The following is a 115343-nucleotide window of genomic DNA, read 5'->3' as shown; positions in this document are numbered from 1 at the left end:
CTTGAATTCCTCGCTGTGGTTCGGCCGGCCTTTGCGACTGCCGGCAATTGCTACTTCCTGTGACTGTGACAAAGTAGTTCCCATCACTATTTGATGGGAACTACTTTGGCGCCACTCTACTGAATGGTAAAGACGGTGCTGGCGACTCGCTGGCCATGAACCACGACTGATGGGCGATGCAAGTACTGAGCTACGGCAGCGGGGCGAGGTTGTTGAGCGACATCCTGCATGAAGTGGATCGTCGAGACGGGCGGCGACAAAGCAAGGGAAAACACCAATCCCGGACATCTTCTTAAAGGTGATATGTTCTGCTAACATATTAGTAACATATATCAACTCGAAGAATTTGCCAGATGGCACAGGAGACCTCATGATCAATCGACGGACTTTTTTGCGCGGGGCACTGGGCGGTGCAGCATTGGCCCTTGGGGCTCCGGCCATCGCACAAGGCCGGCCACTGCGCCTTGGATTACTCGCACCACGATCAGGAGTCGGGGCGTTTCTGGGTGAGGACAGCATCCGGGCCGTGAGATGGGGGGCGGATCGCATCAATCGGTCCGGCGGCATCGCGGGCAGAAGAGTGGAGCTCGTCGTCCAGGAAGAGACGACACCAAAGGACACCATCGAGCGCTTCCGGCACCTCGTGCTCCAGGAAAAAGTCGATGCCGTGCATGGCCTCATCTCCACGGGTGTCACCCTGGCCGTCGCGCCTGTTGCCGAGGATGAGCGCGTTCTCCTGCAGTGCTGGGATGGCACGACCCAGAACGGTGTTCAGGAGTCGATGCCGAAATCGCGCTTCGTGTTTCGTTCCACCGACAACGAGTGCGAAGCGGTGATGGCCGCACTCATGGTCATAAAGCACTACAAGGGCAAGTTTGTCACCGTGGCGGGCATCAACCCGGACTATTCCTATGGCCGCAACTGCTGGGATACGTTCAAGGCGCTGCTCGAAAGGTTCGGGATCAAGGCCAAGGTCGTATCTGAGCAGTGGGTCAAGGTCGGCGCCACGGACCTCACGACCAACGTGGCTGCGCTGAATGCGTCCAAGCCCGATCTGATCTTCACCTCGCTCTTTCTCTCGGACTTGCCGATCTTCCTGCGCCAGGCGTCCGCCTCCGGATTGCGATCCATCATTGCCTCGACCGTGGCAGGAGGGCAGATCAATGACCTGAGAAGCAGTTTCGTCCCGGAAGGTACCGTGCTGGGGCACAACACCTTCTTCTTTGCCTTGCCGGGGGCATCCGAGCTGCAGAAGACCTTTGTTTCGGAGTACCAGGCGCGCTACAAGGCTGTGCCGACCTCATCGGCGGACCGTGCGTACTTCAACCTGATGGCCTACAAGGCTGGCGTCGAGAAGGCCGCCAAAGCCACTGGCCGGTGGCCAAAGACGGACGAGATCGCGGAATCGATTGTGGGCGCCGAAGTCGAAAGTTTTGGCGGACGTGGACGATACCGGGCTGACAAGATTGCCGAGCAGATGTTCAACCAGGGCTTGGCCAAACACCAGAGTGACTATCCGTACCCGCTGCTGTCGGATATCACGGTGGTGTTCTCCGACAGACTGCAAAAGCCCGCAGGCGCGGACTACTGGCAGTGGATCAAGAGCGCTGATTTCCGCATCTGATCTTCCGCCACCCGAGCAGCGCCGCTGCGGGTTTCTCGCGGCGCACGGCGTCGCGGATCACCAGAACGTCGTGGTCTTGGCGCGGCACCTTCTACAGGGGCATCCCTATCGGTCCGCCCCTCCATCCCGGAGCAAAGCCGTTGTGCAATATTTGAATCTCATTCTGGCAGGCCTGTTCCAGGCGGCCGTACTGTTTCTCGTGGCCTGCGGGTTGCAGTTGATATTTGGTGTTCAGAAGATCGTCAATCTTGCTTGCGGCTCTTTCTATGCCCTTGGCGCCTTCTTCGCGATCACTGTTGTTAGCATCGTGCAGCAATGGCAACTGCCAGCGCTGCTGCTGATCCCTGTGTTGGTCCTTGCGGGCTTGGCGATCGGGTTGGTCGGCGCACCCTTGGAACTGCTGCTGCGCCCGGTCTATCGGCGCGACCCCAGCTATCAGTTGCTGCTGACGTTCGGCCTAGTGCTGATGTTCCAGGATGTGTTCCGGTTCTTCTGGGGAGCAGCGCCGCGCTCGATGGATACGGCATTGTACGGTGCGTATGGAACGCTTGAGACTCAAGCCGTCAGCATTCCCATCTACAACCTGCTCGTGATTCTGGCCAGCATTGCCATTGCGCTGATACTGGGCCTGACACTCAAGCGCAGTCGGGTCGGCCGGATCGTGCGCGCTACCGCCGAGAACAGGGACATGACAGAAGCATTGGGAGTGAACGCCTCGCGAGTCTTCACACTTGTGTTCACCGTAGGCTGCATCCTGGGAACGGTCGGCGGCGCGCTAATCGTCCCGACTTCGGCGGCCTCACTGACGATGGCGGCCGAACTCGTCGTTGACGCCTTTGCCGTCGTGGTGATTGGCGGCCTGGGGAGCATGGCCGGAGCCGTAGCAGGCGCGGTCATCGTCGGCCTGATGCGGACGGTCGCTGTGACGTTCGCCTCTGAAGTCGAGATTCTCTCCATCTATCTCGTTGTCGTGGCCGTTCTGCTGTTCCGCCCCAAGGGCCTGTTCGGAAAGGAGGCTGTATGAGCGCGTTGCCCGAGACGCTTCCGGCCTCGACGCCGGCGGCACGACCACTCTTGCTTGGCGGTGTTGGTCCATTGGTGATTCTCCTGGTGGGCTTGGCTGTGTCGCCGGTCTTGCTGAGTGCCTATGCCACCGTCACCCTCATGCCGGTGATTGCCTACGGCATTGCAGTACTGGGAATGAACATTCTGTTCGGATACACAGGAATGCTGTCCTTCGGACACGCCATGTTCCTCGCGATCGGTGCCTACTGCGCGGCCGTGGCGACTCAACACGGAATCTTGTCGTTCGAGTGGATTCTCCTGGTTGCCTCGGGAGTGGGCGCATCCATCGCGCTTATCGTTGGCGCCCTGTGCGTGAGGTTTACCCACATCTTTTTTGGCGTACTGACATTGGCCATCGGGATGCTCCTGCACTCCTTCCTGTTCAAGTTCTATGACCTCACCGGCGGCGACCAAGGCATGCGCGTGCTGCGGCCGACGCTGCTCGGGCAGACATGGGACATGAGCGCCACACAGTTTCTCAGCGGGCCGTTCTACTACTACTGTCTGGTCGTGTATGTGGTGTTCGTCCTGGTGACCTATCGCATGATCAAGTCTCCTGTCGGACTGCATCTGCAAGCCATCCGGGACAACGAGAACAAGGCGCGATATCTCGGGGTGCATGTGTATCGCCTGCGACTCGGCGCCTTTGTCCTGTCAGGCATGCTGGGTTCCATTGGTGGGGCTATGCTCGGAGTCTCGACCGGCCTTGCCGACCCGGAGCTGGCGTACTGGACCCAATCGGGAAATCTCATCTTCATGCTCGTCCTTGGTGGGGCCGGCACATTCTCAGGCCCGGGCGTCGGCGCGCTCATCTTCGTCCTGCTCCAGGACATCGCGGCCTCCGAAACCCAGTATTGGCGATTCCTGCTGGGCGCCACGCTGACGGTTCTCGTTCTCGCACTTCCGGATGGCTTGCTCGGAACCCTCTCGAAGTACCGCGGACCCGGCAAGAACCCAGGAGCACAGCCATGAATATGATACTTAGTGCTCAAAATGTTTCCAAGGCCTACGGCTCGTACCAGGCGTTAAGGGACGTCTCGTTGAACATTGGCGATACTGAGTTCGTCTCGATTGTCGGTCCCAACGGCGCAGGCAAGACGACGCTAGTCAATGTCCTGACTGGACTGTCCAGGCCCACGAGCGGATCCGTGCATTTCAGCGGCCGGAGCATCGCCGGAATTGGCCCTGTCAGGCTGGCAGCCATGGGCATGGCCCGCTCATTCCAGCTCGTGAATGTCTTTCCCAGCCTTTCCGTCTGGGAATCGATAGCCGTGGCAGTTTCATCACGGCTGGGCAAGGCGCGCAATCCGTTCGCCACGCTCTTCAAAAGCCGTCAAATAGATGACGAAGTCCAGCGGGTCGCGGCCACTTTCGGGTTGTCTCAGAAGTTGACGACAACGACCGGCGAACTTTCCCAGGGAGAGAAGAAGCTGCTCGATATCGCAAGCGCCTTCGCGTTGCGTCCCAGGGCCATCCTGATGGACGAACCAACCTCCGGCGTGGCCAGCGCCGACAAATACGACATCATGGAATTGCTCGTCAAGGCGGCGCGCCTGCAAGGGGTCGGTACGATCATCCAAGTCGAGCATGATATGACCCTTGTCGCAAGGTACTCCCACCGCATCGTGGCGCTTCAGGAAGGGCGAGTGATCGGAGACATGACGCCAGATGCCTTCTTCAAAGACCCGCTCATGCTGGAGGCCGTCATCGGACCGGCGCACAGCAAGCAGGCTCAATCCGCCGGGGAGACGCTGCTATGCTGAACGTCGTTGATCTGTGCGTAGAAATCCAGGGCAGCCGGATTCTGCGGGGTGTCAATCTTGAAGTGAAGCCTGGTGAGCTGGTGTGCCTTCTGGGGCGCAACGGCGCCGGCAAGACCACCACGTTCCGGACGCTGATGGGCTACCTCCGCCCGGTCTCGGGCCACCTGCGGTGGCATGATCAAGATCTGGCGAAGCTGGCCACTTGGCAGGTCGCGCAGCAGGGCATCGGCTTCTCGCCCGAGGAATCCGAGGTCTATGCCGACCTGACGGTTGAGGAAAACATCGAACTCCCGACCTGGACCCGCACGCGCGGGCGTTCCGCCGCCGAGCGCATCGCAGAGGCCTACCGGATCTTCCCCAAGCTCGAGCGATATCGAAAACGCGGCGGCGCCGAACTCTCTGGCGGTGAGCGAAAAATGGTGTCGATTGCACGCGCGCTCGCTCTCGATGCGGAGTTGTTGCTGCTCGACGAGCCATTCGAAGGGCTGTCGCCAGCCATCATTCCGCAGGTAGCGGAAGGGGTCGCGGCGATCCGCCAATCCGGAAAGGCCATCGTGATGGCGGAATCCAACTTGCATCACGTGCCTGAATACATTGACAAACTCTTCGTCATTGAACGAGGGGAAATCATCTATTCAGGCTCACTCGAGAATGCGCTTGCGAGCCCGGATGTGATGAGCGTGATCGCCGGAGCAGTGGAACTGTAGTGCACATCACAACAAGGAGTAGCTATGAAAACCTACACAGGTGATCGAACCATCGATGGCGTCAAGGTGCATGTTGATGGCAGGCCGCTGCCCGACAAGGCAGATATTCAACGCTATACGGACATGGGATTCGAATGGGGCTACGAAGGGCAGGAACCCAGGCAGCTGGCCTTCGCGCTGCTTTTCGACCATACGGACAACGCCGGGCTGGCCCGCTCATCCTCGGAAGCCTTCATGCGAGCCATGGTGGCGAACCTTTCGAACGAATGGCATCTGACTTCGGAAAGCATCGAGGAGTTCCTGCGCATCGCCTGTAGTTGAGTCGGCACTGGCGATTCGCGATCAATTTGCCCCTGAATTTCAGCTTTTCAACCCGATTTCCACGAAGGTAATCATGGAACTTCAACACAGCTGTATGAGCGACAGACAACGTCGCTATCGCAAGGAATACAGGTATCGCGTGGCAGGGTGGTACCACGGATGGCTGCATCTGATGATCATCGCGATGAGTGGTATCGCGGCCATCTACATCTACACGTCCAATCTCGTGAGTGTGCAATGGCGGGATTGGCTGGCTCTGCCGTTGGGGTTCCTTTCCTATCAGCTCGCTGAATATCTTCTGCACACACAAACAATGCACAGGCCGCGCAAGAGTCCCATGCTGAGGGCACTCTATATCCGGCACACCCTCATGCATCACCAGTTCTTCACGGAGCAGGAGATGCGATTTGCGGATCACCGCGACTGGCGCGTGACATTCTTTCCCCCGTTCACCATGATCGTGTTGACGCTGCTGTCGCTCGCGCCCTCACTGACCGCCGGCCTCATCATTTCTCCCAACTTTGGATGGCTTCTGATGACTGCCCTGACGGGCAGCTATATGTTCTACGAGGTCGTTCACTTCTGCTGCCACGTCGAGGACAACTGGCTGATCCGCAATCTGCCCATCATCAATACCGCGCGAAGGCATCACCAGGCGCACCATGACCAAGCATTGATGATGGAAGTCAACATGGGAATCGGTACGCCCATTTTCGATTGGCTGCTCGGAACCTCCGACCTGGATCGCGGCTTCTTCGGTCATCTGTTCAATGGGTACAGCAGCAAGTACCTGAAGAAGAATCTGCGCCGGACGTCTCGCACACCCAAGCCGGGCAACGTCAAGATTCCCGAGTCGCGCACGGACGCCCATTGAAACCGAATCGTCACCCCAGGAGTCCACGATGCCGTTCAAGTTCAAATTCATTCTCTCGATTCTGATTTTCGGCGTGTTCGCGCTGACCGGCCAGTACGAACTCTCGCACGACCTGTCCCGGCCGGCTTATGTCGCCTTCTTCCTTGCGGTGTTCATGGTGCTGTCGATCTGGATTTTCCCGGATGTCAGCCGGGACGCTCCCGAAAGGGAGGGCGGAACGCAGTAGGAAACCGCGATGTTCCGGGCAAAGTTATGTTGTGCCGGCGGTCTTGGTTCCGTGCGCGCAGAGCACGGAGCCGAGCGCTTCCGTACGCACGTGCCGCCGTCACTTTTCGATCGTCTCGCGAGAAAAGCTCTCGATGTAGTCGATCAGGCGATCCGACGCGGCCGCAGCATCCGCCGGCTTGCCCTGGCTTATGGCTTTCGCGATCTTTGCATGAAGCTTGGCGGCCAATGGAAGGTCGCCCGTGCGGCGATAGTGTTCAAACCAGAAACGCCGGGACAGGCCACGCATCAATGACATCGTCTTGACAATGAATTCGTTTCGCGCTGCGTCCCACATCCGCTCGTCCAGTTCACGGTCAAGCTGGGAAAACAGCTTCTCATCATGCTCTGCGGCGGCTTGGGTCAATCCAGCTTCAATGTTGGCGAACTTGGCCCTCTCCTCCACGGTGGCTCTCTCGGCAGCAAGCCGAGCCAGCAAACGCTGAACTTCACGCCGCAGTTCCAGCAAGCGCAGTTGGGTCAGGATGTTTGTTTCGGAAACGAACACCCCGCGCTTGGGAACGATGGATACCAGTCCCTCCATGGCGAGTCGTTGCAATGCCTCGCGAATGGGGGTTCGGCCGATCTCCAGGGATTCAGACAGGCTGCTTTCAGACAAAGCCATGCCGGGCGGTAATTGGAGCGTGATGATCAGTTCCTCGATGGCTTTGTAGGCTTGCTCGGCGAGCGATGGCGCTTGCATGCGCTTTGCCATCTTGGTGGTCCGCTGCCTGCTGAGTTCGCCTGGTCCGGCGTCGGTCGTAAGTCCGCGCGTGCTGGCTGCCTTGTTGGATGTCCGTCGCATAGCCCTCTGATTGTTCGCGATGGCGAGGCATCGATGCTCGCCCAGGTTGAGTGTTGAAGCTGTGTAGGGTTGATATGTTAGCTGAATGGCTTTCGCCCGTGGCCCTGCCGTGGACATGTCCGACGGCAAAATCGTTTCCATTCGCCAATACGAAGAGGTTCATCGCGGGTATAGTTTTGCATGCCGCTAATATATATGTACAATATTAGACATGCACAAATAGCTGCCCTGACGGGGTGGCATCAACATTGGAGACAAGCATGCGGTTCAAGGACAAGACTGTTTTTGTGACTGGCGCTGCCGGTGGCATTGGTGAAGTGACGGCGAGGATGTTCGCCGCCGAGGGTGCTCGCGTCGTGCTCGCGGACTTGTTGGAGGATGAGGGCGTCGCAGTGACGCAGGCCATCAATGAAACGGGCGGGGACGCGTCTTTCGTCAAGCTCGATGTGTCGAGCGAAACGGACTGGAGGCACGCGATAGCGTCCGCGGAAAAGGTCTTTGGGGCCGTGCATGTCGTTGTCAGCAATGCCGGCATCAGCGGAATGGTGCCGGACCATGAAAATGTTGACTACATGGACCGGCTGACGTCGGTGCACATTCGTGGGACCTTCCTGGCGATTCGGCATGGGGCGAAAGCGATTGTTCGGGCCGGTGGCGGATCGATCGTGACGGTGTCGTCGGTTGCGGCCTACTGCGGTTTGCCCGGCCTTCACATGGGCTATGCCGCGGTCAAGGCGGGCGTGCTTGGAATGACCCGGTGCGCAGCCGGTGAGTATGCAAGATCGGGTGTGCGCGTCAATGCGATTGTGCCGGGGCTGTTGCCGCCGATGAGAACGTCCGTGGTCTCCGCGGATCCGGCCATGCGGAAGAAGTTCTTCGAGACCGTGCCGCTCGGTGGCACTGGAGGCAGAGAGGATGCCGCCAATGCCATTCTGTTTCTCGCATCGGATGCGGCCGCCTATGTCACCGGTGCCGAAGTCCTTCTGGATGGCGGTTTCCTCGCCTACCGATGCTGAGGCCGGCCATGCCTGTCTTCGTGGGAGTGCATGGTGCCTGGTCCGGCGGGTGGGCGTGGTGGCGGATGCATTCGCTTTTCCTCGGCAAGGGCATCCGCTTCGTAATGCCGACCTGTACCGGCTTGGGGGAGAGGGCGCACTTGCTGAATCCTGGCATTGACCTGAACACGCACATCGAAGATATCGTTCAGGTCATCGAACACGAAGATCTATCCGATGTCGTGCTCGTTGGACACAGCTATGGCGGGATGGTTGCGACTGGCGTTGCTGCGCGGGTGGCCAATCGGATCCGGCGGCTGATTTACGTCGATGCGCTGCTTCCGGAGCCCGGCGAGTGTGCGCTCGACCTCTTGCCACGGGTACAGAGTCGGGGCGTGCTGGAAGCCGCGCAGCAGAAGGGATTCGGGTGGCTGATTCCACCCACGCCCATGCCCGAGGACACGCCCACGCGTGATCTCGACCTCGCAGCGACGCGACGAGGGCCTCAGCCCTTGCACACGTTCACATCCGCACTGCCGGCGAGGGACCATGCGAGCCGTCTCCCGGCCACGTATGTCTACTGCACACGGATCGGTCTGTACGACAGCTTCGGCAGTTCTGCCGCACGCGCCCGCAGCCATTCCGGCTGGTCGTTTCACGAGCTGAATGCAACGCACAACCCGCACATCACGATGCCTGAGCGCCTCGTCGAACTTCTGACGCAGGACATCGAACGCAGCAGCAGTCCCTCGAGCTGAGGACGCTGGCGACAAGACGTTTCTCTGGCGCCGCACCACATCCCTGGCGGGATGCGGTGATGAGTGCTCGTGCTTACCGACATTCTTTTCACACAAGGAGCGTGTTCCATGCTCGGTTTGATGCAAGTTCGTCCGCTTTTGATTTCCAACCTGATCCACTTTGCTGAGCGCCACCATGGTGAAGCCGAAATCGTCTCTCGCCGCGTTGAGGGCGATATCCACCGCTGCACCTGGGTCGACGTCGCACGGCGCGCGCGCTGCGTGGCCAACGCGCTCGACGCCGATAAGCTGGCATTCTCCGATCGGGTGGCCACGCTGGCCTGGAATGGCTACCGCCACCTGGAGCTCTTCTACGGCGTCTCGGGCTCGGGCCGCGTGCTGCACACCATCAACCCGCGCCTGCACCCCGACCAGATCGCCTGGATCATCAACCACGCCGAGGACCAGGTGCTGGCCTTCGACACCAACTTCCTGCCGCTAGTGCAGGCCGTGCATACCCAGTGCCCCACGGTGAAGAAGTGGGTGGCGCTGGCCGACGCAGACAAGCTGCCGCAGGACACCGGCATTCCGAACCTCGTGAGCTACGAAGCCTGGATCGCGGGGCAAGCTGACACCTACGACTGGCCCGAGTTCGACGAGAATTCCGCCTCCAGCATGTGCTACACCAGCGGTACCACCGGCAATCCGAAAGGGGTGCTGTACAGCCACCGCTCGACCACGCTGCACGCTCTCGCAGCAACGCTGCCGGACGCGATGAATCTGTCGGCCCGCGAATCGGTGCTGCCAGTGGTACCGATGTTCCACGTCAGCGCCTGGGGGCTTCCATATTCCGCGGCCCTGGCGGGCTGCAAGCTTGTGTTTCCAGGCCCGGCACAGGATGGCAAGTCCATCCATGGGTTGATCGAGGCCGAGAAGGTTACATTCGCCGCTGGCGTGCCGACCGTCTGGCAGATGCTGCTGGCGCATACGCAGGGCAATGGCCTGAAGTTCAGCACTCTCAAGCGGACGATGATCGGCGGCTCGGCCTGCCCGCCAGCCATGATCAATGCCTTCCGCGATCAATATGGCGTGGACGTACTGCATGCGTGGGGCATGACGGAGACAAGTCCCCTGGGCACGCTGTGCATGCTGAAGGAAAAGCATCTGAGTCTGGAAACTGAAGCGCAACTGGCGATCCGGCTCAAGCAGGGGCGCGCATTGTCAGGGTTGGACATGAAGATTGTGGACACCGACGGCAAGGAATTGCCCTGGGACGGTGAGACCTATGGGGATCTCCTGGTCAAGGGGCCGTGGGTGATCAAAGCGTACTTCAAGAGCGAAGGCGGCGATCCGTTGGTGGACGGATGGTTTCCTACTGGCGACGTAGCCACGATCGATGCGGACGGTTTCATGCAGATCACTGACCGCAGCAAGGACTTGATCAAATCTGGCGGCGAGTGGATCAGTTCCATCGACATCGAGAACATCGCCGTGGCGCACCCGGCCGTGGCCATTGCCGCGTGCATCAGCGCTCACCACCCGAAGTGGGAAGAGCGGCCGATTATCGCTGTGGTCAAGAAGCCTGGCGCAGAGGTCACGCGCGAGGAACTGCTCGCGTTCTACGAGGGCAAGACGGCCAAGTGGCAGATCCCGGACGATGTGGTGTTTATGGAAAGCATCCCGATCGGTGCGACTGGCAAGATCCTGAAGATGCGCCTGCGTGAACAACTCGCCGACTACCGACTGACAACTACTGAGGCCTGATAGCTAGACCAGACTTGGTATGCCGCAGCCGTGTTCGCTCAGGTGCTACGGCTGCAGGCAGAAGACACCCATGCGCGTCGCCTCGCGAGCGCGAATTGACCACACTGCAGAAACCGGAGGAGCCGCGAGGCTTAACCCTGAACGGGACTCGGTGGTGGTCATGGCGTCACAGACAAAAGAAATACAGCCCTTGGCTGCATGACTGAGGCGACAACTACCTTGAGTGCGCCGGGAGACCGGCAAGGAGTAAAGGGTGAAAGTCCCTAACAGCAAAGAACTAGCGAATCATGCTGGCCCCGAGTCATGCGTAGCGCACCGCGAGGTACGTTGCGAAGCGTTGACAGGGGTGCGTGCAGGCCAGCCATTGAGCCACGATAGAGTTGATATCCCGGGTGCCGACGCTGTTCAAGGCGCGGAAGGCAACACGGAAGGGTGCGTAAGCGCGAGCTCCCTGACGATCCGGCGTGGTCGGAGACCCTGGCATGTACGTACGCTCCTTGCACGGGAACCGGGAGATCTCTCGTCTGGCCAGTCGCAGCACAGGGCTGGTCCGTATCGGGAAGGCGAGGAGCCATAGCCGATGATGAACGGACGAGATCACCAGGCGCGTAGGTTCGCCGCCGGTATGGGAATCGATTACGGTCAGTGTGTTCATGACGCCAATCGTAGGCGGCCCTATGGCGAACGTCTAGCCCGAACGCAAGCCGCAGCCGCGTATCCCGATCTGCGGCTGCGGAATGTCCCGCTTGGACCTGTGGCCGTATTCGGTGCATCGAACTTTCCGTTGGCGTTTTCGGTTGCCGGCGGCGATACGGCGTCTGCCTTGGCCGCCGGTTGTCCAGTCATCGTAAAGGCGCATTCTGCCCATCCTGGCACGTCTGAGCTCGTTGGACGCGCGATACAGAAGGCCGCGCAAGACCACGGCTTACCAGAAGGGGTGTTTTCGCTGCTGTTCGACACAGGCCGCGAAATCGGCCAAGCGCTGGTGACTGACCCCCGCATCAAAGCCGTTGGCTTCACCGGGTCGCGTGCTGGCGGCACGGCGTTGATGAAGATCGCCCAGGCACGGCCAGAGCCGATTCCGGTCTATGCCGAGATGAGTTCCATCAATCCGGTCATAATGCTGCCGGGTGCGCTGTCGCAGCGAGCCGATGCTATCGCAGCGCAGTTTGTCGCATCTCTGACCCTAGGTGTGGGTCAATTCTGCACAAATCCTGGCTTGGTGCTGGCGGTAGACGGCGACGGTCTGCAGAATTTCGAGCGTGCGGCCGCGCCAGCACTGTCTCAGGTTCCCGCCGCGAACATGCTTCCAGCGTGTCCACCGCCTTGGCGTACAACTCGTTCATCAATGTCGGCGCAATAATGCCGATAGAACGCGTTCGGCCTGACCGAAGGACTCGCGCGGCGGCGGACGGCACAAAGTCGAGACTGGCCATAGCCTTCTGCACGCGCTGGAGCGTTCCGGGCCGCAGCAACTCGGGTGCGGACAGCGCACGCGACACTGTGGCGGATGACACGCCGGCGAGTAGGGCGACCTGCTTCACATTGACCATATCAGACCGTGGGAGCGCTGGCTTCCGCCAGGATTTCTTCTCGTCGCCCAATGTCGGGCAGGACAGGGGCATGGCACTTAATTTTACATGCCTCGCCTGGGCTTGACGTGCCCACGTCCGGATCCGCCACATCAGTCTAGCCGCACCTTCGCTGCGTCTGCCACGCGCTTCCATTTCGCCAACTCGGCGTGCAGAAAGGCATCGAACGCTTCTGGCGTGCCGCCTGTGATCTCTGCGCCCTGTGCTGTCAGCTTTTCGCGAACCTCGGGCACTTGCAGCGCCTTGTTGAATTCCGCATTCATCCTAGCAATGATTGTGGATGGCGTGCCGTGCGGTACCATGAAGCCGCCCCATGAAACTGCCTCGAATCCGCTAATTCCCAAGGCCTCGTCCACGGTGGGTACGTCAGGCAACGAGGGCAGGCGCTTTTTGCTAGTGACAGCCAATGCCCGAAGCTTGCCGCTCTTGACCTGTGGCATACCCGCAAGCGCGGTCGGCAATGCGATGCTGATCTGCTGCCCGAGCACATCGGTCAGTGCCGGTGCGTCACCCTTGTAGGGCACGTGGGACATCGTGACGGCCGCCATGGTATTCAGCAGTTCGCCAGCCAGGTGGCTCCCGGCACCGTTGCCGGCGGAGCCAAACGTGACCTGACCTGGTTTCTCTCTCGCCATGGCGATCAATTGCCTGAGATCCCTGACCGGAGAGCCGGCCGCCGTGACAATGATCAGCGGCACCTTGGTCAGCAGCACTACCGGGGCAAAGTCCTTGACGGTATCGTACGGAAGCTTTGCATAGACGGCTGGATTGATGGCATTCGGGCCAAGGTTGGCCATCAACACCGTATAGCCGTCTGGCTGCGCCTTTGCCACGACTTCGTTGGCGATAATGCCGTTGGCGCCCGGCCGGTTCTCGACAACCACAGACTCTCCCCAAGCCTGGCTGACTTTGGCACTCAGCAGCCGTGCCGTGATATCGGAAGCACCGCCTGGTGGATAGGGCAGGACGACTCGAATGGACTGCGCGGGCCAATCCTTGGCAAGGGCCGGCCGCCATCCACACAATGCCATCACGCAAAGCGCCGCGATTCCCAATTGTCGTAGACAACGGTGCATGGTATGTCTCCTCTATTGTTGTATGAATCCTAGGCCCAGTACCAGGGCAAGACTGATGGCGCAGAGCTTCGGAGGACGGAAGGAAAGAGGGCGGAAAATGGCTGGCATCGGAAGGCTGCGGGCTGAGTCATGAACGTTGGAATGAGTATCGGTGCGGGTGCCTTCTTGCCGTTATCCGGATTCTGCAAAGAATGCGAAATCGGGCGCCTGGGCGGACGGACGCGGAAGGCACACGTGAGGATCATGACCAGCCGTCTACGCAACTTCCTGAAGCTGGCGAGTTCATTCTGTGCGAAACCCGGCGCAAGCCATATTGCGCAGTTTCGCAGCCGGGATTACCCCGCTGCCCGGCTAATTGCCGTCGGCCGCCTGCGTGCCGGCCCCAAAGCGCAGGCGCAGGCTCCGGTTGGCATCCAGCAGCGAACCGTCCGCCACTTCCACCACGCGGTGCAGGTAGGCTTCGCTTACTTCGAGCAGCGCCCCATACAGGGTGTGGCACAAGCCGCGCGCGGTGCGGCCGGGCCAGTCTTGCGCAGCATCGCTTCGGGCAGGTTGGGGTCGCGCAGCAGCACGTGCCCGATTGTTGATCGGTCGGCAAGCGATCCAGGCTCAGCAAGAGCCAGCGGCTGTATGGACGCCCCCGGTTTGCCAAGCGCTGCGCGAGGTCGATGGCTAAAAGGTAGATTGCAGCCATGTATCCGGATTTCGTTCGGGCTCATGCCCGCGGTCCCTGATGGAATCCGCTGACCGACGCCCCATCAACCAAGTGAACTCGGAGTTCGTTGTACCAGTCGGGCTCTGCCGGTCACGGTCTGACCTGTCCTGCCATCAATCTGCGTGTTGCCTGAGCAATCTTTGGGGGGTGTGGAAGTTCTCCGGGGTCAGGTTGGTTGGATGCGTATTGGTCTGCCGTCGCTAAGCGGCTGTGCCGGCCGTTGCTGGCGAGAAGCCTGATTCGTACTCCCGGTCGCATGCAAGCAGCGCCCAGACGATTCGTGCGTTCTTGTTCGCCAGAGCGACGGCAGCGACGTTGAGGTTCCGTCGCTCCAGGAGCTTCTGCAGCCATGGATTGCTGTGCTGATCCGGCTTGCTCCGAAACGCCGTCACTGCGGATCGTGCCCCGTGGATGAGCAAGGTTCTCAGATAGGTGTCGCCACGCTTGCTGATGCCGAGTAGGGTCGTCTTGCCTCCGCTGGACGACTGGGCGGGTACGAGGCCCATCCAGGCCGCGAGTTGCCCGTTCTTAGAGTTCTTGGCGTCCCCGACCGTAGCCACGAGCGCGCTCGCTGTAATCGGGCCGATGCCGGGGATCTTCTCAAGCTTGCGACTTGCTTCGCTGTTGCGGTGCGATGCCTTGATCTGGGCCTCGAGCTCGCCGACCTGGGTATCGAGTTCCTTGAGGTGATCGAGCAGGCGCTCGATCAACAGCCGGAAGCTGCCTGGCAGCTCATTGCTGGCGTCTTCGATGAGTTCGCGCACACGGCCGAGAACGTGCCGATGCTGTGACGGGTGGGGGCGTCCATCCCATTAACCAACGACGGTCCCATTCCAGTCTGGCGGACCAGACCCCGGATGAGGCATACTTCGCAACGCTGCCAGCGCTCAAATCGGCAGCCTGACTGCCCCAGCGCTTCCACTTAGAAGCCCTAACAAAATGACTTCCTGAGGTGTCGCCAACAGATGATGCAACAAGCGATCTTCAGGAGTGCTTCATGGATGGTGGCGAGGCGTTCGAAACGGACGCGCAATCGCTTGAAGTTGTGTAGCCAGGCAATCGTTCGTTCGACAACCCAGCGGGTTTTGCCAAGACCGCTGCCGTGCGGTTCGCCACGACGGGCGATCTCGGTGGCAATGCCCGCGGCATGAAGCGGTCTGCGGTACTTGTCGTGGTCGTATCCGCGATCACCCTGAACGATGAGTGGCTTGGATAGCGGTCGGCCGCGCTTGCCGCGCAGAGGCGGAATCGCCTCGACCAGCGGCAGCAGTTGGGTGACGTCGTTGCGATTGGCGCCGGTCAGTATCAGCGCCAGTGGTATGCCTTGGGCCTCCGTCAGGAGGTGATGCTTTGAACCGGGTCGCGCGCGATCGGTGGGGTTGGGTCCTGTTTTTGACCCGACCCCACAGCACGAATGGAAGAGGAATCGACGATGACACGTGACCAATCGATGCGGTCCGCCGCACGCAACTTGGCCAGCAACACTTCGTGGAGACGGTCCCAAACACCGGCCTTCTGCCAGGCATGCAGACGTCGCCAGCAACTCATCCCGGAGCCACAGCCCATTTCCTTGGGCAGCATCTCCCAGGGAATGCCGGACTGAAGGACGAACAGAATGCCGGTGAGCACCGCCCGATCGTCCAGCGGCTTGCGGCCGGGATAGCGGGCGCGTCGTGCCTTCGGTGGCGGTAGCAATGGCTGAATGAGTGCCCACAGATCGTCGTCGAGTATTGGTTTGGCCATGTCCTTTGCGCGAGGGAAACAACGCAAAGGTTAACAAAAGTCACTTGAAGTTAACAGCCCTGCAAACTCTTTTTGTTAGGGCTTCTTAAAAGCTCCGGATCCCTGTCCGAACAAACGGCGCCACCTCTCCCTACCTGCTGTGGCGTGCCGTCGATCAGCATGGGAGTCCGCGCCAAATTGGGGGAAAACGACCGTGCCACTTCCAAGAGGCGAGTGAGCACATAGAATGCGCGCATGTCATCCGATCTTCAGCCGGCGATCGCCGTGCTTCAGCTCCGAATTGCGCTGCGCGGCTTGAGTCCGCCGGCTTGGTGACGCGTGGTCATTCCGGAGCACATTACACTGAGTCGGCTACACGATGTCATCCAGGCGGCCATGGGCTGGACGAAGCCATCTTGCCCGTCCAAGGCCGGCGGCACGAACAGCTTGTCAAGCGGCATCAGCGCGGTCGCCGGCACGGCGGCGTGCCCACCAACGTAGAGGGTCAGCGTAGTGGCGTGCGCCGCGAGGAACGCCTCGATCGCTCGGGCCTTGCCGGCGCTGAAGGCCGGGGATGGCCCGGGTCCAGCCATCGCCGAGGCCGTTAACGCGGTCGGCCAACTGGCCCAGCGTGATCACGCCTGCGGCCGCCAACCACCTGTCATTTTCAATTGCCTTGCCGTGGACGAACGCTCCCGCCGTGGTATGTTCTGCCCGTCGCGCGGCCGACGAGGCCGCTTCCCGTCTACCGGAACGCATGAACCAGCCCATCGACACCGCCGACGACGATTTCGTCGACAACTACACTCCGGCCTTGCTGGCCCAGGCCAGCCAGCTGATCTCGGGGGAATTCCACGTGATCGTGCAGGCCAATGGTTTCACCATCTCTGACTGGCGCGTCCTGTCCACGCTGTCCGGCGGCAAGCCAATCAGCATCGGGGAACTGGCGCAGATCTCGGTGACCAAGCAGCCCACCGTGACGCGCCTGCTCGACCGCATGGAGGCGCAGGGCTACGTCAAGCGCATCCCGCACGAGACCGACCGGCGCATCACGCTGGTGCGCATCACGCCGCGCGGGCAGAAGCTGACCTCCACCCTGATCGCACAGGCCCGGGCCCACGAGGACCATGTGCTGGCGCCGCTCGGCAAGAAAAAGGCCGACGAGCTGCGCGCCACGCTGAAGCTGCTGATCCACCTGCACCGCCCTGCCAACTGAGAGCAGGGCCGCGCCTCAGGCCGGCCGGCGCATCTGGAACAGCGTCGACCTGCTGACCTCGTAGTAGTCGGCCGGACCGCCGCCGCGCAGGATGGGGCGTGCGGCGGCGGTGTCATAGACCCCGTCCGGCAGGAAGGCCCGGTCGATATGCACGCCGACGACCTCGCCCAGCACCATCCAGGTATCGAGCATGGCGCCGTCGGCCTGGTTCAGCTGCATGACCTTGGTCGCGCGGCACTCGAACGATACCGGGCTCTCCTGCACGCGAGGCGCCGACACCAGGCGCGACGGCACCGGCGTCAGGCCCGCCAGGCCGAACTCGTCGACCTCGGGCGCGACGCCGGCGCTGGTCATGTTCATGCGCTCGGCCAGCGGGCGCGTCACCAGGTTCCAGACGAACTCGCCAATGTCCTCGACGTTGCGCACGGTGTCCTTGTAGCCGACGCTGGAGAACGCCACCACCGGCGGCGTGTAGTTGAAGACGTTGAAGAATGCGTAGGGCGCCAGGTTGGAGCGCCCGGCCTTGTCCACCGTCGAAATCCAGCCGATCGGGCGCGGGCCGACAATGGCGGCCAGCGGATCGTGCCGCAGGCCGTGACCGCGCGCGGGCTCGTAGAAGTGAATGTCGTCCATGTGCATGTGCGAAGCGTCGTCCCCGCGGGAGCAGGGACGACGAAAGCGTGGGATGGCGCTCAGTACTTGCCGCTCAGCAGCTCGCCGCACCCGGCGACCTCGGTGCGCAGGTCCAGCTTGCGCAGCATCTGCCAGGTGGTGGCCACGGCGGCCGATACCGTCGGGATGCCCGACTCGTCCTGCACCTTCTGGATCGACGGCAGCGACTGCATCTGCACGCAGGCCGACAGCACGATGGCGTCGACACCGGTGGTGTCGATGCGCTTGTAGATCTCCAGCAGGTTGGCCGGATCCTGCGCGGCGACCTGCAGGTTGTCGGGGATCTCCAGGGCGGTGTAGTCCTTGACCTCGATGCCTTCGCTCTCGATGTACTCGACCACCATCTTCGTCAGCGGCTTCATATACGGGCACACCACCGAGACACGCTTCGCGCCCATGGCGCGCAGGCCGTCCACCAGCGCGCCGGCGCTGGTCACCACCGGCGCGGGGTTGCCGTTGTCGACGGTGCGCTGGGTCAGGCGCGCCTCGGAGACGCGGTGATAGCCCTTGCCCATGCTCATGATGGCCACCAGGCAGGCGTAGCCCAGCACGTCGACGCGCGCGTCGGAGAGCTCGATGGCGCAGCGGTCGCTGTCGCGGTCCATGGCTTCCAGCTCTTCCTTCACCACATTCTTCATGCGCATGCGGCTGGAGTGGAAGGTGAAGCGCTCGGCGAAGTCCTTCTCGCGCTCGCGCAACATGGCGGGGATTTCCGTCTCCATGGTGGTATTGGAGGACGGTACGATCTGCCCGATGCGCAACGGCTTCTGGGGCGTCAGCAGAAAAGACATTTACTTGCTCTCGGAAAGGTCGAATGCGTTGAGTTCCGCTTCCTCGGCGTCGAGGTCGAAGGCCTGGCTGGCGCCGTCCAGAAACTGGGCGGGCTGCAGCGGCCGGCGGTTGACGCGCAGGTCGAAGATGTCGAAGCGGTTGTAGTGGCCGGTGATGTCGTGCATCTGGCGCGGCTGGATGCAGCGCGACAGGTCGATGTCGGCGTAGACGATGCCTTCCACGTCGATCAGCGGCTCGCCGATGACGCGGCCATCCGGGCCCAGGAAGCCGGAGAAGGCGCTGTTGCGGCGCGACAGCAGCTCGCGCGCCTTGGGGTTCAGCGGGCTCATGGCCTCGATGATTTCCTCCGACACGGTCGAGCACGACACCGCGGTGAACACCTTGCCCTCGAAGCAGTGGGCGGCGGCGCGCACCTTGATGGCCTCGGCCATGTCGTAGTCGGCCGGGGCCACCGGCAGCGCGATGTAGCTGGCCACGTGCATCAGCTCGCCCTGCGACAGCAGCGAGAAGCGCGCCAGCGTGTTGGTGTTCTCGCCGCAGGCCAGCGAGCCGAGCGGGCCGACGCTGGTCTGGTGCACGCGCAGCGCCGAGGCGTCGCCATTGGCCCAGGTCAGCTTCTCGGCCCAGGTCGGCACCAGCTTGCGGTGGCGCCCCAGGATGCGGCCTTCGTCGCTGATGGTCACCAGCGTATTGAAGAGGGTGCCGACGCCGGTGCGGCTGCGTTCGTTCACGCCAACGATCACGTTGATGTGGTTGGCCTGCGCGGCCTGCGCGATCTTGCGGATCTCCGGGCCGGGGACCTCGATGGAAGCCTTGACCAGCTTCTCGAACCAGGGACTGGCGTCGACCGGGTTAGTCAGCCAGCTCCAGTACGGGTAGCCGGCCACGAACACTTCCGGAAAGGCGACCAGCTTCGCACCGTTGTCGGCGGCCTCCTTGATCAGGCGGCAGACCTTGTCGACCGTGGCGTCGGCATCGAGGAAGACCGGAGCCGCCTGGACGGCCGCAGCCTTGAACTTGGGCAGATTGAGCATATGTGTGCCTCGCTTGCAGCGGTCATCCCCGCTTGCGCGGGGATGACGGGATTTAGACAGCTACCACCGGGTGGCGCAGCTCGCCGATGCCTTCCACCGTGGCTACCACGGTGTCGCCCGGCCACAGCCATTCCTGCGGGGTGCGGCCCGCGCCCACGCCGTCGGGCGTGCCGGTGGCGATGATGTCGCCGGGTTCCAGCGCCATGCCCTTGCTGATGTCCGCGATCAGCGCCGGCACCTTGAACAGCATGTGGCGGGTGTTGGAGCGCTGCTTGGTCACGCCGTTGACGGTCAGCGACAGGTCCAGCGTGTGCGGGTCGGGGATTTCGTCGGCGGTGACGATGACCGGGCCGAACGGGGCATAGGTGTCCTGGCCCTTGGAGTAGATCCACTGGCCGGCGCGGCGGCAGTCGCGTGCCGAGATGTCGATCATCACGCTGTAGCCGAACACGTAGTTGAGCGCGTCGGCTTCCTTCACGCCCTTGCCGCGCGTGCCGATGATGACGGCCAGCTCGACTTCCCAGTCCATCTGCTGGGTGATTTCCTTGTTGTGCTCGATGGCATCGCCCGGGCCGATCACGGTGGTGGGCGGTTTGGAGAAGATCACCGGCTCCTTCGGCAGCTCCTTCGAGGTGTCCAGGCTGCGGCTGGATTCGGCGACGTGCTCGACGTAGTTCAGGCCGATGCCCCAGATGTTCTTGCGCGGGCGCGGGATCGGCGCGAGCAGCTTGACGTTGGAAGCGGGCACGGCCACGCCGAACGGCAGCTTGCCGCGGTACTCGCTCAGCAGCGCGCTGGTCGAGCGCACCGCCTCGGGACCCAGGTCGATGAACTCGAGCATGGTGGCGGGAATATCCACGCCGGCGGCGGCGCCGAAGCGGGCGAGGTCAACGACATTGCCGTCGACGATGGCGCCCAGGCGGGCGGCGGCAGCGACTTCAGCGCGATAGGTTACGAGACGCATGGTTTGATAACTCCGGAAAAGGCCGCATCCGGTGCGGCTGCAAAAATGGGAAAAAGACGTACTGGCCGCGTTCAGAGGACCACCTGATGCCCACCGTTCTCTGCCAGCGCTTGCTCGCGGTACAGGCCCAGCGAATGCATCACCGGCAGGTCGTTGAAGCAGAACAGCACGGCGTCATCGCTGGCCGACGCGTTCGCGTGCTCATGGAAGGCCCACGACGGCACGCAGAAGATGTCGCGCTCGGTCCAGTCGAAGCGCTGGCCGTTGATGACCGAGTAGCCACTGCCCTTGGCTACCTGGTAGATGAAGCTGCCGGTGTGGCGGTGGGCCTGGGTGGCTTCGCCAGGACGCAGCAGCTGCATGCTGGCGCCGATGGTCGGCATCACCGGGCCGCCGGTGACCGGATTGACGTAGTGCATCAGCACGCCGTCGAACGGGCTGCCGTCGGTGACCTTGCTGTGGCGTACCAGCGCCTCGTAGGTCGGCGCCCATTCGTACTTGTAGAGCGGCGAATACGGCTTGGTCCAGTTGCCTTCGTGCGGGCGCAGGCCCTTGCCGCCCCAGATCGCCGGCATGTCGTCGACCGGGTGAGTCACAGCTTGCTGCAGGTCCGGGTGCACGGCGTAGAAACCGGCCTCCATGGCGTTGACCAGCGGAATGTCCAGGCCGTCCTGCCAGATGCAGGTGGTGCCTTCGGCCGCCACGCCATGCTCATGCCAGGTCCCGTTGGGCGTGAGTACGAAGTCGTTGGCGTTCAGCGTCATCTTGTGGCCGTCGACGATGGTGTAGGCGCCGCTGCCTTCCATGATGAAGCGCAGCGCCGACGACGAGTGCGCGTGTGCCGAGGCGGCTTCGCCGGGATGCATCACCTGCAGGCCCGAATAGAGCCAGCCCACTGCTGCCGAAACGTCCTGGCGGCCCGGGTTGTTCAGGTAGATCACGCGGCGGCCGGCCTTCTCCGGCGTTACCAGGTCGACCGAGCGCAGCACGTGATCACGCAGGTCGCGGTAGCGCCACAGCACCGGCACCGATTCTGACTTCGGCTGCCACGGCTCGATCTTGTTGGCCACGGTCCAGAGCGCGCCGGTCTTGAGCGCATCGAGCTCCTTGTAGTAGGCGACCAGCTCGGGCGTGTCTTCCACGTCGGCGCGGCCGGCTACGTTCTCGCGGTAGGTGTCATACGAGGTATTCGACATCGTCTTCCTCTTTGGTCTGGTTTCTCCCTCTCCCGTGGACGAGAGAGGGACGAGCCATCGTCAGGCCGCCGCGCGCTTGATGCTGCGCTCCAGCTGATCCTTGGCGAACAGGTACTGCTTGGGCCATTCCATGCGGCGGTAGCCCAGTTGCGCGGTCTCGCGCAGCAGCCAGGCCGGATCGGCCAGGTACGGGCGCGACAGCGCGCACAGGTCGGCGCGGCCCGAGGCGATGATCCCGTTGACCTGGTCGGCTTCGGTGATCGCGCCCACGGCGATGGTCGGCACGCCTGCCTCGTTGCGCACGCGGTCGGCGAACGGGGTCTGGAACATGCGGCCGTAGACCGGCTTCTGCTCGGGGCTGACTTCCCCTGAAGAGCAGTCGATCATGTCGGCACCGGCTTGCTTGAACAGGCGCGCCATGGCCACCGCGTCGTCGGCGCTGTTGCCGCCTTCGACCCAGTCAGTGGCGGAGATGCGCACCGACACCGGCTTGTCCTGCGGCCATGCCGCGCGCACCGCGCGCAGCACTTCCAGCGGGTAGGCCATGCGGTTCTCCAGCGAGCCGCCGTACTCGTCGGTGCGCTGGTTGGTCACTGGCGAGAGGAAGTTCGACAGCAGGTAGCCGTGGCCGGCCTGCAGCTCCAGCCAGTCAAAGCCGGCGGCGGCGGCACGCCGGGTGGCGGCGACGAAGTCATCGCGCACGCGGTCCATGTCTGCGCGGGTCATGGCGCGCGGCGTCTGCGAAACGCCCGGCAGGTACGGCAGCGCGGAGGCCGAGATCAGCGGCCAGTTGCCCTCGGCCAGCGGGTGGTCCATCTGCTCCCATCCCAGCTGCGTCGAGCCGCGGCGGCCGGCGTGGCCGATCTGCACGCCGATGCGCGCGCTGGTGTGCTCATGCACGAAGCCGACGATGCCGGCGAATGCCCCCGCCTGCTGGTCATTCCACAGGCCCGGGCAACCCTCGGTGATGCGGCCGTCCGGCGACACCGCCGTCATTTCCACCATCACCAGGCCGGCACCGCCCAGTGCGCGGCTGCCCAGGTGCACCATGTGGAAATTGCCCGGCACGCCCATCTGGCACGAGTACATGGCGGTGGGCGACACCACCACGCGGTTCTTCAGTTCCACGCCGCGCACGGTGTACGGCGTCAGCATCGGCGGCACGGCTGTGGCATCCGTGCCGGCGCGTCCGGCCAGCCATGACTCGTAGCCTTCCAGCCAGGCCTTGTCGCGCACGCGCAGGTTCTCGTGCGAAATGCGCTGCGAGCGGGTCAGCAGCGAGTAGGCGAACTGCTCGGGCTCCAGGTCTTCATAGCGCCTGACATTCTCGAACCATTCGGTCGAATTGCGCGCGGCGTTCTGGATCTTGAGCACTTCCACCGAGCGCACCGCCTCGTAGTGCTTCAGCGCATCTTCCAGCGGGCCGTCGGTGTTGCGGAGGGTGCGCGCCAGCTCGATGGCATCTTCCAGCGCCAGCTTGGTGCCGGAGCCGATCGAGAAGTGCGCGGTGTGGGCGGCATCGCCCATCAGCACCACGGGCACCTTCTTTTCCAGGCCGCTGTCGTCGGCCAGGTTGTTCCAGTGCACCCATCGATCGCAGATCACGCGCGGGAACTGGATCCAGATCGCCGAGCCGCGCAGGTGACCGGCGTTACTGATCAGCGGATTGCCGTCCAGGTACGGGGCGAACAGCTTCTCGCAGTAGGCGATGCCCTCTTCCTGGCTCATCTGGTCGATGCCGGCGGCCTTCCAGGTTTCTTCCGGGGTCTCGACGATGAAGGTCGAGGTGCCGTCCTCGAAACGGTAGGCATGCGCCTGGAACCAGCCATGCTCGGTCGGAACGAAGATGAAGTTGAAGGCGTCGAACACCTTCTTCGTGCCCAGCCAGACAAAGCGGCAGTTGCGCGTGTCGATGTCGGGGCGGAAGGTGTCGGCATAGCGCTTGCGCACCACGCTGTTGAGGCCGTCCGAAGCCAGCACCAGGTCGGCGTTGTACTTGCGCGCGATGGCCTGGTCGTCCTCGACGTAGTTCTCGAACACCAGTTCCACACCGACTTCCTCGCAGCGCGCCTGCAGGATGTTCAGCAGCTTCTTGCGGCCGATGCCGATAAAGCCGTGGCCGCCGCTGCGCACCGCGCGGCCCTTGAAGTGGACTTCGACATCGTCCCAGCGGTTGAACGCATCGCCGATGGTCTCGGCCGAGACCGGGTCGGCCTCGCGCAGGTTGTCCATGGTGGCGTCGGAGAACACCACGCCCCAGCCGAAGGTGTCATAGGGACGGTTGCGCTCGACCACCACGACCTTGTTGGCGGGATCCTGGAGTTTCATCAACAGGCCGAAATACAGGCCGGCGGGGCCACCGCCGATACATACAATGTTCATGGCTGCTTCCAATCAGGTTACTACCGGAGCACTCGGAACCCGCACTGCGGGTCCGTCGGCATTCAGACGGTGATTTCGGGATAAGGCTGGTCTGCGGGGGCAGGGCCGTGTTCGATGGCGCCCCGCAGGTCATCGGGCACCGGGATCGCCAGGTGCGTGTCCAGCGAAGTCATCACGATGGTCTGCGTGGCCGCCATGCGCAGCTCGCCGTCTGCGCCGGTGCAGCGCCAGGCCAGCGTGATCGACTTGCCCCCCAGGCGCACCACTTCCAGCTCCAGCCAGACCTGGTCGCCAAAGCGGCTGATCGCCTTGAAGTCCACCTCTAGGTGCACGGTCGGCATGCCCAGCCGGCGCGCGCCGATCACGCCGTGGTAGCCGTCCGGCAACAGGGTGTCGACCCAGCGTTCGATCAGGTCGTTGAACAGCACGAAGTACTGCGGGTAGAAGACGATGCCGGCCGGGTCGCATTCCGAGAAATGGATCTTGTGCTGGCGCCGGAAGGTATGCGTAGTGCTCATGGTCTACGGTTCCTGGGTTTGCGAGTGATCACGCCAGCGCGTGGCGGGCGAGGGCTTCCTTCAGCTTCTTGCCGTGCTCGTCGGCAAGCGCGGCTTCGCGCAGCTCGCGCAGCGTGGCCGGGGCCAGGCGGGCACCCGCGCGCATCACGGCGTTCATCAGGGTCTGGTAGTTGGTCAGGCCGCGCACATGGGTGTCGCTGTAACCCTTCACCAGCCGCTGGCACTGCACCACTTCCAGCGCCAGCGCAGGGTTGAGGCGCGCGGCGGCCAGCACCTGGGCCAGCCAGCCTTCGATACGCTCGGTTTCCAGCGCATAGCGCAGCGTGCTGCGGCGGATGCCGCGCAGACGCGACACCGCCCACAGCATCAGGTAGCCCCGCAGCGAGCTGGTGGTGACCACGCGGCCCGACGTGGTGAAGCGGCGCACCAGGCGGTGCACGAAATGCGGATGCATCAGCCAGCGGCCGAGTCCGGCCGGCAGCGTCTCGCAGATTTCTTCCAGGCGCGGGTGCATGAACTCGTTGATCGCCATCAGCTGCTTGTCGCCGGCGCGCACCTCGCCGCGCACGCGCGCGAAGCGCGAGTCGCGGGTCTTGAGGTCGGCCACGCGAATGGTGTCCTCGTACGACATCCACAGCGCCAGGTGACGCGCGGTTTCGCGCAGCAGCGCGATATCGCCGTTGCCGACGGCCCGCCGCACGGCAGCCAGCCGATCCAGGTACAGGCCGGCGTAGGCTACGTCCTGGTAGTCGATCATGCGGCGCACGCCTTCGACCACGACGGGCCAGTTCTCGGCCGGTTGTTCGGCGCGGGCGCGCTGCAGCAACTGCGCGACCCTGGGATCCTGCGGCTTGAGTTCGCCCAGCGGCTTTGCGGCTTCCGCGGCGGGCGTCTCGGCGGCCTCGGCGATGGCGAACGCCGCGCCAAAAGCGCGCAGGCTGGGCTTCACGCCCACGCCGCCGCGCTCGATGGTGGCTTCGAACTGCGCCCGGCTGAACGGCAGCACGCCGGTACCCGCCAGCGCGCCGAACAGCACGGCGCTGATGACGCTGCCGCTGGCTTCGGCGGCCTGCGCCATGTCGAAGCGCACAAAGCGTTTGGCGGCCTTGCCGGCATGGGCAATCAGCTCATTGCTGTCGACGCGGCCGTCGCCCATCGCGGATTTCTCGGCGATGGAATACACGCGATGGGTGGAAGACACCAGCGTGGTGCGCTCCGGCGTCACCAGCCCGCGCTGCACGGCGCGGCCGGCTTCCATCAGTTCGGAGGCGAGCACCACATCGACATCGCCAGGAGTGGGCATCAGCGCTAGCACCGGCTGGCGGCCGGCCTGTTCGGCCAGATCGCGCGGGAACAGCTCGACGTAATAGATGGTGGCGCCGGTGCGCTGCGCCACGCCGGGCACCGACGTGGTTTGCGCGATATAGCCGTTGTGCTCGCCCAGATCCACGATCCAGTCGGCCAGCACGCCGCCGCCTTCGCCGCCCATGGCCAGGATGGCGACCTTGATCGGCTTGGCGCTGAGGTTGTTGGATGCGTTCACGATTGAACCTCTCGAAACTTGGTGTTCAGAATGCAAGGCGGGTGCGGCGCGCGGCATCGCGGCGCTGCAGGAATCCGATCACGCCGTCGCGCACGCGCTGGCGCAGCTTGTCGATGCGGGTCGGGTTGGTGACGATCTGCGCGCGGTAGAAGGACGGGCACAGCACCGCAGCGTGCGAGACCTCGCCGCACAGGCCGCAGCCCACGCAGCTGTCCAGCACGGAGGCCACCGGATCGGTGCGCAGCGGGTCCGGGTTGGGCTTGATCGTCAGCGAAGGGCAGCCGGACAGCCGGATGCACGAGTGATCGCCGGTGCAGGTGTCCGAATCCACGCCAAAGCGCTCGCGCACCACGCGCTGGCCGTCGGCGATCGCCTTGCGGACCTTGGGCTTCTCGCGGCGCTGCTTGTTCAGCATGCATTCGCTCTGCGCGATCAGCACCTTGGGGCCCCTGGCGCCGGTGGTCAGCGCTTCCTTGAGGGTGGCCTTCATCGCCTTCAGGTCATAGGTGCGGCGGATGGTGCGCACCCATTTGACGCCCACGCCCTTGACCGCGTCCTCGATGGCGTGGCCGGTGCTGCGGGTGTCGTTCAGCGCGGTCGAGGACAGGATGTCCTGCCCGCCGGTGGCCGACGTGTAGCTGTTGTCGACCACGATGGTCAGGTTGTCGCTCTTGTTGAAGACTGCGTTGGCGATGCCGCTGGTTAGGCCGTTGTGCCAGAAACCGCCATCGCCCATCACGGAGATGGCACGCTTGCCGCCGGGCGCGTTCAGCGCCGCGGCGCTGGCGCTGCCCAGGCCATAGCCCATGGTGGTGTTGCCCAGGTTGAACGGCGGCAGGATCGAGAACAGGTGGCAGCCGATGTCGGCGCTCACGTGGTGCTCGCCGATCTCGCGCTCGACCAGCTTCATCGCGGTGAAGATGGGGCGCTCCGGGCAGCCGGTGCAGAAGCCGGGCGGGCGTGCATGCACGCTCTCGTCGACCAGCTTCTGCGGTTCCAGCACCTCGGCGGCCACGGCGTCGACGGTGGCGGTGGGCGCCTGCACCAGGGGGATCACTTTGCGTGCAGGCTTAGGTTCCGGCAGCGGCTCGATCTTGCCGTACTGCTCGAGGAACGCGCGCAGGCCCTTGAGCACGATCGCGGTGTTGTACTCGCCGGCCAGCGGCAGCAGGTCCTTGCCATGCAGCGCCGCGGTGGCGCCGGCCATGCGCAGGATGTTGGCGGCATTCTGCTCGATAAAGTTGGGCTGGCCTTCTTCCAGCACCAGCACGGCACGCTTGCCCGCGCAGAAGCGTTCCCACTCCGAATCGATCAGCGGGTAGGCCACATTCATCACGTACAGCGGGATCTTCGACTCGCCGAACACATCGGCCAGGCCGAGCTGCTCCAGTGCGCGGATCAGCGTGTTGTAGCTGCCCCCCTGCACGGCAATGCCGATGTCATCCATCTCGCCCTGGAAGAACTCATTGAGCTGGCGCTCCTCGATGAACTTCACGGCAGCGGGCCAGCGCTGTTTGACCTTCTCGTGCTCATGCACGAAACTCGCCGGGGGCAGCACGATGCGGCTGAGGTCGCGCGTGGGATGGTCCAGCGCGTCCTGGATCGAGAAGCGGCTGCGGCGGTTGTCTGAGGCGACGAACTGGCCATGCACGTGGCACGAGCGCACCCGCAGCTGGAGCATCACCGGCGTATTGGAAGCTTCGGACAAGTCGAAGCCGTCCTTCACCGCCTGCACGATGCACGGCAGGTTGGGGCGCGGATCGAGCAGCCACATCTGCGACTTCATCGCGAACGCGTGGCTGCGCTCCTGCATGATCGAGGAACCTTCGCCGTAGTCTTCGCCGACGATGATCAGCGCGCCGCCGGTGACGCCGCCCGAAGCCAGGTTGGCCAGCGCGTCGGAGGCCACGTTGGTGCCCACGGTGGCCTTGAACGTTACCGCGCCGCGCAGCGGATAGTTGACCGAGGCGGCCAGCGACGCGGCCGCGGTGGCTTCGCTCGCGCTGTTCTCGAAGCGGATGCCATGCTCGGCAAGGATGTCCTGCGCATCGGCCAGCACGTCCATCAGGTGCGAGATCGGCGAGCCCTGGTAGCCGGCGACGTAGGCGACGCCGGACTCCAGCAGCGCCTTGGTGACCGCGAGGATGCCCTCGCCGCTGAATACCTCGCCGGAACCCAGGCGCAATTTCTTGACTTCTTCGGCAAACGAACGCTCAGCCATGGCTTTTCTTCCTGACGCTCACGTTGGGGTGAGACGAATATAGTTTAAGCAAAAATAGTTCCATAATCATATATATGCACGAAGCTCGAGGTCACGGGGACGGCTTCCGTGGAAGCCGAAGTCCCTCCTCAGGCGATCTATGCGTTGCTTTGCTGGCCGGCGCGGGCCACGACGACTGGTTGCTGTGCCGATGGCAGCAGCGCCACAGCCAGCGCAGCGGCAAGGCCGGCAATAGAGAACGTGATGAAGTTCCAGCCGAAACTCAGGCCTGAGCCGGCCACGTAACCGCCGACGAGCGGGCCGCTCATGGCGCCGAAGCGCGCGAAGCTCAGGGCCCATCCTGTTGCCGCGGCCCGTGCGTGTGCAGGGTAGTATCCGGCCAGATAGCCGGTAAGGATCAGCGATGCCGAGACGCTGCCTACGCCTGCCAGTGCGACCAGCAGGTAGTTGACGGCAACGGAGTTGCGGAACATCAGCGCGCCGATGGCGAGAGCGCCGATCAGGTAGAAAACCGCGACAGTGCCACGTGCGCCTATCCTGTCGGCCGCGCTGCCCAGGAAGAGGCCGCCTACCGCGGAAGCAAGGCTGAAGATAACTAGGAAGGAAAGGCTGGAGCCGAGGTCGTAGCCATTCTTGCGCATGATGGTCGGCAGCCACGTATTGAGGCCGTAGACCAGCAGCAAGCCGAAGAACAGTGCGATCCAGAAGCACGCCGTCGCGCGCAGCTGCTTGCGGGCGAACATGCTCGACATCACGTCGCGCCAGGTGGCGCGGGCGGCGCTGTTGGCGGGCCCGGCTTGTGACGGCAGCCGGCCATGGCCAGTGCGATCGGCCAATGCCTGCGCTTCATCGATCCGCCCTTGCCCCACCAGGTACTCCAGCGATTCGGGCAGCAGCCACGCCATCAGCGGTATCAACACCATGGGCACGGCACCCAGGCCAATCACGCCACGCCAGCCAAGACTGGGCAGCAACCACATCGCAATGAGCGCGGCGCAAAGGATGCCCACGGAATACCCCGAGTACATCAGCCCATAGTTGAAGCTGCGGCGGTGCGGCGGCGAGTACTCGATGGTCAGGGCGGCGGCGACGGGAATGACGCCACCGAGGCCGAGCCCGCCGATGAACCGCAGGATGCCGAAGATGGCGGGCGTCGGCGCATAGGACGCTCCCAGCATGGTCAGCGAGAACAGGGAAACGCAGAGCAGCAGCATGCGGCGACGGCCGATCATCTCGCTCAGCGTGCCGATCAGGAAGGCGCCAAAGAACATGCCGACCAGGGCATAGCTGCTGAGGGCACCGAGTTCCAGCGGCGTCAGGTTCCAGTTGCGGTCGTCGGCGAGTGCGGGCAGTACCGCTCCCATGACGCCGACGTCATAGCCTTCAAAGAGAATCGCAAGAAAGCATACGAAAAGTACGGTATAGGTCGCGCGAGAAGCGGGGCGCCAGGGCTGAGCGGTGCCAGCTGGGGTCATTGTCTATCTCCTGATGGGTGGCGGATGGTGAACCGGAGAAGCCGCCAGGGAACCTGTTTCGCGCGATCGTCGCCCCTCGTTCCACATAGTTTATGTATAAATATATGATTGTGGAAATATTTTTTTTGGGCGACGAAGAAAATCTGATCGGCGCCTCGAAGTGAGGCGCCGGGCTCCTGCTAGAACTTGTGGCGCAGGCCCAGCCCGAAGGTGTTGCCCGGGTTCAGGTCGATCACCTTGTCATAGCGCCAGGCGGCGTAAAGGTCGGTGCGCTTGGAGAACGGGTAGTCGTAGGCCAGCGTGGTGGTGTCGCGGCGGGCCGAGCCCAGCGTCTCGTTGCTGCCCTGCCAGGTACGCACCCACGTTGCCATCAGCGAGCCCGGTCCCAGCGGCGCGCTCGCGCCCACCTGCATGGTGCGGCTGCGTTGCCGGCTCAGTGCGCTGAAGCTATTGTCCGACTGCGCGTACTGGCCGAACAGCTTGACCACCTTGAAGTCATAGGACAGGCCGGCCAGGTAGGCCATCTGGTAGCTGGCGCCGCTGGCCGCGAATTCCGGCGCGTTGACCCCCACGCGCTGCACCGCCAGCGTGGCGCCAAAGTTACCGTTGAAGTAGGTGGCATTGCCGCCGTAGTTCTGCTTGCCCTGGTGGCCGGCGCTCTCGCCGGTCGAGTAGATCGCATTGAAGCGCAGCCCGCCGAAACCGGGGCTCTGGTACAGCACCGAGTTGTCCCAGCCCGTGTCACCTGCGACCGAGTTGCCGACCGGCGCGCCAGGCGGCGTGGTGTAGGCATGCAGGAACATCGGCGAGAACACGGCCGAATCCGCCAGCGGGTTGAACAGCAACATCGACACGAACCACGGCGTGGTGTTGCGGCCGAGCTTGATCGCGCCGAAACCTCCGTTCAGGCCAACATAGGCATTGCGCCCGAACATGACGTCGCCGTCGAAGCGGCCGACCTTGCCATTGTCCGTACGGAAAAAGCTCTCCAGCGTGAACTCGGCGTTCAGGCCATTGCCGAGCGCTTCCTGCCCGCCAATGCCCCAGTACGAGGTGGTCAGGCCGGAACTGTCGACGACCGCGGTGCTGTGCGCATCGCCACTGGCGCGCACGGAGCCGGCAAAGGCATCGATCGCGCCGTAGAGCTGCACGGCGCTCTGGGCCTGTGCGGCGCCCGAGGTGAGGCTGCCGGCGACCGCCACGGCGGCCAGGATCCTGCGTTGGTGCTTCATTTGTCTTCCCTTCCTCTCTCTTCTCTTGTGGACGTCCGCGGTCCTGTCAGGTGGCCGCGATCGCCAGTACCCGCAACGGACTGCCCGACCCGTTCTGGATCTTCAGCGGTGCCGGCACGATCAACGCGCCGGCAGGCGGTAGCTGGTTTAGGTTCCTGCTCCGGAGCATTGCTGATCGACCCCGGACGCACGATCGGCCGGTACAACCCATGCGAGGTGGTTGTTACAAAAAGGTTTCGGCGCGCCTCAACCACCAGGCATCGCGAAAGCTTCCAGAGGCGCATCTTCCCGGATCACCCCGGCCACCGCCGCCAGCCACGGATTCCCTTCATCGCGAAAAATATTCAGTACGTCATAGTGATGGCGGCCGGCGACCGGCGCCAGCGCGTGGACACCTTGCCAGTACGCAGCAATCCGGCGCGCCTGTGCCTTGAAGCCTTCCGTTTCGTCCGCGCCGACCAGCGTGTAAAGCGGCGCATCACTGTCGCGGTCAAGCCGCACCGGGCTCAGGCGGCCGGCGCTGGCCGCATCGAGACCGAGAACGTCGTTGACGCTGGTGTCGACCAGCGGCGCCAGGTCGAAGAGGCCGCTGATCGCAATGGCGCTGCGTACCGGCGCGCCGCCCCCCTTTCCTGCGCCGGCCGTGCTGCCATGCGCCGTCAACATCATTGCCGCCAGGTGGCCACCTGCCGAATGCCCCATCACATGCAGGCGGTCCGGGTCGATGCCGTAGCGCCCGGCATGGCGGTGCAGCCATTGCAGGGCCCTGGCCGTCTGCTCGACCATGCGCTCCAGCGTCGCAGCCGGCGCCAGCGTGTAGTTGTTGACCACGACGGTGATGCCCGCGCGAACCAGTGCCGAGGCAACGAACGAGACATCGCGCTTGTCCCCCGCCTGCCAGTAGCCGCCATGGATAAACATCACCGCGGGCGCGCCGGACCGGGCCGCGGAAAAGATATCCATCCGCTCATCAGGGGCCGCGCCGAACGCCACGTCAGGCTCATGGGCCAGCGCAGCTCGGGCCAAGGCCGAGTGGCGCTGCCAGCCGGCCATCTGGTCGAGCGCATCGGGATGCCGCTGGCGCAGGTTGAAGTCGGCTTCGTTCTGAGGGTTGATGCGTCGCTTGTGAGAATCGAACATCATGCAATCTCTTGGTCGTTGCCCGGGCCGTCAGTGCGCCACCGCCGGTGCCGCCGCGGTGCGCCGGTCGCCTGCCACCACCAGCAAGGCAGCCAGCACTATCACCTCGACGCCGAAGAAAGCCACGAACGCCATCGTGAACGAGTGCGTCAGGTCGATGACCCAGCCCATCAGCGTCGGCGCGATAAAGGTGGAAACGATGCCGCCAAGCTCGGCATAGCCAATGGCAGTCGCGGCCAGCTCCTCGCCATAGCGTTCGCTGACCAGGCTGAAGATTGCACCGCCGGACAGCACCGTCACGCCGCTCAGTCCCGCGATGGTCAGCAGCATCGCCCACGGCATTGCATAGTGTGTGGCGGCGACGAAGCTCAGCGCAGAGACCACCGACAGCAGCGCCCCCAGCTTGATCATGACCAGGCGCGGCATGCGATCCGACAGCCAGCCGCCGATCAGCAGGAAGGCCACCTGCGACAGCCCCATCAGCGTACCGACCAGCGCAGCGTTGGCAACGGGCATGCCCTGCTGCTGGATGAAGGCCGGCACCACCCAGGTCGCCGTTGCCGCCAGCGCGAAGGTGTCGCCAAAGATCGCCAGCCAGCCAACGTAGATCCAGCGCGAGCGGAAGATGCGCGACAGCGGGACGTTGGTCGCGTGGTGATCGACGCTCGGGCCCGCCTGCCACCTGAAGTCCGGGAAGCCGATCTCGCGCGGACTGCCCTTGATCGTCAGCATCCCGAGCAAGCCGACGAGCAAGGTCAGGCCGCCCAGCGCCATCAGGAACACGCGCCAGCCGAGTGCGGCCGCCACCGGGATACCGATGGCGAAGTCGAGCGTGATCGCCAGGCTGAAGGCCGCCAGCAGTATGCCCATGGTCGCGCCGTGGCGTTCCGACGGGAACCAGCCGACGATCAGCTTCATTGTGCCGACCCAAACTGCCGCGTCGAAGAAGCCGATCAGCAGGCGCGCCGCCACCAGCTCGGCAAAGTTGTCGGCGCCGGCCTGCGCCAGCATGAACACGCCTGTTCCCAGCAAGCCGATGGCAAAGAGCCGGCGTGCCGACCAGCGCCTTGCGAACGGCGACCAGAACAGCATGCCGATGCAGTAGGTGATGGCGAAGGCGCCTTGCACGAAGCCGGCCTGTGTCGGGCTCAGGTGCAGCGCTTCCGACACGAAGGTCATCACGGCCGCGAAGCCGTACCAGTCGCCGGCGAGGAACAGTTCGCCCAATACGCCGATCGCCAGCGCGTAGTACTGCCAGTTACGGATTTTCCGGCGCTGGGCCGGGTCTGCCTGCATCCAAAGCATGGGGCGCTCCCTAGTCGTCTCACTGTCTGTTATTCCGCCTTGGGCGGTTCCGCGTCGGCCGGCATCAGGGCCAGGCGATGGCGGTGGACGCATTGTTGGGCAACACGGTGGGCGTCGCAGTCCGGAAACCGCAACGGACATCCGAATCCCGCAACGATTTGGCGTGGCGCGTCCGCGGCGGCCCCGCCCGTCGATAAGATGCACTCGCACCTGCCGCCAGTGGCCCGTCGTCACGGCAATCCATGCCGTCCCCGGAACCAGGCAGGCAAGCTATTCGCCTCAACTCGCCCGAAACACGCACACGAAACAAAGGAGCCCATGACATGAAGTCGATGTCGTCCCCTGCGCCGGCCCGGCCCGGCAACTTTTTCGCCCCGCGCCGCCTTGGCCATGTCAACCTGTGGGTCGACGACCTGGAGATTTCCGAGAACTTCTACAGCGCGGTCTGTGGGCTGAACGTAGAGTTCTGGGAGCCGGACCTGCAAGCCACTTTCCTCGGCACGGGCCACACGCCGCACGACCTTGGCATGATGAAGACCACTGGTGGCGTGGACCGCTACGGCCGCGACGGCCTGCTGCAGTTGCCCGGCACCATCGGCCTGACGCCCGGCCTGAACCACCTGGCTTGGGAACTGGAGAACGAAGCAGCGCTGGTGGACGCTTGGCGCCGGCTGAAGGCGGCCGGCGTGCCGCTGGACCTTACTGTCGACCACCAGGTGGCGCACAGCGTCTACCTGTTCGATCCCGACCACAACTACAATGAGTTCTACTGCGACACGGTGAAGGACTGGGGCTCGGTACTGTCCGGCGAGATGGAACTGCTCACCAGCACGTGGGACCCGGACGCGGCCGAGCCGTCCACCGTTGGCCTCTACGACGACGCTCCCGTGTTGCGGCACGTCACGGACGCCTGCCTGCATCCGCGGCGCATCACCCACGCCGTGCTCCAGACCGCCCGCTTCGACGCAATGCTGGACTTCTACACCCGCATCGGCGGCCTAAAGGTGGTGCGCCAGGCAGAGGGCATCGCTTACCTGGGCGCGAGCCTGGCTGCGTATCCGTACAATCTGGTCCTGGTCGCCGCCGATAACGCGGCATACCACCACGCCGCCTTCGAGCTGGAAGCCGAGGCCACCCTGGAAGCAGCGCTGCAAGCGCTAAGTGCGCGCGGGATCACGCCGGAGCGGGTCGTCGATGTGCCCTGGAAGCGTGCCCTGTTCCTGCGGGACCCCGACGGGCAGTACAGCGAGTGGTATGTCCGGCGCGATGCCGCGCCGGCGCCTGCCGGTCCCGACGCCGCCTGGCTCGTGTGAGCGTGCAGGATCAGGAACCCTTGGAGGAGAAAACATGGACAAGACTTTGTCGGCAATCATCGCCGGCGGCGGCCTGGGTGGCCTTGCCACTGCCGCGGCACTCGCCCAGCGCGGCTGGGACGTTACCGTCTACGAACGCCAACCGGCGCTGCGCGCTGCCGGCTCGGGCATCTATATCTGGGAAAATGGGCTGCGCGTGCTGGAAGCGCTGGGCGCGTGCGACGACGCCGTGCGCGACGCCTTTCATGGCCGCTTCTTCGAACAGCGCGACCACCGCGGCGAGATCATTGAATCGGCCCCCATCGCCGCTGGAAGGCGCCTGATCACCGTCAAGCGCAGCCAACTGCTCGATGCGCTGCGCGACGCCTGCCTGCGCACGGGCGTCAAGGTGGTCACGTCGGCCGAAATCATCGGCGCCACGCCGCGCGGCGAACTGCGCTTCGCCAACGGCGACGCCGCGCGCGCCGACCTGGCCGTAGGCGTGGACGGGATCTGGTCACGCGTGCGCCAGGCCCTCGGGCTGGAAATGTACCACCAGCAGACCGAAGAAGGCGCGCTGCGCACGGTGATTGACAGCCGCCCGGGCGATATCCCGCCGCAAGACGCCGGCAAGTACATCGAGAACTGGAACGGCATGCGGCGCTTGCTGATCACGCCCATCAACGCGCAGCAGATCTACCTGGCGCTGACCTGCACCGAGAGCGACCGCGCCGCGCGCGACACCAACATCGACAAGGCGCTGTGGAGCGCCGCCTTCCCGCAGTGGGCGCATCTGATCGACCGCATTGGCAGCGAGGTGAGCTGGGGCGTGTACAGCATCATCAAGTGCAGCGCGTGGTCGGCGGGCCGCACCGTCATCCTGGGTGACGCCGCGCACGCGCAGCCGCCCAACCTCGGGCAAGGCGGCGGCATGGCGATGCAGAACGGCCTGGCGCTGGCCGTCGCGCTCGAAGGCGTGAGCCGCGCCGAGCAGATCCCGGCCGCGCTGGAAGCCTGGGAAGCGCGCGAGCGTCCCCTGGTGGACCACTGCCAGAAATGGTCGACGCTCTACGGCGAGGTGGCGTTCCTGCCAGACGACGTGCGCACCGCCACCATCCGCGGCGCCATGGGCAATCCGTGGGTATCGGAACAGATCTTCCGGGCCGCCAACCACGCGCCGACCGGCACGACCGGCAACTAGCCAAAGAAGAAGGCCGCGCTCCCTGCGGGATGACGCGGCCCTTATTCCGTGCCGGCGGCTCAGCCCCGCTGCCGGGCGCGCAGCAGCGTATCCTGCGGCCGCTCGCCGAAACGTTCGCTGTAGTACTGGGCAAACCGCCCGTAGTGGAAAAAGCCCCATTGCAGCGCAATGTGCGTCAGGTTGGCCGAAGCCGAGCCCCCTGACAACAGCCCCTGGCGCACGCGCTGCAACCGCAGCTCGCGCAGATAGCCCATCGGGGTCTGGTCATAGGTGTCGCGGAACGCCAGGAACAGCGCCCGGCTGCTCATGCCCACCGCGGCGGCCAGCGCATCCATCGTCACCGCCTCGGCCACGTGCGCTTCCAGGTATTCCACCGCCCGGCGCACATAGGCCGGCGCCACCGCAGGCTTCGTGCGCGAGATCTCAAACCGGTGCGACAGGTTGTGCGAGTGCGCGTAGAGCAGCGTGTCGATCAGCATCTGCTCGATGTGCGCGCAATAGATCGGGTTGTCGAGCAATTGCGGAAAGCTGGCGCAGCCGTCCAGCACATGGCGCAGCGTGCTGGTCCAGGCACGGCCGGCGTGGCCCTCCAGGTCCAGGCTGAGGTCGAAACTGACTGCCTCTTTCGGCTGGTAGCCCAGGTGCGCGGCGCAGGCGCGGTCAATCATGCCCTGGTCGATCCGCACGATCAGCTGCGACAGCGTGGGCGCCAGCTCCAGGTGCACGGGCTTGTTGGGCGACATCACCACGGCGTGGCCGGTATCGCCGTCCAGCGCCTCGCGGCCGCAGCGGTAGCGGCCACCGCCGCGCAGCGGAATCTCCACCAGCACGAAGCCATCGAAGCAATCCGGCTCGACCTTGACCTCGGCGCCGTACTCCAGGAAGAAAAGCGACAGGCGCCCGACCCGGGTCGAAAACAAGCGCGTGGAAAGGGTACGGGCCGGGTCGCGCAACTGCATCGCGTGGGGCTTGAACGCGCGGCCGACCATCTCCGTGACCTGGTCGAAATCCTGCACCCGGTCCAGCTCACGATGCCACCCTGCTAGGGCGGGCTGATGCGGGTCAAGCACAGGCGGAAAGATACAGGTGGCATTCATGTATGACGGCGAGGGCGTATGGGAATCTCCTGCTCGCGCCGTCTGGTGCGGCGCTGTCAGCGCGGAACAGCAGCCTCTCGCAAGAAGCAGGCCACCCGTATTTGCACCACGGTGCGGCGCGCGGGGGCTTCTGGAAGAAGATGGCCTCGCCATTATTCCCGGTTCCGCCGGCAGGAACATTGGGGAAAATCCCACGTTAGGCACGGGCGCGCTTCTCAGGGCGCTGCAATGCCGCCTGAACCGCCGTCTACGTCACATGCATGATTTTGGAACTACTTCATATGGATCAATCCGACGAGCCTGATTCCCGGGCGAACCATCATCGATCTGACGGGCTTGGCGGGTCTCCTGCCCGGTTCCGGCCGGGCTTCAGGCCGCCGCAATAGCCAGCCCCGATCGTCATCCAGGCTGGGTGAGCACAGAGCGCCGCGCATCGTCGGTGCCCGCGATGCCAAAACAGGTAATCCTGTGCGCGGCATGGGGTAGGTCGAAGCTGTATGCGCCCAGATGCGTGGTTAGCAACGTTACCGGATATCTCAGCGTTCCTCAGTTTTGAAGGCGCGCGGTGTCGCGATCTCTGGAGAGCGCGCCAAAGCGGGGGGGGATTCGCGGGGCGCCTGATTCGCGAACGATAGGCGGTGCGTCCCAAGCGCCGGTTGCGCCACTGAGTGGCGGTACACAGGTAGTACAGTCACCGGTTCGCGCCACCTTCGCTACCTTCGTAAGTTGCTGAATCTGAAGTACTTGGGTTCTTGTTGCGTGCGGCACATAGGTCTCGCACGGTAGAAACCTACCCACTGCATCAAAGGGGAACGGGGTCGTGTCACAAGCAACAACCCCACAGGAACGCGTCGCTGCCGCAAAACAGCTTTATGCCCCGTTTTGAAAGAGTATCTCGATCGTCCAACTTGGACGCCGAGGAAGGGGCCTTTGTTCTGTCGGGCCTTCATGCACCAGCAGGATGTGCGGAATTCCCTCGTGAGGCGATGGGCCTCGATGGAAGACCGTTCAAAGCGGACGTCATCGACCGTCAGACCAAGGCTCGCGAAATCATGCGGCTATGGGAAGTCTTGGGACGATCAGGACAGTAATGCATTGCACTTTTGATTTGAGGCCGCCATTTATTATCGAGGTGGCGCAGTACTTTCGCGAATTACTAAGTCAGGCTCGAACTCGGTCTGGATGTTTTTGGCTCCTCCTTCGATCTGCTCAATCAAGTTGCGCGAAGTAAGTTCGCCAATCAGAATGGGATTCGAGTGCACTGTCGTTAGCGCGGGTGTTACCAGTTCCGCCATCTGCCAGTCGCCGAAGCCTGTGACAGAGATGTCGCTCGGAACCGAAAGTCCCAATGTGCGACACTCCGCGATCGCCGCCACAGCAATGAAGTCATTGATGCATATCAGGGCGGTCGGCTGTTCCCGATGCAACAGCAAGTCCTTGCGCTGCAGGCAGACGCGCACCGCTTGCCGCACAGCAGATGCATCGTAAGGGGTCGGAAAAATGTGGTTATCGGGTAAGGAAATGCCGTTCTCGCTGAGGACGTCTCGGATCCCCAGAAGCCGTTGAGACGATAGAAACTGAGTTTCGAGAGGACCTGGGAGCACTGCAAAATGCCGGTGTCCTTGTTTGACCAAGTAGGTGGTTAGCCTGCGCATGGCCAAGCGGTTGTCATACCCCACCGTCGGATGCATCCCTTCGCGGTCCACGGCCCACATTAGTACATACGGAATAGCGTGCTTGTGTATCAGCGAGAAGACTTCGGGATGATGTTGTGAACCAATTATTGCGATCCCGTCGACTCTACGCTCCAATAGGGCGCGCGCGCAGCGCAATTCGGTCTCACTGTCGTCCCGATGGCAAGTCAATAGAACGGTATACCCAAGCCGGTCGAGCTGGGCCTCCAAGGTATCTACTGCTTTTGCGTAAAGTTCATTCATCAGTGTCGGCGCAATTATGCCAACCGATCGCGTGCGCCCCTGACGTAGCTCGCGAGCCGCCGAGAAGGGAACGTAGTTGAGGCTTGCAATGGCGTTCTGCACGCGCTCCAGCGTGTCAGGTCGCAGCCGATCCGGCGATGTCAGTGCACGGGAGACTGTTGCCGAGGAAACACCGGCGAGGAGGGCGACTTGCTTGACATTCACCATATCGGGTCAGATGTTATCTTCAGCCGGGATGTCGGCCGTCTGCCATCCATTGTAACGACGTTGGTAGTCGAAAGCAGTTTCCGTCGTCGGAGGGGTGCCCCGACGACGGATCGACATCCCTGGTGAGGCTAGTCGAGCCGGACCTTTGCTAAATCTGCCACTCGCTTCCACTTCGAAACTTCGGCGCGAAGAAACGCATTGAACGCTTCAGGCGTGCCGCCTACGATCTGCGCCCCTTGAGCCATCAGCTTGTCGCGGACCTCCGGATCCTGGAGCGCTCTGTTGAACTCGCCGTTCATCTTAGCAATGATGGCCTGTGATGTCCCGTTCGGGACCATGAATCCGCCCCAGGAAACGGCTTCGTAGCCGTTTATCCCGAGCGCTTCATCTACCGTGGGCACATCGGGCAGTGACGGTAATCGAGTCTTGCTCGTGACCGCGAGCGCCCTGAGCTTTCCACTCTTGACGTGCGGCATTCCCGCAAGCGCGGTGGGAAGGGCAACATTGATCTGCTGACCGAGCACGTCGGTGAGCGAAGGCGCGTCTCCCTTATAGGGAACGTGGTTCATCTTGACGCCAGCCATGGTACTAAGGAGTTCCCCGGCCAGATGGCTGCCCGAGCCATTGCCGGCGGATCCAAAGGTGATCTGCCCTGGCCTAGCCTTTGCCATCGAAACCAGTTGGCGCAGGTCCTTTACTGGCGAATTTGCTGCTGTGACGATAATGAGCGGCACCGTTGTCACCAAGACAACTGGAGCAAAGTCCTTCAGGGTGTCATAAGGAAGTTTCCCGTATACCGCAGGGTTGATGGCATTCGGTCCGAGATTCGCCATCAGCACCGTGTAGCCGTCAGGCTGCGCCTTCGCAACGGCTTCGTTAGCGATGATGCCGTTGGCACCAGGTCGGTTCTCCACAACAACAGATTCTCCCCAAGCTTGGCTAAGTTTAGCGCTCAGGAGTCTGGCGGTCACGTCTGACGCGCCGCCAGGCGGATAGGGAAGAAGGACTCGAATCGGTTGGGCTGGCCATTCCTTGGCTTGGGCCGCCTGGCCGATAGTTAGTGTTACTCCGCAGACGGCTAATGCCGCCGCAATTCGCAGAAATCGGTGCATATCTGTCTCCATTTGAACATGATCTTTTTGGCGATCACTGTGTTCGAGCGGCCTACACGTCAAATCGTCCCATTGCGGCGCAGTGTGTGAATTTGCTCCAGAGTTTTCCCGAGCTGGTCCTTGAGGATGGCTTCAGTGTGTTCGCCCAGCGCTGGGGGAGCGCGAAGATAGTCGATACTGCTACGGGAGAATTTGATGGGATTCGCAATTTGTGGCGCGCTTGCTCCGCTGCTGTGGGGCAATGAAAAAACCAATTCACGTGCACGGATATGTGGATCCTCCAGTGCTTCTGGAATGCTTTGAATAGGCCCAGACGGTACCCCGACCGATTCCAGCAGTGTGAGCCACGTGTCTCTCTCTCGTTCGGCAAAGCGCTCTGAGAGCACGGTCACAAGGCTTTCACGGTGCTTTAAACGATCCGCATTGCTTCGATATCGGTCATCATCTGGGAGCTTGACTAGCCCTAGCACCTCACACAATGCTCGGAACTGCCGGTCATTACCGACCGCTACGATCAGAGAGCCATCGCTTGCAGGAAATGACTGATAGGGTGCCAGATTGGGATGCGCATTGCCCCAGCGCCGTGGATGGGTTCCACCCACCAAGTAGTTCGACGCCTGGTTTGCCAGCCATGCCACCTGAGTATCCAACAGGCTCATGTCGATGTACTGCCCGCAGCCACTGCCGACTCGCTCAAATAGCGCACTGACAATTGCAACGCTCGCGTACATTCCGGTCATCAAGTCCGATATCGGTACTCCGCATTTCTGCGGGCCGCCACCAGGGAGACCGTCGCGCTCTCCCGTGATACTCATCAACCCTCCCATGGCTTGCACCACGAAATCGTACCCCGCTCGCTTGCGGTATGGGCCGGTTTGGCCAAAACCCGTGATGGAGCAGTAGACGAGGCGAGGATTGATCTCACTTAATGTCTTGAAGTCCAATCCATAGCGTTGCATGTCGCCGAACTTGTAGTTTTCAACGAAGACGTCGCTATCTTTGACTAACTCGTGCAGCAATTCCTGACCGGCCTTGCTACTTACATCTAGAGTGATCGAACGTTTGCCGCGATTGGCACAAAGGAAGTACGCTGACTCCTCCGTCGTAGTGCCATCCTCCCGGGTAAGGAAGGGCGGGCCCCAAGCTCGCGTGTCATCTCCGCTGCCGGGGCGCTCAATCTTAATCACGTCAGCGCCCAAATCGGACAACAGTTGCGTGCTCCAGGGTCCAGCAAGGATCCGGCTCAAGTCTAGGACCTTGATACCTGCAAGGGGGCCTGCCATATGTCCTACTCCTTTCGAATTGACCGTTCCAACTAATTAGCTCGGGTCGAACAGTACGCCAGGGTTCAAAACCTGGTGCGGATCAAAGGCCTGTTTAGCCGCTTTCAGCGCGGTGCAGAAGAGCTCTGGCCGCTCTTTGTCATACCAAGGACGGTGGTCCCTACCGAGCGCATGGTGATGGGTGACCGTACCTCCCGCATCTACCATGGCTTGTTCTGCAATTCGTTTGATCGCTTGGAACTGCTCGGGCAATCGCGCCTTATCACCGTAGGCAAACCACGTAAAATAAGGCGCTGGCCCATCAGGGTAGAGGTGCGTAAATCGGCAGGTAACCGATCCAGATCGTCCGGTAACTTCGCGAATTGCCCGATGCGTTTCTGCCTTGACGTGCTTGTGGAGGGCGGCGAATTTGTCCCACGTGATGGCCGTTTCCATGGTTTCACGCATAACCCCGCGAGCGATGGCGTATTCGCGCAAGTATGGGCCGCGTAGGAATTTGTTCCGCCAGCTTGATGTCGCGGCGTCCGCACCACCTTGGTTTCCGCTTACTGGGTCATCATCCCATTCGCCACCGGACTCAGCACAAATTTCCAGCGCTCGCTTCAGGCGTGCCTCGACAGGGTGGTCAGCGGATTCGAATCCCAGCACGAGAATGTCATAGCTGCCATCGCTGGACCCCGTGTATTCGGCTTCCTCGCGTTCTACAAGGCGGGCATTTGCAGGGTTCAGTCCGGATTGGGACAGTACCCGTGTGGCCTCGACGGCCTTCTCATAATCACGGAAACGTACTGTCACTTGCTTGCGGAAGACTGGGCGGCGGTGAAGCTTGACCCACGCCTCGGTAATGATGCCCAGCGCGCCTTCCGAGCCGAGAAAAAGTCGATCCGGATTGGGCCCCGAGCCGGACACCGGAAAACGTCGGGATTCGATGGCGCCTTGGGGTGTTACGACCCGCATGCTCTCGATATGGTCGTCGATTTGAGTGAACGCCGTTGCAAAGTGGCCTGCTGCCCGTGTTGCGATCCACCCCCCCAGCGACGAAAACTCCCACGCTTGCAGGAAGAATCGCATGGTTAGGCCCGTGGGCTTGAGTTGTCGCTCCAGATCCGGGCCAAGGACGCCCGCTTGAATGCGGGCGGCCTGCGATGTCTGATCTACTTCCAGCACCTTGTCGAAGTGCTTCATGTCGATGGACACCACGCCGCGGTAACGATCGTGCTCTGGCGGATTAACTCCGGCCACGACACTGGTGCCGCCGCCGTACGGAACCGCAGCAATGTTCTGACGCCCGCACCAATCGAACAGGTCCACGATGTCCTGCTCAGTCCGCGGGTAAGCGATTACGTCCGGAGGATTCGAAAACTCCCTGCGCATCGCGCGCGCTACGTCCATGGTGCCCGCGCCGTAGGTGTGATACAGGCGGTCGTAGTGATCACTTGTGCAGATTTCGCGGAGCGAAGCGGGCAGCTGTACGCGAGGTTTTCGCAACGAGATCTCTTCGGGCGTCGGAAAAGGTGTCGCTTCGAAGTGCTCAACGCCTAGCAAGCGTGTCCACGCCGCCTCGAACTCCTGGAGTTCCTCCGGCGTGACGGTGTCACCCTCGTAGCCCCACCCGTAAAACTTACGACGACGTTCCTGCATTGTTGCCTCCTGTGTGAGTTGGTAATCGATTACATCCATTGTGATCATCTGTGATGTGGATTGGCTACAACCCAAGCCATTCCAGTAAAGATAAGAAAACATCACTGCATGCAATCGATTACATAAGTTTAGAATCATGCGGCATAATGTCAAGTAGTTATCGTGATCGCGATCATGGGGTTGGGGTTGGAGTCGAAGAGACGATCGGATCGTTTAGACGACGCTCTTCGCCGTGAGGTCGCTAGCAACCGCAGGAAACCATCTGCAGATCGCGAACTGACTTTGTGGGGCTGGCTCACCTAGGGGTTTTCCCTTGCGAAGGACGTGACCTCCGTCCTTGACTCAAGCTGGGAGCCGGACTGGTCGATCCAGTGCGAACAGTCTGGGGTGGTTGCTCGTCGCAGCCTCGGAACAGTGCTCAAGCGAGGGGCCACTTAATAAGCGCGGCCGGTTCCCGCGCCTCAGCGATAACATGCGGCATATCCGTCCAGGGTAGCCATTACCAAATGGAGTAGGAGATATGGCCATTCAACACATCCCCCCCATCCAATGCCTTGTCACCTTCGAGACTGTTGCAAGGCTGCGGAGCGCAACACGTGCCGCCGACGAGTTGTGTGTAACGACCAGCGCCGTCAGTCACCGTATCCGACAACTGGAATCCCACCTCGGCGTTGAACTCTTCGGGCGAAGTGACTTCACGCTTTCTGCACATGGTGCGGCGTATCTGGCAAATGTTCGAAGCGGCCTTGCTGCGCTACAACAGATGCCGGCCAGGAGCGGACGAGCCTCGGTTGTGCGACTGCGTGTAGCGGTGACCCCAACTTTTTCCAGGCAGTTCCTGATGCCCAAATTGGAACTGTTCCGGAACAAGTATCCCGACATCGACCTTATCCTGCAGGTCTCCATTCCGTTCCTTGATGTCACGGCCGAGCCATCCGATTTGGAGGTCAGGTACGGAGCAGGCGGATATGCGGGCATCAATCATCGCGTCATTCTTTCGGAGGAAGTAACGCCAGCCTGCAGCCCTAGCTATCTCAACGAGTTCGGCCCCTTCGAAGGTTTCGAAACTGAGGGTGTCATCGACCAGGCGCGCCTAATTCGAAGCCCGCTTGAGCCTTGGACTACTTGGTTCTCCGGATGCGGCTTGACTAGAACAGAGCCGAACGTGGGTGCCCAATTTAACGATCTAGGGCTTCTCTATGACGCAGCCGCATGCGGGTTCGGTGTGGCGCTAGTAAGGACCCGTATGGCGCAAACATGGCTGGAGGGTGGGCGACTTGTCCGCTTATCGGAGCGCTCAGTACCTTCCCCGATGGCGCACTATCTCTGCTGGCAGCCGGGGGCCCTCGAACGATGGGAGTGTGCCGCCTTTACGGAATGGCTCTCTGACTCGCTAAGCTGAGCCCCCTGGGCGGGCAATCAAGATTTCTGCAACTCAACCGCAAATATCTCTCAACCTGCTGTATCGAGTGTTTGTCTACAGTCCACTCATGGCGTTTCGCGACGCCTTTGATACAAGTCTGTTTGAAACTTATCTCACAATGCATCGAAGTCATCGCTTAACGTTCGAGCTTCAGCGCTTGGAACTAAAAGTCCATCTCAGAACTGCGGCGTTTGTCCATGCTGACTGCGCACCTTGCCGGTTTGCTATGGCGACGTCGTTGCTCCGGAACGATTGTTCTATAAGCTGGTGTTGCACGACGCAAACTCGTCGATGCAGGAGGGCAATGTCATGAACGCGACGCGTGACGGCTGGTTGGCAAATCCCGCTGACGCTGAACGGAGGGAAGTCCGCCGCGCGGAGGTTGTCTCCGCGTTAGAAGGCGTCCTCCCCCACGAGTTGATCCTGTCGCATCGCGAGGACACCCAGCCATTCGAATGCGATGGCCTCACGGCCTATCGGGCGCAGCCGTTGGTCGTAGTGCTTCCCGAAACGGAAGAGCAGGTTGTTTCAATTCTGCGAACGTGCAAGAAGCTCGGTGCGCCTGTTGTCGCTCGTGGAGCAGGGACGGGATTGTCAGGCGGAGCACTCCCTCATGAGATGGGAGTGCTCCTTTCGCTCGCTCGCTTTAACCGCATCGTCCGTGTAGACCCTGTGAGTTGTACTGCAGTGGTCCAATGTGGTGTACGTAACGCTGCGATTAGTGAAGCAGCGGCTACCCATGGGCTGTACTACGCACCGGACCCTTCCAGCCAGATTGCCTGCACGATCGGTGGCAACGTGGCAGAGAATTCCGGGGGCGTCCATTGCCTCAAATACGGACTCACACTGCAGAACGTATTAAAGGTTCGTGGATACACCATCCAGGGCGAGGCGATAGAGTTTGGCTCGGAAGCCCTGGACGCCCCTGGACTCGACTTGCTCGGCATTGTTGTAGGCAGTGAAGGGATGTTAGCAGTGACATTGGAAGTCACCGTCAAGCTAATTCCAAAGCCCGAACTTGCTCGATGCATTGTTGCGAGTTTCGACACTGTCGAGGCCGCAGGGAACGCTGTGGCCAACGTCATCGCAGCTGGCATCATCCCAGCCGGCCTCGAACTTATGGACAAGCCGATGACAGCCGCTGTAGAGGATTTCGTGCATGCGGGCTACGACCTAGATGCGGCCGCAATACTATTGTGCGAGAGCGATGGTACGACGTTGGAGGTCGAGGTCGAGATTGTGAGGATGAACGCCGTGCTCACCGCCAGCGGGGCCACTCGCCTTGAAGTGAGTCAGGACGAAGCGCAACGACTTCGTTTCTGGAGCGGGCGCAAGAACGCGTTCCCGGCTACGGGGCGCATGAGCCCGGATTACTTGTGTATGGATTCTACGATTCCACGCAAGAATCTTGCTGCAATTCTTCGTGCAATCAGCGAGATGGAGTTGCGCTATGGGCTTCGCTGCGTCAATGTGTTCCACGCCGGGGACGGAAATCTACATCCACTGATCCTGTTCGACGCCAACAATCCCGAAGAGCTTCACTTGGCGGAGAAATTCGGTGCAGAGATTCTGGAAACAAGCGTCACGCTTGGTGGGACGGTGACCGGAGAGCACGGTGTGGGTGTGGAGAAACTAAACTCAATGTGCGTCCAATTTTCAGGCGCCGAGCGAGAACAAATGTTTGCACTAAAGCGCGCATTCGATTCCCAATCGCTCTTGAACCCTGGAAAGGTGATTCCGACGCTTCATCGATGTGCTGAGTATGGTCGCATGACTGTGCGGCGTGGGATGCTCGCGCATCCAGAAATCCCGAGGTTCTAGAATGGCTCAGACTCCCCCGGAACTGTCTCATCTGATTGAGACAATCATGTACGCACGAAATGCAGGGAAGTTTCTGAACATCGTCGGCGGCGGTACGAAATGCTTCTACGGTGAGGAGCAGTGTGGCGAACCGTGTGATGTCCGACGCCTCAGCGGAATCTGCAGCTATGAACCGTCGGAGTTGGTTATCACCGCCCGGGCAGGCACGCCCGTAGAAGAGATCGAGGCTGTGCTGGCCAAGCACAATCAGTACCTTGCTTTTGAGCCGCCACGCTTTGCTAGTGGAAGTACTGTAGGAGGAGTGGTCGCGGCTGGTCTTAGTGGGCCCGCACGTGTCGGCGGGGGTTCCATTCGAGACTTCGTTCTCGGCGCGACCATGATCAATGGCAAAGGAGAACTTCTGACGTTCGGTGGACAAGTGATGAAGAACGTCGCCGGTTATGACGTCTCGCGTCTGCTGGCCGGTTCAATGGGCATACTCGGTGTTATCTGCGAGGTGTCGCTGAAAGTCCTGCCCATTCATTCATCGAGGATTACCCTGGTCGTTGACCGTGATGAGGAAGCGGCGTTGTCTTTCCTAATTGGGCTGGCTCGACAAGCGTTGCCAGTCAATGCGAGTGCATGGCATGACGGAAAAGTCTTTGTGCGACTGAGCGGTGCCCCCTCTGCTGTCGAGGAAGCGCGTAAACGTTTGGGTGGAACTGTGTTGGAACCAGGTGAAGCATTGGCGTGGTGGGACGCCGTACGTGACCACCGTCATGCCTTTTTCACACGGAGCGATGCGCCCCTCTGGCGCATTTCGGTCCCGGCGGTTGCCCAACCCATGAAGGCAGCGAATCAGTTTATTGAATGGGGTGGCGCATTGAGATGGCTATACACCGACGATTCAATAGTGGAGGTTCGGGAAACGGCATCAGCGCTCGGAGGCCATGCAACGCTATTTAGAGATCCGCACCGTAGGAGCGGCGTGTTCACTCCGCCGAGAGGTGCTCTCCTCGAGGTTCATCGGAATCTCAAGCACGCATTCGACCCGGATGGCATCTTCAATGTTGGTAGGCTTTACCCCGGCCTATAAGGGGTTCTATATGCAGACAAAACTAAGTCATGAGTTTGCCCAGACTCCAGAAGGGGAGGAGGCCGAAGCTATTCTGCGAAAGTGCGTGCATTGCGGGTTTTGTACGGCCACATGTCCGACTTACCTGCTTTTGGGGGACGAGCGTAACGGGCCTCGGGGTCGCATCTACCTGATGAAGCAGTTGCTTGAGGGGGAGGAGGTTACGGCGAGCACGCAACAGAATTTGGACCGCTGCTTGACGTGCCGAAACTGCGAAAGCACCTGTCCAAGCGGCGTTGAGTACGGCAAGCTGGTCCATATTGGCCGGAAACTAGTTGATGAGCGGATTCCTCGTCCGCCTACCGATCGCATAGCGCGTTGGCTGCTGCGCGAAGGCCTAACTTCACCATTGCTTTCTCCGGCGATGAAGATGGGCAGAATGGTTCGACCGCTACTTCCTTCTAAGCTAGCCAACAAGCTTACGCCGAGCAGACCTGCCGGTCAGCGGCCATCGCGTCGCCATGCCAGGAAAGTGCTCATGCTCGAGGGTTGTGTCCAGCCGGCGATGATGCCGAACATCAATGCTGCGACTGCGCGGGTACTCGATGCAGCTGACTTTCAGGTTGTTAGCGTTCCTCTAGCCGGTTGCTGTGGTGCAATACGGCTGCATACCGGCGATCACGAGGGCGGCCTCGCCAATATGCGCAGAAACATCGATGCCTGGTGGCCGGCTGTTTCCTCTGGTGAAGTCGAAGCAATTGTCATGAATGCATCGGGATGCGGCGTGACAGTGAAGGACTACGGTGACATGCTAAGACATGACTCAAAGTATGCCGAGAAGGCCGCTCGAGTTAGCGAGCTCACCCGAGACCTTAGCGAGCTACTCCCAGAACTTCTACCCAGGCTGTGCGGAAAAGTCAAAGTTTGCGACAAGCCGGTCCTAGCGTTTCACCCTCCCTGCACGCTGCAGCACGGTCAGAAGCTGAGGGGATTGGTGGAGGAGCACCTGGCGATGCTGGGCTTCTCAGTTCATCATGCCAGCACGGAAAGTCATCTTTGTTGCGGTTCAGCTGGTACGTACTCTATTCTGCAGTCGGAGATTGCACTTCAACTCAGAGACCGGAAGCTTAAGCATCTGGGCGAAAAGCGCCCCGACTGTATCGTCTCCGCGAACATTGGTTGCATTCAGCATTTGCAAAGTGGCACGCCTACGCCAGTAAAGCACTGGATTGAGGTACTGGACGAGGTACTAGAGCCGGTAATCCAACCGGAGGAACAAGTCTTTATCTAGCGTCAGGTCTATCAGACGTCGAAACGGGCTCCGCAACCGTGATGCAGTGCCCGTTCAGTAGAGTTTCGCCTAATGCAGGGAATGTGGCTGCTGGCGAAAAGTATAGTCATATCAAGAAAAGAGGAGAATTTCGTGGCGATCTATCGAATCGGAGAAAAGACACCGGTGATTCATCCGAGCGCGTATATATCCGAGCATGCGGTAATCATCGGCGACGTAGAAATCGGCGAAGACGTGTCTATATGGCCTGGCGCGGTGATACGCGGTGACAATGACAAGATCACGATCAGGCGCGGAGCGAATGTCCAGGAGGGGGCCGTGTTGCACACTGATCCTGGCTTTCCCGTTGACGTGGGCGAGCTGGTCTCCGTCGGACACCAAGCGATGCTCCACGGCTGCAAGGTCGGATCACATAGTCTGGTGGGCATCCAGGCGGTGATACTGAATGGCTCAAAACTTGGACAGAAAAGTCTTGTGGGGGCCGGATCCTTGATTGGTGAGCGAAAGACCTTTCCGGCAGAAAGCCTAGTGATGGGAGTTCCGGCAAAACTAGTGCGTGACTTAACCGATGAGGTAAAGGCAGCGATTGAGAAGAATGCTAGTGACTACATGACCAAGGCGAAGAAGTATAAGGAGGAGCTGGTCAAAGTAGGTTAACGAACGCGAGAAGCTCCGGCAGACATCCCGACACCGATCACGTTGTTGCACCCAACTGGTTCATGGATGACGCCTGATGGGATGTCGAGTCCGCGGGCAGCGCTGAAGTCATTCACAGCTTCCTTCAGTCTCTGGATCTAGCGATTCCAATGGTGGCGAACGATGGTGTGGGCATGATAGTCGCTTAATTTTTTTTAGGATCAACGAGGAATTCCGGGGAATGCTGCCTTGATCTTTAGGGAGAAGTACTCCTCGTCACGGTAGCCGTAGGCTCGGCGCTTGATGACCTTGATGGTATTGTTGATGCCTTCAACGACGCTCGTGTTCAGCGGATGCCGGCATCGCGCGACGATGCCGTGCCAATAGTTCTGCGAGCGCTGGGCGAACAACTCCAGGGCCAGAATCTGGCCTTGCCTGGACGCACCAATGCTCCCAAGCCTTCTGGGCGCATGCCGGGCGGCGGTAGAACCACAGCCGCTTGAGTTCGTCTCTCAGGATATAGACCGTCAGCAGCGGCTGATTGGCCTGCAGCACGTCATTCGGATGCACGGCCTGGGTGTCCTTCAGGTTTTTCCTGCTGCGCAACAGCGCGTGGATTTCAGTACCCGCCTGGCCGGTCGGTCGTGCCGCAGGCGGTTGGCCTGGTCTACGCGGACCCGGTCGGTCACCTCGCGCCCATACTCGGCTACCACGTGGAACAGGTCGAAGACCACCTCGGCCTGCGGGCAATGCTCTCGGATCTCCAGGGTTAGCGCGATCAAGCCTCGCAAAACCGTTATATCATCTGCCTGAGTGATAAAGATCCTTTTGGCACACATGACAGAACCTACGGTTGAAATGCTTGCGGATGAACTTAGACCTCGCTTGATGCGGATCGTCGTAGCGTTGCGACGGGAAATGAGATCGGCAGACGTGCCCCCCGCTCAGAGCGCGGTTCTCAGCGCATTGCTAATAAGAGGGCCGATGCGAGTTAGTGATTTGGCCAGGAATGAAGGCGTCCGATTGCCTACTATGACGCAGATTATTGGGCGGATGGTCGACGCAAGATTAGTCGCACGCACCGCCCCTATGGGTTCTTATAACAACATGATTCAGATTACTGAGGAGGGACGGTCGGTAGCTGCCAATTTGGCAGCGCAGCGGACGGCGGCGCTGGGCAAGCGCATGGAGAGACTGACGCAGCAGGAACTGCAGACGGTGATCGCGATGTGCCAGGTTATCGATAAGATGTTCGAAAGAGAACCGTGGCTGGGCCACGAGTAGTCAGCCCTGCAGAATGCTGAAGAGTAAGGCGCAGCAAGGCTTCGGAAGAATTGCGCTGCGTGCCGAACTCCCAGATCGATTATGAATCTGATTCAGATCCTGTACTTCCAAATGCGGCTGCCGTGTGACCCGACGAACCTCGTGCGTTTCCGACAGGCCCTGGGCGAGGCTGGCGTCGAGGAACTGCTGGGCAGCACGATCGCTGCCGCCGTGCAAATGAAGGTGATCAAACCGGCTGAGTTCGAACGCGTCATCGTCGACACCACGGTGCAAGAGAAGGCCATTTCCTATCCGACCGACAGCCGGCTGCTGGAGGTTGCGCGGGCCAAGGTGGTGCAACTGGCCAAACGCGCCGGCATTCAGCTTAAGCAGACCTTTGCCAGGGAAGGCAAGTCGTTGCGATTTTGTGCGGGTGGTTATGCGCATGCCAAGCAGTTCAAACGGCTGAGAACCGTGCTCAAGCGCCAGCGCACCGTGCTCGGCCGCGTACTACGTGATATCGAACGCAAGATGACGGCGCTCGCTGAGGATCAGCAACAGCGTCTGCGTCCCTGGCTCGAACGCGCCCGACGCATTGCGCAGCAACGTGCCAAGGACAAGAACAAGCTCTACGCTCTGCACGCTCCCGAGGTGGAGTGTGTCGCCAAGGGCAAGGCCCGTCAGCCCTACGAGTTCGGCGTGAAGGTGAGCTTGGCGATTACCGCTAATCAGGGACTCATCGTCGGTGCACGTAGCTTCCCTGGCAATCCCTATGACGGCCACACGCTGCACGCCCAACTGGAGCAGACCACCATCCTGCTACAGGACCTGCCCGGATCGCCCAGACCCCGCACTGCCATCGTTGACCTCGGTTACCGCGGGGTCGATGCCGAAATGGCGCCAGTGAAAATGATTCATCGCGGCAGGATCAAGACCATGAATCCATGAATCGTCGTCAGCGCAGAATGCTCAAACGTCGCCAGGCGGCCGAGCCTGTCATCGGTCATGTCAAAGCGGATCACGGCATGCGCCGGAACTGGTTGAAAGGCGAAATCGGCGACGCCATCCATCCAATCCTCTGTGCCGCAGGCTTCAATCTCCGTTGGTTGCTGCGGGCCATTGCCCGCTTGGGCGTCCACGGGCTTTTTTGCGTCTTGACTATGCTCACAGTCATGGCTCGATTCGCCAGGAGCGCAGGCCAATCGACTCTGTCCGCATGCCTGGGTCAACTGATACGACCAGAATCCGCCACCTTCCAGCTAGGCCGAACCCACAATCCGAATTTTTCAGGTCTGACCGAGTAGTACCCCGGACTCATCCAGAAGGACGGCGTGGTTCGAAAACTTACCCGTTACTCGACCGAGATCCGCCACAAGAACAGAATTCCGGGTATGTGTGCAAGACCGTCACCATCCTGAACGTTATTGAGGTCGCCAGCAGCAATCGCGTCGCCTTCTGCACAGCACTGCGGCGGCCTATGCGCCCGTAAAGGCGCCTAGAGTCGCACGTCGCCGGTCATTTCAGCTCCGGAGAAAGGCGTAGGCGCCTTTAGCGATTACAAGTGCAAGTGTGCCATAAGCTCTTATATTCGGATGTTCAGAAATACTGCGAGCTAATGAATCGCTTTTGCAATCGCTGATCTACAGTTGGGTTACAAATTTCGTGTTGAGATAGCCGTCGAACGTCTCTGTTCCACCCTCGCTCCCGATGCCACTATCTTTAATGCCTCCGAATGGGGTCTCGGCAAGGGCGCTTCCGAAATGGTTGATGTTCAGCATGCCGGCCTCAAGTTGCGTAGAGACAGAATGTGCTGTTTTCGCGGACTCAGTAAATACATAAGAAGACAGGCCATAACTCAATTTGTTCGCACGCTCCAGAACCTCATCCAAGTCGTCAAACGATACAACCGGGGAGACGGGGCCGAATGGCTCGCAAGTCATGAGCATGGCGTCGTCCGGAACGTTTGTGACGACGCTGGGTGCGAAAAAATGTCCTTTCCGGCTGTACTTGGCTCCGCCCACGACAACATTTCCTCCGCGCGCTTTGGCGTCTGCAATCAACGCATCCATTGCTGCAACGCGGCGTTGGTTTGCGAGCGGTCCCATCTGTGTCGTGCTATCGAGACCGTTGCCGACGCGCACCGAACTAATCACATCAGTAAAACGCCTTAGAAATCTATTGTAAGCCCCGCGCTGAACGAAAAAGCGGGAAGGTGCAACGCAGACCTGACCAGCATTTCGTAGCTTGAAATTTGCAAGCTTCTCGGCTGCAGCTTCGACGTCCGCATCATCGAAGACGATTGCAGGGGAGTGGCCACCCAGTTCCATGGTGATTCGCTTCATATGGGAGCCTGCGAGAGCTGCAAGTTGTTTGCCGACAGCAGTGGACCCCGTAAATGAGATCTTTTGAACAAACGGACATGCAATTAGGTATGAAGACACCTCCGAGGGTACTCCAAAGACTACGTTCAAGCAGCCGGGAGGAAGACCCGCATCTTGGAACAGCTGAGCTATCGCCAAGACGGCACTCGGTGTCTCTTCGGGCCCCTTCAAAACTATCGTACAACCGGCTCCAAGCGCGGCGGAGATCTTACGAATAGCTTGGTTGAAGGGAAAGTTCCAGGGTGTGAAGGCTGCGCAGACTCCGACAGGCTGACGTAGTACGAGTTGGCGGACGTCGGGGTGCCGGCTAGGAATCACACGGCCGTAGATTCGGCGAGCTTCTTCTGCATGCCATTCTGCATGTTCTGCACAGACCGTTACTTCTGCAACGGCTTCATGCAGAGGCTTCCCTTGGTCAATAGTCATATTGCGGCCGATTTCCGGTGCTCTTTGGCGGGCGAGCTCCGCAACTCTACGCAGAACCGCACTGCGTTCCAACGGCGATGAATTGCGCCACTTCAGGAAGGCCCGGTGAGCAGCCGCAACGGCGGTGTCGAGGTCTTCCAGGGTAGCAAGCGGAAGATGCCCAACAACCTCCTCCGTCGCGGGGTTGATCACATCCTGATGTCGTCTGCTTTCAATAGCGAGAAATTCGCCATTGATGTAAAGAGATAGTTCTGGATACACAGCGGCTACTCCACTGACTAAGAGTTTCTAAGAAGGTCTCTGCACGCGTAAATCGGTCGTTTCACTCGAGCTTAAAATCTCCGGCCTTGATTACTGCTTCAATGCTATTTTTGCGCTGCATAAGATAAGCCTCGAAGTAGTCCTGAGACCCGTCATATGCATCCATCCCCGTACCGGTAATCCGAGAGCGAAGTTCGGTATTCTTCAACACCGAAGCTACATCACTCCGCATTTTCTTGATTACAGTTTGGGATACCTTTGCGGGGGCATAAAGGGCGATAGAGCCAGTAAGCTGGACGTCGACACCCGATTCCTTGAACGTAGGGACATTTGGCAGCATATGCGAGCGTTCAGGCGTGGACACCGCAAGCGCCTTGACCTTTCCGGCCTTTACGAGCTGTGCGATTGGCGCCATGTCGATCATGAGCATGTCTATCTCGCCTGACACGATAGCGGGGACACTCTGCCCCGCGCTCTTGTAGCCGATGGGGGCCATCTTTACCCCTGTTTTTTGCGCGAGTTCCTCGATGCCGACGCGCATGCCCAAGTTGCCCCATCCGTACGAGAACTTCCCATTGGCAGCACGGGCCGCCTTAATGAGATCTGCGAGATTGTTATACGGTGCGGAAGCAGGGGTCACCACAACGAGAGGGGTTGTGACAAGCCCGCTAACGAGGGTGAGTTCCTTCCCTGGATCGACAGCGATATTGGGCCGCAAGGCAGCGTCGATGATCAATGACGTCGGGGGCATGACGAGGAGGCTGGATCCGTCCGGTTCAGCTCGTGCGACAGCCTTGCTGGCAATCGCCCCGTTTGCGCCGGGCCGATTCTCGACGATCACAGGGCGATTCCACATTTTTGATAGCTCTTCGCCAACTGCGCGCGCGACTACGTCCGTACCGCCGCCCGGTCCATACCCGACGTAGATCTTGACGGGCACCGTGGAAGATTGTTGCGCGTGAAGGATGGAGGGTAATACCAGGGAGCAGATCAAGACTGCTCTGCGAATGGACGATGTGGGCTTTTTCATGTTGTCTCCTCGTTATTTTGAAATACAGGTTTTAACCTGCTAGCGCGGCTGATGCGTCGGACTTCGTCCACACGTCTTTCAACGGTTTAATGTACTCACGGGCTTTTCGACTGGCGTTCCAACTAAGAACGCCCATCAGAGTATTTCCTTGGTAGTAGCGAAAGATGCAGGAGTCGTCTTTGAGGTGATCGTCTTCTACGATGTCAACGGTATATTGAGGACCGATGCGTCCGTAGCTGTGGATCTGAACCTGATACTGATCTGACCAGAAGAATGGCAGCGGAGCGTACTCGATGCGAGAGCCGAGCATGTTCCTTGCCGCCGCCATCGCCTGCTCGCTCGCGTTCGTCCGGTGCTCAATGCGCATGTACTCGCCGTAGCCTTTGTGAAACCACTCTGCAGCATCCCCGGCGGCGTAGACATTGGAGGCTGCTTCACAAAATTGATTACAAACCACACCACTACGGATGGTTAGACCGCTGCACCACCCCACGTTGGGCGCCGCACCGATGGCAACAACAATCACATCGCAAGCAATCGCAACCCCAGTGTCCACGCGGACTTCGGTTATGATCCGGTCACGCCATTTAACCTCTGCGAGCTCGCAATCGTTGTGGAAGATCACACCGTTTGCTTCATGGAGTTTCTCGATCCGCTTCCCTACGACATCCCCGACTCTCGCCGCTAGGGGAGTTTTGGATTTATCTATGACGGTCACCTGACAGCCGCTGGCTCTTGCAATCGCAGCCAACTCTGTGCCGATGAAGCCTGCACCGACCACAAGTATCCGCTTGCCAACTGTCAGATGTTCCCGAATCGCCAGCGCGTCGTTCAAGTTCCGCAAGCTGTAGCAATTCGCTGCTTGACTGAGGTTGGGAATCACTCGAGCGTCTGCGCCGGTTGCAATCAGCAAACGATCATAGTGAAGTGTGGTGCCGTCACTGAGTTGCAGTGAATTGTCGTGAGTATGCAGTGCAGTGGCAGACGTGCCGTCGAGGTAGTGGAGGTTTAGGGCCTTCATTCCATCTTCGGACATCAGATTGAGTGCCTCTACCGGACATTCGCCTGCCATCAGCCGCTTCGAAAGAGGAGGGCGATCGTAGGGCATGCCACCTTCTTTTCCGATCAGGGTGAGTCGTCCTCCCCAGCCTTGTGCACGCAGCGCTCGTGCCGCCGTGATGCCGGCTGCCGATGCGCCGACAACTACGATGTGCTCGGGGGAATTCATTACAGGTCCTCGTGAATCTCGATTGCAAGGGCTGGACAGATGCCAGCAGCCAGGCGAGCGGACTCGTACTGGTCAGGCGACGGGTCCGCCTTCAAAAGAATGATGATTCCGTCATCATTTTGGTCGAACAACTTAGGCGCATTTACGACACACTGGCCAGAACCGCAGCACTTTTCGGGGTAGATTGTGATTTTCATGGTGATTCTCTTTAGTGGATTACCAGCGTACAGGCAGTGCCTTAACGCCATACATGAGCGAATCGGGCTTGAAGTCAAGGCTCTCCACAGGCACAGCTAGCCGAAGATCCGGCAACCGCTCCAGTAAGGAGGCGAACATGATTTGCATTTCGAGTCTCGCGAGGGGTTGACCGATGCACTGATGCGGACCGTATCCGAACGAGACCTGCGTTCTAGAATCACGGTGAAGGTCGAAGACATCGGGATCTTCAAATTTCGTGCGGTCGCGATTAGCCGAAATACTTAGCACTACAACGGGATCACCGGCCCGAATCAATTGTCCATTTACGACAACATCCTCGGATGCGACACGGCGCTTTCCGGAATGTGTTACATCCAGGAAACGCAGAATCTCTTCCACCGCGTTTGGAATGAGGCTTGGCTCCTGCCGAAGCTCATCCCAAATATCTGGTCGTTGCAGGAGGAAAAGCAGTCCCATTGCCGTCGTATTGGCCGTCGTCTCGTGTCCGGCAATCAGCAAAAGCCTGGCAAGCGAGACAACATCTGTTTCGGTGATATCGCCTTTTCGTACGTGATTGACAATAAGGCGACTGAGGATGTCGTCGCCAGGGTTATCCGATCTCTTCGCCACCAGTTCTCGCAGGTATTCCCCGCACAAGGCATGATTTGCGGCGACGGCCTCTTCTAATGTCGCGGTACTCGACGTCAGAATCATTGCCTGTTCCTGGAAGAAGTCATGATCTTCGTACGGAACACCAAGCAACTCAGAGATGACCAATGCTGGAGTAGCCAACGTAAAGGCGCTCACCAGATCGGAGGGCTGAGGCATCTTTACGAAATCGTCCAGAAGCTTGTCCACGATCGCCTGAATCCGTGGACGAAGGTTCTCGATTTTTCGGATCGAGAATTCGCCTGTCAGCATGCGCCGATGCTCTGCATGCTTGGGAGCATCCATGGTGATGAAGGTCCGGTTATTACCCCGAGCAATCTTCATTGCGGCGCTGACAGTGGGATAGCCAGGATTTGTGATGTCAGAACTAAAGCGTGGGTCGGACAAGACCGAGCGGACGTCGTCATAGCGAGTGATGAGCCAAGCGATCTTTCCGTCCCAGAGCTTAGCTTGTCCCAAGCCGCTTCCTTGTTGCATCTGGAAATACACCGGCGGCGGCGCCAAGGGGTCAACCCGATCGGGAGGGAAATCGGGGATGCTGCCGCTACCTTCAGCGTGGAAAGGACACGAGGACTGCGCAGCGCTTGAAGCAGCTTGAAACGGGCAGCGCGCGTCTGCACCAGACGACTGGATTGAAGTGAGGGGGTCCGTCATGGACATATCTCCGAGGGCAAATTGTGAGAACATATTAGGTAGCCTACCTATGGTCCGCAAAAGGGGGTTTACCCTATCGATGGGAAGGTCGATCGCCCGCCGCATCAAGGAACTCAAGCGGGATCGACGATGGGAGGCGAAGGCGGAGTTCGACTACTGGAAGCCCAACTGGTCTGCTTGCAGGCGACCGCCGCCTTCTGTGGTCAAGGTATTCCGCCTATATGGGTGCTGGTCCCGCGGGGTGCGCGAACACTGGGATGTTTTTTTTGGGGCCGGTAGAGGATGGCCAGCGGTTTGAGCTTCGGGACGCGCATGCTGACGGCAGACCGGGTGCCCAAGACGCGCGAAAGCCGTTGATCCACCTCGCACGCGGGTAGGCCAACTTTGGCGCTGGGCATGATCTATCTGCCGGCAGAGGTCGCTGAGCGGTTGTCCCTTACCCATGTCTGGGTCTGGACGTGTAAAGCCGCAAGATCATGGGCTTCGAGGTGCACGAAGCGACTCGGACATACGGCGCATCTGGTCAAACGGTCAGACGTGCGGCGTTGCCGAGGGCAGTGATGTCATGGGCGGCCAAGCCTGGGTAGCAAGACGCGAACCGTGCAACACCGTCGCTCCCGGCAGCACAGGTTCACTGGCTGGGCGACCAGCCCTTGTTATTTTGCGTCGAAGGGGGACAGACAGTGGAAGCCTATGCCAAACGACTGGATATAGGGCGAACAAGCGCTAAAGCTGAGCGACAACGATTCAGTAGCTTCTCCATCAAGCGGGGGATGAAGATCGGCAAAAATCATACAAATAGGCCCCAGCTCTCCCCAAGCTCGTTATTGAGGTACTCAAACATCGACATGAACCGAAAGCGCTCTTTCTGTGCGGCATGTTTTTTAAGCGCTCTGCGCAATGCTGACATCAGTGACATATAACTACCTCCCAATTGAGAGGGCGAACTTTAGATAGGGCACTTGCAAAAAAGCGGATACGGCTATTACAGCTTCCTCACCCGTCCACACCCGGTACCTAGGCTGGGTCCCATTCAAGATGCAATCGATTACATAGATGCTAGACGGCAGTTGCTGAATGTCAAGACAAACGTTGAAGAGCTTCAAACGCCACACGGACATGCGCCGGGTCGACCCATGGCAAGGGTAAAACGATTATTTTTTTAACATAGGTTGGCTACCTAATATCGTCATCATCAGAGCGAGCGCGCTGCCAGTCTTTTTTAAGAAAGCAGGAATTGCTTATAACCGCGGAGATAAAAATCGATGCAAAGCCATCGGCGTTAATGGGATGGACGCCCCCACCCGTCAGGCATCGCTGTGCCAGAGTGGAGATTCCCACGTCGTGAAGTGTAATAAGAGTAGTACGTGACGGCCTGCGCACACGGATAATAAAAATCAATAGGTTAGACTTTCATGTGCGGACACGCGTACTAACATTGCGACGATTCTGCGAGTAGTAATGTTGGTACTCTCCGTCGGAAAGTAGTAATGTTGGAACTATCACCGGTCGTTCACTTGGTAGCATCTTTACTACAGTGTCAGGCCTTGACGATCCCTCACGCCTGTACAGTCACCCACTAGCCTTCGCTCGCAATGGATGGCGGCGGCGCATTGAGGTGTTCAGCCCAAAGCTCGGGCGACGGTTGAGCCTCGGCAGCTATGACGCCTACCGGACCTGGCTGATGGTCGAAGCCAATCCCGCCATCGAAACGTTCACCGAGCGACCGGCCCAGGTCGGCGAGGCGGGCAGCGCCGTGATCGATTTCTGGGTGCAAATCAGAGATGCGCCTGCCGGGGAGTTCTGGCTGATAGAGCGTCGTCGTGCAGAGGACGGTAACGAGGCCGGACCTGATGAACTCCCGAGTACCTTGCATGGTCTCCCTGTCCGCGTCATCCATCAAACTGAACTGCAGGCCTGGACAGTGCCGATCGCCAACTGGTCACGGATTGTCCCCTACCTCGTCAGCTACCAGCGATTCCGTGCCCCTGTGCTCGAGCAGGCTATCGTGGTCTACCTGAATCAACCGAGGGCGTTGGATGCGATCCTTGAGCGCTTCGCCGAACACGACCCGGCGAGCGTGGAGGCTTCGCTTTTTGCCTTGTTGGCATCCGGCCGCGTTGTCAGTCCTGACTTGGTGGCAGCGGCATTGAGCGGAGCGACTTCCTTTCAAAGGGCATAGGGGGTGTGCAAATGGTCGATCCGTCTCGCGGAATCGATCCGAACGCAATTCGTTTGTCGGAGTGGCCCCAACTGGACGAGCGTGCTCTCACGGGCGAAGCGCGGGCGACGTTTGGACGGCGCCGCGACGCGGTTGAGGCCTATGCCAACGGCAGTTCTCTTTTGCATATCTACAAGACCTGGGGCATCCACCGTTCCACGCTACACCGTATGATCCGTCGCGCACTGAGCGCACACCCGGACGGCCGCCTGTGGGGCTATCGCGCATTGGTACCGCATGTCCACGTACAGGCCTATGAACGGAACAGGGCGCCTCATGTGCTGGTGCACAGCACAGCGGGAAACGCAGGGGCCTTCGGACAGTTGCTGCAGCGTCACCATAGTCTGGCCGAGCAGTTGCGCAAAGAGATCGAAACGAGAAACGTCCATTTGCAGCCCGGTGAAAAAGGCCGTCTGGTTGGCCTCAAGGCAGTGATACAGCGCTTCCACCAGTCCTGCCGTGAATTGGGTCTCGGCGCTGGCGACTATCCGCTGAGCCAGCATGACAGAGCTGTTCGTTCCTTGGCCCGCACACTCAGGGGATGGTTGCAAGACGATTTCGATTTGGCTGCGCGCGCTGCCGGCCAAAGGATCAAGCCCGCATCGGCGCTGCGGAAGTTGCCTGAGCGGGGTAGCGCTGACGCGTTCGATACGGTCGAGTTTGACGCCCATAAGATGGACGTGCGCCTGAAGGTTATCGACAACGATCCACTAGGCGGCGAACAAAGCTATGAGATCGAGCGCGTCTGGTTGCTGGCCATCATCGATGTTGCTACGCGCTGTCTTTTGGGCTACACGCTTTCGCTCTCGCGCGAATGTAACCGCTTTGACGCCATCGAAACCTTCAAACGCGCCGTGACGCCGGCGAAGGTCCCCGAACTCACGCTGCCGGGCCTGCGCCTGCTGCCTACGGGTGGGTTCGTTTCGCAGGCCTTGGAGAGAGGCAGGCGTTAGTCCGCCGAGCAGACCTACCATTTCAAGGCGTTGGGCCGCCCAACGGCAAGCGGAGGCGCGGAGCAGTGTAAGAGTCAGGGTACGTCGGTGACGTTTTCGAACAGCATGAGCATTCGCGTGAGATTCTCATGAAGCTGGCGGAAAGGAAGGGTGCGTCGAACGGCAAAGCCGCCAGACCGTTGTTGCGATGAAGGCCGACCGGCAAGTTGTCGCATTGCTGCCTGAATTGCTGCAGTGAGAAGACTTGAGTCGTGAGAGACGAAACCGGCACGGCCCACGGAGCGTACCAACATTACTACGAAAACGTACCAACATTACTACAGTTCACGTCCGCATGACGGGGCGCACCCTCGATGCCTACAAACAGGTGCCCAAGTTTCTCTGGGCCTACGTCGGCGCGCAGATCGGCGTCACTCCGCCGGATATGGGTACGCTGGGCGCCCTCTATGACGGGCGCACCGATACCCTGATCGACCACCAGATGCTGGCCTACCAGGCCCTCGGGTTCAGCCCGATGGCCGAGCATCAGCGTCGCTACGTGACGCGCTGGCTCAAGGAGCGGCTGGCGGGCCAGCCGAGCCGCAGTGATCTGCTGCACGAGTTGAAGCGCTGGCTGTACGAGCATCGCATTCTGATTCCGCATGACCGGGCGCTGAAGCGGCTGATCAGCCAGGCTGTGGAGGCCTCCGAGGCGGCACTGGCTGACGCGCTGGTACAGGCCTATGGCGAGGCCTCCCTGGATGCGTGGGGTACGTTACTACCGCGTCCGGAAGGCGACCGCGCGAGCCTCCAGCAATGGCTTTGGGCTGTCCCGCTGGGCAACTCGACGCATCAGATGGGCGAGTTGTTCGACAAGATCGACCGTCTGTACAAACTGGGCATCCACAACGGCTGGCCGGCGACCTGCAATGAGGCGGTGGTGCGCCACTATGCGCGGCGCTGCGCCAATCGCCCGGCCTCGGTCAGCAAGCGAATCGCGCAGCAGTCTCGCCGCCTGGAAGCAGCGTGCTTCCTGCGTTATGCCTTATGTTCCGCCACGGACCAGATGTCGTCCATGCTGCGGCATTGGATTCAGAAATCCGTCAATGACGCCGGACGCCTGATCGATGCGGGCCGACCGGACCCTGGCGCCAAACTGCGGGAATTCGCGGCAGCCGTCAAAGCGCTGGTCGCCGACTCAACGCTGACACGGGAAGCACTCGGCCAACAGCTAGAGACCCTCGCCGATGCGGCGACTGGCCAGAATCAGCGAAGCCGTGCCGGCCTGATCCGTGCGCAATTGCTGTCACGGCACCGGCAAGCCCGGGCCATGTTGGGCAGGCTGGTTCGCCTACCCTTCGCCGCCCAGTCGGCCCACCCGGTGATCGAGGCGATGGAGGTGTTGCGCAAGCTCTATGCACGCAGGGCCGACTGGCTTCCCGACAAAGTCGTGGTTCGTTTGGGCCGTGCCTGGCAGCCGGCGTTGGAGGGCCAGGATCGCCAGCGGGCCCTGGCCGCCTTCGAATGGGGGACGCTGTCCACACTGCGGGTGGCGCTGCGAAACGGCCCGGTCTTCCTGGATCACAGTTTTGCCTTCCGTAGCCAGGCGGCACTGCTGATCTCCAACGAGGATTGGCAGGCCCGGCGTAACCACTTCTACGGTCATCTCAAGCTGCCGCAGGACGCGAAGGCATTCCTGGAGCCCGTCGTTGCACATCTGGACGCGGGGCTCGCCAAGTTGCGCGACGCCGCCCAGCGCGGGGAACTGAAAATCGATAGCGCGATCCACATTGACCCTCTTGCGGCGACGAGGCCGCAAGCGTCGGTCGATGCCTTGCGACGCGCGCTGTTCGAGCGGCACCCCGGTGGGCAATTGCCGGAAATCCTGCTGGAGATTGACAGCAGCACCCACTTCAGCTGGCTCCTGCTGGGCCGGGAACCGCATTCGCGCAGCGAGCTGTTGATGGTCTACGCCGCAGTGCTGGCGCACGGCACGTCGATGTCGGCGGCAGACCTCGCGCGCATGGTGCCGGAGTTGTCGCCCAGCGCGATCCGGCAGATGATGCATCGCATTGCAGACGAGCGCAAACTGCGCCAGGCCGCCGATGCTGTCCTGGTCTTCATGCACCAGCACCCAATCGCTCAGCACTGGGGACGCGCCGATCTGGCGTCGTCGGACATGATGTCGCTGGAGACCACGCGCACGGTCTGGCGGGCACGGGCCGATCCGCGCCGACGCACGGCATCGATCGGCATGTACACGCATGTCCGCGACCGCTGGGGCATCTTCTATGACCAGCCGATCCTGCTAAACGAGCGGCAGGCTGGCGCAGCCATCGAGGGCGTCATCCGCCAGAGTGGATCGGAAGACGTGACGCAGCTGGCGGTCGATACCCATGGCTTTACCGACTTCGCCATGAGCCTGTCCCGGCTGCTAGGCTTTGATCTTTGTCCACGGCTTGCGCATCTGCGCGACCGCCGTCTCCATGTTCCCAGGGACCACGATGTTCGGGCGGAATTGGCTGCGGTGACGGACTCGGATGTCCGGCTGGATCTGATCGAACGCGCTTGGGACGAACTGGTCCGCATTGCGGCATCGGTGCAGAGCGGGCAATGCACCGCCGTCCAGGCGCTCACGCGCTTTGGCGCGGCGGCGAGGGGGCAGCCCGTCTATGAAGCCGGCGTTCATCTCGGCCGACTGTTTCGCACGATCTTCCTGATCGACTACTTCACCAATCGCGCCTTCCGCCATGAGATGCAGCATGCCTTGAACCGTGGCGAGGCGGTCCACACGGTGCAGCGGGCCATCCACTACGGCAAGATTCCGCTTGAATTGACCCGGCACGATGTGTCCCTGGCGGCGGTGTCGTCGGCCCTGACCTTGCTATCCAATGCCGTGATGGCCTGGAATACGCTGCACATGCAGCGCGCGCTGGATGCAATTGAGGCCATCGGCGGCGAAACCATGCGACCCGAAGATCTGCGCCAGATTGCGCCGACACACCTGGAAGGCATCAACTTGCGCGGCACTTTCGACTTCCCGATTGCACGCTACGTGCATCGGCTGCTGCCGAATGCGGCGAGCACGCCGGACCCGCTGTCGCAGCGGCGTACTGCATAACTAGGCTTGGCGAAAACGAAGGGCGCTAGTACAACATCCCGTAAATGACTTTAATAATTATCGGGCTGCAGATATAGGTGCAGGAGCGTGACGACCACCTCGGCCATCTCGTCGAGCGAGCCTTCGCCTGGCAGCGGTTCCCAACGCCCGCTATGGTTGCGAAAGGCGGCGCCATAACGATTGCGGCCGAGTTCGGTCAGCCGAGCCACCACGGTCGGCTCCTCGTCGTCCAGACGTTTGATCAGCAGGTGACGCCCGTAGGCTTGCGTGACGATCTGCTCGTGGCCGAGCAGGCTGCGCAGTTGCTGCTGCAATTCGGCAGCGTAATGTTTGGTGGGTAAGGCTGGCATGTCGATTCTCGATTACGATGCGCCGGTTTGGAGCGGATAGCCCCGGAAACTCCATTTGAACGGGCGGGCCGCCTGATTGTGCGCGCGGACAAACTGCTCGGTGCGTTCGCGCAGGTGCGCGGTGCTGGTGTGGCTCGCATGGCGCAGCACCCGGCGCGTGTAGCGGGCAAACCAGAGTTCGATCTGATTGACCCAACTCGCGTGCAATGGCGTGAAGTGGAAGTGAAACCGCTCATCGTGCCGCGCGTTGAACGCCTGCCAGACGGCCTGGGCGCGATGCGTATTGAGGTTATCCCACACGACGTGCACCTGTTTGCCCGGGTACGCGCTTGCCACGCGCTCCATGAAGGCTACCAAATCCTCCTGGGTGCGCCGGTCGCGGCAGTCTGCCAGCACCTGTCCGGTATGCACGTCCAGCGCGGCAATCAACGCCTGGGTGCCGTGACGAACATATTCAAACTCACGCCGACGAAGCCGGCCCGGTGCGGGGGCACGTCCTGGGTGCTTGCGCTCGATGGCCTGAATGCCGGTCTTCTCGTCGATACTGAGCACCACCGCGTTTCGAGGCGCCTTGCGGTACAGCTTGCAAATTCCGTTGACCTTCTCGCGAAAGGCCGGGTCTGGGCTGTGCAGCCATTGCTGGACCCGGTGCGGACGCACGTCGCCGGCCTGCAGAATGCGCTGCACCTGGCTGCGGCTGATCTGCCCGACGACGCCGCGCTCCACAGCGCGCGCCACAATCTCGTCGAGCGTCGGCGTGACCCGTCCCTCAGGTTCCTGCGTTTCACACGCCAGCGCGATCAACTGTAGTCGCGCTTCGTGCGTGATGCGTGGCGGACGGCCACTGCGCTCGCCCTCGCGAATGCCTTGGGCACCTTGCTGGGCATGCGCTTGCGCCACAGGCAGACCGTTTGCACCGATACACCCAGTTCCCGCGCAATGACAGTATTGGCGTGGCCCTCGTGCGCCCACAACGCGATTCGCGCGCGCATCACATCTCGCTGCGCAGCCGTCTTCCGCTCGATCAGCGATAGCAGTTCCAGTTGTTCCTTCTTCGCCAGCTTCACTGGCGTTGCATGGCGGCCTCGACTCATCCCGCCATGATATCGGAGGCGATTAATTATTCAATCTATTTACGGGATGTTGTACTAGTTGCCTACATTGCAGGTTGTACCTTGTCGCGCTGCGCGGCATCTCGGCGCAGTTCCACAGCTGACCCGCAGCAGGCCTGGAGTGCGAAGGCAATCGCAAGAACGATGTGCACCGCGCCTCAACGCATCCGGAACTTACCAGTGGTCGCTTCGAGGTAGGCCGTTATGGCATAGCTGATATAAAAGCTATTCGATTGATAGTTAGGTAGATCGCGAGAAGAATACGTGTCCCAGGAACCTTACTTGGACACGCGGCGAGCGCCGTAGCGACGACATGACAACGACCAAGGCAACAACGTCTTCCCACGCACTGCTATCTGTCTTTGCCGCGAACGGCATCGATCGTGTTTTTCTTGTTCCCGGCGAAAGCTACCTCGGCATCCTCGATGCGCTCAGCGACTTTCCGGACATTGATGTCGTGACCTGTCGCCACGAAGGTGGCGCGGGCTTCATGGCCTGCGCTGACGGGCGCTTGACCCGTCGTCCCGGCGTCGTCATGGTGAGCCGTGGACCCGGTGCGACTAACGCATCGATTGCCGTCCATACGGCCCAACAAGACGCGGTGCCGCTCATACTTGTGATCGGCCAGATCCCCAAGGCGGACCTGCGCAAGGAAGCCTTCCAGGAGATCGCCTACCAGGAGATGTACGGTTCCATTGCAAAGTGGGTGGTGGAGGTTACGGATCCCGCCATGCTGGCGGAAGCCGCCTTCAAGGCAATCCGCATTGCGACCTCGGGGACACCGGGACCCGTGGTGCTCGTCGTACCAGAGGACATTCAGCATCAAGAGGCTGCGCAACCGACCTGGCGCGCCGTGCCGCACGATGCAACGGCCCCTTCGGCGGAGACCGTGGGCAAGGTGGCGGCGTTGCTGAATGGCGCAAGGCAGCCGCTGATCATTGCCGGCGGCGCGCTGGATTCTGTGGGCGGCAGGCGCGCGCTGAAGGAGCTCGCCGAACGCTGTCATGTGCCGGTTGCGGTCTCGTTTCGCCAGCACGATATCTTCCCGAATGAGCATCTGCTGTTTGCCGGCGATCTTGGACTCGTCAATCCAAAGGACCAGATCGCGACATTCGAATCGAGTGACCTGATCATCGCGCTCGGAACTCGCTTCGGTGACATCACGAGCCAGGGTTATACGTTCCCGAAGTTGCCGGCACCGAGCCAGACATTGGTTCACGTCTACGCGGATCCCCATATTGTGGGGCTGCACTTCGCGCCCACCGTCGGGCTCGTCTGCGATCCCGCACAGTTCGCTGCCCTGCTGGCGGAGCAGGTAAGTACGGCTGTCTCCGACGAACGAAAGGCGTGGGCAAAGCGCCTTAACGACATCTACAAATGCATCTCGGCGTGGCCCGACCCGGAGGTATCCGACGGCATTCCCTTTGTGAAGGTGGTCCAGAGCCTGTCCAGGATGGCACCGGCTGACACCGTGATCTGCCTCGACGCCGGCACCTTTGCCGCACCTGTCTACCGCCATTTCCCGTTTTCCTTTCCACAGCGTCTGATGGCGCCGCTGTCCGGTGCCATGGGCTACGGGACACCGTCGGCCGTGGCGTCGCAACTGCGTCTCAAGGGTGCCACCGTGGTCTGCATGGTTGGCGACGGCGGATTCCTGATGACCGGCAATGAAATGATCGCAGCCGTCGAGCGCAAGTTGCCGATCCTGTTCATCCTTGCCAACAACAACTGCTACGGCTCGATTCGAGTTCACCAGGAGCTGACCTACAAGGATCGCCATCTTGGTACGACCTTGAGCAACCCCGATTTCGTAAGCCTTGCCAGATCGTTTGGCGTGGAGGCCGAACGCGTGGAGGTGCTCGAAGAAGTCGACGCGGCCATCGAGCGTGGCCTGGCCGCGAAGGGCCCGTACCTCATCGAGGTGCATGCAAGCCTCGCGGCAATCCTCCCCGTCAGGGGGGCAGCCGCACCGGCGCTTGAGCGCTCTGGCAATTAACGCGGCCGGCAGGCGGCAGGTTGAGCTTGATCAACTGCAGCTCCCCCCATCAAACGACATTCCCGCGCTCGCGGCATTGGTCCGCGTTGACGCTCCATCAAGGATAAAACATGAAGCTTTCTCGCCCGGATCTCTTTCGCCAAGCGGCTTATCTCGCGGGCACCTGGGTGCCCGCAGGAACCGATGGCATCGATGTGCTGAACCCATCGACCGGCGCACGGCTCGGTGCTGTGCCGAAGATCACGGCATCCCAGACGGGACAGGCGATCGAACAGGCACAGACGGCGTTTCACACCTTTAAGCGCCTGACCGGGAAGCAGCGCTCCGCGATGCTGCGGCGATGGTATGAGCTGATGCTACAGCACGCGCAAGACCTCGCCACTATCATGACTGCCGAGCAGGGCAAGCCGCTGTCCGAGGCGAGGGCGGAGATCGACTACGCCGCAGCCTATCTGGAGTGGTTCGCAGAAGAGGCAAAACGTGTGTATGGCGATACCATCCTGGCACCCAAGGCAAGTCAGCGGATCTCGGTGACGAAGGAGGCAGTTGGCGTCTGCGCCGCAATCACCCCATGGAATTTCCCGTCCGCCATGGTGACGAGAAAGATTGGTCCCGCGTTGGCGGCTGGCTGCACGGTGGTCCTCAAGCCCGCCCAGCAGACGCCGTTCTCCGCGCTGGCGCTATGTGTATTGGCGGAAGAAGCCGGATTTCCCGCCGGCACCATTTCCGTATTGACGGGTGAGTCCGCCAGTATCGGCGGCGAGCTGCTCGCGAACCCGTCGGTGCGCAAGCTGTCTTTTACAGGTTCAACGCCCGTCGGCAAGACGTTGATGGCTGCTGCGGCAGGAACGGTGAAGAAGCTGTCGCTGGAGCTGGGTGGCAATGCCCCGTTCATTGTGTTCGAGGACGCCGACCTGGACGCTGCCGTGGCAGGTGCCATGCTTTCCAAATTCCGCAACGCCGGCCAGACCTGCGTCTGCGCAAACCGCTTTCTCGTTCACCGAGATATTCATGACGCGTTCGTTGCCAAGCTTGCGCATGCCGTCGCGGGCATGAAGATGGGCGACGGGTTCGATCCGGCCTCGCAGCTCGGCCCTTTGATCGACGCGAAGGCAATCGAGAAGGTCAGTCGTCTTGTCGACGACGCACGCGAGGCCGGCGCAATCGTTTTGCAGGGTGGTCGTCATCACCAGGCAGGGAAGCATTTCTACGCGCCAACAGTGCTGACCGAGGTGACATCGCATATGGAGATATCTCGGGAGGAGATATTCGGACCGGTTGTCGCAGTCCAGCGCTTTTCCAACGAGGCGGAGGCAGTCGAAATCGCCAATGCCACCCCATATGGCCTGGCTGCCTATTTCTACACACGCGATCTGAATCGCACCATCCGCGTTTCCGAAGCGCTCGACTTCGGCATCGTGGGCGTCAACGAAGGGGCTGTCTCCACTGAAGTGGCGCCTTTTGGCGGCGTCAAGGAGTCGGGATTCGGCAAGGAAGGCTCGAAGTATGGGCTTGAGGAATACCTCGAGAAGAAATATGTCTGCGTCGGTAATGTCGCCTGAGCCTGGCGATCTCCGGGCGGTCAGGGCTGCGGAGCCGAAGCGGCATTGCAAGGTCGTTGGCTGATGTTAAGCTATGCCGAAACCGAATGGGAACGAGGATGGATGTTCGGCGCTTGGAATTGTTGATGCAGGTGGCTGATTTCGGTAGCTTCTCCAAGGCCGCAGCCGTATTGGGAATTGCACAGCCGGCACTGGGAAGGCAAGTCCAGAAGCTGGAGGAGGAGTGCGGAATACGGTTGCTGTACCGACATGGGCGCGGCGTCTCACTCACTCCGGCGGGGCAGCTTCTTCTGGTGCGCGCGCGGCCCCTTGTCCGGCAGCTCGAAGCCCTTGCCGAAGACCTGCATGCCGAGAATGAGGCTCCACAGGGCACAGTTATCCTTGGCCTGACACCCACGATCAGCAACCTGTTGGGCATACGGCTTCTGAAGACCGTTCGCGACAAATACCCAAGGGTAAACGTGAACATAGTCTCCGCGTATAGCGGCTATACGCATGAATGGCTCGTGGATGGCAGGCTCGATATCGCCGTGCTCCACGATGCCCGCCGCTCGGCAACGGTGGCGGTTGATCCCATCGGGGTCGCGAGGTTGTTCCTGGTCACCCATCCCGAGGCGAAGATCCTCGCGAAGCGGAAGAAGGCGCTTTCGCTCGTGGATCTCGAAGGCGTGCCGCTGACCCTTTCCAGCCAGAACCATGGTCTTCGCAGGACGATGGAACTCGCCGCCGGCCAGGCGGGCATCACGCTGAATATCGTCTATGAGGTTGACGCGCTTGCCCTGGCCAAGGACCTGGTCGTCAGTGGCATGGCTTCGACGGTGTTGGCGCGGCCCGCGTATCTGACCGAGCTTCGGCAGGGGAGCGTCAGGGAGATGGCGATCGAAGAGCCGTTGCTTGAAACGCGGTTGATGATCGCCGAGGCATCCAACCGGCCGGTGACGCGTGCAATGCGTGTCGTCAGACAGGAGATTCAGTCCATCATGGAAGCGCTGACGAGCGATGCTCGCAATGAGTTCGGCCTTTCCCGGCCCTGAAGTCGCGGTGCGACCGTATGTCACTCGTCCGCCTGTCCGGGTCGCGTCGAACGGAGAGAACGATCGGCCAGGAAGGATCGTCCTGGCCGACCTTCGGCACCGCTCCTAATCCGCCTTGACATTGAAGTCCCGGACGACCTTTCCCCAGTACTCGTAATCGGTTCGAATGATCTTCCCGAATTCCTGGGGCGACGATGTGCCGCGGACCTCGGTCCCGAGCTGGATGAGTTTCGTGCGGGTCTCGGGCTCGGCAAGGATCAGATTGACCTCTTTCGCCAGCCTGTTCTGAATCTCCGCCGGCAAGCCTGCAGGGCCGATGAGGCCGAGCCACACGCCGAGATCGAACCCAGGAAATCCCTGTTCGGCCACGGTCGGCACGTCCGGAAAGATCTCGGATCGCCGTGGCGTGCTGATTGCGAGTGCCTTGAGCTTTCCGCTCTTCACCATGGCAAGCTCGGAGACCATCGTGTCGAACGAACACATGACTTGCCCTCCCAGGAGGTCCGTCTGGGCCTGTCCGCTGCCTTTGTAAGGCACATGCACCATTTGCACGCCAGCTTTTGCCAGCAGCACGGACATCACGAGATGCGCCCCAGTCCCCACGCCGGTCGACGCATAGGTCACGCTGTTCGGCGATTTCTTGGCTTGAGCCAGAAACTGCCGGAGATCCTTGGCCGGGTTGTCCTTGTTGACAACGAAGAGGTAGGGAAGCCAGGCGAGCTGTCCGATCGGCGCGAAATCTTTCTTCGCATCGTAGGTCAGCTTGTTGTAGAGATGGGGATTGATGGCCTGGGATGCCGCACCAACGACCAGCAATGTGTAGCCGTCCGGCTTCGCGCGCGCGCCAATGCCTGCGGCGATGCTGCCGCCAGCCCCGGGACGATTGTCCACGATGAACTGCTGGCCGAGTCGCTGTGAAAGACGCTCCGCGAGGACACGACTGACCGTATCGGTTGCCGTGCCCGGGGGGAAACCGACCACGATCGTGACCGGCTTGCTCGGATACCCGTCTTGTGCAAGCGTGGACTGCGACGCGCCCACCAGCGCTGCCAGCACGCACGCCCCCGCGATTGCCGACCCATGGCGCAGCAGCCAAGCCCGCCGAGTGGGCTCGTGCTTTTGGCGCTTCTGTACGGCCCGATCCAAAGGGGCTGTCGAGTGGTGTTTCATCTGGTGTCTCCTTGGTTGTGTTGCCACGGGCCATATTGATACGACCACCCGACTGGCAACGGAATTTGGATCGGAATCTCGCACATGCCATTTCGGTCTGCAACGGTGCTTCGGGCATATCAGTTAGCCCAATCGAGCATACAACTCAGGTCCCGGACCCGAGTCCGTGGACTACGCAGTCGTAAAGAGTACCAATGCCGGAATGGCATATCTGCTATATAGGCCATGCCGTAGACGACATTCGCGGCGCCGGCCAGAATTGCTATCACCGGAGGAAACGAGGGCAGGCTCCCTGTCTCGCGTTCGCCCGGTTTGATCTCCTGGGTCAGCCCCAACCAACGAGCCGGCAGCGCGCAGCCCATTTTCAGCAAATCATGACGCCCCCAGATTCCACCTTTTCCAAGATCAGCCCCGAAGCCACGCGGAGCATGTGCCGGCGAGTGTCGAATGCTTACTCGATCGACGACCTCCGACGGCTGGCCAAGAAAAGACTGCCTCGCGCCATCTACGATTTCTATGACGGCGGGGCGGAATCTGAGAGCACCTTGCGCGCCAATTCAACGGCGTTCGCTCAGCATGTCATTCAGCCCCGTTACCTGGTCAACGTCGAGCAGATAAAAACCGCCGTCGATCTGCTTGGCTCTCCATCGGCTCTGCCCATTGCTGTCTCTCCAACCGGAGGGATCGGATTCGGATGGCCACTCGGCGATACGGCCATCGCGCGCGCGGCCGGTGCGGCGGGGATTCCTTACACGCTTCCGACCTCGTCCACGTCGTCGATCGAACGCGTGGCTCATGTCGCGCCCGGCACGAGGCTCTGGTTTCAGGCCTACATGCTGCGCAAGCGGGAATTCACGATGAGCCTGATCGATCGTGCATTCGCGGCAGGCTACGAAGTACTTGTCCTGACCGTGGACATGCCCATCGGAGGCAAACGGGAACGGGATCTGCGCAACGATTTCGGTCTGCCATTCAAGCTGACACCGAGAAACCTCCTTGATTTCGCCACGAGCCCCGCATGGGTGAGCAGCGTCCTACGGCATGGCATGCCGCAATTGGAAAACCTTCTCGGTTTCACGCCCGACGCCGTTAGCAGCACGACCATCGCTTCGTCTGTCGGAAAGAACTACGATCCGGCGTTTGATTGGGATGCACTCAGGCAGATCCGGGACAGATGGCCAAGGAAGCTCTTGGTCAAAGGGATCCTCCACCAGGACGATGCGCGTCTTGTGGCCGACGCCGGTTGCGACGGCGTCATTGTCTCGAATCACGGCGGTCGCCAACTCGATGGGGCCATTGCGTCCCTCGATGCGCTGGGGCCCATCGCCGAGGCAGTGGGGGATCGCATCACGGTGTTGCTGGACGGCGGTGTCCGGCGGGGCGCAGACATTGTCAAGGCGATTGCCATGGGCGCCCATGCGGTAATGGTCGGGAGGCCGATGCTCTACGGTGTGTGTGCTGCAGGCGAGGTTGGCGCGCGCCGCGCGCTCTCGCTTCTGGAAGAGGAACTTGTTCGCACCATGCGCCTCAGTGGCACAAGGACGATCGCTGAGATACGGGAAGGTCTCCTCGTTAGGTAGCCAGTACAGACTCGCCATTCGCTTCCGGACGCAGAGTCTCGATAGCTGGTGCGCAGGGATGCCCTGCAAACGATTTCCCCAATCAGAACAGGCAGGAGACGCACATGAATTTTGGTTTGGAAGGGAAACATGCGCTGGTATGTGGCGCGAGCAAGGGTCTTGGGCTCGCTTGTGCCCGTGCACTCGCGGCGGAAGGGGTCGACGTTGTCCTCGTGGCACGGGGTGCGGACGCCCTCGAGCAAGCAGCCTCGCAAATTCGCAATGAGACGTCCAGGACGGTCATCGCCGTGCCGGCCGATATCACGACACCTGACGGGCGTGCCAGCGCACTGTCGAGCGCGGCACACTTGCCGGGTGGAACGGCAGGGCGGTTCGATATTGTCGTCACCAATGCAGGTGGGCCCGCGGCCGGAAACTTTCGCGAGTGGGACCTGGACACGTGGGGGCGTGCGCTCAATGCCAACATGTTGACCGCGATCGAACTGATTCGGGCCACGGTGGACGGAATGATCGAACGTCGCTGGGGACGAATCGTCAATATCACCAGTTCAACGGTCAAGGCGCCAAGCAGCATTCTCGGCCTCTCCAATGGCGCGCGCTGCGGACTAACCGGCTTTGTTGCTGGGGTGGCGCGCGAAGTGGCACCACATGGTGTGACGATCAACAATATCCTGCCCGGCAGCTTTGACACGGACCGCCTTCAAAGCAATTTCCGCGCCGTATCCAACATGACCAACAGCACGCCGGAGGAAGCGAGAGAGGCCAGGCGGCTAAGCACGGCACCGCAGCGATTCGGCTCGCCCGATGAGTTCGGCGCGGTCTGTGCCTTTCTCTGCAGTGTGCAGGCCGGATATATCAATGCGCAAAATCTCCTTCTCGATGGCGGCACGTTCCCTGGCTCATTCTGATGTATCTGGAAGCGGCTCGATAGTCGACGATTTCCTTGCAGGTATGACTTCGTGCCGCTGCATCGTGGACGCCGGTGGCGTGGTCAGGATCCCTGCCGGCGCGGATGCGGGCGGGATCTGGAGAATCAAGGGCGGCAAAACGGCGTTTGTCATTGCGGTGGTATCGGAATGAAGCTCCTGTACAGCCCGGGCTCTCCCTATGCCCGCAAGGTGCGGATCGTCATCCGTGAGAAGGGACTGGCGCAAAGCGTCGAGGAGATCGTCGTCAACCCGCATCAGAATGGCGCGGGCCTGCTGGCGCTAAATCCGCTCGCAAAGGTCCCGGCGCTGGAGACCGACGATGGTGCATTCTTCGACAGCCCCATCATCTGCGAGTACCTCGACAGCCTGTCGGCTAAAGCGCCGTTGCTGCCGCCCGCCGGTCTCGCCCGATTCGAGGTGCTGCGCTACCAGGCATTGGCCGACGGCATCATGGACGCGGCGGTGGCTTCGGTTCTCGAGCAACGTCGCGCAGATACCGTGCCGTCGCAGCGCTGGCTGCAGCGGTGGGAAGCGGCGATATCGCGTGCCACGCAAAGTCTCGCGGAGGTGCCATTACCATCGGCGATTCGCCTGGACGGTATCGCTATCGCCTGCGCGCTGGCTTATCTTACCTTCCGGCTGCCAGGAATCGACTGGCGCAGCAGGCATGGAGCGCTGGCGCGCTGGTTCAATGGCTATACCGACCGTGCCAGCTTTGCCCAGACTGCTCCGCCGGATTTGTAGCCGTGTTGGGCGCCATGCCATGACTCCCGCCTGCCAGCGCACTGTCGCGTTGGCCACCGGCGGCTTTCGCCGCCATCGGTCGAACACAAGAAAACAATTTTGGAGACAACCGTGAGACCCCATCGCTCGCCACGGTACAGGGGTTTTGTGATTTGCGGCAGCGTGGTGATCTGCCCCGGGTTGCCGACGTACAGCGTGTAGCCGTCCGCGGGGGCACGTGCGACATAGGCCGCCGCGATCATGCCGCTCTCGCCAGAGCGATTCTCCACCCCCGAGAATCTTGCCCAGCGGTCCAGCAATAGCTATGGCACATTGTCAGTAAAAGTGGCATCGACGAAGGCCCGCAACTGCGTCAGGTCGGTCTTGGCGTAGGCCGCCGTGGTCTGCACCGAGGCGTGCCCGAGCAGCGCCTGGGCGGTCGGCAGCGGCACCTGGTGGTCGACCACTAGCGTGCGCGCATAGGCGTGGCGCAGCCAATGCGGGGATGCCGCACGCAGTAAGAGCGCCTGCGCCGGCTCGCGTGCCTGCAAGCCATCGGCCACGGCGGCAAAGATCGCCTTGACCTCCCGATACAGGCCCGCCTGCTGCAGCGCTTCCCCCTTGTTGCCGTGGATCACCGGCAGCGCCTCGTGCGCCGGCGGCTCGGGCGGCAGGCCGCGGGCACGCCGGTAGGCGCGCAGCACCGCCACGCACGGGGTCGGCAGCGGGATGGCCCGCGCCTTGCGCCCCTTGCCGCAGACATAGAGCGTCCAGCGCCCGGGCGCTTCCGCCTCCAGCCGAGGCAGCGCGGTCTCGGCCGACCAGGCCAGTTCCGCCAGGCGCACGCCGGCGTAGCGGTACAGCGCCCAGATCGCGCGACGCCGCTGCGCCGTCAGGGTGTGGGCGGCGTCAGGCTCCATCGCATCGAGCCACGCATCGCACGCGGCCAGCAGCGGCGGTGGGATCAGCCGCGTCGGCGCGAACTCGGCGCGCGCGCGGCTGCCTGCGGACAGGCCGGCGGCCGGGTTGGCGTGCAGGTAGCCGGTGTCGTACCAGTAGCGGTACAGGCTTGCCACTACCGCCAGCGCGCGCGTGCGGGCGGCCTCCGACAGGGGCAGCGAGGCGCCCTCCGCGCCGCGCTGCAGCGCGTGCCGGTAGGTGAGTAGTTGCTGGCGCGTCAGGTCGGACAGCGGGCCGAGCTGGCGCGCGCCGCACCAGCGCATCAGGCGCCGCAATTCGGCGCCATACGCGCGCTGCGTGTGCGACGAGCGCCCGGTGCGGTCGCGTAGGAACAGCGCCAGCGCCTGCGTGTCGTTGGCGGCGCCCAGCGTGTTGCTGGCCGCGTGCGGCTGGGCGAAGCGGCCGGCGCGCGCGAGCCACGCCAGATCCGCCGGGCCCTGGGTGGCCAGCCATGACGTCGGCGCGGCCGGTCCCGTCGCCCCCGCAGCCGCCGGCACTGCTGCTCCCTCCGCTGAGGAGGTGTCGGACCGGAAGCGGCGCCGGTGCGTGTGCAGCAGCCGGGTCAGCACTGTCTCCGGGCTTGGCGCTTCGTCCGCCGCTACCGTGCGCAGGCGTCCGCGCTCCCAGTATTCGATCACCCCATCGTGCGCCAGCAGCAGCTTGAGCACGGCCGGCTGCGCGGCCTTGGCCTCGGCCAGCGACCCGTAGCGGCGCTTGACGCGCGCCAGCGTCCAGTGCACGTAAACTGCGTGCCCCAGCGCCTCGGCCAAGTACGCCAGTGCCGCGTCGACGGCGGCGGGCAGCGGGCGCGGCGGCACTGCCGCCGTGTCAATCCAGTCGGCCGGGTTCATGGCTTGGCGCCCCGCTTGGCGGCCGCCTTGCCCGTCGGCTTGCGCGCGCGCGCCTTGGTCGGTGGTGGCGCCGCGGCCAGCGTCGCGCGTAGCAGCTCGTCGAGCTGGGCGCGTTGGCTGGCGGTGATGGCCTTGAGCGCGCTCGCCTCGCCGACGGAGGTCTGGCGCGCGGCCCGCTCGCTCGCCAGCTCCGCGCCGATCCGCTCGCGCTCCTGCTCCAGCGCGGCGATGCGCCGCTCGGCGAACTTGAGCTGCGCGGCCAGTTGCGTGCGCTCGGCCTGCACCGCGTCGCGCTGGTGCGCGGTTTCCTGTAGTAGCTGCCTGGACAGCGCCTCGTAGCGCGCCTGGATGGTGGCGACCGCCTCGGCGTGAGTGCGCTCGCCAGTCGTGGCGCGTTCCTGCGCGGTCGCCAGCGCCGCCTCCAGTTCGCCACGGCGCGCGGCCTGCTCATCGGCGCGCGCGATTGCCGCAGCCTGGGCGGCGCGCGCTTCGGCCAGCGTGGTGTCGCGCGCGGCGAGGGCTTGGCGGGTCTCGGTCAGTTCCTGACGCAGCAGCTCGACCCGCAGCTCAGCGTCGGCGCGCGCGGCCTGCGCGGCATCGGCCGTCGCCTGTGCCTCGCGCTTGAGACGCACCACGTCGTCGAGCTGCACCGCGACCGCGGCCTGCCATAGCGCGCGCATCTGGTCGGCGATCTCGGGCGGGAGGTCCGGGATGGCGACCTCGGCCAGGCCCGCGCGCACCACTTCGGCCTCGATCGCGTTGAGCGTGCGCGACAGCGTGGCGGGGTCGCCGCCGCCCAGGCGCGCGCGCAGCTTGCGCACCGAGACCACACGACGGAAACGCGCGGCGGTCGGCGGCGCCGCGTCGCCGGCCTCGGTCAGCATGGCCAGCACGGTGGCGCGGATCTGTTCGGGGGTGGCGGCGAGGCGGGGCATGGTATGGTGGCTTCGGAGCTGGATTTTCAGGCTATCTTACGCACGATGCTAACGTTAGGAAAGCCATTTATTGATAGATACAAGCGAGGCAAGACGGATAAATCCTATTATCTTGCCGAAACAAGGGCTTCCGCGCCCAAGGGCGCGCTTGCCGCGCGCCGGGGGCGGGTCAACCTTCCAAAAGCGGGGGGAAAAGGACCCAGTCAGCAAGTACCTGATTGGGCTGGGGTTTCAGGCAGGCATCGCCCGGAAACCCGCATAGCTGCTAGGGCTGGCTACCCCGGCAAACTGCAGCGAAATCAAGGGGACCCCATCAACGACACCATCGGGCCACTTGCCATGTGCCCGGATCCGAGTTGGCTGGCAAAGCGCTCGCCAAGCCGTGCTTCAAGGCAAATGGCTTCTCCCTTGGCGGCCTCGCGCTCCGCAGCCAGGCGCTGTCCGCCCGAGGCCAGAAAGATGCTGCTCGCGCCCCGTTCACGTTGCAGCGCATGGATCAGCTGGCCGATCAGGTCCGCCAGCTCCACACGGCTCGCCATCAACTGAACGGCCTCGATCTCAAGCTGCTTCGCCTGAAGGACAAGTTGTGAGGCGGTCAGTGGCATTGGCAAAGAGAGGACTTGGGGAGCGGTGCCAAAAAGGCAAAGAGTATGCCACTGGTTGGCCTGCTGCCGGTAGGTTGGCAGGGCCGCTGCGCTGTCAGCATGGCGCGTCAGCCAGGGGGATCTGGTGCCGCTCCTGCGTGGCCTCATGCCGCGCATCCTCCCCGCTATGCAGGTAGCCGCTTGTCGTCGACAGCGAGCTGTGCTCAAAGTTGTCCCGCACAAAGCGCAGGTCGAGCGCTGGCCGGTCATATGCGAGCCAGCGGTGTGGCGCAGCCAATGGGCCGAAGCACTTGCCCAGCACCGTGGCCATGCCAAACGCCGCCGTCAGGGTCAGGTGGAGCGCGCCGCGTGCAGCCATTGTGCGGATCTACATCGCCATCGACTCAGTTCCCGGTTGGCACCGACCAGTCCTCCACCACCAGGCCAGGGACGCGTCGGAACGCTTGGTCATTGGTCACCAGCACCGCGCCAGTCTCCAGCGCGTGCGCGGCAATCAGCAAGTCCAGCGCCCCCATCGGCTGCCCTTGAGATTCCAGTGCAGCGCGGGTTTCGCCATAGCCTGCCATCACCGAAGGGGGCCAAGGCAACACCTCGATCCGACGCAGCAACTCGTCCACTGCGCGCGCGAGTCGCGCTGCGCCGGGGCGCTTGGCCAGCCCGTACATCAGTTCCGCGCCGGTGATGACTGACAGGCACAGCGTCGCCATCGGCGCGGCTGTCACGCGTGCCACGACTGCTGGGTGTCCTCGCAGTAGATGGCTCACGATATTAGTGTCAAGCATGTAGCGCGTCATTCGAGACCCGCCAGCGGATCCCGGGGTTGCTCGTCCTGCGCGCGCTCGGCCAGGAAGTCTGCCGGCACGGCGCTGCCCTGGATGGCGGCCAGGAAGCCGTCCCAACTCTCCGGCCGGCGCGACAGGATCACGTCGCCGGTGGACGGGTCACGGCGGATATAGACCTCGCGCTCAGCAAAGCGGAACTCCTGAGGCAGCCGCACCGCCTGGCTGCGGCCGGTGGTAAAGATCTTGGCAGTGGTGCTCATGGTGGATTCCTTTGATAGATATCAAAATATATACCACCTTGAGATGGATATCAAGATATCTACCACTTCTGCATCTAAGTGGGCGACACATAGATCGGTCAGCCCCATGGGGGGCACCAAAGTTTCATGATGGTGAAATAACTCGCCGTCCCGCTATTTCTCAGTCCCCCAGCCGATCCGATGCCGCTCCTGCGTTGCTTCATGGCGCGCATCCTCTTCGCTGTGCAGATAGCCGCTCGTCGTCGACAATGAGCTGTGCCCAAAGTTGTCGCGCACAAAGCGCAGGTCGACCTGCCGGTCGGTCATGTGCGAGCCGGCGGTGTGGCGCAGCCAGTGCGCCGAGGCACTGGCCAGCACCTCGGCTTGCGCTTCCCATTCCGGCCCGCGCGCCCGCACGCGCGCCGCGGCCATGCCAAACACCTCTTTCAGGATCAGGTGCAGCGCGCCGCGTGACAGCGGTTTCTCGCTGCCCGGTTTTCCAATCACTGGCAGCACCAGCGGACGCGTCTCCCCGAACTGCGGGGCAGGCGGCAACGCGTGGGCGCGGCGGTAGCGCGCCAGTTCGGCAATCAGCTCGTCGGTCGCCGGCACCAGCCGGGTCTTGCTGCCCTTGCCGCTCACCTCCAGCCACCAGCGCTCGATGCCCTGGGCATCGCGGCGGCAGAAGAACGCCCCCATCGTCGTGGCGGTCAGCTCGGAGGCGCGCAGGCCGCCCAGGTAGAGCACGCTCAGCACCCAGCGGCAGCGCGCCGCATGCAGGCGTTCCCGAGCGGTCTCGGTCGGCATTGCCGCGACGGCGTCCTTAACCGTCTCCCACAGGTCGTGGCTCAGATAGCGGGTGATGCGTGCCTGGGTGGGCGCGCGCCGGCGGCGGGCCAGCGCGAGCGGGTTCCCGGCCAGGTAGCCCGCCTCGGTCAGCCAGGCGAACAGCGCGTTCAGGATCACCATCGCCTGGCGCACGCTGCCGGGCGACAGTGGCCCGGCAAACGGGCGCCAGTCCGGATGGCTGCGCGCGAGCTTCTTGCTGCCGGCCAGGACCCAGCGGGCGGCCGGCTGCGGATCGGCCAGGAAGCGCTCATAGACGAGCAGGTCCTCGTGCGTCAGGGAAGACAGCGGCTTGCCCAGCTGTAGCACGGCCCACAGGATCATCCGCTCCACCTCGCGGCGATAAGCGGTCACGGTCGCCGCGCTGTCGGCGTAGCGCGCCAGCCAGGCGGTCACGGCGGCCAGGTCGTCGGTCGCCGCGATGCGGGTGGTCGTGGCGGGTGCGCGGTTGCTGCCGTCGCGCCCGGACAGCGCCGACGGCAGCCGCAACTGCTCCAGCGGCGTGGGCAGAGCGGCAAGGGGGGCGGACGCGGGTGGGGCGGGCGGCGGGGCGGGCGATTCCACGATCGAGGCCGTCAGTGAAACTAATTTTGTTCCCGTCATGGACACGGAAAATAAGGGAAACCAGAGGGTCGAGTAACAAAATTAGTTTCAAAAGTTGAAAGACAAATTGTTCCTTCGGCCGACAGTTAAACTAATATTGTATCCTTGCCCACGTTCCGGCACATCCTTGCCTTGCAGTCCCCCGCGATAGCGCCCTATGGTTCATAGCGATTGGGCCATAGGCGATGGTGGCCATTTGTGCTGGAACCTCCATGGAAGTCCGCGACGCTGACGACAGCTGTCATTGCTCCCGCCGCACAATCGGCAGGAGAGCCATCGACACCTCGCTCTGGGCAAGCCCGGATGAAGGGGCGCTCGAAGGAGAACGGCGCGCGTTGTATTTTGCGAGAAAGCAGGCGGTCTCGCTGTACCTTTCTGGCGCGACGGCCGACACCATCAAGCGTCTCACCTCACTTGGCGCAAAGCAGGCTTATCGACTGATCCGCGAACGTTGCCTCGAAACGCATCCGGACGGGCGACCCTACGGCTGGCGCGGGCTGGTTCCGTGGACCCGGATCAAGCACTACCGGCGCCATCGGAAGATCCATGTCAGTCAGTTCGGCGGCGGCGCCGTTGGTGCCCTGCAGGCGCTCCTTGATGCGCAGCCGGAGCTTCGCCAGGCATTCGAAGCGCGTATTCTCGCGAGCGCGTCAGGCAAGCGGCTGGTCGAAACCCGGCAGTCGAAAAGACGTCACTGCGGGTGGCTTCTCGACCAGCTCCGCGAACTTGGATGTGAACAGCGAAACGAGTGGCCGTTCAACACGGCGACCCTGGGATACGTCTCGATTGGCCGGTATATCGACAGGGTGTTGTCGGCCAACCCACGAGCGCTGGCGGCGGCGAGCGGCGGTCCAGACCTGGTGTCAAAGCTGAAGACAGGGGACGGAACCGGACGGCCAGTTCAGAAGTTCATGCAGCGCGTCGAGATGGATGCGCACAAACTGGACGGACGTTTCTGCGTGTCGCTTCCCCTGATGGGAGGCGGTTTTCGGGAGAAGATCGTTCATCGTCTCTGGGTTATCGTGATTCTTGAAGTGATGTCGCGCGCGGTGCTCGGCTACTACTTCAGCATGAGACGAGAAGTCTCGAAGGATGATGTCCTGCGCGCGCTGAAGCGGGCATTGGGAAAATGGTGTGCGCGCCCGGTAAGCTTCAGCGACAAGGCGTATCTGCCCGATGCCGGGCTTGTGTCGGTGCTGGGTGACAATTTCGTCGGACTGTGCTGGGATGAGACCAGCGTAGACGGTGCCCTTGCCGAGACCTGTCAGCACGTGCGCGACGCGTTGCGCGATACCGTTCGCGCAACGCTGCTTGAGCCGAAAACCTCGTTCTCGAAACGTCGAAGCAAGGACGACCGGCCCTTTATTGAGGCGTTTTTCCGAAATCTGGCGGGGAAGGGCTTTCAGCGTCTTTCCAACACCACCGGCGCCAAGCCTCAGGACCGTAAGGGCCGGAAGCCGGAAGACGTTGCGCTGGCAAGCCGATTCCAGTACGAATATGCGGAAGAGCTGCTGGACGTGCTCATCGCCAATTACAACGCAACACCGCACAGCGGGATTGGTAACCGCACGCCGCTCGCATACGCGAACTTCCTGTACCACCACGCCCAGCAGAGCTTCCGCCGAGTCGATCCCGCCGTTGTGGAAGCGCTATTCAGCATCCGCAAGCGCTGCATCGTGCGCGGCGGAGCAGCGAATGGGCGCGCCCCGTACGTGGAGTTCTATTACGGCCGCTACACCAACGAGGTGCTGCACAACCGGCACGACCTGGCAGGATCCGAGATCTGGGTGGTCTGTCACAAGGAGGATGATTGCCGGGTAGTGCTCGCCTCCACGCTTGACGGCATCTCACTCGGTGTACTGCGGGCAGCGCCGCCCTGGAACGTGTCACCACATAGTCTTGCCGTTCGCGCTGCAATCTCTCAGGCCTGCTCGCACGGACAACTGACTATCCCAGGGGGCGCAGACGCCATTGAAATCTTCATGCGCTTTGTAGAGAGTCAGGCACACAAACGCTTACCCGTCCATCCGGCCTACCTCGAAGCGCGACGCATTCTGGTTGCTGCAACGGATCCGTCGATCGGCGCTGCCATGCTGGACGCTGCGATGGATCGTGCCAAACAGAAGGACAGCAGAGGTTCGCGCAACGGTGGCACCAGCAACAAGCCAGCGCGACCAAACGTGGCTATCAAAACTGAGCCCGCGACTCCGGGCTCCATGCTCCCGCCACGTCGAATGGCGCAATCGGGGTAGGTCATGCGATTCCCTCTGCCCGAGCGCATCGATCCGCAACACTGCATCGTGACGAAGCAGTACGCAGTATATACGCCGCCCATGCACGAGATGATTGAACAGCTCGGCGAATGGATCGACCAGCAGCGCCCCGGCGGCTATATCTATGGTGCATCACGGCTGGGCAAGTCTCGCTGCGTGCAATGGTACGTCGCTCAGGTGCTGCAGGAACGCCTTAACGCCGTGGTACCGCTGGTGGTGTGGAATCGCCGTCCGGACAGCCAGACAAGCGAAGCGGGATTCTGGCATCAGCTGTTGCTCGCCTCGAACTTCGAATTCGCCAACCCGGCGAAACCACCGAAAAGAGCGGAAGGGATCCACCTGTGCAGGCAACGCTTCATCGCCATTGCGAACAACGCGCAGCGTAATTATGTCGTACTGGCCATCGACGAAGCGCAGGATTTGACGTTCCGGGAGTGGAAGTGGTTGCTCGGTCTTCAGAATGACCTTGATTACGAGGGCTACCTGCTGAGCGTGTTTTCCGTCGGCTCGCACCAGCTGAACTATCGTCACGAGTATATGGCGATCACCGGCAACGCTCACCTGGCAGCACGTTTTATGGCCGCGCATGCGCGATTTCATGGGCTGCGTTCGCCGGAAGAAATCGCATACGTGCTCAACGGCTACGATATCGACTCGGAATGGCCACCGGGCAGCGGCGTTTCATACCTGAAGTATTTCGCGCCGGTTCAATTCGCGGCCGGGCACCGCCTTGCAGACTGTGCCGCGCTGGTGTGGAAAGCGCTGGTGGAACTCTCGCCCGAATCTGCGCGCCGTCATCTCGAGTTCCCGATGCAGCACATCGCCAGGGCAACCGAGGCGATGCTTTTCCAGCTGGCGCATGGCGGAGACTGGGTTGACGTGACGTCTTACGAGAACTGGTTGCAGGAATTCGCTAAAGCGAACTTGTCGGACCACATGAGGATCATCTCGACGGGTAGTTGACATGGCGGCCTACCCATCGGTGAACTGGTGGCCGGGAAACCTCCGTCCGTACGAGTCGAGGCTGTCGTTCGTCGCCCGCTTCTGCGCACTGAATGGCATCAACGTCGGAAAATGCGCGAAGTTTTTGCGTGTGGCGCTCGATAGCAACACGCCGCTTCCGAGCGACGAAATCAGGCGCCTGGCGTCCGTGCTCGGTGAGACCGCGCCGCTTGTCGAAGACGTTTTCTCGCCTTCCATACGGTTCATCGATGTCGGCCGTTATGGCCCGCCTCCCGATAGTCGCGAGCGACGTGCCATCCGCTATTGCGAGACCTGTGTGCAGCACGGCTACCACAGCTACCTGCATCAGCTTGGGTGGCTTTCGCGGTGCCCATTTCACCTGAGCGAGCTGAAAACGACCTGGGCGCAGGAGCACACCGCCCGCCTCATGTCGCAGCGCGTGGGCGCGTTGGAGTTCGTGATGCGGCAACGCTGCAGGACGTGGCCGCACGGCATTGATGCCGGCTTTCCGGCCCGAGAGCAGGGGCGTGTTGCGTCGCTCGCCGGCTGGGTCGCACGGGCGAGTGTCGCGGCCGCGCGCATGTCGCTCGGCGAGATCTGGTCGTCGGGCAACCATGGCATGCCGGGGGCCGTCTCCCTCGACCAAGCGTTCGGTCAGCTGCGCACGCTTGAGCCCCCGCCCGAGGACATCGAGCAGCTCCTGACCGAAGCCGGTGATCGGTGGAGTCTGGAAAGCCACGCGTTTGCGCGGCAAGCGAGAATCCAACTCGGCCACCTCAGGTTATGCCACCTCAGCTTTGCCGACGTTCTTCACTTCTATATACGCATCAACGCCGCTTCGGCGAATCCGTCTTCGTTTGTCACGCGCCTGAATGCCATCCAGGACCGGCGGGCTCGCCATGGCACGTGTCGCTGTCGGTGGAGGCTGACCAAGGAGGGACGGCTCTCGCGCTGGGTCAGCGTGCATCCAGAGGAGGGGCCCCGCTGGGGCCTGATCTGCCCATACGATGTCGCGCTCAACGAACTTCAACTCGGCTGGGGCCGTTCCGACCTGGCGCTCTCCAATCGGCAGGCGGAGCAGGAACGGCAGCGCTTCTGCAGCGTTTCTCGCGCGATGCGCGACTTGGGCCTCATCCGCTATACACGGGATGCAGCGGTAGCGCCGGCGGGTGACCTATATGCCGATCAGGACGTCTGGACCTGCTGCGAGTGGATCCGGGAGTCGACGCTAACCGCAGTGCTCGAAATGGCGCTCGCGTGGGAAATCGAGCTGACGTTCGACGCGTTGACCACTTGGCTAGATGACATCGATCGGGGTGTCGATCCGCTTGAGCACGACGATTCCAAATCTTGCGTCCGCCTGTGCGAAACCGACGACGGGCTGTTGCTGATCAGGTGGACGCAGGCAGAAGGGTCCGCGTCGCAGACGACTCCGTTCTGAGCGCGACGTTGGGCACGAACTCGGCACGGATCGGGCCATCATGGGTAATCGGGCGCCGCACGAAAGGGGCGCCAAGGTAAGTCAAGACGATGGTAGCCCCGTGGATCCCCGCGCTCAGCTAGATCGCCGCGAGGCTTTGCGCTGACCGAAAGCCCGCCGCCTCGTCCTCGCGCAGGCTGGCAATGAGCGTCGATTTGGGGTTCCAGCGCTCCCGCGTGAGTGGCAGGCGCCGCTCAAGCAGGTTTTGATCGAGCGCACTGGTTGCCAGCGGCGGTAGCGCCACCTTGCCAGGCTTGCTGCGAACAGCAGGAGGGCGGTGCACCTCTGGGGCGCGGCAGCCCGGCGATTTTGCTCCAGGGGGCACGGAACAAAATTAGTTTAGAAATGGATACAAATTTAGTTTAACCAACGGGTCAGCGTGGGGAGGCGGTTCGAGTCCTTATTATAGACATAAGCGCAGTTATGTCTAAAGTATGCCGCCGAAAATTGGCTTTACTACGTATTACGGTGTAATATTTATCATCACTTTTCTGTTTTTTCTCCCGATGGCCGCTGCCGACCTGGATCTGACCGACGCCGCGCTGCAGGCCGCGATGGCCCACGACATTGCCGAGCTGCGCGGGCGCTTCCCCGAAACCCGCGCGCTGTACCGCGAGGCCTGCGGCCTGCTGTTCTTCCGCTACGGCGTCACGCCCACCGCCAACAAGCTCTACAGCCTGGTGCGCAAGGGCAGCATGGGCACGCCCGCCGAGGTGCTGCAGGCGTTCTGGCAGGAGCTGCGCGGGCGCACGCGCGTGACCATCGACCATCCGGATCTGCCGGAGTCGCTCAAGCAGATCGCCGCGGAGGCGGTGCAGACTATCTGGCAGTCGGCCAACGAGGCCGCCACCGGCGAGCTGGCCACGCTGCGCGCCGAGGCCCGCCATGCGGCCAGCGTCGCCGAGGCCGAGCGCGATGCCGCGCACGCCGAGACCGCGCTTGCGCGCGAGGAAGCCGCGGCGCTCGTCGCGCAACTGGACGCCGCGCGCCAAACCATCGAGGAGGTTCAGGCGACGCTGGCCGCGGCGCGGCAGGACCACGCGGCGACCCAGGCGCGGCTGGAAGCGGGGCGGGCGGAGCTGGACGCCGCCGGCCGGCAGCTGGCGGAACTGCGCACCCAATTCTCGACGGAGCTGGAACGGGCGCGCGAGGCGGTGACGCTCGCGCAGGAACGCGCCGAAGCCAGCGAGCGGCGCAGCTTGCGCGAACTGGACCACGAGCGCACCGCGCGTCAGAAGAGCGAGCGCACGGCCGAAGAGTTGCGTACGGAACTGGCGGCGGCACGCAGCGAGGCGCGCGATGCCGCGGTGGCGCAGGCGGAGGGTCGCGCGAAGCTCGAAGCGCAGGCCGCGGCCCTGGCTGATCGGCTCGCGGCCACCGAGCAGGCGCAACGCAAGGCGGCGAGCGACCTGGAGGCCGTACAGGCGGAACTCGCGGCGGCACAGCGTCGGGCCGAGCGGGGCGAAGCGGAAGCGGCGCTCGCGCGCCAGCTGCTGGCCACCTTGCGCGTCGCGCCGCCCGAACGCGACGGCGGTGGCAGTGGTGGAAGGCGGCGCAAGGCCGGCAGTCCGCCGGCGACCGTGCCGGAAGACCACGGGAAAGAGCCGGGCAGCGAGCAGGGGGCCGGCGGCGCTGCCTGACAATCAGGACGATGGCAACGCCCGCAGTGACGGCAGCGATGACAGCAAAGACTGAGCGGGCGGACGCGATCCGCCGGGTCCAGGCGCAGATGGACGACTACGGGCAATCCCCCAACCTTGCATCACATAAACGCCGATGGGTAAGTTCGAACGACACGCAAGAGACAAGGTCTCACCGTCCATGGGATTAGGAAGCGTCTGCATGTGCAGTGACTTCAAGAAGGAGAACGAATTGGCCCCAGAGCAAGTGGTTGAACCCGTTGTCGCGAGCAATGCGACGGACGGACTTGGCCAGATGGAGCTTCCCATCGCTGAGGCGATGCGCGACGCGGATCCCGTCATTGGTGAAGCCAGTGATGCGTGCGTCGGTAGTGGCAGCGTTGACACTCAGCCCCGACGCTTGGACTTCTGGTCCACAAGCCGGGATAGCGGCCCGACGGCGACCGTGTCATATCGGCGCCGGCGGCCTTACACAGCCCCGGACGCTTCAACGGAAGACGTGGCACCGGAAGAATCGATGGAAGTCACCGCCTCGGAAGCGTTGACTGAATCTGACGCGCCGGAAGCGCCCATTGAAGCCATGCCCTCGGAAGTGACCACTGAAGCCGTGGCCAAAGCTCCGGTTGAAGTCCTGGCCACGGACGAACCGACGGAAGCTGCCGTCCAGGACGAACTGGCCGAAACGGCCGCCCCGGTAGCACCGCTTTACGCCCCAGCTCCGGAAGCTGCGCCGGAAGAGACGCGGGCCCCGAAGCGCGGTCGGAAGCCGAAAGCGCTCACCGAAACCGCCGCTCCGGAAGCTGCGCCGGAAGAGAGGCGGACACCGAAGCGCGGTCGGAAGCCGAAAATCCTAGCTGAAGTTGCCGCTCCGGAAGTCACGACTCAAGAGACCCCAACCCGGAAGCGCGGGCCGAAGCAGATAGCACTGCCTGGAGTGGAGGCTGCCCCGGAAGCGCCGACTCAGAAGACGCAAACCCGGAAGCCGCGACAGGAGCAAAAAGCGCCTACCGCAACTCAAAGCCCGTCCCAATCCTCACTGCTCGCTCAACTGGCATCTGTCAATGCGCAACTTGAGCAGTTGCGAGCCACGGAAGTGCCAAAGGTCGTGGAGGAAATTCAGCAGTTGATGCAGGAGTACGACCTCAGCATTGAGGACATTGCGGGCAAGCCCAGTGTTGCGCCTGCTGCCCGCGCTGTTCCGACCAAGACGAAGGCCGCGCCGCGCCCGAGGTACCGCAATCCCAAGACGGGCCAGACCTGGTCGGGGCGCGGTAGGGCTCCCGCGTGGATTGGCAAGAAGCCCGAGCGTTTCCTAATCGATCTCTTGTATTGAACGATAGGTTGGCGGGCGCGGTCGGTCCGCCCCTATTCTGACTAGCAAACTTGGCAGGCCGGAAGTTCGGCGGCCACTGCGTAGGAAGACCGAGGGGAAGAGCCGGGCAACGAGCAGGGGGCGGCGGCGCTGCCTGGCAATCAGGACGAAGGCAACGACAGCAGTGACGGCAGCGATGACAGCAAAGACTGAGCGGGCGGACGCGATCCGCTGGATCCAGGCGCAGATGGACGACTACGGGCTCACCTTGGAAGACCTCGACGCGGCGGGGTGCTTCGCGCCGCCGCCTCCACCGCCCGCACCACCAGCGCCGGTGGTCTGCTACCGCAATGCGGAAGGGCTGACTTGGGACGGGCAGGGCGAGATGCCGTCGTGGCTCAAGCGGGCCGTCAATGCGGGGCAGAGCGTTGAGTTTTTCCGGGTTGGATAGAGCCGCCGATGCATTCGGCCCGCTGTCCAACGGCGATGTGACCAGGGCTCACCGACACAACCCACGACGACCCATTTATGAAAGTACGCGTTTTTACCCTGTTGTGGCTCGCCGCCATGGCGAGCGGCGGCATGCTGCCACCCACGCAGGCACACGCCGGCGTGTTCGACGATGAGCAGGCGCGCAGAACGGTCATCACCCTGCGCGACCAGTTCAACAGCTTCCAGGCGACTGCGACCCAGCGCATTGAGCAGAACAGCCGCACCACACTCGACCTGCAGAACCAGCTCGAAAGCCTACGCCAGGAACTGGCGCGGCTACGCGGCCAGAACGAAGTGCTGCAGAACACGGTGGCGACGCTGCAGAAGCAGCAGAAGGACTATTACGCCGACCTGGATGCGCGCCTGAAGAAGTTCGAGCCGCAGCACGCTTCGGTCGGAGACCGCCAAGGCACGTCGCAGCCGGGCGAGAAGCCCGAATACGATGCCGCGCTCAAGCATTTCCAGGCGGGCGATTTCAAAAGCGCGGGGAATTCGTTCTCGTCTTTTAACAAGAAGTATCCGCAGAGCTCGTACCTTCCGCTGGCGCAGTACTGGCTCGGCAACTCGCTATACGCGCAGCGCGACTATAAGGGGTCCACCTGGACGCTGCAGAAAATGATCAATGCCAACCCGACGCATCCCAAGGTGCCGGACGCAATGATTGCGGTTGCCAATAATCAGCTCGAGTCCGGCCAGAAGGCTGCCGCGCGCAAAACGCTGGAACAGGTGGTGGCCAAGTATCCCGGTACCGAAGGCGCGCGTGCGGCGGACAACCGGTTGAAGACGCTGAAGTGAGTGGGGCGGCTTCCAGCCGGCCGCACCACGCACCGAAGGCCTGCTTTAGGGGGATCTTCAGATTCTGACGAACCCTACATGCGGCCGGGGCGATCCAGACCATCTGGCAGGCGGCCAACGAGGCCGCCAACCGATACCGCGAATATCTTGCAGCCCATATCTACACAAGCAAGGCCATTAACGTGATGGCGCCAGCCGATCAATTCGACCTGAACTAGCGACGAGAGCCAGGCCTTCGTCCGCGGGGCACGCCGGCGGTCTGCCATCCGCTGCCGGAATCTTCGCAAGATGATCTGCTCGTGTGGCAAAGTAGCCAGCGCGCCCCCATCAGCCGGGCGTCGCGGATCGGGGCCAGGCGCGAGCCACTGTTTAGCCGTCTTGAGTGTCCGAGGGGCGCTGCTCCACCAGCAATCCGACGCCATCCGCCCCCTGAAGGCGGATGCGCTGCCTGCCGCGGTCGCCCCACTGGGCTTGACGTCTCTCGGCGCCGTCAGCCGCGCTCGCGGGAAGACCCCACAGAACCATCGATAGCACCTCGTATTGGCAGTACAACGTCACGTCCCACCGGGTGCCGTCCGGCCGTACAACGCTCCGCGGGCGACCAATGCAGACGACGTCGCGCCCGCCTTCGGGCCCCCAATCCAACTCGGTGCTACGGTGTTCCGATTCGCTCAGGGCGCGAGTGAATTGGTCTACCGGCCTCGTGTTGTCGCCGTCGAGGTCATCCCACAGTGACACCGTGAGCGCGGCCTCAGTGTCCGGCAGATCGAGCAGTCGGCAGACATGGCGCAGGCTCGCCCGCTGGATGCCCCACCAGTCGATCGCCGGGTTGTCGACATCCAGGCGACGCGGGTTGGGCGCGCCGGCCATTGCCCCGCCGACTTGGCCGGGGGGCAAAGCCGCCAGCCCGGGCGCCACCGTGGCAAGCCCACCGGGGAACACCCCATGTACAAGGGTGGAGCGGAAACGCTTGCGCCCGTCGGGCCCGGGCAGTTCGTTTGCCACAAGCCGACCTTCGGTAGGCCACAGGTAGCCGCCGCCCGGCAGGATGAGCCGCTGGTGACGATTGGGCCAGATCTGCCGGGTCCAGTCGGCCTGCACGTCGGCATCGGAGGATGTGCCACGCGAGCCCTTGGATTCGACCAGGCACACTGCGGCCATCGCATGGGCGCTGGCGTGGCGGAAGCACACGAAGTCGGGGTGCGCGCTGGCGGTGGGGCCGCCGCAGTCCTCCCAGTGGGCCATCCAGCCGTAGCCCGCCTGAGCCATCTGCAGCAGCGTCAGGCCTACGCCCAGCGTGCCTGAGAGGAAGGGCTTCACGAAGTCCTTGAGGCGACCATAGTCGTGGGTCACCCGGAAACCGTTGACGTCCGACTCGCACACGGTAAGCGCGGCCGCCGCGGTCGCCTCGGCGGTGGCCAGGCCGGCGCCGCCCAGGGTCAGCCCGAGTTTGTTGGCGCGTCGCATGGCCAGGTACAGCCACCAGGGGGTGATGTGCGCGCCAGCGGCGGGGGGCGTGCGCGCCTCCCAGGTCAGGGCCGGCGCGGTCAACCGCAGGTGGAATTCCTTGTGGATCGGGATGGGCAGCATGAGCAAGAGCAGGACGCGCGGACAATGACCGCATTGTCGCTGATCGGAGCCGGGTTGAGTGGTCTTGGGGCCACTTCCGGTCCGATGTCGAAGCGGCCCATACCGAGTGGGAGCCCGTCATCGATGCGATCCTGGTTAAGGGGTAATTGTCCAAGTCGTGCGAAATGCAACTAGCCGAGAGCGGCATGCGGATACTTAAGGAAGTAGCATGAGTACGGAACTGGCCGGTCTCGACCCTAAGCCTATCCGGACAGGGCATCCTGGGGCCAAAGGCAACTAGGGAATAACCGCCGTCGCCCGCGGAAACTATTGGCGGTGCCAGAAAGACTCGCGCTGGGGCGCGGACTCGTCGGCTCAGCAATGAGCGGAAGGCCGACGAGAAGGATCGCGCGAAGGAAGCGGGTGCTGAGCTCTGATGGGGCGCAGGGAAAGCGAGGGCTGGTTCCACGGTGCGCAGGGCGGCTCGGAGCGAATTTCGCATCCCGCGAGATTCGGCGAATGCGTTCGGCTAGCGCGCGTACCACGTTGGCTACACCGATTAGGGAAACAACATATATGAGGGGAATGGGTAGCGCTGGCCCTTTGTGAGTCCCTGGGTGTTGAGACCATAGGTCCGCAGGAGCCAGCGCGATTCGCCGCCATGTTGTCCGCCGACTTCGCTTCGGCCGTGGAGCGCCAGGCGATTGTTAACCAAGAGAACGTCGCCCGGTTGAACGGCGACGGTCGTGCAATGCCGTGCGCACGCGGCGGCGAGCGCGTCATTGGCCGCCACCGCTGCTGCGTTCCCAACGTCGACGTCGACGCTACTGTGGCTGTACCGAATCCACGTTTTCCCGTCGACGTCGAGAAGCAACTCGCCATCTTCGACGGAATGCTCATAGCCGAGCAGGCTTTTCATCCCCGGAATGAAAGTATTCTGTGAGCGGATGTCAAACTGCTGCTTCTTGAGCTCTGCAACCTGCTCCGGAGGTAAGTCAGTCAAGACCTGGGCAAGCGGCATCACCGTCGTCGGAATCGCATCGGGGTTGCGAAGGCCGCACAGACTCACAAAATCGGGAGATGGCGCAATGTCCGGATTGGCCCCATCCGTTTGGCCGCGGAACGGAAAGCTCACCGCGTCCGTGTGCCCCCGCATGGGCCCGCGCGACTTGTTCGCCATCCGCGTGTCACCCGGCAGGACCACCAAGTTGACGAACAGGTCACCGTTGTTCTCGGAGCCGTATGACACAGTCTCCATCCCCAGCGCGCCCAACGCGACAATCGCCGAGAGACGTGCGACGACCGTTCCGGTGCACAGCGGTATCGGGGAAAAGTCGTCCGGCGTGTCCGGGAGTTGTTCCGCCACAAAGGCTTGCGGCAGGAGCACATAAGGTGAAGCCCACGCCTCGGCACTGAATGCGCCAAAGTCCTGCTTTGTCGCATTCTCAAAAGCAGCTTTCAGATCCGCGGAAACGTCCTGGACGAGCTGGCTTGGCTCGTTGAGGGCCTCGCAGGCTTGGGCGAACGACGGCTGGCTCGACAGCCAAGAGCGCACTGTGCTTTGAACAACATTGGCGAATGCTGGGGAAATCAATGCGGCCCTCGAAATTTGATATATTGTTGATACGTGCCTATACTACACCAACAAACCAACCATCCCCCCATGACTTCCGTCACGCGGCGCCCTTCGAACGCAGTCGATCCGACACGACTACTCCGAGACTATTCCTTGCTGGTTGCAACAATTGCGAAAAGTGTGAAGTTTAATGCAAACGCCGCCGGGAACGTGGTGACATGCACGGTCGGATTACCCGACGGAAGACACTTGAGCGGACAGGCGGAAAATGCGGAGCTTGCCACGAAGCAACTCCTGATTTTCCTCACGGAGGCGGTCCTGGCCGCGCACCACGGTTCGCACTGGCAACCCGCCTATGAGGCGGCGTTGGTTGCCGGACCCCTGAAAGTCGCGGAGGATGCCATGGATGCCAGCACTAATGACGACACCCGGTCGAATACGAAAGCGCGACAAGTCACGATCGGCGTGAGCGCGAAGAAGTCCTTTCATAACGCTATCAGCTCCCTTGCCGAGGCACGCGGAGAATCCCTCGCAGAGGTCGCCCGCGAATTGGTTTCCGCTGGGTTCGAGGAATTCGAGACGCGCAGCTACGTCGAGAGTGAAAGCGCGCTGCTCAAGGGTTTCGAGTCCGGGCTTGATACCTACGCCGAGGGAGAGTCATCGCAATGGATGCTTCGTCTTGACAGACGGCTTGCGACACGAATCAAGCTGTCGGCGAAAGAGTACGGTCGGTCGGCCTCGCAAATGGCTGCGATGTGCATGTCGCATGCCCTGAGCGAACTTTCCGCCGGCCACGTTTCCAGTGAGAGCAAGCGCCTGGAGAAGGCTAGAGCGACAATCGGGGACATCCGTGGCCCGGCCGCCCGACGATTGGCGGAAGAAATTGGGCTGGGTGCAAGAGGTCCATTGCTCAGCAGCATTCTCTCTGGGCGAGTCTTGGCGCCCCGCTCGGTGCTCCGTGCGCTGTCTTCAAAGCTGAAGATCCCCATGACCGTGCTCGCGGATTTGTTCAAGGAATCCTTTCTTGCCGCGCCGCTCCCTGCGTTCAAGGCCGAAGATGGAAAGCCTCAGGTACGGCTCGAGCAACAATCTTGGGAGGACGCTGTGAGGTCGCTTAAGCTGCCAGAGACGGACACCTCTGCGCTACTTCGATACTCGGATTAATTCGCTCGATGAGTCCTTTCGTCAGAGCTCGCGCAGAGGCCATAGAACTGCGCAGTCGTCTCGTCACATACTGTGCGTCGCCTGTTCCTACCAGCAAGGAACTACTTTCCTTTGTCGAATGCGAACTAGAGATCGCGATCGAACCGGTACCGGCCGATTATGCTGCGTTAGGCGGTGGCGGGGCGGTCTTCTACCGGGCTGAAGACACGATTTACGTACGGGACGACGTTACCGAGGCTGAATTCGCGTACCTGGTCGGCCACGAGCTGGGGCATTGGGCTCTCGATCCGGATGGGCAGCAGATGACGATCGCCGACCTTCGGTCATTGGTAGCGCCCGGCGAAACTCAGGCCGTCGCGAAGGTGGAAGCGTATGGCGCTCGAGAACGACAGGAACTGCAAGCGAATGTCTTCGCTCGCGAGTTGCTGTTGCCGCGCGAGGTGGCCGCCAGCCTATGGAAGGCAGGAGATGGGGCCCACAGCGTCGCAGAGAAGTATGTCCTGCCCCTGGAGTTAGTTCGTCTCCAATTGTTGGATGGACTGCTTCTCCCGCCGAGCGCAATTATCCCCGCTCCGTCGTTGCCAGATCCGAGTCCAAGCCAGAAGGCCGCGGCGGAGGCGGAAGAACGTTTCGTCAACGTTGTGGCGGGGCCGGGTACAGGCAAGACAACGACCTTGGTCCACCGGGTCAAGTACCTCATCGAACAGCGCGGCGTCGACCCGTCACGTATCCTCGTTCTCACGTTCACGAACAAGGCGGCATTCGAACTGGTCGAGCGTTTGCGACATGCAGGAATCCAGCAGGCGGCGGACATCTGGGCGGGAACGTTCCATGCCTTCGGGCTCGAGTTCCTTCGCAAGTTCCATCAGCACTTCGGCCTCGACGCAAACGTCCTAGTTGCCGACAGGCTCCACCAGATCACGCTGCTCGTAAAGCATCTTCAACAGGCGGACTTGCAGTTCTTCCTTCGGGTCGAGGACCCATACGACTGGCTGCAACCGGTGCTCCGGTGCATTCAGCGACTCAAGGAGGAACTCGTCAGCCCGGACGAATACCGCTCGCGCCTGGCACAACTGCCGACGCCAGAGGAGGAACTGGGCTGCCATCGCGAAGACATCGCGACGTTGTACGCGTTGCACGAGCGCGTCCTGCAAGACGCCAGGATGGTCGACTTCGTTGATCTTGTGTCGAAGCCGGCGCTGAAGATGCGGGACGAACGACCTCTCGTGGCCGAACTCACGGACCGCTTTGAGCACGTGCTTGTCGATGAGTATCAAGACGTGACGGCAGCGATGGTCATGCTGGTTCGACAGCTTGCATTGCACGCGAAGTCTCTCTGGGTTGTTGGCGACGTCAGGCAGGCGATTCATCATTGGCGAGGGGCGTCGGTAAAGAGCCTGCTCAGGTTTGAACAGGCCTTCAAGTCATCGGAAGACACGTCCACCGCCAGAAAGTACACGCTCGCTGACAATCGCCGCAGTTCGTCGGAAATTCTGGACCTGTTCAGTGCTGCAGGTCGGGCACACGTCCTGGAATCGCAATTGCCCCTAGACGCCATGCAGGCGGTCAACGGAAAGGCGCATCGGATTCCGGAGCTTGTCTCATGCGCATCCCGCGCGGGCGTCGCCCAGGCCATGGTTGAGGGGGTGGTCACACTCCAGTGCGCCGGAACAGATTTCAGGCGACAGGCGTTGCTTTGCCGTAAGAGTGCGGACGTGGAACTGGTTGCCAAACGCCTGAGATCTGCAGGTGTTCCGACCCTGTTCATTGGCGAACTCGCACAGCGTCGAGAAGTAAAGTCGCTCCTATGCCTGATGCAACTGCTTTGCGAGCGCGAGCCGCGCGCACTGGTTGGTCTGGCGGACGTTCCGGGCTTGGCGATGCCGCTGCAGACCATTCTCGCTTGCATCGAACGCTCGCACGACGACGTTACTTGGCAGCGCGGTCGGTGGCTGTCCCCTGGCGGAGCGAGCGTGCCGGCCGATGGGGAACTGGCCTGTTCCCACTTGCGTTCGCTTCTTGCCGGGTTCTCGCGTTCGTCTCGTCCTTGGGACTTTGTATGCGACCTGTTGCTGGAGCGGCGGTTCGGTCTTCCGGGCGACGAGGACGACTCGATTGACGCAGGCACGGCACGCATGGCCTTGTGGCAATTCGCCTATGCGGTCCGCAATGGCGACGGGGATCCGCGGCAGGCAACATTGTCTCGATATTTGCTGCGACAGCAATTGCGTCAGCGGATAGGCGAAACCTACTCGGACAGAGAACTGCCTCCGGAAGCTGCCGGCATGGACGCCGTCCGCGTGATGACTGTTCATGCAAGCAAGGGACTGGAATTCGACGCAATTCACGTTGGCTTTGTTGACGCGGACTCGTATGGCCCAGAGGAGCCAACCTGGAATGCGTCGGACTCTATTCTTGAGCTGGTGCCACCTGCTGTATTAGGCAGCAGTGACAGCGAGTACCAATTCGAAGTTGCCGTCGAACGGAACAACCTGTTCTACGTTGCGCTGTCCAGAGCCCGGCGATCATTGCGACTGTACGAAACCATCGAATTTGGCGACAGGACACGCGCCCCCCAACTGCGCGACCTCATGCCATGGTACGAACGGCGAATGCAGGGCTTGGCGCCTGGCGTCGACTTTGAGCCGAGCCCCCCGAGCTTGCCTGTGACGGAATCTGCGGCGATTGTATTCGAGGAATTCGAAGCATACGTAAGGTGTCCGTTGCAGTACCACTATCGCTATCGGCTCGGACTCTCACGCGAGCAGGATACCGACGTTGCGGTGCGCGCGCGATGGGCCGTGATGACAACCCTTGAGGCATACGCAAGAGAGAAAGCCGCGCCGAAAGACGTTTTCTATGCAGCCTGGGAACGGTTCGGCTTGCCAAGCGAACAGCAGGATCCTCATCTGGTGAGGGACGCCAAAGTCGTGTGTCGACGTGGACTGCATCTCATCAAGGCGATTGACGGCAGCTTTCGTGAACGGCTCGCCGCGACCATTCACGAACTAGAGGTCCATCTCCCATGGATGATTGAAACGGAGCAAGGATTGCACCTCATTCGCTTTGCCGCGGGCGGCGCATCAACGTCGCAGACTCTGATGCGGCCGCTGCTTCTGTCGATCTCGGGTCGTCGACCGCAGCCCCTGACACTGTATGCCCTCGTACCCGAACGTGTGTGGGCGGTGTCGCCTAGCCGGGCGCCGGAAAGAACCGCGGCATTCAAAGCCGCGACACATTTTTGCGAGGGCAGGGTGGAGGCTAAACCAGGCAGGCACTGCGGTCGCTGCGCTTATCTGACTATTTGTCCCAGTCGGCCTGCCGAAATATGATGCGTCGCCCTGGGGCGCAGCCGTCGGCCGTATGGCGATGCCAAGACGCAGCGGTGCGGCCTGGTCCTGATACCGGCCCGAAGCCCCTCATGCCGAGGGGCTCTGAAGCCGAAGCCTCGGTAAAGCACCGGCGAGACTCTCTTCGGAAGGGGTGATCGAGCTTTAGCTGCAAAATGATACGCCGGCGCGCGAAATCCTCTTTGAAATCAATAAATTGCACACAACGACTTTTCCACGAAAAGCTCTCTGCACAACTCGTTGATACGGAACGGTTTTCTTGCTGAAACCGTGTCAATCAGCACCGAAAGCACGATCACCCCATTCTCGACCGAGCTCGAGCGCGCCCGCGAGCTGGTGACCCTCGCCCAGGAACGGGCCGAAGCCAGCGAGCGACGTAGCCTGCGCGAACTGGACGCGGAGCGCACCGCGCCAGAAGAGCGATCGCACGGCCGAAGAGTTGCGCGGCCAGCTGGTGGCGGCGCGCGGCGAGGCCCGCGACGCGGCCGTGGCGCAGGCCAAAGTCCGCGCCCGGCTCGAAGCCCAGGCCGCGGCGCTCGCCGCTCGGCTCGCCAGCGCCGAGCCGAGCGCGCCGAAGCCGAAGCAGCGCTGGCGCGCCAGCTGCTGGCAGAATTGCGAGTGGGGCCACCCGGGCGGGAGGTCGGACGGCGGCGCAAGGCCGGCGGCCCGGCGCCCACTGAGCAGCAAGCACACAGAGCGGAAAGCAGGCTCAAGAAGCGGGCGCGCCGACAGCGGCCCAGAATCCGGACGACAGCAACGACAGCAGTGACGACAACGATGACAGCCAACAATGAGCGGGCGGAAACGATCCGCTGGATCCTTGCCCAGATGGCCGACTATGGGCTGACGCCGGAAGAGTTGGAGGCGGCGGGGTGCTTCGACCCACCTCCGCCCCCTCCGCCGCAGGTCTGCTACCGGAACGCCCAGGGAATGAGCTGGGACGGGCAGGGCGAGATGCCAGATTGGCTGCGGCGGGCGGTCCAATGCAGGGCAATCGGCGGAGTTTTACCGGAGGGTAGCGTCAATGGCTACGCATCATCGTAAGCGACGGTGACCGGCCGAGCGCGCGCGCCGGGCCATGCGGGCGATATTTCCGATTGTGTCCGTTAAACTATCGCGCCAATCGCTTCCTCGCTGAATAGCCATGCCGGCAAACCGTCCCTATCTGAAGATGAGCATCGCGCAGCTTGAGTCCTTGCACGCCGCTGAACCGGACGATCTCCAGCTCGGAACGCAGTTACTCGAGGAGCTCAATCATCGAAACACCGGTCGTGCCGCCAGCCTCCAGCAGCGTATCGAGGCAAAGTTGCGGGCGCATTCTGTGGCTAAGAGTGCTGACGGGGCGGCGCAGAATCGAGAGGGCGCGCCGGGCGACGCTCACAAGGCGCGCAGCACAGACCGACGTGGAGCGACGACGAGTGCCGTCGAACCGAACATCGCTGCTGGTCAAACGAGCAAATTTGACCGCGAGAATGAACCCGAGGCCATTCTGTCTAGCTGGATCGCTCTTGAAGCTCTGTCGCCGCAAACGTATCGACGGCCCGTGGATCTGGCCAACGGCGATCAAAGATGCGTGGCGAAGTTCGGTGGCAACAACCTCCCGTGGTACCAGAACGAACGCTCCCGTCCCAAGCAACAACTTTACTATCAGGTGGTCCTCGGCAGCATACCGATGGATCGGGCCACCGATGCCCTGACCGCGGCATTCGGAGAGGACGAAGAGCGTAGCAGAAGGAGCGAGCTAGAAAGGGCACCCATTGCCGCCATCCTGCTCGACCGCACGGGAAAGGTTCTGGAGGAAAGTGGCGTCGCGATCTCAAGCTTTGCATGGGCGCTGCCCATTGCGCTAAATGGCGATCTCGCACATCTCGGAAGCTGGCCAGAAGTCGAACATCGTCTTGTATCCGAATTGACCGAGCGTCTCCGCCGGCGCGATCGTGACGGAGAACTGCTGCCGCTGGACCGCGCTGCGATATTAGCTGCGTTCCAGTGGCTCGTCGACACTCTGCGACTACCTGCGGAGATGGTTGAGGCGCCGAGCTTCGCGCTGCGCGTATTTCACTACTTCAAGTCGAAGAATCCGCCTGAGGTTGCCCTACTGAACTCCTTCTTCCTGAGGGATCTCACGCGCGCCGCGAAAGCCCTGCAAAGCGGGCAGGCGGGGGAAGCACTTGCGCGGTATCTTGGTGCGAAACAGGTACAGCACAGCCCGGACTTGCTCAGCAATCGTGCCGAAATCGAAAGCCTCGTCGCACCATGCAAGATGCCTGCCACCCGCTGGCCCGGACCCGGTGGTCACCCCCTGGTTACGCTTCAGCAAGCAGCCGTAAACGCGATACGATCCGAGTTTGCGAGCGGGCGTCCCGGCATTGCGGCGGTAAATGGGCCGCCCGGTACGGGCAAGACAACACTATTGCGCGATGTGGTCGCGACGTGTGTGCTCGATCGCGCAAGCGCTATGACCGGATTCGACGATCCCCTCGCTGCGTTCTCGACTACGGGCCAGAAGGTCGCGGCAGGAGACCGGGCGTTTCTCCATCTCTACCGCCTTGATAAAAAGATCAAGGGGCATGAGGTTGTCATTGCTTCGAGCAATAACAAGGCTGTTGAGAACGTCAGCAAGGAATTGCCTGCTGCGAAAGCGATAGGCCGGGAACTGCGCTATTTTCGAACTATTTCGGATCGCCTTCTGTCCCAGCGTTCAGTAGATGACGATGTGGTCCCGGGGGAAACCTCATGGGGCCTGATTGCGGCGGTGCTCGGCAATGCCGCAAATCGGAATGCCTTCCAACAGGCGATCTGGTGGGACGATGATAAGAGTCTCAGGCTCTATCTAAAAGCCGCCAAGGGAGACGCTGTCTTCCGAGAGGTGACCGACGCGGAGGGCAACCTTGTAGCGCGTGAGATCCCGACTGTGGTTACTGACGAGCAGCCGCCGACACCCGAACAGGCAAAGATGAACTGGAAGAAGGTGCGGCATCGCTTTCAGGAGCTGCAACGCGAAGTCGACGCCGAATTGCAGCACCTGGAGAAGGTGCGACAGGACTGCCTGCAGTTGCCGCTCACGCGTCTCACTTCCCTGGACGCAGAGGCTGCACATCGAGCAGCGACAACGGCATTGGCGGGACGAGTCGTGGACGTCCGCACCGCCGCGGCGGCACAGGATTCTGCACAAGCATCGCTAAATGCCGTCGAACAACGTCGACGCGCGCTCTTTGCGGACAGGCCTGGTTGGATCGCGCGGCTATTCCGCACCGCCCGCTATCGGGCATGGGAAGATCAATATTCGCCGTGCGAAGCGGAAGCAAGTTCCTTGACACAGCAACTTCGGGAATTCGGTGGGCATTTGCGACGTGCCCAAGAATCTGAGGGTGACGCACATAGGAATCTTCAGCACGCGGCAGAGGCGGCAGAAATCGCATTGAAGGAACTGCGCGCAATCCAGGGACGTATCGACAGCCATCGTAATAACCTTGGCAACCGCATTGTCGATACGCAATTTTTTGACCGCGGACACGACGAGTGGAATTTGTCATCCCCATGGATCCCGGACGCACTGCACCGCAAGCGCGAGAATCTGTTTGCCTTGGCACTGGACGTGCATCGCGCCTTCATCGATGTGGGCGCACAGAAGATCAGCCACAATCTTGGCGCGTTGATGGGAGCAATGCAAACGGGCGCGTTCCCCGACGAGGCCAAGAAGTCCTTACTTGGTGACCTATGGTCCACGCTATTCCTGATCATCCCAGCGATTTCGACGACGTTTGCATCCGTTGAGCGCATGCTCGGAGATTTGCCGCCGTCCGCTCTTGGATGGCTGCTCGTAGACGAGGCGGGGCAGGCGACACCTCAATCTGCTGTAGGCGCCATTCTCCGCACCAAGCATGTCATTGTTGTTGGCGACCCACTTCAGGTGCCTCCTGTGGTCACGCTTCCGGAAAGGCTGGTAACCGAGCTATGCAAGTACTTCAAGGTATCGGTGGCCGAATGGGGCGCACCAGCGGCGTCAGCGCAGACAGTTGCCGACCGAGCATCCCACTACCAAGCCGAGTTCAAGGCAGATGTTGGGGTGCGCCAGGTCGGTCTACCACTCCTAGTGCATCGGAGATGCGAGGAGCCGATGTTCGGAGTCTCGAATCGCATTGCCTACGATGGCCAGATGGTGCATGCCGTGGAATCCAAGGACGGTGCCATAGCGAGGACTTTGGGTCCGTCCGCATGGATTAACGTCGATGGGATCGCTTCCACAAAGTGGTGCCAAGCCGAAGGCGACATCGTTGTACGCATGCTCGACCAACTGGCGTCGGCCGGTGCCCTGGATCCGGACCTCTACATTATTACCCCGTTTCGAATAGTTGCGCATGAACTGCGGCGGCAGTTGGAGGCGCATCGGTATATCTTTGAACGCTTTGAGGTGGACTGCGGCGAATGGCTGCGAAACCGTGTGGGCACAATCCACACATTCCAGGGCAAGGAAGCCGAGGCAGTCATCGCGGTCCTCGGTGCCCCCATGGCCGCCCAGCAAGGGGCAAGACGATGGGCCACCGCCGCGCCCAATATTTTGAACGTGATGGTGTCGCGGGCTAAGAAGCGGCTTTATGTAGTAGGTTCGCGGGCAGCATGGGGCCAGCTGGGGCATGCACGTGAGATGGCGCAGGCATTGCCGATGTCGCTGCCTTAGAGGGCCTAACAAAATGACTTCCTGAGATGCCGCCAGCAAATGATGCAACAGGCGATTTTCAGGAAGGCTTCGTGGATGGTGGCGAGGCGCTCGAAACGCACGCGCAATCTCTTGAAGTTGTGCAGCCAAGCAATCGTTCGCTCGACAACCCACCGGGTTTTGCCAAGACCACTGCCATGCGGTTCACCGCGACGGGCGATCTCGGTGGCGATGCCGGCAGCGTGAAGAGGCTTGCGATATTTGTCGTGGTCGTACCCGCGATCACCCTGGACGATGCAGGGCTTGGACAATGGACGGCCGCGTTTGCCGCGGATAGGCGGAATCGCCTCGACCAGCGGCAGCAGTTGGGTGACGTCGTTGCGATTGGCGCCGGTCAGTATCAGCGCCAGTGGTATGCCTTGGGCCTCCGTCAGGAGGTGATGCTTTGAACCGGGTCGCGCGCGATCGGTGGGGTTGGGTCCTGTTTTTGACCCGACCCCACAGCACGAATGGAAGAGGAATCGACGATGACACGTGACCAATCGATGCGGTCGGCCGCACGCAGCTTGGCCAACAGCACCTCGTGCAGGCGTTCCCAAACACCGGCCGTCTGCCAGGCGTGCAGTCGTCGCCAGCAACTCATCCCCGAGCCGCAGCCCATTTCCTTGGGCAGCATCTCCCAAGGAATGCCGGACTGCAGGACGAAAAGAATGCCGGTGAGCACGGCCCGATCGTCCAGCGGCTTGCGCCCGGGATAGCGGGCGCGCCGAGCTTTCGGTGGCGGCAGTAGTGGCTGGATGAGTGCCCACAGTTCGTCGTCGAGTATTAGTTTGGCCATGTCCTTTGCGCTGACGAAACAACGCGAAGGTTAACAAAGATCACTTGAAGTTAACAGCCCTGTGATTCATTTTGTTAGGGCTTCTTAGCCTGCCAAATTTGGTATTTGTGACGGTGAGAGGTCCACTGCGATTCCCGTGCTCCGGTTGAAACCCTCGGTATGCACAAGTTGCTCTGCTTCATTAATGATCATGCCCCAGCCCAATAGGAGAAGCTTGCGGTAAGCGCAACGTTAGGGGGCTGATGGTAACAGGTGCTGCCGGTGCCGCGGCCGTTGGCCTGTAGAAACTATGAGTGATAATGTCCTTTATCCTACATATGGAACGACCGAAGGCGACCGATGATTGACGCACTGCTGACCGCGATTCCCGAAGCCGACGTGCTGCTCGAGCTCGAGGCCGAGGAACTGGCCGGCAAGGTCCTGTTCCTGTTGCGCAGCCAAGGCGGAACCCGCTTCCATTTCGGTAATCTGCGCCTGCAGCTCGGCATGGTCCGGCTCGCCGGCTATCCGCCAGAGCGCCTGGGCGACGTCGATCTCGCGCTGGCCGAGGCCTTTGCGTGGCTCGAGGCGCAGGGACTAGTCGTGCCGGCAGGAGGCGTCGGCGGACCAGATGGCTGGCGACACCTGAGTCGGCGCGCGCAGCGCTTCGAGAACGAGGCGGCGTTCACCGATTACCGCACCGCGCGTCTGCTACCGAAGGAACTGCTGCACCCGGCGATCGCCACCACGGTGTGGTTGTCGTTCATGCGCGGCGCCTACCCGACGGCGGTGTTCGAGGCGATGCGCGCAGTCGAGATCGCGGTGCGCGAGGCGGCCCGACTTCCTCAGTCGGAGATCGGCGTGCGGATGGTGCGCAAGGCGCTCCACATCACGATTGGACCGCTGACCGACATGAATGCTGACGAAGGCGAGCGAGAGGCGTTGTGCGCGCTGTTCGCCGGAGCCATCGGCTCGTACAAGAATCCGCATTCGCACCGGCACGTGCCGATCGACAGCCCGCGTGAGGCGCTCGAGATCATCCTGCTGGCAAGCCACCTGCTGGGCATTGTGGACGCACGTGCTGCCGCCATGAAGACGGTGCCATGAACCTCATCACGCTCAACGGCATCGCGACTCCCGCGCTGGTGGTGGCGGCCGGCGAGCAGGCCAGCGTCCGTTTTCTCGAGTTTTTTGCTTCCAACATTCGCAATCCGCATACGCGCCGCGCCTATGCCCGGGCTGCCGGCGAGTTCCTGGCCTGGTGCGAGCGCGCCGGCGTGGGGGCGCTCACTGCCGTGCAGCCGCTGCACGTGGCCGTCTGGATCGAGCGCCAGGCGCAGACGCGATCGGCGCCGACCGTCAAACAGCAACTCGCGGCGATCCGCCACCTGTTCTGGCTGGTGAACGGCCAGATGGTGGCGGTCAATCCAGCCGCGTCAGTGCGCGGGCCCAGCCACAGCGCACGGCAGGGGAAGACCCCGGTGCTGGATGCGGCCGAGGCGCGGCAGTTGCTCGACCGCATCGACGTCAGCACACCGGCCGGGCTGCGCGACCGGGCGCTGATCGCGCTGATGGTGTTTTCGTTCGCCCGCATTGGCGCGGCGCTGGCGATGCGCGTCGAGGACGTCTATGTACAAAATCGGCGACTATGGGTGCGCCTGCGTGAAAAGGGCGGCAAGCCCCACGCGATGCCATGCCACCACACGCTCGAGGCCTACCTGCACGCGTACCTGGACGGCACCGGCATCGGCACGGACGCGAAAGGGCCACTGTTCCGTACGATCCGGCGCGGCACCGGCCAACTTGGCGCGACCCCGCTGCCGCAGGCCAACGCCTATGCGATGGTGCGGCGTCGCGCGGCTGCCGCCGGCATCGCCACCCGCATCGGTAACCACACGTCCCGCGCGACCGGCATCACGGCGTATTTGAAGCACGGTGGCACGCTCGAGAACGCCGCGGCGATGGCCAATCACGCCTCGACGCGCACCACCCAGCTCTACGACCGGCGCGGCGACGAGATCAGCCTGGATGAGGTTGAGCGGATCCGTCTGTAGCCATCATGCGCGATTTGGAAAATCGCTCCCGGAGCAGAATGCGCCAGCTCTTACGATAGAGATCCCCCTCTCACCATCGGAGAATCCGAAAGATGAAATCCGACGATAAGCGTCGCGTCGACGCATTCCGTGCATTTCTGTATTCATATAAGAGAGAGGTCCACATCGTCGGCTATGGTGGTGCCGTTTCCGTGCAGCAGCGAGCGGCACCCTCGGAGGTGGGGCTGAGCGACGCCGAACTCTTGGCGCTGCTGGATAAGAGCGACGAGGATTCGGCAACGTAGCAGGCACACGCCGGGTTCTGCCGGGGCGTTCTCGCTTGATCCTCTGGCCGGTCGAATTGCCGCCAATGTGATATACGCCGTCCCGGCTCACCAGCGATCCCATAAACGTAGTCCATAGCTCTGGGCGGGCCTGCCTAGCCAGGACCTATCGTGGCTACCTTTCCGATCAGCGATGCAATGACACCGACCGCATCGACATCAATGCAGTGCCCCCATATCCGCCCCGCGTGCCCACCGCCCGCACAAAGATCCCTTCCGCGCCGGACCCGATGAACTAATCGGCGTCCGGATTTGGCACCAAAAATCCCCCGCCAGGCCTTGCTGGACAAGGGATTCGAGGGAGTCTGGCCAGGAAGGTGGAATTTTCCGCCAAAAACGGCCGGAAACCGGCCTGCTACCGTCGCCGATGAACTAATGACGCAAGCCAGGAAACTGTTTAAGAATCGCCACAAATCCTTATCCAGTAACGGTTTGCTGGCAGTTCTACCCTGAAACTAGACGGGCGGCCGTGGAACGCTTTCTAGAAAGTTGGCGACATAACTCGTAGAGTGCATCCCAGATTCATTTTTTGGGATGCCCCATGCCACTGGTAAAACCTTTCCTCGAAGCACTGGCGCAGGTGCAGAGCAACCCTGCCGCCCTGATCGCACTCATTGCCTGCGCGGCCTTCGCCCTGTGCGGCCTAGCCCTTTACGTGGTGCTGGCTGCCATCAAGCGGAGCTGACATGGCTTGGACCAAGATGCCGAGCGCCTGGCTAATCCGGACCGAAGGCGGGCCGTGCCCGCTGGCCGCACTGGATTGGGCGACCCACCGCACCCACGCCACGGCCGCGCTGGTGCTGCTGCTGGTGCTGGCGATCCGGCTGAATTTGTCCCATCGCGGCAAGCCGTTCGATGCGACACGGGGGCACGAGGTGGCGCTGAGCTACGACGAGATGCGGGAGATGACCGGCTTCGCGAAGGCCACGGTGCTCAAGGCCGTCATGCTCTTGGAAGGCATGGGCGCGATCGTCAGTCGCAAGGAAGGACGCCGGCGGGTGTACGCGCTGCCGCAGGTGGCGCAGCCGGGCCAGTGGTGCCAGCTCCCGCAGGACTACCTGCTGACCCGCCGCGGGGACAAACAATACGGCCTCGAGCTCGAGGAGCCGCCCAGTCGCAACCATGAGCTCAAGCGCCTGCGCGGCTTCCCGTTCGGCTACCGGGCGGGACTGAATGCGATGAAGCTCTACGTGCTGTTCGTGGCGCTGCGCAATCAGCGGCTTGATACCACCGCCATCAGCTACGACACCATCATGGGATATACCGGCATGCGCCGGGCGGACATTCCAGAAGCGTTCTCACTGCTGGTCGCGCACGAACTGGCGCGGGCGGCCGACGAGCGCGACGGGCGCGACTATGACCGCAGCAAGCGCTACCGGGTATTGGGGCTGGGGGCCATGGTGCGCGTGGACGTGGCGGCGGCGTAGGGCGGGACAAGGAATTTTCTGGGCGCGGGGGGACTCGAATTGCGGTCGTGACGGCAGGCTGAGAGGGAGCGGCGGTTTAAAACGCCGCCCTATACGGACCTCACCAATTCACTTCAGACTGCGATGAAACCTGCCAATGCTTTGCAACCCATTGCCGACGCCTTCTGTCAGATGCTAGGGCAAGTCGAGCGCCTTGTCGGCCAGCTCGATGCACATCCCGTCGGTGCCACCGCGCTCGTGGCCTTGGTGGCCATTGGCGCCATCGTTGCAATTGCCGTTATTCTGAACCGCCACAGGAAGTAGTCCGCGGGCGGCCTCAGTAGCGGACCTTGTAGGTCGGCGAGTCCTCGGGCCGGCGTCCGCGCCGGTCGTACAGACGGGTGGTGGCCACGCTGGCATGCCCGAGCCAGTCCTGGACCTGGGCGATGTCAACCCCGTGTTCCAACGCATTGGTCGCGGCGGTGGCCCGCAGGCCGTGCACGCCCAGGCCGGCGACGTCGACGCGGGCGGCGGCGGCGTGGCTGGCCACGATCCGGCGCACACCATCGCCGGATAGCCCGCGATCGGGCCGGCGCGCGCCGCGCAGCGCCTGGAAGAGCGGGGCCGCGGCGGTCTCGCCATGACCAGCCGCCTCCAGGTAGGCGTGGAGGCGCTCGGCCGCGGCCGGGTGCAGTGGCAGGTGGCGGATTTTCTCGCCTTTGCCGTGCACGCGCAGGTGCGCGACCCCGCGGCGGGTCTGCAGGTCGCGCACGCGCAGGGCACAGAGCTCCGCGCGGCGCAGGCCGTGATAGAGCAGCACCGCGACCATCGCGCGGTCGCGCATCCCCTTGGGCGTCGCGGGGTCGGGGGTATCCAGCAGGGCGCGGGCCTGCGCGTCGCCCAGCGCCGGCGTCTTGCCCTCGTGACTGTTGCTGCGCGGCCGGCGCACGCCGGCGACCGGGCTTGTTGCCACCGCGTGCCGCTCGCACAGGTAGGCGTAGAGCGAGCCCAGGGCCGCGAGCTTGCGCCGGATCGTTGCGCCGGCCAGGCCCCGGGCTTCGAGGGCCTTGCGCCAGGCCAGTACGTGGGCGCGCGTGACGGCGCGGAATGCCTCGGGCCGCGAAATGCCCGCGAACGTCATGAAATCGCGCAGGTCAGCCTGGTAGGCGCGTCGCGTGGCGATGCTGCCAAGGTTGGCAAACCACTCGGCTTCGGGCGGCATGTCGCGCAACCCCTGGAACTCGACGGCGGTGAGCGCGCGTGGGGATTGGGGCGGTCGGGAGGGAAGGGCGCTCATTCGCTAGATTCTTGTGGCCAGCGCGCCAGCTCGACTGTGACCTGCAGGACGCCGAGCTCCTGCAGGTAGCGCAACGCGGTGTCCGAGCGCGCAAAGTAGCGCACCGGCTCGCGCTGCGAGCGCAACAGGTGCTGGCCGTTGATGCCGACCTTCCAGCCACGCTCGCCGGCGGGCAGCAGGGACACACGCGGCGCTACGTCGCGCAGCATGGCCAGCAGTTGCAGTTCGGTGATCGGCGCTGGTTCGGACAATGCGGTTTCCAGGAGTAGGGCAGGGCATCATTTTCGCGCAAAGTGATGGTCCGCAGCCGTGCCGCGCAACGATTTGAACGAGTGCGATTTTTCGCTGCGGCATCAATGGGTTAGGCCACCCCCCTGCGCACACCCCTTGAAATCCGTGCACTCTCACGGTAGATTTTCGCTACGCTGGTGATTGGCGCGCGCAGCAAGAACGTGCTGCGCACCAGAATCCAGTACAATCGTCCGCAGAGCGCCTTCGTGCGCCCGCAGAAAAGGCCGCCTTCAGGCGGCCTTTGTCGTTTTCGCATCCGCCTGCGGGCGGAGGCCCCGGCCTAGCCGCTCGCTTGCCAGTGTGCGCCGAATACGCTAAGTTTTCGCTACGCTGAGGATTGGCGCGTGCAGCAAGAACGTGCTGCGCTCCAGGAGCTCGCGTAGAATCGTCCGCTGTGGGGGCTTCGTGCGCCCACTAAAAAGGCCGCCCCACCGGGCGGCCTTTGTTGTTTCTACTGTCGTATTTCCACCTCCGCCTTGCTGTGCCGGTTGTGCGGGAAATCCTGCGCAATTTCGTCCCGCACAGATGCGCGAAATTTCATAGCATTGTTGCCAGGCTGAGCTCGCTGCGTCGACCGGATTCAGCCAGCACCGCCCCCTGTCACAGGCCGCCCCCGGGCGGCCTTTGTTGTTTCCGCACCCGCCCGCGCGCTCGCGCCGGCGGGTTTTTTGTTGCCCGCCACCCGGCGGGCATTTTTCTTTCCGAGTCCCATGCGCAAAAACCTCCTCGGGGGCGCCATTGTTTTCATTGGCGCCCTCAGCATGCTGACTGCGGCGGTCACCGACTTGGTTGCGAAGATCACCCTGCTGATCGACGCCATCCTCGGACTGATCCCCAAGGTTCTCATGCTGGGCGAGCTGCTCGCCAGGTTCTAACACGCGCACCAGGTCCCGCTGACTGAACTCCGGTCGCGGGCTGGCTTTGCGAACGATGCGAAGTCGGCCCGCGCTCGTGGGCACCACAAAACTCGCGATAACCGCTTTTATCGCGAATTCCTGCGGATAGGCCTTGGTCGATGCGCTTGGCGAACGAAGGATCATTCCCGAATTCCAACGGGGACAATTGCCGGGCGGCCGGGCAGAGCGCCCGGCGCCCGCAGCCGCTCCGGCCGCCAGTGCCAGGCCACTCGCATCCAGGCCGCCCGCCGCCGTCTCTTCAACCAACGCCTCGGCGACGTGAGCCTGGCAGGTCCGCCGCGGTGTCAGACGCGTCCAGAGAGCCGCGCAGAGTTGGCGCAGCTCGGCGACGAGCGCGACGGCGTCAACGTGATCGTCTGGACGGAAGTAGTTTGAGCACTTCCACAAGAGGATCCTCGGCTCGGCCACGGTCGGCATCCAGGCGCATGGCAGCGCGAAGGGGAAATCCGCCACCTGATCGCGCAGCGCGTGATCGATCGCTCGTCGATGCTCGGCCAGCTTGAGACCATCAGCCGGAATTTCTGCTGACCGCCTTTGGATTTTTCCGAGGACGCCAGGAAATAAACCGGTTTATCTTGGAAAGGAGCGCCGGCCGTTTCTCTCTCGTAACAATGCTCGAAGTCAAGCGTATCGCGAGATGGAGAAACGGCAATGGCTCGCCGCACGTGGTGCGGCCTAATGCCAGAGACGTGTCTGATCCTGCGCACAAGGGCGGTCGGTACGAGCTGAGTTGTCAAGCGTCGCATCAACGATACCGGCGACCTGATCGAGTACCTGGCGGCCGGCAGTCTGCAGAGCTACGTTACAGGCCTGTACCGCGGGGCGGGCTTTGGCTCCAGCTACAGCAGCCACTCTGGCCGCCGAACGTTTCCCAGCCGACTCCTCGCACATAGGCACCGGCTCGAAACCGTGCAAACGTTGTTGGGGCATGCCGAGCTGGACCACATTGCACAGTATCTGGACGTTTCAAACAAGGGGCTTCGAGAGGCGGTGGCGGCACTTGGCGACGCCCTTTAGTAGCTACAATGTAGAAACGGCATCTTGACGTGCTGCGCCTGTGTATCTACAATGAATCTACGCAATAGGAGTGCCGAGATGGAACTGTCAATTCAAAAATGGGGCAACAGCGCGGCCGTGCGCCTGCCCACAACCTTGCTTGAACAACTCAAGGTGGCATTGGGAGACAAGCTGTCTGTCGATGTGCGTCCGGACGGCGTCATGCTCAAGCCCGCTCGGCGCAAATATTCACTCGATGAGTTGGTTGCTCAGTGTGACCCCAAGGCGCCGACCCCTGAGGTGCTGGGTGCTTGGAGCGGGGTCAAACCGGTAGGGCGCGAAGTATGGTGAGGCGCGCCAAGTTTGACCGGGGCGACATTGTGCGAGTGAGCTTGAACCCTACGGAGGGGCGTGAGCAACAGGGGGACTTCCGTCCTGCACTCGTACTTTCACCGGCAGCATTCAACGCTTTGGGTGTTGCCCTGGTTGCACCGATTACGCAGGGAGGCGATTCCGCGCGCTTCGCTGGTTTTGCTGTTCCGCTGTCCGGTGCTGGCACGGAGACGCAAGGTGTCGCGCTGGTGAACATGGTGCGCACGCTGGATCTTGAGGCTCGCGGCGCGAGGAAGATCGAACGGGCACCCGCCGAGGTTGTGGAAGATGCGCTCGCCCGTCTTCAAACCATCCTCGAATAGCCGTTAGTAGACGTCAACAAAGGAAAAGCGAATGGACCACGTCATCTTGACCCCTGCGATAAAGGCTGATCTTGTGAGCGACTGTCTCGGAACAGTGAAGGTTCTCGGAATCGTTGGTCGGTGCCGAACGGGAAAGACCTTGTCGTTGAAGCAGTGGACGGAAGAAGCACGTGCTCAAAATGAGCGTGCGAGTAGCGTATGCCGACAACCACACCCTCTTGGTGAGTGAGAAGATTGAGATCGATTTTGACGGCCAGGTGCGGGGTGCTGCGATAGGTCACTATCCTATGTTCGATCTTAACGGCGCCGACGTTGTGATCGTGGATGAGCCTCTACAGAACCGGGAGCTTGTGGAGCGACTGTTCGCACACGTCGATCCCAACGGAGGGGCCTTCATGCATCGACTGTTAGTCCTGCCAATCCAGACTGAGGGTGAGATTGACTCCTTTGGCATTCCGCGCTCGGCAGTGCGGTTGTACTCCGTCGCTGGCTTGCCTCTCTAACAACGGAAAAGGGCGATGGACATCAACGCAATCATTCAAGCAGCCAAGTTGGGGCGCGCTCGAAAGGACGCGCAGGAAGACACTTGTGCGGTGTTTGCGGCTGCGCTGTACGACGTGTTGTCGGCTCAGGGGATTCCCTGTCAGATAGTCACAGCTGTGAAAAGGCAGGGTCATGCCTGGGCGCATCTGATAGTTGAGGTTGCCGGCCGCTACTACGACTCTATGGGCGAGTTCTCGACCAGCATCTATCGCGCGCGGGCCAAGATTCATCCGACAGTGTCCCTGGACATCGCGTACCGGCCCGACGTCCGGATCGATTGCTATGAGTCGGAGTTCGACGAACTGCACTCCTTCTACGTCAACGTGCTCAACAAGGCCATGCTTGGGTCGGCTGCCGCGAAGCCTGCCTAATTTCACAGGAAAAGCAAATGAGTACATTTCAGGTGTGCGACGTCGTAAGGCTCAAGAGCGGCGGGCCTGGCATGACGGTGGAAGAGATCGGGGATTACTCGCAGAGCAATCCTCCGGGGTCGCGCAACGGCATCCTGTGTGAGTGGACTCTCGGAAGGACGTTTCACCGCCATATCTTTGACGCGGCGATACTCTGGAAGATTTTAGGCGGACAAGATAATGAAGCCGGATAGCACGCGAAAGGGATGGATTGTCCGCACTGGAAACGACTACCTGTTTCCTCAAGGCGGGGACGTTGGCTACACGCCGAACCTGGCAGATGCCGGAACCTTCGACTCAGAAGAGGAAGCCATCGAGGCGGGCCGCGACCATTGCGATCCCGGCTTTGTGGTGATGCGCGACCCGCGCTGAGAAAGGAAGAATCATGGAAGTTGAAGTGGAAATGGACGGCCAGCGATACGTTGGTGAGGTCCATGAAACGGATGGCGTGGTAACTGTCATGACCGACGCCGGCTATATGGAGATGACGTCGATCGGTGGTAGCAGTATCGAATCGATGGCGAGAACCCTGCTGTTGCGGATGGTAAGGGCAGGCAAGGCTAGACCAAAAGCCAAGTGACAATGGAGGCCGAGGAGAAGTAATGTTCACAGTCGTCTGTCTGCTGATGGCCTCACGACTATTGCCCATGGGAGTGGGCGGGTATAGCTGCGATGAAGAAACCGACTCTTCGGAAACCTTCTACGGCTTGGTGACCGGAGCGCTGTCCATCATTGTCGGATTGTGGGCGGGCCGGGCCATTCTATACCCGAAGCTGGAGCGCGGGCTTCTCAGAACAGGGCCGGCTGACGTTCTGGGCCTGGATAATGGCTCTGGCCATTCTGGCCGCCCAATCTGTCCTCACTCACCTTGCATTCAAGAGCTTCCACGGAGGCATCGCCTCATATGCTCGCATATTCATTGAGCTTGGTTCGGCGGCTGGCATAGCGCGGGCATGTTATCGTGGCGGAAGAACCGTGGAAGCCGCATCACCAATGGAACGACCAATGGCCGTTGATCATTTGGCTGAGTTGGGGTTGTAAGCTCAGGGACCTAAAGAGTGCGCGTGGAAGCGGTGAAGGAGTATCGAAAGGCCACGGGCGCGAACCTGCCGGAAGCGCAGCGCGCACTCGGGATCAAGTAACACAAGAGAAGCAGATGAGCAATGAAACGGCGCACGATCTCCTTTCGAGATCACTTCCACCCGGCGTGGAGTCGGTCGCGCGCGAGGACGGCGCGCTGATCGTCCGGTTCAGTGACGGAACGGAGGCCACTGTCTTGCGCAGCTTTCTCGCCTGGATGGGCGACCCAACGTTTGAGCTTTGGATGCCGCGCGATGAGCGAACTGGCATGGCGAAGATGATGCCGAAGCTTACAAGGCATGAAGTGCTCGACCGTCTCAGTCGAATGGCGGACGAAGTCGCGAGGCGCACTGCATAGGAAAAGCAGCCATGCCGGAATTGACCATTGCCGACGCACTGCGACTTGCGATCAACGTCCTGCGGGATGCCGCTGACTCCGGCAAGATGCCATCAGGCATTGAGCTGGATGACGTGACCGTGCAACTGCATGCCGCAGCAGCAGAGACGCTCAGCGCGTCGTTAGCCGACCTGAATGGCCACGAATAGGAAATGAGTACGATGAAACCGTACAGCATTGACGTGTCATCGACCGGAGATACGGTGTGGGTGACAGCACACGACGGCTCGTGCGTAGGGCGGTTCAGCAAGCGATTTGGGATCGACGTCCATCGGACGGCGGAGGAGCAGTTGGCCGGCGCAGATCAGTGTTTGCATTGCACACACCAGCCGGCGTGTGAGGCTGAATGGAAGGTGTTTCGCACAGAGGTTCTGCGGCACCACGGGATCGATGTCCCAGCTAATGCTATCAGGTTCTGAGAACGGAAAAGGAGAAACAATGCGAGACGGGACAGTCGTTGCAGTCAATCGAACTCGTGGCATGTTCATCGTGGAAATCGACCACGGGGATTACGCCGTTTTCGAGCTCCTTGATAGTATTGACATTGCAGTCGGGGACAGGCTCCGCGGGGAGCTTGACGCACTCGGTGGAGAGGAACTGCGCCATCTGGACCAGGGATGCAGCTTTAGTGTGTATGGGCAGAGCGGACCGAGCGGCTTAGGTGTATGCAAGCGCCTTCTGGGGTGATGGTGTCGCGCGGGCCTTGCAGCCAGCTGACGCTGGCTGCTGGGCTCTACTACTGAGGCCGGCAAAGCGATCACGCGCGAGCTGGTGTAGTAACTGCGATCGACATGGCGGCCATCCGATGCCAAGCGCGGCGGCGCCGGTTTGCGTAGAGCTACGATGCTAGCTGTAGTGCTTGGTCATAAAGTCGCGTATGTCGCGCAGCATGGATTCCACATCAGATTTCTCGAAAGTGTCCCAGTTGGCGTGTGCGGCGCTGTTGCGAAGATCAGCAATGGCGGTGATCCGCTTTTGCATGAGCTTGGAGTAGGTCCCTTTCTTCGCGAGCTCCGCATTCATGGAATCCAGTTTCGGCTTGTCTGGCAGTGTCACATCATTTGCGAAACAGAGCTTGCGCAAGGCATCTTCCAGGACGCTTCCCGCGACCACAGCCGCAGGCTGAAAGTAGCCCGCTTCCAGGAGATGCTCCGCCTGTTCCAAAAGCTCATCGAACACATCCGCTTCGATGAGCGATTTCATGTCGAATAGGCTGCCGGATTCGTAGTCGTCTTTCGCGGCGAGCATAACGCCGTAAGCCTGCTCGACATGCTCCCATTTTGGATAGTCCGAGAATTTCTGCTTGATGCGCAGATAGTGCGCACTGCTTTCGCCGAACGTTCTGGATAGGAGGCTAAGACAACTGGTCAGCCACTGATTTGCAAGTTGTACGTCAACAAAGTCACCGGTGAGTACGGCGGGCGGAGGTTCGCGGCGGGTCGCGAGAACACGCCGGCCCAATGCAAGCAGCTCGTCCAGGCGAGCGAGAACTTTGGCGTCAACGGTCACGGAAAGCTCCTTCCATTCGGGGATGGGGTCGTGGGGGTGCGGCGTTGCCGCGAGCTGCAGCTCACAATCGGGGCGTCGATTACGAACCCTTATTATCTCGGTCAAGAGCTCGTCTGGCTATACCGCAATAGAGGGAGCATGGAGACGCGATCGGCGATCGCATACAACAAGCGCTCTGCATCGTGGTCACAAGCAAACGATGGCTCATGGAATTCGCGTCCGCAGGCCAGCGGGTTCTATTCGCTGACGGTGACATTCCGAATGTCTAGAGAATCCCGAGGCGGACCTGGAGTGCTGGTGCGCAAATGCGTGCGGCAGCGCCAGCCGGCGCGTATGCCCGCCCGGGCGTGAGGGCCGGCTAGTCGCAGCGCGCGGTGAATTTGGCGTCGGCGCCGGGCCCCTAACAGGGTGCTGAAGTACTCACCGCGCAAGCGATGAGGCTTCCCCCGCAAGGCTGGTGGGTTCGCCTATTTTTCACAATCCGGAAGCTGAGCGTCACTGCATCGACTTTTTCCGCGTTTTGGCGCCCATCTCCGGTTTCATTACCGCGACTACTGCAACTGCGGACGGATTTGCCCCAGCGAGCGCATGCGCACGAGGTTGTAGGCGGCCATGCTCAGCACAAACATCTGGTCGACCTTCTTTAGTCCGCGCACCATCACCTGACGCATGCGCCCCACGGTCTTGATCCAGCCAAAGCCTTGTTCGATCAGCTTGCGCTTCTGCTGCGAGACGGCGTAACCGGCGCTGCGAGCGATGGCATCAGGAACGGCCGAGCGTCGCCCCGAGGTGTTCTGCGCCACGTGGGGCGTCACCTTCATTTCCAGGCAGGCTTGAATGAACTCCTGCGCGTCGTAGCCTTTGTCCGCGCCCACCGTGACTTCCACGTTCAGGTCCTCAACCACCTGCCTGGCATCGTTGAGCATGACCTTCGCAGCCTCGCGCTCGGCGTGTCCGTCCGCAT

The 115343-nt window shown here is 61.9% G+C and carries 100 protein-coding genes and 12 pseudogenes (1 of these 112 running past the window's edge); 62 read left to right on the top strand and 50 right to left on the bottom strand.

The features are described from left to right. Nucleotides 1-84, bottom strand: partial view of an IS66-like element accessory protein TnpA gene (tnpA, locus tag AC1Q6V_RS29325; RefSeq protein ID WP_284494969.1) — the 5' end (the start) only. The gene continues 327 nt to the left of window position 1, outside the view; only the first 84 of its 411 coding nucleotides appear in the window; the start codon lies at nt 82-84; its stop codon lies off the left edge, out of view. Nucleotides 85-370: 286 nt separating this feature from the next. Between tnpA and AC1Q6V_RS29320 the strand changes: the two genes are divergently transcribed. The 8 genes from AC1Q6V_RS29320 (at nt 371) to AC1Q6V_RS29285 (ending at nt 6580) form a co-directional block, all read left to right on the top strand. Beyond that, nucleotides 371-1624, top strand: coding sequence for an ABC transporter substrate-binding protein (locus AC1Q6V_RS29320; protein ID WP_284494968.1), 1254 nt, complete (start codon nt 371-373; stop codon nt 1622-1624). 142 nt (nt 1625-1766) lie between these two features. Further along, nucleotides 1767-2648, top strand: coding sequence for a branched-chain amino acid ABC transporter permease (locus AC1Q6V_RS29315; protein ID WP_492344612.1), 882 nt, complete (start codon nt 1767-1769; stop codon nt 2646-2648). After that, complete coding sequence (locus tag AC1Q6V_RS29310; protein ID WP_284494967.1) at nt 2645-3661, top strand: branched-chain amino acid ABC transporter permease; 1017 nt, start codon at nt 2645-2647, stop codon at nt 3659-3661. The genes AC1Q6V_RS29315 and AC1Q6V_RS29310 overlap by 4 nt, the downstream gene beginning before the upstream one ends. Then, nucleotides 3658-4452 carry an ABC transporter ATP-binding protein gene (locus tag AC1Q6V_RS29305; protein WP_284494966.1) on the top strand — a complete coding sequence of 265 codons (795 nt, stop codon included), beginning with the start codon at nt 3658-3660 and terminating at the stop codon, nt 4450-4452. The genes AC1Q6V_RS29310 and AC1Q6V_RS29305 overlap by 4 nt, the downstream gene beginning before the upstream one ends. Further along, nucleotides 4446-5159, top strand: a complete 714-nt coding sequence (locus tag AC1Q6V_RS29300; RefSeq protein ID WP_284494965.1) for an ABC transporter ATP-binding protein — start codon at nt 4446-4448, stop codon at nt 5157-5159. Before AC1Q6V_RS29305 ends, AC1Q6V_RS29300 begins: the two co-directional genes overlap by 7 nt. 24 nt (nt 5160-5183) lie before the next feature. After that, nucleotides 5184-5480, top strand: coding sequence for a DUF6166 domain-containing protein (locus AC1Q6V_RS29295; RefSeq protein WP_284494964.1), 297 nt, complete (start codon nt 5184-5186; stop codon nt 5478-5480). Nucleotides 5481-5553: 73 nt separating this feature from the next. Further along, nucleotides 5554-6354 (top strand): sterol desaturase family protein, encoded by an 801-nt coding sequence (locus AC1Q6V_RS29290; RefSeq protein ID WP_492344613.1) that lies wholly within the window; start codon nt 5554-5556, stop codon nt 6352-6354. Between the two features lie 28 nt (nt 6355-6382). After that, the gene (locus tag AC1Q6V_RS29285) at nt 6383-6580 is read left to right on the top strand and encodes a hypothetical protein (RefSeq protein WP_017511339.1); all 198 of its coding nucleotides are present in this window, start codon (nt 6383-6385) and stop codon (nt 6578-6580) included. A gap of 99 nt (nt 6581-6679) precedes the next feature. Here AC1Q6V_RS29285 and AC1Q6V_RS29280 read toward each other — a convergent pair whose 3' ends face one another. Then, nucleotides 6680-7333 carry a GntR family transcriptional regulator gene (locus AC1Q6V_RS29280; RefSeq protein WP_284494962.1) on the bottom strand — a complete coding sequence of 218 codons (654 nt, stop codon included), beginning with the start codon at nt 7331-7333 and terminating at the stop codon, nt 6680-6682. A 350-nt stretch (nt 7334-7683) separates the two neighbouring features. Between AC1Q6V_RS29280 and AC1Q6V_RS29275 the strand changes: the two genes are divergently transcribed. The 4 genes and pseudogenes from AC1Q6V_RS29275 to AC1Q6V_RS29260 form a co-directional block, all read left to right on the top strand. Continuing rightward, nucleotides 7684-8439: an SDR family NAD(P)-dependent oxidoreductase gene (locus tag AC1Q6V_RS29275; RefSeq protein ID WP_284494961.1), complete on the top strand. Its 756-nt coding sequence runs from the start codon at nt 7684-7686 to the stop codon at nt 8437-8439. An 8-nt stretch (nt 8440-8447) separates the two neighbouring features. Then, entirely contained in the window at nt 8448-9176 is a 729-nt protein-coding gene (locus AC1Q6V_RS29270; RefSeq protein WP_284494960.1) for an alpha/beta fold hydrolase, read from the top strand. Between the two features lie 108 nt (nt 9177-9284). Further along, a complete protein-coding gene (locus AC1Q6V_RS29265) occupies nt 9285-10919 on the top strand; it encodes a 3-(methylthio)propionyl-CoA ligase (protein ID WP_284494959.1) in 1635 nt (544 codons plus the stop codon). Nucleotides 10920-11614: 695 nt separating this feature from the next. Continuing rightward, nucleotides 11615-12228, top strand: a pseudogene (locus AC1Q6V_RS29260) (aldehyde dehydrogenase family protein); the annotation flags it as partial. Nucleotides 12229-12340: 112 nt separating this feature from the next. On the opposite strand, the pseudogene AC1Q6V_RS29255 reads toward AC1Q6V_RS29260, so the two are convergent. The 5 genes and pseudogenes from AC1Q6V_RS29255 to AC1Q6V_RS29235 form a co-directional block, all read right to left on the bottom strand. Continuing rightward, nucleotides 12341-12472: pseudogene (locus AC1Q6V_RS29255) on the bottom strand (LacI family DNA-binding transcriptional regulator); the annotation flags it as partial. Nucleotides 12473-12603: 131 nt separating this feature from the next. Beyond that, nucleotides 12604-13587: a Bug family tripartite tricarboxylate transporter substrate binding protein gene (locus AC1Q6V_RS29250; protein WP_284494958.1), complete on the bottom strand. Its 984-nt coding sequence runs from the start codon at nt 13585-13587 to the stop codon at nt 12604-12606. Between the two features lie 351 nt (nt 13588-13938). Continuing rightward, complete coding sequence (locus tag AC1Q6V_RS29245) at nt 13939-14088, bottom strand: hypothetical protein (protein ID WP_284494957.1); 150 nt, start codon at nt 14086-14088, stop codon at nt 13939-13941. Nucleotides 14089-14502: 414 nt separating this feature from the next. Next, nucleotides 14503-15096, bottom strand: a pseudogene (locus AC1Q6V_RS29240) (IS110 family RNA-guided transposase); the annotation flags it as partial. Between the two features lie 137 nt (nt 15097-15233). Continuing rightward, nucleotides 15234-16045 (bottom strand): IS5 family transposase gene (locus AC1Q6V_RS29235; protein ID WP_284494956.1). Its coding sequence is split into 2 segments (ribosomal slippage): nt 15234-15697 and nt 15697-16045, totalling 813 coding nucleotides; the frame shifts between segments, so codons are not numbered across the junction. 318 nt (nt 16046-16363) lie between these two features. Between AC1Q6V_RS29235 and AC1Q6V_RS29230 the strand changes: the two genes are divergently transcribed. Then, the gene (locus AC1Q6V_RS29230) at nt 16364-16525 is read left to right on the top strand and encodes a hypothetical protein (RefSeq protein WP_350146233.1); all 162 of its coding nucleotides are present in this window, start codon (nt 16364-16366) and stop codon (nt 16523-16525) included. Nucleotides 16526-16781: 256 nt separating this feature from the next. Next, nucleotides 16782-17240 carry a MarR family winged helix-turn-helix transcriptional regulator gene (locus AC1Q6V_RS29225; RefSeq protein WP_284494955.1) on the top strand — a complete coding sequence of 153 codons (459 nt, stop codon included), beginning with the start codon at nt 16782-16784 and terminating at the stop codon, nt 17238-17240. Between the two features lie 15 nt (nt 17241-17255). Here AC1Q6V_RS29225 and AC1Q6V_RS29220 read toward each other — a convergent pair whose 3' ends face one another. The 14 genes and pseudogenes from AC1Q6V_RS29220 to AC1Q6V_RS29155 form a co-directional block, all read right to left on the bottom strand. Beyond that, nucleotides 17256-17879 carry a flavin reductase family protein gene (locus AC1Q6V_RS29220; protein WP_284494954.1) on the bottom strand — a complete coding sequence of 208 codons (624 nt, stop codon included), beginning with the start codon at nt 17877-17879 and terminating at the stop codon, nt 17256-17258. Between the two features lie 53 nt (nt 17880-17932). Next, nucleotides 17933-18703, bottom strand: coding sequence for a maleate cis-trans isomerase family protein (locus tag AC1Q6V_RS29215; RefSeq protein ID WP_284494953.1), 771 nt, complete (start codon nt 18701-18703; stop codon nt 17933-17935). Beyond that, nucleotides 18704-19738, bottom strand: coding sequence for a carbon-nitrogen hydrolase family protein (locus tag AC1Q6V_RS29210; RefSeq protein ID WP_284494952.1), 1035 nt, complete (start codon nt 19736-19738; stop codon nt 18704-18706). Between the two features lie 52 nt (nt 19739-19790). Further along, on the bottom strand, nt 19791-20702 hold the full coding sequence (locus AC1Q6V_RS29205) for a fumarylacetoacetate hydrolase family protein (protein WP_284494951.1): 912 nt from the start codon (nt 20700-20702) through the stop codon (nt 19791-19793). A 71-nt stretch (nt 20703-20773) separates the two neighbouring features. Then, nucleotides 20774-21898, bottom strand: a complete 1125-nt coding sequence (locus AC1Q6V_RS29200; RefSeq protein ID WP_114133228.1) for a cupin domain-containing protein — start codon at nt 21896-21898, stop codon at nt 20774-20776. Nucleotides 21899-21958: 60 nt separating this feature from the next. Next, complete coding sequence (locus tag AC1Q6V_RS29195; RefSeq protein WP_284494950.1) at nt 21959-24280, bottom strand: bifunctional salicylyl-CoA 5-hydroxylase/oxidoreductase; 2322 nt, start codon at nt 24278-24280, stop codon at nt 21959-21961. 62 nt (nt 24281-24342) lie between these two features. Then, nucleotides 24343-24798 carry an acyl-CoA thioesterase gene (locus tag AC1Q6V_RS29190; protein ID WP_284494949.1) on the bottom strand — a complete coding sequence of 152 codons (456 nt, stop codon included), beginning with the start codon at nt 24796-24798 and terminating at the stop codon, nt 24343-24345. Nucleotides 24799-24826: 28 nt separating this feature from the next. Beyond that, a complete protein-coding gene (locus tag AC1Q6V_RS29185) occupies nt 24827-26287 on the bottom strand; it encodes an indolepyruvate oxidoreductase subunit beta family protein (protein WP_434475898.1) in 1461 nt (486 codons plus the stop codon). A 79-nt stretch (nt 26288-26366) separates the two neighbouring features. After that, nucleotides 26367-28562, bottom strand: coding sequence for a thiamine pyrophosphate-dependent enzyme (locus AC1Q6V_RS29180; protein ID WP_284494947.1), 2196 nt, complete (start codon nt 28560-28562; stop codon nt 26367-26369). 137 nt (nt 28563-28699) lie between these two features. Further along, nucleotides 28700-30037 carry an MFS transporter gene (locus AC1Q6V_RS29175; protein WP_284494946.1) on the bottom strand — a complete coding sequence of 446 codons (1338 nt, stop codon included), beginning with the start codon at nt 30035-30037 and terminating at the stop codon, nt 28700-28702. A gap of 179 nt (nt 30038-30216) precedes the next feature. Beyond that, nucleotides 30217-31269, bottom strand: a complete 1053-nt coding sequence (locus AC1Q6V_RS29170) for a porin (protein ID WP_284494945.1) — start codon at nt 31267-31269, stop codon at nt 30217-30219. Nucleotides 31270-31315: 46 nt separating this feature from the next. After that, nucleotides 31316-31426 (bottom strand): annotated as a pseudogene (locus AC1Q6V_RS29165) (cyclase family protein); the annotation flags it as partial. 89 nt (nt 31427-31515) lie between these two features. After that, a complete protein-coding gene (locus AC1Q6V_RS29160) occupies nt 31516-32412 on the bottom strand; it encodes an alpha/beta hydrolase (protein WP_284494944.1) in 897 nt (298 codons plus the stop codon). Between the two features lie 27 nt (nt 32413-32439). Then, nucleotides 32440-33714, bottom strand: a complete 1275-nt coding sequence (locus tag AC1Q6V_RS29155; RefSeq protein WP_284494943.1) for an MFS transporter — start codon at nt 33712-33714, stop codon at nt 32440-32442. 323 nt (nt 33715-34037) lie between these two features. Between AC1Q6V_RS29155 and AC1Q6V_RS29150 the strand changes: the two genes are divergently transcribed. Next, a complete protein-coding gene (locus AC1Q6V_RS29150; RefSeq protein WP_284494942.1) occupies nt 34038-35027 on the top strand; it encodes a VOC family protein in 990 nt (329 codons plus the stop codon). A 34-nt stretch (nt 35028-35061) separates the two neighbouring features. Then, the gene (locus AC1Q6V_RS29145; RefSeq protein WP_284494941.1) at nt 35062-36207 is read left to right on the top strand and encodes an FAD-dependent oxidoreductase; all 1146 of its coding nucleotides are present in this window, start codon (nt 35062-35064) and stop codon (nt 36205-36207) included. Nucleotides 36208-36266: 59 nt separating this feature from the next. On the opposite strand, the gene AC1Q6V_RS29140 is transcribed toward AC1Q6V_RS29145, so the two are convergent. From AC1Q6V_RS29140 to AC1Q6V_RS29120, 5 genes are all read right to left on the bottom strand, one after another. Further along, nucleotides 36267-37304, bottom strand: a complete 1038-nt coding sequence (locus tag AC1Q6V_RS29140) for an AraC family transcriptional regulator (RefSeq protein WP_492344614.1) — start codon at nt 37302-37304, stop codon at nt 36267-36269. A gap of 1124 nt (nt 37305-38428) precedes the next feature. Continuing rightward, nucleotides 38429-39448 (bottom strand): LacI family DNA-binding transcriptional regulator, encoded by a 1020-nt coding sequence (locus tag AC1Q6V_RS29135; RefSeq protein ID WP_261660842.1) that lies wholly within the window; start codon nt 39446-39448, stop codon nt 38429-38431. Between the two features lie 128 nt (nt 39449-39576). Continuing rightward, entirely contained in the window at nt 39577-40560 is a 984-nt protein-coding gene (locus tag AC1Q6V_RS29130; protein ID WP_284494939.1) for a Bug family tripartite tricarboxylate transporter substrate binding protein, read from the bottom strand. 59 nt (nt 40561-40619) lie between these two features. Then, nucleotides 40620-41843: a CaiB/BaiF CoA transferase family protein gene (locus tag AC1Q6V_RS29125; protein ID WP_284494938.1), complete on the bottom strand. Its 1224-nt coding sequence runs from the start codon at nt 41841-41843 to the stop codon at nt 40620-40622. Between the two features lie 36 nt (nt 41844-41879). Continuing rightward, nucleotides 41880-43484, bottom strand: coding sequence for an FAD-binding oxidoreductase (locus AC1Q6V_RS29120; RefSeq protein ID WP_261660845.1), 1605 nt, complete (start codon nt 43482-43484; stop codon nt 41880-41882). Between the two features lie 520 nt (nt 43485-44004). On the opposite strand from AC1Q6V_RS29120, the gene AC1Q6V_RS29115 reads away from it, so the two are divergent. The 5 genes from AC1Q6V_RS29115 (at nt 44005) to AC1Q6V_RS29095 (ending at nt 49730) form a co-directional block, all read left to right on the top strand. After that, the gene (locus AC1Q6V_RS29115) at nt 44005-44886 is read left to right on the top strand and encodes a LysR substrate-binding domain-containing protein (RefSeq protein WP_284494937.1); all 882 of its coding nucleotides are present in this window, start codon (nt 44005-44007) and stop codon (nt 44884-44886) included. 330 nt (nt 44887-45216) lie between these two features. Beyond that, entirely contained in the window at nt 45217-46728 is a 1512-nt protein-coding gene (locus tag AC1Q6V_RS29110) for an FAD-linked oxidase C-terminal domain-containing protein (protein WP_284494936.1), read from the top strand. A 1-nt stretch (nt 46729) separates the two neighbouring features. After that, complete coding sequence (glcE, locus tag AC1Q6V_RS29105) at nt 46730-47803, top strand: glycolate oxidase subunit GlcE (RefSeq protein WP_284494935.1); 1074 nt, start codon at nt 46730-46732, stop codon at nt 47801-47803. 10 nt (nt 47804-47813) lie between these two features. Continuing rightward, a complete protein-coding gene (gene glcF / locus AC1Q6V_RS29100; protein WP_284494934.1) occupies nt 47814-49073 on the top strand; it encodes a glycolate oxidase subunit GlcF in 1260 nt (419 codons plus the stop codon). Between the two features lie 132 nt (nt 49074-49205). After that, nucleotides 49206-49730: a gamma carbonic anhydrase family protein gene (locus tag AC1Q6V_RS29095; RefSeq protein ID WP_284494933.1), complete on the top strand. Its 525-nt coding sequence runs from the start codon at nt 49206-49208 to the stop codon at nt 49728-49730. Between the two features lie 200 nt (nt 49731-49930). Here the strand turns inward: AC1Q6V_RS29095 and AC1Q6V_RS29090 are convergent. Further along, nucleotides 49931-50485 (bottom strand): annotated as a pseudogene (locus AC1Q6V_RS29090) (transposase); the annotation flags it as partial. Between the two features lie 61 nt (nt 50486-50546). Between AC1Q6V_RS29090 and AC1Q6V_RS29085 the strand changes: the two are divergent. Further along, nucleotides 50547-50993: a MarR family winged helix-turn-helix transcriptional regulator gene (locus AC1Q6V_RS29085; protein ID WP_350146213.1), complete on the top strand. Its 447-nt coding sequence runs from the start codon at nt 50547-50549 to the stop codon at nt 50991-50993. 105 nt (nt 50994-51098) lie between these two features. Then, nucleotides 51099-52276, top strand: a pseudogene (locus AC1Q6V_RS29080) (IS5 family transposase); the annotation flags it as partial. A 336-nt stretch (nt 52277-52612) separates the two neighbouring features. Here AC1Q6V_RS29080 and AC1Q6V_RS29075 read toward each other — a convergent pair. The 5 genes from AC1Q6V_RS29075 to AC1Q6V_RS29055 form a co-directional block, all read right to left on the bottom strand. Beyond that, on the bottom strand, nt 52613-54040 hold the full coding sequence (locus AC1Q6V_RS29075) for an NAD-dependent succinate-semialdehyde dehydrogenase (protein WP_284494929.1): 1428 nt from the start codon (nt 54038-54040) through the stop codon (nt 52613-52615). Nucleotides 54041-54101: 61 nt separating this feature from the next. Beyond that, nucleotides 54102-55070 (bottom strand): Bug family tripartite tricarboxylate transporter substrate binding protein, encoded by a 969-nt coding sequence (locus tag AC1Q6V_RS29070; protein WP_284494928.1) that lies wholly within the window; start codon nt 55068-55070, stop codon nt 54102-54104. A 31-nt stretch (nt 55071-55101) separates the two neighbouring features. Then, on the bottom strand, nt 55102-56298 hold the full coding sequence (locus AC1Q6V_RS29065; RefSeq protein ID WP_284494927.1) for an NAD(P)/FAD-dependent oxidoreductase: 1197 nt from the start codon (nt 56296-56298) through the stop codon (nt 55102-55104). Beyond that, nucleotides 56298-56495, bottom strand: coding sequence for a ferredoxin (locus AC1Q6V_RS29060; protein ID WP_284494926.1), 198 nt, complete (start codon nt 56493-56495; stop codon nt 56298-56300). The genes AC1Q6V_RS29065 and AC1Q6V_RS29060 overlap by 1 nt, the downstream gene beginning before the upstream one ends. 19 nt (nt 56496-56514) lie before the next feature. Further along, the gene (locus tag AC1Q6V_RS29055; protein WP_284494925.1) at nt 56515-57819 is read right to left on the bottom strand and encodes a cytochrome P450; all 1305 of its coding nucleotides are present in this window, start codon (nt 57817-57819) and stop codon (nt 56515-56517) included. A 1684-nt stretch (nt 57820-59503) separates the two neighbouring features. On the opposite strand from AC1Q6V_RS29055, the gene AC1Q6V_RS29050 reads away from it, so the two are divergent. The 3 genes and pseudogenes from AC1Q6V_RS29050 to AC1Q6V_RS29040 form a co-directional block, all read left to right on the top strand. Next, nucleotides 59504-60001 (top strand): hypothetical protein, encoded by a 498-nt coding sequence (locus AC1Q6V_RS29050; RefSeq protein ID WP_284494924.1) that lies wholly within the window; start codon nt 59504-59506, stop codon nt 59999-60001. 11 nt (nt 60002-60012) lie between these two features. Next, nucleotides 60013-60993, top strand: a complete 981-nt coding sequence (locus AC1Q6V_RS29045; RefSeq protein WP_492344615.1) for a hypothetical protein — start codon at nt 60013-60015, stop codon at nt 60991-60993. Nucleotides 60994-61321: 328 nt separating this feature from the next. Further along, nucleotides 61322-64093 (top strand): annotated as a pseudogene (locus tag AC1Q6V_RS29040) (Tn3 family transposase); the annotation flags it as partial. A 50-nt stretch (nt 64094-64143) separates the two neighbouring features. Here AC1Q6V_RS29040 and AC1Q6V_RS29035 read toward each other — a convergent pair. Further along, complete coding sequence (locus AC1Q6V_RS29035) at nt 64144-64443, bottom strand: hypothetical protein (protein ID WP_284494922.1); 300 nt, start codon at nt 64441-64443, stop codon at nt 64144-64146. 12 nt (nt 64444-64455) lie between these two features. Further along, nucleotides 64456-65537 (bottom strand): annotated as a pseudogene (locus tag AC1Q6V_RS29030) (IS630 family transposase). A gap of 331 nt (nt 65538-65868) precedes the next feature. Here AC1Q6V_RS29030 and AC1Q6V_RS29025 point away from each other — a divergent pair. The 3 genes from AC1Q6V_RS29025 to AC1Q6V_RS29015 all read left to right on the top strand — a co-directional run bounded on the left by AC1Q6V_RS29025 (nt 65869) and on the right by AC1Q6V_RS29015 (nt 70147). Next, nucleotides 65869-67551, top strand: a complete 1683-nt coding sequence (locus AC1Q6V_RS29025; RefSeq protein ID WP_284494921.1) for a thiamine pyrophosphate-dependent enzyme — start codon at nt 65869-65871, stop codon at nt 67549-67551. 110 nt (nt 67552-67661) lie between these two features. After that, nucleotides 67662-69113, top strand: coding sequence for an NAD-dependent succinate-semialdehyde dehydrogenase (locus AC1Q6V_RS29020; RefSeq protein WP_284494920.1), 1452 nt, complete (start codon nt 67662-67664; stop codon nt 69111-69113). A gap of 113 nt (nt 69114-69226) precedes the next feature. Then, the gene (locus tag AC1Q6V_RS29015; RefSeq protein ID WP_284494919.1) at nt 69227-70147 is read left to right on the top strand and encodes a LysR family transcriptional regulator; all 921 of its coding nucleotides are present in this window, start codon (nt 69227-69229) and stop codon (nt 70145-70147) included. A 105-nt stretch (nt 70148-70252) separates the two neighbouring features. Here the strand turns inward: AC1Q6V_RS29015 and AC1Q6V_RS29010 are convergent, their stop codons facing one another. Further along, the gene (locus AC1Q6V_RS29010; RefSeq protein WP_284494918.1) at nt 70253-71317 is read right to left on the bottom strand and encodes a Bug family tripartite tricarboxylate transporter substrate binding protein; all 1065 of its coding nucleotides are present in this window, start codon (nt 71315-71317) and stop codon (nt 70253-70255) included. 374 nt (nt 71318-71691) lie between these two features. On the opposite strand from AC1Q6V_RS29010, the gene AC1Q6V_RS29005 reads away from it, so the two are divergent. The 4 genes from AC1Q6V_RS29005 (at nt 71692) to AC1Q6V_RS28990 (ending at nt 74570) form a co-directional block, all read left to right on the top strand. Continuing rightward, nucleotides 71692-72897 carry an alpha-hydroxy acid oxidase gene (locus tag AC1Q6V_RS29005; RefSeq protein WP_284494917.1) on the top strand — a complete coding sequence of 402 codons (1206 nt, stop codon included), beginning with the start codon at nt 71692-71694 and terminating at the stop codon, nt 72895-72897. Between the two features lie 104 nt (nt 72898-73001). After that, complete coding sequence (locus AC1Q6V_RS29000; RefSeq protein ID WP_284494916.1) at nt 73002-73805, top strand: SDR family oxidoreductase; 804 nt, start codon at nt 73002-73004, stop codon at nt 73803-73805. Then, entirely contained in the window at nt 73756-73977 is a 222-nt protein-coding gene (locus AC1Q6V_RS28995; protein ID WP_284494984.1) for a hypothetical protein, read from the top strand. The genes AC1Q6V_RS29000 and AC1Q6V_RS28995 overlap by 50 nt, the downstream gene beginning before the upstream one ends. Further along, complete coding sequence (locus AC1Q6V_RS28990; protein ID WP_284494915.1) at nt 73974-74570, top strand: glutathione S-transferase N-terminal domain-containing protein; 597 nt, start codon at nt 73974-73976, stop codon at nt 74568-74570. The genes AC1Q6V_RS28995 and AC1Q6V_RS28990 overlap by 4 nt, the downstream gene beginning before the upstream one ends. Nucleotides 74571-74872: 302 nt before the next feature. Here AC1Q6V_RS28990 and AC1Q6V_RS28985 read toward each other — a convergent pair whose 3' ends face one another. The 7 genes and pseudogenes from AC1Q6V_RS28985 to AC1Q6V_RS28955 form a co-directional block, all read right to left on the bottom strand. Next, nucleotides 74873-76360 (bottom strand): tyrosine-type recombinase/integrase, encoded by a 1488-nt coding sequence (locus AC1Q6V_RS28985; protein WP_284494914.1) that lies wholly within the window; start codon nt 76358-76360, stop codon nt 74873-74875. Beyond that, nucleotides 76357-77295, bottom strand: coding sequence for a DNA-binding protein (locus tag AC1Q6V_RS28980; RefSeq protein WP_284494913.1), 939 nt, complete (start codon nt 77293-77295; stop codon nt 76357-76359). The genes AC1Q6V_RS28985 and AC1Q6V_RS28980 overlap by 4 nt, the downstream gene beginning before the upstream one ends. Before the next feature lie 299 nt (nt 77296-77594). Continuing rightward, on the bottom strand, nt 77595-77900 hold the full coding sequence (locus AC1Q6V_RS28975) for a nitrate- and nitrite sensing domain-containing protein (protein ID WP_284494912.1): 306 nt from the start codon (nt 77898-77900) through the stop codon (nt 77595-77597). A 94-nt stretch (nt 77901-77994) separates the two neighbouring features. Next, nucleotides 77995-78252 (bottom strand): annotated as a pseudogene (locus AC1Q6V_RS28970) (tyrosine-type recombinase/integrase); the annotation flags it as partial. A gap of 31 nt (nt 78253-78283) precedes the next feature. Then, nucleotides 78284-78682 (bottom strand): type II toxin-antitoxin system VapC family toxin, encoded by a 399-nt coding sequence (locus AC1Q6V_RS28965; RefSeq protein WP_284494982.1) that lies wholly within the window; start codon nt 78680-78682, stop codon nt 78284-78286. Nucleotides 78683-78690: 8 nt separating this feature from the next. Continuing rightward, the gene (locus AC1Q6V_RS28960) at nt 78691-78942 is read right to left on the bottom strand and encodes an antitoxin (protein WP_133098635.1); all 252 of its coding nucleotides are present in this window, start codon (nt 78940-78942) and stop codon (nt 78691-78693) included. Nucleotides 78943-79095: 153 nt separating this feature from the next. Continuing rightward, entirely contained in the window at nt 79096-80370 is a 1275-nt protein-coding gene (locus AC1Q6V_RS28955; protein ID WP_434475897.1) for a tyrosine-type recombinase/integrase, read from the bottom strand. Between the two features lie 212 nt (nt 80371-80582). On the opposite strand from AC1Q6V_RS28955, the gene AC1Q6V_RS28950 reads away from it, so the two are divergent. The 3 genes from AC1Q6V_RS28950 to AC1Q6V_RS28940 are packed head-to-tail and all read left to right on the top strand — an operon-like array spanning nt 80583 to nt 85047. Continuing rightward, nucleotides 80583-82622, top strand: coding sequence for a hypothetical protein (locus AC1Q6V_RS28950; protein ID WP_284494910.1), 2040 nt, complete (start codon nt 80583-80585; stop codon nt 82620-82622). A 3-nt stretch (nt 82623-82625) separates the two neighbouring features. Beyond that, entirely contained in the window at nt 82626-83606 is a 981-nt protein-coding gene (locus AC1Q6V_RS28945) for an ATP-binding protein (RefSeq protein WP_284494909.1), read from the top strand. A 1-nt stretch (nt 83607) separates the two neighbouring features. Further along, nucleotides 83608-85047 carry a hypothetical protein gene (locus AC1Q6V_RS28940; protein ID WP_284494908.1) on the top strand — a complete coding sequence of 480 codons (1440 nt, stop codon included), beginning with the start codon at nt 83608-83610 and terminating at the stop codon, nt 85045-85047. Between the two features lie 118 nt (nt 85048-85165). On the opposite strand, the gene AC1Q6V_RS28935 is transcribed toward AC1Q6V_RS28940, so the two are convergent. Then, nucleotides 85166-85330 (bottom strand): hypothetical protein, encoded by a 165-nt coding sequence (locus AC1Q6V_RS28935; RefSeq protein WP_284494983.1) that lies wholly within the window; start codon nt 85328-85330, stop codon nt 85166-85168. Nucleotides 85331-85592: 262 nt separating this feature from the next. On the opposite strand from AC1Q6V_RS28935, the pseudogene AC1Q6V_RS28930 reads away from it, so the two are divergent. The 4 genes and pseudogenes from AC1Q6V_RS28930 (at nt 85593) to ybgF (ending at nt 89325) form a co-directional block, all read left to right on the top strand. Then, nucleotides 85593-86781 (top strand): annotated as a pseudogene (locus tag AC1Q6V_RS28930) (DNA-binding protein). A gap of 147 nt (nt 86782-86928) precedes the next feature. After that, nucleotides 86929-88059: an H-NS histone family protein gene (locus AC1Q6V_RS28925; protein WP_492344644.1), complete on the top strand. Its 1131-nt coding sequence runs from the start codon at nt 86929-86931 to the stop codon at nt 88057-88059. 175 nt (nt 88060-88234) lie between these two features. Then, nucleotides 88235-88489, top strand: coding sequence for an H-NS histone family protein (locus tag AC1Q6V_RS28920; RefSeq protein ID WP_492344616.1), 255 nt, complete (start codon nt 88235-88237; stop codon nt 88487-88489). Between the two features lie 77 nt (nt 88490-88566). Next, nucleotides 88567-89325, top strand: a complete 759-nt coding sequence (gene ybgF / locus AC1Q6V_RS28915; protein WP_492344617.1) for a tol-pal system protein YbgF — start codon at nt 88567-88569, stop codon at nt 89323-89325. Nucleotides 89326-89694: 369 nt separating this feature from the next. Here ybgF and AC1Q6V_RS28910 read toward each other — a convergent pair whose 3' ends face one another. Together AC1Q6V_RS28910 and AC1Q6V_RS28905 are read right to left on the bottom strand one after the other, a co-directional pair. Next, on the bottom strand, nt 89695-90915 hold the full coding sequence (locus tag AC1Q6V_RS28910) for a hypothetical protein (RefSeq protein ID WP_492344618.1): 1221 nt from the start codon (nt 90913-90915) through the stop codon (nt 89695-89697). A 538-nt stretch (nt 90916-91453) separates the two neighbouring features. Further along, nucleotides 91454-92488 (bottom strand): TauD/TfdA family dioxygenase, encoded by a 1035-nt coding sequence (locus AC1Q6V_RS28905; RefSeq protein ID WP_492344619.1) that lies wholly within the window; start codon nt 92486-92488, stop codon nt 91454-91456. Between the two features lie 135 nt (nt 92489-92623). Here AC1Q6V_RS28905 and AC1Q6V_RS28900 point away from each other — a divergent pair, with 135 nt between their 5' ends. The 5 genes and pseudogenes from AC1Q6V_RS28900 to AC1Q6V_RS28880 all read left to right on the top strand — a co-directional run bounded on the left by AC1Q6V_RS28900 (nt 92624) and on the right by AC1Q6V_RS28880 (nt 101665). Next, on the top strand, nt 92624-93634 hold the full coding sequence (locus AC1Q6V_RS28900) for a hypothetical protein (RefSeq protein WP_492344620.1): 1011 nt from the start codon (nt 92624-92626) through the stop codon (nt 93632-93634). A gap of 8 nt (nt 93635-93642) precedes the next feature. Further along, on the top strand, nt 93643-96966 hold the full coding sequence (locus AC1Q6V_RS28895; protein ID WP_492344621.1) for a UvrD-helicase domain-containing protein: 3324 nt from the start codon (nt 93643-93645) through the stop codon (nt 96964-96966). A gap of 315 nt (nt 96967-97281) precedes the next feature. Continuing rightward, nucleotides 97282-97778, top strand: a pseudogene (locus AC1Q6V_RS28890) (DNA-binding protein); the annotation flags it as partial. Beyond that, nucleotides 97762-98038, top strand: a pseudogene (locus AC1Q6V_RS28885) (H-NS family nucleoid-associated regulatory protein). The pseudogenes AC1Q6V_RS28890 and AC1Q6V_RS28885, both read left to right, overlap by 17 nt. 90 nt (nt 98039-98128) lie before the next feature. Continuing rightward, nucleotides 98129-101665 (top strand): DEAD/DEAH box helicase, encoded by a 3537-nt coding sequence (locus tag AC1Q6V_RS28880; protein WP_492344622.1) that lies wholly within the window; start codon nt 98129-98131, stop codon nt 101663-101665. A 5-nt stretch (nt 101666-101670) separates the two neighbouring features. Here AC1Q6V_RS28880 and AC1Q6V_RS28875 read toward each other — a convergent pair. Next, nucleotides 101671-102482 (bottom strand): IS5 family transposase gene (locus AC1Q6V_RS28875; RefSeq protein WP_492344623.1). Its coding sequence is split into 2 segments (ribosomal slippage): nt 101671-102134 and nt 102134-102482, totalling 813 coding nucleotides; the frame shifts between segments, so codons are not numbered across the junction. Nucleotides 102483-102821: 339 nt separating this feature from the next. Between AC1Q6V_RS28875 and AC1Q6V_RS28870 the strand changes: the two genes are divergently transcribed. From AC1Q6V_RS28870 to AC1Q6V_RS28845, 6 genes are all read left to right on the top strand, one after another. Beyond that, nucleotides 102822-103568 (top strand): TIGR02391 family protein, encoded by a 747-nt coding sequence (locus tag AC1Q6V_RS28870; protein WP_492344624.1) that lies wholly within the window; start codon nt 102822-102824, stop codon nt 103566-103568. Then, nucleotides 103565-104515: a tyrosine-type recombinase/integrase gene (locus AC1Q6V_RS28865; protein ID WP_492344625.1), complete on the top strand. Its 951-nt coding sequence runs from the start codon at nt 103565-103567 to the stop codon at nt 104513-104515. The genes AC1Q6V_RS28870 and AC1Q6V_RS28865 overlap by 4 nt, the downstream gene beginning before the upstream one ends. Nucleotides 104516-104607: 92 nt before the next feature. Beyond that, complete coding sequence (locus AC1Q6V_RS28860) at nt 104608-104799, top strand: hypothetical protein (RefSeq protein WP_492344626.1); 192 nt, start codon at nt 104608-104610, stop codon at nt 104797-104799. Between the two features lie 580 nt (nt 104800-105379). Next, the gene (locus tag AC1Q6V_RS28855) at nt 105380-105523 is read left to right on the top strand and encodes a hypothetical protein (RefSeq protein ID WP_492344627.1); all 144 of its coding nucleotides are present in this window, start codon (nt 105380-105382) and stop codon (nt 105521-105523) included. A 1-nt stretch (nt 105524) separates the two neighbouring features. Beyond that, nucleotides 105525-106265: a hypothetical protein gene (locus AC1Q6V_RS28850; protein WP_492344628.1), complete on the top strand. Its 741-nt coding sequence runs from the start codon at nt 105525-105527 to the stop codon at nt 106263-106265. Between the two features lie 123 nt (nt 106266-106388). After that, nucleotides 106389-106568: a hypothetical protein gene (locus AC1Q6V_RS28845; protein ID WP_492344629.1), complete on the top strand. Its 180-nt coding sequence runs from the start codon at nt 106389-106391 to the stop codon at nt 106566-106568. 13 nt (nt 106569-106581) lie between these two features. Here the strand turns inward: AC1Q6V_RS28845 and AC1Q6V_RS28840 are convergent, their stop codons facing one another. Next, the gene (locus tag AC1Q6V_RS28840; RefSeq protein WP_492344630.1) at nt 106582-107541 is read right to left on the bottom strand and encodes a tyrosine-type recombinase/integrase; all 960 of its coding nucleotides are present in this window, start codon (nt 107539-107541) and stop codon (nt 106582-106584) included. Continuing rightward, nucleotides 107538-107792 carry a hypothetical protein gene (locus tag AC1Q6V_RS28835; protein ID WP_492344631.1) on the bottom strand — a complete coding sequence of 85 codons (255 nt, stop codon included), beginning with the start codon at nt 107790-107792 and terminating at the stop codon, nt 107538-107540. The genes AC1Q6V_RS28840 and AC1Q6V_RS28835 overlap by 4 nt, the downstream gene beginning before the upstream one ends. 750 nt (nt 107793-108542) lie before the next feature. Here AC1Q6V_RS28835 and AC1Q6V_RS28830 point away from each other — a divergent pair. The 11 genes from AC1Q6V_RS28830 to AC1Q6V_RS28780 all read left to right on the top strand — a co-directional run bounded on the left by AC1Q6V_RS28830 (nt 108543) and on the right by AC1Q6V_RS28780 (nt 113019). Beyond that, entirely contained in the window at nt 108543-108707 is a 165-nt protein-coding gene (locus AC1Q6V_RS28830; protein WP_492344632.1) for a hypothetical protein, read from the top strand. Between the two features lie 786 nt (nt 108708-109493). Beyond that, on the top strand, nt 109494-109766 hold the full coding sequence (locus AC1Q6V_RS28825; RefSeq protein ID WP_492350778.1) for a tyrosine-type recombinase/integrase: 273 nt from the start codon (nt 109494-109496) through the stop codon (nt 109764-109766). A 78-nt stretch (nt 109767-109844) separates the two neighbouring features. Further along, on the top strand, nt 109845-110096 hold the full coding sequence (locus AC1Q6V_RS28820; RefSeq protein WP_492344633.1) for an AbrB/MazE/SpoVT family DNA-binding domain-containing protein: 252 nt from the start codon (nt 109845-109847) through the stop codon (nt 110094-110096). Beyond that, nucleotides 110090-110440 (top strand): type II toxin-antitoxin system ChpB family toxin, encoded by a 351-nt coding sequence (locus tag AC1Q6V_RS28815; protein ID WP_492344634.1) that lies wholly within the window; start codon nt 110090-110092, stop codon nt 110438-110440. Before AC1Q6V_RS28820 ends, AC1Q6V_RS28815 begins: the two co-directional genes overlap by 7 nt. Nucleotides 110441-110610: 170 nt before the next feature. Continuing rightward, nucleotides 110611-110943, top strand: coding sequence for a hypothetical protein (locus tag AC1Q6V_RS28810; RefSeq protein ID WP_492344635.1), 333 nt, complete (start codon nt 110611-110613; stop codon nt 110941-110943). A gap of 15 nt (nt 110944-110958) precedes the next feature. Beyond that, a complete protein-coding gene (locus tag AC1Q6V_RS28805; RefSeq protein ID WP_492344636.1) occupies nt 110959-111354 on the top strand; it encodes a hypothetical protein in 396 nt (131 codons plus the stop codon). A 17-nt stretch (nt 111355-111371) separates the two neighbouring features. Then, the gene (locus AC1Q6V_RS28800) at nt 111372-111587 is read left to right on the top strand and encodes a YodC family protein (protein ID WP_492344637.1); all 216 of its coding nucleotides are present in this window, start codon (nt 111372-111374) and stop codon (nt 111585-111587) included. Further along, nucleotides 111574-111765: a hypothetical protein gene (locus AC1Q6V_RS28795; RefSeq protein WP_492344638.1), complete on the top strand. Its 192-nt coding sequence runs from the start codon at nt 111574-111576 to the stop codon at nt 111763-111765. The genes AC1Q6V_RS28800 and AC1Q6V_RS28795 overlap by 14 nt, the downstream gene beginning before the upstream one ends. A gap of 13 nt (nt 111766-111778) precedes the next feature. Further along, nucleotides 111779-111973, top strand: coding sequence for a hypothetical protein (locus tag AC1Q6V_RS28790; RefSeq protein WP_492344639.1), 195 nt, complete (start codon nt 111779-111781; stop codon nt 111971-111973). Between the two features lie 576 nt (nt 111974-112549). Continuing rightward, on the top strand, nt 112550-112831 hold the full coding sequence (locus tag AC1Q6V_RS28785) for a hypothetical protein (protein ID WP_492344640.1): 282 nt from the start codon (nt 112550-112552) through the stop codon (nt 112829-112831). A gap of 11 nt (nt 112832-112842) precedes the next feature. Beyond that, nucleotides 112843-113019, top strand: coding sequence for a hypothetical protein (locus AC1Q6V_RS28780; RefSeq protein ID WP_492344641.1), 177 nt, complete (start codon nt 112843-112845; stop codon nt 113017-113019). A 697-nt stretch (nt 113020-113716) separates the two neighbouring features. Here the strand turns inward: AC1Q6V_RS28780 and AC1Q6V_RS28775 are convergent. Next, nucleotides 113717-114379, bottom strand: coding sequence for a HEPN domain-containing protein (locus AC1Q6V_RS28775; protein WP_492344642.1), 663 nt, complete (start codon nt 114377-114379; stop codon nt 113717-113719). A 551-nt stretch (nt 114380-114930) separates the two neighbouring features. Continuing rightward, nucleotides 114931-115343, bottom strand: a 413-nt coding sequence (locus AC1Q6V_RS28770; protein ID WP_492344643.1) for a transposase, incomplete at its 5' end; no start/stop codon positions are given.

Source organism: Cupriavidus sp. GW823-FHT07B10, assembly GCF_058794355.1.
Note: the sequence above shows the minus strand (reverse complement) of the source record. Positions and strands in the feature narration are given on the sequence as shown.

Coding starts and splice junctions, on each gene's coding strand:
- AC1Q6V_RS29320 (WP_284494968.1), top strand. CDS start 371: ATGATCAATCGACGGACTTTTTTGCGCGGGGCACTGGGCGGTGCAGCA.
- AC1Q6V_RS29310 (WP_284494967.1), top strand. CDS start 2,645: ATGAGCGCGTTGCCCGAGACGCTTCCGGCCTCGACGCCGGCGGCACGA.
- AC1Q6V_RS29305 (WP_284494966.1), top strand. CDS start 3,658: ATGAATATGATACTTAGTGCTCAAAATGTTTCCAAGGCCTACGGCTCG.
- AC1Q6V_RS29300 (WP_284494965.1), top strand. CDS start 4,446: ATGCTGAACGTCGTTGATCTGTGCGTAGAAATCCAGGGCAGCCGGATT.
- AC1Q6V_RS29295 (WP_284494964.1), top strand. CDS start 5,184: ATGAAAACCTACACAGGTGATCGAACCATCGATGGCGTCAAGGTGCAT.
- AC1Q6V_RS29290 (WP_492344613.1), top strand. CDS start 5,554: ATGGAACTTCAACACAGCTGTATGAGCGACAGACAACGTCGCTATCGC.
- AC1Q6V_RS29285 (WP_017511339.1), top strand. CDS start 6,383: ATGCCGTTCAAGTTCAAATTCATTCTCTCGATTCTGATTTTCGGCGTG.
- AC1Q6V_RS29280 (WP_284494962.1), bottom strand. CDS start 7,333: ATGGCAAAGCGCATGCAAGCGCCATCGCTCGCCGAGCAAGCCTACAAA.
- AC1Q6V_RS29275 (WP_284494961.1), top strand. CDS start 7,684: ATGCGGTTCAAGGACAAGACTGTTTTTGTGACTGGCGCTGCCGGTGGC.
- AC1Q6V_RS29270 (WP_284494960.1), top strand. CDS start 8,448: ATGCCTGTCTTCGTGGGAGTGCATGGTGCCTGGTCCGGCGGGTGGGCG.
- AC1Q6V_RS29265 (WP_284494959.1), top strand. CDS start 9,285: ATGCTCGGTTTGATGCAAGTTCGTCCGCTTTTGATTTCCAACCTGATC.
- AC1Q6V_RS29250 (WP_284494958.1), bottom strand. CDS start 13,587: ATGCACCGTTGTCTACGACAATTGGGAATCGCGGCGCTTTGCGTGATG.
- AC1Q6V_RS29225 (WP_284494955.1), top strand. CDS start 16,782: ATGAACCAGCCCATCGACACCGCCGACGACGATTTCGTCGACAACTAC.
- AC1Q6V_RS29220 (WP_284494954.1), bottom strand. CDS start 17,879: ATGCACATGGACGACATTCACTTCTACGAGCCCGCGCGCGGTCACGGC.
- AC1Q6V_RS29215 (WP_284494953.1), bottom strand. CDS start 18,703: ATGTCTTTTCTGCTGACGCCCCAGAAGCCGTTGCGCATCGGGCAGATC.
- AC1Q6V_RS29210 (WP_284494952.1), bottom strand. CDS start 19,738: ATGCTCAATCTGCCCAAGTTCAAGGCTGCGGCCGTCCAGGCGGCTCCG.
- AC1Q6V_RS29205 (WP_284494951.1), bottom strand. CDS start 20,702: ATGCGTCTCGTAACCTATCGCGCTGAAGTCGCTGCCGCCGCCCGCCTG.
- AC1Q6V_RS29200 (WP_114133228.1), bottom strand. CDS start 21,898: ATGTCGAATACCTCGTATGACACCTACCGCGAGAACGTAGCCGGCCGC.
- AC1Q6V_RS29195 (WP_284494950.1), bottom strand. CDS start 24,280: ATGAACATTGTATGTATCGGCGGTGGCCCCGCCGGCCTGTATTTCGGC.
- AC1Q6V_RS29190 (WP_284494949.1), bottom strand. CDS start 24,798: ATGAGCACTACGCATACCTTCCGGCGCCAGCACAAGATCCATTTCTCG.
- AC1Q6V_RS29185 (WP_434475898.1), bottom strand. CDS start 26,287: ATGGGCGGCGAAGGCGGCGGCGTGCTGGCCGACTGGATCGTGGATCTG.
- AC1Q6V_RS29180 (WP_284494947.1), bottom strand. CDS start 28,562: ATGGCTGAGCGTTCGTTTGCCGAAGAAGTCAAGAAATTGCGCCTGGGT.
- AC1Q6V_RS29175 (WP_284494946.1), bottom strand. CDS start 30,037: ATGACCCCAGCTGGCACCGCTCAGCCCTGGCGCCCCGCTTCTCGCGCG.
- AC1Q6V_RS29170 (WP_284494945.1), bottom strand. CDS start 31,269: ATGAAGCACCAACGCAGGATCCTGGCCGCCGTGGCGGTCGCCGGCAGC.
- AC1Q6V_RS29160 (WP_284494944.1), bottom strand. CDS start 32,412: ATGATGTTCGATTCTCACAAGCGACGCATCAACCCTCAGAACGAAGCC.
- AC1Q6V_RS29155 (WP_284494943.1), bottom strand. CDS start 33,714: ATGCTTTGGATGCAGGCAGACCCGGCCCAGCGCCGGAAAATCCGTAAC.
- AC1Q6V_RS29150 (WP_284494942.1), top strand. CDS start 34,038: ATGAAGTCGATGTCGTCCCCTGCGCCGGCCCGGCCCGGCAACTTTTTC.
- AC1Q6V_RS29145 (WP_284494941.1), top strand. CDS start 35,062: ATGGACAAGACTTTGTCGGCAATCATCGCCGGCGGCGGCCTGGGTGGC.
- AC1Q6V_RS29140 (WP_492344614.1), bottom strand. CDS start 37,304: ATGAATGCCACCTGTATCTTTCCGCCTGTGCTTGACCCGCATCAGCCC.
- AC1Q6V_RS29135 (WP_261660842.1), bottom strand. CDS start 39,448: ATGGTGAATGTCAAGCAAGTCGCCCTCCTCGCCGGTGTTTCCTCGGCA.
- AC1Q6V_RS29130 (WP_284494939.1), bottom strand. CDS start 40,560: ATGCACCGATTTCTGCGAATTGCGGCGGCATTAGCCGTCTGCGGAGTA.
- AC1Q6V_RS29125 (WP_284494938.1), bottom strand. CDS start 41,843: ATGGCAGGCCCCCTTGCAGGTATCAAGGTCCTAGACTTGAGCCGGATC.
- AC1Q6V_RS29120 (WP_261660845.1), bottom strand. CDS start 43,484: ATGCAGGAACGTCGTCGTAAGTTTTACGGGTGGGGCTACGAGGGTGAC.
- AC1Q6V_RS29115 (WP_284494937.1), top strand. CDS start 44,005: ATGGCCATTCAACACATCCCCCCCATCCAATGCCTTGTCACCTTCGAG.
- AC1Q6V_RS29110 (WP_284494936.1), top strand. CDS start 45,217: ATGAACGCGACGCGTGACGGCTGGTTGGCAAATCCCGCTGACGCTGAA.
- glcE (WP_284494935.1), top strand. CDS start 46,730: ATGGCTCAGACTCCCCCGGAACTGTCTCATCTGATTGAGACAATCATG.
- glcF (WP_284494934.1), top strand. CDS start 47,814: ATGCAGACAAAACTAAGTCATGAGTTTGCCCAGACTCCAGAAGGGGAG.
- AC1Q6V_RS29085 (WP_350146213.1), top strand. CDS start 50,547: ATGACAGAACCTACGGTTGAAATGCTTGCGGATGAACTTAGACCTCGC.
- AC1Q6V_RS29070 (WP_284494928.1), bottom strand. CDS start 55,070: ATGAAAAAGCCCACATCGTCCATTCGCAGAGCAGTCTTGATCTGCTCC.
- AC1Q6V_RS29065 (WP_284494927.1), bottom strand. CDS start 56,298: ATGAATTCCCCCGAGCACATCGTAGTTGTCGGCGCATCGGCAGCCGGC.
- AC1Q6V_RS29060 (WP_284494926.1), bottom strand. CDS start 56,495: ATGAAAATCACAATCTACCCCGAAAAGTGCTGCGGTTCTGGCCAGTGT.
- AC1Q6V_RS29055 (WP_284494925.1), bottom strand. CDS start 57,819: ATGACGGACCCCCTCACTTCAATCCAGTCGTCTGGTGCAGACGCGCGC.
- AC1Q6V_RS29050 (WP_284494924.1), top strand. CDS start 59,504: ATGGTCGAAGCCAATCCCGCCATCGAAACGTTCACCGAGCGACCGGCC.
- AC1Q6V_RS29045 (WP_492344615.1), top strand. CDS start 60,013: ATGGTCGATCCGTCTCGCGGAATCGATCCGAACGCAATTCGTTTGTCG.
- AC1Q6V_RS29035 (WP_284494922.1), bottom strand. CDS start 64,443: ATGCCAGCCTTACCCACCAAACATTACGCTGCCGAATTGCAGCAGCAA.
- AC1Q6V_RS29025 (WP_284494921.1), top strand. CDS start 65,869: ATGACAACGACCAAGGCAACAACGTCTTCCCACGCACTGCTATCTGTC.
- AC1Q6V_RS29020 (WP_284494920.1), top strand. CDS start 67,662: ATGAAGCTTTCTCGCCCGGATCTCTTTCGCCAAGCGGCTTATCTCGCG.
- AC1Q6V_RS29010 (WP_284494918.1), bottom strand. CDS start 71,317: ATGAAACACCACTCGACAGCCCCTTTGGATCGGGCCGTACAGAAGCGC.
- AC1Q6V_RS29005 (WP_284494917.1), top strand. CDS start 71,692: ATGACGCCCCCAGATTCCACCTTTTCCAAGATCAGCCCCGAAGCCACG.
- AC1Q6V_RS29000 (WP_284494916.1), top strand. CDS start 73,002: ATGAATTTTGGTTTGGAAGGGAAACATGCGCTGGTATGTGGCGCGAGC.
- AC1Q6V_RS28995 (WP_284494984.1), top strand. CDS start 73,756: ATGCGCAAAATCTCCTTCTCGATGGCGGCACGTTCCCTGGCTCATTCT.
- AC1Q6V_RS28990 (WP_284494915.1), top strand. CDS start 73,974: ATGAAGCTCCTGTACAGCCCGGGCTCTCCCTATGCCCGCAAGGTGCGG.
- AC1Q6V_RS28985 (WP_284494914.1), bottom strand. CDS start 76,360: ATGAACCCGGCCGACTGGATTGACACGGCGGCAGTGCCGCCGCGCCCG.
- AC1Q6V_RS28980 (WP_284494913.1), bottom strand. CDS start 77,295: ATGCCCCGCCTCGCCGCCACCCCCGAACAGATCCGCGCCACCGTGCTG.
- AC1Q6V_RS28975 (WP_284494912.1), bottom strand. CDS start 77,900: ATGCCACTGACCGCCTCACAACTTGTCCTTCAGGCGAAGCAGCTTGAG.
- AC1Q6V_RS28965 (WP_284494982.1), bottom strand. CDS start 78,682: ATGCTTGACACTAATATCGTGAGCCATCTACTGCGAGGACACCCAGCA.
- AC1Q6V_RS28960 (WP_133098635.1), bottom strand. CDS start 78,942: ATGAGCACCACTGCCAAGATCTTTACCACCGGCCGCAGCCAGGCGGTG.
- AC1Q6V_RS28955 (WP_434475897.1), bottom strand. CDS start 80,370: ATGACGGGAACAAAATTAGTTTCACTGACGGCCTCGATCGTGGAATCG.
- AC1Q6V_RS28950 (WP_284494910.1), top strand. CDS start 80,583: ATGGAAGTCCGCGACGCTGACGACAGCTGTCATTGCTCCCGCCGCACA.
- AC1Q6V_RS28945 (WP_284494909.1), top strand. CDS start 82,626: ATGCGATTCCCTCTGCCCGAGCGCATCGATCCGCAACACTGCATCGTG.
- AC1Q6V_RS28940 (WP_284494908.1), top strand. CDS start 83,608: ATGGCGGCCTACCCATCGGTGAACTGGTGGCCGGGAAACCTCCGTCCG.
- AC1Q6V_RS28925 (WP_492344644.1), top strand. CDS start 86,929: ATGTGCAGTGACTTCAAGAAGGAGAACGAATTGGCCCCAGAGCAAGTG.
- AC1Q6V_RS28920 (WP_492344616.1), top strand. CDS start 88,235: ATGACAGCAAAGACTGAGCGGGCGGACGCGATCCGCTGGATCCAGGCG.
- ybgF (WP_492344617.1), top strand. CDS start 88,567: ATGAAAGTACGCGTTTTTACCCTGTTGTGGCTCGCCGCCATGGCGAGC.
- AC1Q6V_RS28910 (WP_492344618.1), bottom strand. CDS start 90,915: ATGCTGCCCATCCCGATCCACAAGGAATTCCACCTGCGGTTGACCGCG.
- AC1Q6V_RS28895 (WP_492344621.1), top strand. CDS start 93,643: ATGAGTCCTTTCGTCAGAGCTCGCGCAGAGGCCATAGAACTGCGCAGT.
- AC1Q6V_RS28880 (WP_492344622.1), top strand. CDS start 98,129: ATGCCGGCAAACCGTCCCTATCTGAAGATGAGCATCGCGCAGCTTGAG.
- AC1Q6V_RS28870 (WP_492344624.1), top strand. CDS start 102,822: ATGATTGACGCACTGCTGACCGCGATTCCCGAAGCCGACGTGCTGCTC.
- AC1Q6V_RS28865 (WP_492344625.1), top strand. CDS start 103,565: ATGAACCTCATCACGCTCAACGGCATCGCGACTCCCGCGCTGGTGGTG.
- AC1Q6V_RS28860 (WP_492344626.1), top strand. CDS start 104,608: ATGAAATCCGACGATAAGCGTCGCGTCGACGCATTCCGTGCATTTCTG.
- AC1Q6V_RS28855 (WP_492344627.1), top strand. CDS start 105,380: ATGCCACTGGTAAAACCTTTCCTCGAAGCACTGGCGCAGGTGCAGAGC.
- AC1Q6V_RS28850 (WP_492344628.1), top strand. CDS start 105,525: ATGGCTTGGACCAAGATGCCGAGCGCCTGGCTAATCCGGACCGAAGGC.
- AC1Q6V_RS28845 (WP_492344629.1), top strand. CDS start 106,389: ATGAAACCTGCCAATGCTTTGCAACCCATTGCCGACGCCTTCTGTCAG.
- AC1Q6V_RS28840 (WP_492344630.1), bottom strand. CDS start 107,541: ATGAGCGCCCTTCCCTCCCGACCGCCCCAATCCCCACGCGCGCTCACC.
- AC1Q6V_RS28830 (WP_492344632.1), top strand. CDS start 108,543: ATGCGCAAAAACCTCCTCGGGGGCGCCATTGTTTTCATTGGCGCCCTC.
- AC1Q6V_RS28820 (WP_492344633.1), top strand. CDS start 109,845: ATGGAACTGTCAATTCAAAAATGGGGCAACAGCGCGGCCGTGCGCCTG.
- AC1Q6V_RS28815 (WP_492344634.1), top strand. CDS start 110,090: ATGGTGAGGCGCGCCAAGTTTGACCGGGGCGACATTGTGCGAGTGAGC.
- AC1Q6V_RS28805 (WP_492344636.1), top strand. CDS start 110,959: ATGGACATCAACGCAATCATTCAAGCAGCCAAGTTGGGGCGCGCTCGA.
- AC1Q6V_RS28800 (WP_492344637.1), top strand. CDS start 111,372: ATGAGTACATTTCAGGTGTGCGACGTCGTAAGGCTCAAGAGCGGCGGG.
- AC1Q6V_RS28795 (WP_492344638.1), top strand. CDS start 111,574: ATGAAGCCGGATAGCACGCGAAAGGGATGGATTGTCCGCACTGGAAAC.
- AC1Q6V_RS28790 (WP_492344639.1), top strand. CDS start 111,779: ATGGAAGTTGAAGTGGAAATGGACGGCCAGCGATACGTTGGTGAGGTC.
- AC1Q6V_RS28785 (WP_492344640.1), top strand. CDS start 112,550: ATGAGCAATGAAACGGCGCACGATCTCCTTTCGAGATCACTTCCACCC.
- AC1Q6V_RS28780 (WP_492344641.1), top strand. CDS start 112,843: ATGCCGGAATTGACCATTGCCGACGCACTGCGACTTGCGATCAACGTC.